Origin of the sequence: Psychrobacter sp. NG25 (genome assembly GCF_015234355.1) — a bacterium.
Taxonomy (GTDB): domain Bacteria; phylum Pseudomonadota; class Gammaproteobacteria; order Pseudomonadales; family Moraxellaceae; genus Psychrobacter.
Genome location: NZ_JADGMV010000002.1, coordinates 115,344 through 230,686 on the forward strand (window position 1 = coordinate 115,344; position 115,343 = coordinate 230,686).

Annotated in this window: 86 protein-coding genes, 1 tRNA gene and 3 pseudogenes (2 of these 90 cut by a window edge); 47 read left to right on the top strand and 43 right to left on the bottom strand. The window is 42.0% G+C overall.

All coding sequences use genetic code 11. From position 1 onward, the window contains the following. From IPZ60_RS03315 to IPZ60_RS03340, 6 genes and pseudogenes are all read left to right on the top strand, one after another. Positions 1-594: the 3' portion of a CoA-acylating methylmalonate-semialdehyde dehydrogenase gene (locus IPZ60_RS03315; RefSeq protein ID WP_194196450.1), read on the top strand. 906 nt of this gene lie to the left of the window's left edge; the window shows 594 of its 1,500 coding nt (coding positions 907-1,500); its start codon lies beyond the left edge, outside the window; its stop codon occupies positions 592-594. 109 nt (positions 595-703) lie between these two features. Next, positions 704-1,381 (top strand): annotated as a pseudogene (gene ribB, locus IPZ60_RS03320) (3,4-dihydroxy-2-butanone-4-phosphate synthase); the annotation flags it as partial. A 105-nt stretch (positions 1,382-1,486) separates the two neighbouring features. Continuing rightward, positions 1,487-2,263 (top strand): pyrimidine utilization protein D, encoded by a 777-nt coding sequence (gene rutD, locus IPZ60_RS03325; RefSeq protein ID WP_194196452.1) that lies wholly within the window; start codon positions 1,487-1,489, stop codon positions 2,261-2,263. A gap of 18 nt (positions 2,264-2,281) precedes the next feature. Further along, on the top strand, positions 2,282-2,878 hold the full coding sequence (locus IPZ60_RS03330) for a malonic semialdehyde reductase (protein WP_194196453.1): 597 nt from the start codon (positions 2,282-2,284) through the stop codon (positions 2,876-2,878). 166 nt (positions 2,879-3,044) lie between these two features. Continuing rightward, positions 3,045-3,389 (top strand): annotated as a pseudogene (locus IPZ60_RS03335) (IS3 family transposase); the annotation flags it as partial. Between the two features lie 199 nt (positions 3,390-3,588). Next, a complete protein-coding gene (locus IPZ60_RS03340) occupies positions 3,589-5,205 on the top strand; it encodes an NAD(P)/FAD-dependent oxidoreductase (RefSeq protein ID WP_194196454.1) in 1,617 nt (538 codons plus the stop codon). Between the two features lie 335 nt (positions 5,206-5,540). Here IPZ60_RS03340 and IPZ60_RS03345 read toward each other — a convergent pair. Beyond that, positions 5,541-6,447 (bottom strand): annotated as a pseudogene (locus tag IPZ60_RS03345) (LysR substrate-binding domain-containing protein). Between the two features lie 173 nt (positions 6,448-6,620). Here IPZ60_RS03345 and IPZ60_RS03350 point away from each other — a divergent pair. Both IPZ60_RS03350 and IPZ60_RS14345 read left to right on the top strand, forming a co-directional pair. Continuing rightward, positions 6,621-7,394 (top strand): SDR family NAD(P)-dependent oxidoreductase, encoded by a 774-nt coding sequence (locus tag IPZ60_RS03350; protein WP_194196815.1) that lies wholly within the window; start codon positions 6,621-6,623, stop codon positions 7,392-7,394. A gap of 120 nt (positions 7,395-7,514) precedes the next feature. Beyond that, on the top strand, positions 7,515-7,712 hold the full coding sequence (locus IPZ60_RS14345; RefSeq protein ID WP_227669210.1) for a cupin domain-containing protein: 198 nt from the start codon (positions 7,515-7,517) through the stop codon (positions 7,710-7,712). Positions 7,713-7,928: 216 nt separating this feature from the next. Here the strand turns inward: IPZ60_RS14345 and IPZ60_RS03360 are convergent, their stop codons facing one another. The 5 genes from IPZ60_RS03360 to arcD all read right to left on the bottom strand — a co-directional run bounded on the left by IPZ60_RS03360 (position 7,929) and on the right by arcD (position 14,548). Beyond that, positions 7,929-8,750 carry an alpha/beta fold hydrolase gene (locus tag IPZ60_RS03360; protein WP_194196456.1) on the bottom strand — a complete coding sequence of 274 codons (822 nt, stop codon included), beginning with the start codon at positions 8,748-8,750 and terminating at the stop codon, positions 7,929-7,931. 670 nt (positions 8,751-9,420) lie between these two features. Further along, positions 9,421-10,374 (bottom strand): carbamate kinase, encoded by a 954-nt coding sequence (gene arcC, locus IPZ60_RS03365; protein WP_194196457.1) that lies wholly within the window; start codon positions 10,372-10,374, stop codon positions 9,421-9,423. A 249-nt stretch (positions 10,375-10,623) separates the two neighbouring features. Next, positions 10,624-11,634, bottom strand: coding sequence for an ornithine carbamoyltransferase (locus IPZ60_RS03370; RefSeq protein WP_194196458.1), 1,011 nt, complete (start codon positions 11,632-11,634; stop codon positions 10,624-10,626). Between the two features lie 89 nt (positions 11,635-11,723). Further along, entirely contained in the window at positions 11,724-12,968 is a 1,245-nt protein-coding gene (arcA, locus tag IPZ60_RS03375) for an arginine deiminase (RefSeq protein WP_194196459.1), read from the bottom strand. Between the two features lie 143 nt (positions 12,969-13,111). Next, positions 13,112-14,548, bottom strand: coding sequence for an arginine-ornithine antiporter (gene arcD, locus IPZ60_RS03380; protein ID WP_194196460.1), 1,437 nt, complete (start codon positions 14,546-14,548; stop codon positions 13,112-13,114). Between the two features lie 684 nt (positions 14,549-15,232). Between arcD and IPZ60_RS03385 the strand changes: the two genes are divergently transcribed. From IPZ60_RS03385 to IPZ60_RS03415, 7 genes are all read left to right on the top strand, one after another. Next, on the top strand, positions 15,233-16,306 hold the full coding sequence (locus IPZ60_RS03385) for an HlyD family secretion protein (RefSeq protein ID WP_194196461.1): 1,074 nt from the start codon (positions 15,233-15,235) through the stop codon (positions 16,304-16,306). A 114-nt stretch (positions 16,307-16,420) separates the two neighbouring features. Then, positions 16,421-19,192, top strand: coding sequence for a ribosome-associated ATPase/putative transporter RbbA (rbbA, locus tag IPZ60_RS03390; RefSeq protein ID WP_194196462.1), 2,772 nt, complete (start codon positions 16,421-16,423; stop codon positions 19,190-19,192). Continuing rightward, positions 19,193-20,311 carry an ABC transporter permease gene (locus IPZ60_RS03395; protein ID WP_194196463.1) on the top strand — a complete coding sequence of 373 codons (1,119 nt, stop codon included), beginning with the start codon at positions 19,193-19,195 and terminating at the stop codon, positions 20,309-20,311. A gap of 158 nt (positions 20,312-20,469) precedes the next feature. Continuing rightward, entirely contained in the window at positions 20,470-21,939 is a 1,470-nt protein-coding gene (locus IPZ60_RS03400; protein WP_194196464.1) for an efflux transporter outer membrane subunit, read from the top strand. Positions 21,940-22,191: 252 nt separating this feature from the next. Continuing rightward, the gene (locus IPZ60_RS03405; RefSeq protein WP_265087432.1) at positions 22,192-22,344 is read left to right on the top strand and encodes a DUF305 domain-containing protein; all 153 of its coding nucleotides are present in this window, start codon (positions 22,192-22,194) and stop codon (positions 22,342-22,344) included. Positions 22,345-22,473: 129 nt separating this feature from the next. Beyond that, positions 22,474-22,653, top strand: coding sequence for a hypothetical protein (locus IPZ60_RS03410; RefSeq protein WP_194196465.1), 180 nt, complete (start codon positions 22,474-22,476; stop codon positions 22,651-22,653). Between the two features lie 115 nt (positions 22,654-22,768). Further along, a complete protein-coding gene (locus IPZ60_RS03415; RefSeq protein WP_194196466.1) occupies positions 22,769-25,399 on the top strand; it encodes a copper-translocating P-type ATPase in 2,631 nt (876 codons plus the stop codon). Between the two features lie 22 nt (positions 25,400-25,421). On the opposite strand, the gene IPZ60_RS03420 is transcribed toward IPZ60_RS03415, so the two are convergent. Next, positions 25,422-26,300 (bottom strand): amino acid permease, encoded by an 879-nt coding sequence (locus tag IPZ60_RS03420; protein ID WP_194196467.1) that lies wholly within the window; start codon positions 26,298-26,300, stop codon positions 25,422-25,424. A 218-nt stretch (positions 26,301-26,518) separates the two neighbouring features. Between IPZ60_RS03420 and IPZ60_RS03425 the strand changes: the two genes are divergently transcribed. The 3 genes from IPZ60_RS03425 (at position 26,519) to IPZ60_RS03435 (ending at position 30,191) form a co-directional block, all read left to right on the top strand. Continuing rightward, positions 26,519-26,779 (top strand): TolC family protein, encoded by a 261-nt coding sequence (locus tag IPZ60_RS03425; RefSeq protein WP_320108712.1) that lies wholly within the window; start codon positions 26,519-26,521, stop codon positions 26,777-26,779. Positions 26,780-27,014: 235 nt separating this feature from the next. Further along, complete coding sequence (locus IPZ60_RS03430) at positions 27,015-28,394, top strand: glutamate decarboxylase (RefSeq protein ID WP_194196468.1); 1,380 nt, start codon at positions 27,015-27,017, stop codon at positions 28,392-28,394. Between the two features lie 9 nt (positions 28,395-28,403). After that, positions 28,404-30,191, top strand: coding sequence for an aspartate:alanine exchanger family transporter (locus tag IPZ60_RS03435; protein ID WP_194196469.1), 1,788 nt, complete (start codon positions 28,404-28,406; stop codon positions 30,189-30,191). A 594-nt stretch (positions 30,192-30,785) separates the two neighbouring features. On the opposite strand, the gene IPZ60_RS03440 is transcribed toward IPZ60_RS03435, so the two are convergent. Genes IPZ60_RS03440 through IPZ60_RS03455 form a run of 4 tightly spaced genes read right to left on the bottom strand, consistent with a single transcriptional unit; the run spans position 30,786 to position 35,452 of the window. Beyond that, positions 30,786-31,817, bottom strand: coding sequence for a spore coat protein U domain-containing protein (locus tag IPZ60_RS03440; protein WP_194196470.1), 1,032 nt, complete (start codon positions 31,815-31,817; stop codon positions 30,786-30,788). Continuing rightward, on the bottom strand, positions 31,817-34,276 hold the full coding sequence (locus IPZ60_RS03445; RefSeq protein WP_194196471.1) for a fimbria/pilus outer membrane usher protein: 2,460 nt from the start codon (positions 34,274-34,276) through the stop codon (positions 31,817-31,819). Before IPZ60_RS03445 ends, IPZ60_RS03440 begins: the two co-directional genes overlap by 1 nt. Continuing rightward, entirely contained in the window at positions 34,227-34,988 is a 762-nt protein-coding gene (locus IPZ60_RS03450) for a molecular chaperone (protein ID WP_194196472.1), read from the bottom strand. Before IPZ60_RS03450 ends, IPZ60_RS03445 begins: the two co-directional genes overlap by 50 nt. Before the next feature lie 5 nt (positions 34,989-34,993). Then, positions 34,994-35,452 (bottom strand): spore coat protein U domain-containing protein, encoded by a 459-nt coding sequence (locus tag IPZ60_RS03455; RefSeq protein WP_227669211.1) that lies wholly within the window; start codon positions 35,450-35,452, stop codon positions 34,994-34,996. A 544-nt stretch (positions 35,453-35,996) separates the two neighbouring features. Between IPZ60_RS03455 and IPZ60_RS03460 the strand changes: the two genes are divergently transcribed. From IPZ60_RS03460 to IPZ60_RS03470, 3 genes are read left to right on the top strand one after another with little or no spacing between them, the layout of a single operon-like run. Further along, the gene (locus IPZ60_RS03460) at positions 35,997-38,369 is read left to right on the top strand and encodes a class I SAM-dependent DNA methyltransferase (protein WP_194196474.1); all 2,373 of its coding nucleotides are present in this window, start codon (positions 35,997-35,999) and stop codon (positions 38,367-38,369) included. Then, complete coding sequence (locus IPZ60_RS03465) at positions 38,369-39,634, top strand: restriction endonuclease subunit S (protein WP_194196475.1); 1,266 nt, start codon at positions 38,369-38,371, stop codon at positions 39,632-39,634. The genes IPZ60_RS03460 and IPZ60_RS03465 overlap by 1 nt, the downstream gene beginning before the upstream one ends. A gap of 60 nt (positions 39,635-39,694) precedes the next feature. Further along, positions 39,695-40,966 carry a DUF4427 domain-containing protein gene (locus IPZ60_RS03470; RefSeq protein ID WP_194196476.1) on the top strand — a complete coding sequence of 424 codons (1,272 nt, stop codon included), beginning with the start codon at positions 39,695-39,697 and terminating at the stop codon, positions 40,964-40,966. A 219-nt stretch (positions 40,967-41,185) separates the two neighbouring features. Here IPZ60_RS03470 and IPZ60_RS03475 read toward each other — a convergent pair whose 3' ends face one another. After that, the gene (locus tag IPZ60_RS03475; RefSeq protein ID WP_194196477.1) at positions 41,186-43,399 is read right to left on the bottom strand and encodes a P-loop NTPase fold protein; all 2,214 of its coding nucleotides are present in this window, start codon (positions 43,397-43,399) and stop codon (positions 41,186-41,188) included. A 439-nt stretch (positions 43,400-43,838) separates the two neighbouring features. On the opposite strand from IPZ60_RS03475, the gene IPZ60_RS03480 reads away from it, so the two are divergent. The 3 genes from IPZ60_RS03480 to IPZ60_RS03490 all read left to right on the top strand — a co-directional run bounded on the left by IPZ60_RS03480 (position 43,839) and on the right by IPZ60_RS03490 (position 48,580). After that, entirely contained in the window at positions 43,839-44,462 is a 624-nt protein-coding gene (locus IPZ60_RS03480) for a hypothetical protein (RefSeq protein WP_194196478.1), read from the top strand. A gap of 152 nt (positions 44,463-44,614) precedes the next feature. After that, positions 44,615-45,235, top strand: a complete 621-nt coding sequence (locus tag IPZ60_RS03485) for a hypothetical protein (RefSeq protein WP_194196479.1) — start codon at positions 44,615-44,617, stop codon at positions 45,233-45,235. Between the two features lie 72 nt (positions 45,236-45,307). After that, on the top strand, positions 45,308-48,580 hold the full coding sequence (locus IPZ60_RS03490; RefSeq protein WP_194196480.1) for a type I restriction endonuclease subunit R: 3,273 nt from the start codon (positions 45,308-45,310) through the stop codon (positions 48,578-48,580). A 469-nt stretch (positions 48,581-49,049) separates the two neighbouring features. Here the strand turns inward: IPZ60_RS03490 and IPZ60_RS03495 are convergent, their stop codons facing one another. The 8 genes from IPZ60_RS03495 to IPZ60_RS03530 form a co-directional block, all read right to left on the bottom strand. After that, complete coding sequence (locus IPZ60_RS03495) at positions 49,050-51,791, bottom strand: DUF927 domain-containing protein (RefSeq protein WP_194196481.1); 2,742 nt, start codon at positions 51,789-51,791, stop codon at positions 49,050-49,052. A 95-nt stretch (positions 51,792-51,886) separates the two neighbouring features. After that, positions 51,887-52,537 carry a hypothetical protein gene (locus IPZ60_RS03500; RefSeq protein ID WP_194196482.1) on the bottom strand — a complete coding sequence of 217 codons (651 nt, stop codon included), beginning with the start codon at positions 52,535-52,537 and terminating at the stop codon, positions 51,887-51,889. A 2-nt stretch (positions 52,538-52,539) separates the two neighbouring features. Then, on the bottom strand, positions 52,540-52,815 hold the full coding sequence (locus IPZ60_RS03505) for an AlpA family transcriptional regulator (protein WP_194196483.1): 276 nt from the start codon (positions 52,813-52,815) through the stop codon (positions 52,540-52,542). A 154-nt stretch (positions 52,816-52,969) separates the two neighbouring features. Further along, positions 52,970-54,607, bottom strand: coding sequence for a hypothetical protein (locus IPZ60_RS03510; protein WP_194196484.1), 1,638 nt, complete (start codon positions 54,605-54,607; stop codon positions 52,970-52,972). Positions 54,608-54,775: 168 nt separating this feature from the next. After that, positions 54,776-56,242 carry a tyrosine-type recombinase/integrase gene (locus IPZ60_RS03515; RefSeq protein ID WP_194196485.1) on the bottom strand — a complete coding sequence of 489 codons (1,467 nt, stop codon included), beginning with the start codon at positions 56,240-56,242 and terminating at the stop codon, positions 54,776-54,778. A gap of 190 nt (positions 56,243-56,432) precedes the next feature. Then, a tRNA-Arg gene (locus IPZ60_RS03520) sits at positions 56,433-56,508 on the bottom strand. A gap of 73 nt (positions 56,509-56,581) precedes the next feature. Then, positions 56,582-57,391: a hypothetical protein gene (locus IPZ60_RS03525; RefSeq protein ID WP_194196486.1), complete on the bottom strand. Its 810-nt coding sequence runs from the start codon at positions 57,389-57,391 to the stop codon at positions 56,582-56,584. Positions 57,392-57,463: 72 nt separating this feature from the next. Then, positions 57,464-57,991: a hypothetical protein gene (locus IPZ60_RS03530; protein ID WP_194196487.1), complete on the bottom strand. Its 528-nt coding sequence runs from the start codon at positions 57,989-57,991 to the stop codon at positions 57,464-57,466. Between the two features lie 504 nt (positions 57,992-58,495). Here IPZ60_RS03530 and IPZ60_RS03535 point away from each other — a divergent pair. The 3 genes from IPZ60_RS03535 (at position 58,496) to recD (ending at position 69,880) form a co-directional block, all read left to right on the top strand. Further along, the gene (locus IPZ60_RS03535; RefSeq protein ID WP_194196488.1) at positions 58,496-63,019 is read left to right on the top strand and encodes an exodeoxyribonuclease V subunit gamma; all 4,524 of its coding nucleotides are present in this window, start codon (positions 58,496-58,498) and stop codon (positions 63,017-63,019) included. A 76-nt stretch (positions 63,020-63,095) separates the two neighbouring features. Further along, a complete protein-coding gene (locus IPZ60_RS03540) occupies positions 63,096-67,607 on the top strand; it encodes a UvrD-helicase domain-containing protein (protein WP_194196489.1) in 4,512 nt (1,503 codons plus the stop codon). 74 nt (positions 67,608-67,681) lie between these two features. Beyond that, positions 67,682-69,880 (top strand): exodeoxyribonuclease V subunit alpha, encoded by a 2,199-nt coding sequence (recD, locus tag IPZ60_RS03545; protein WP_194196490.1) that lies wholly within the window; start codon positions 67,682-67,684, stop codon positions 69,878-69,880. Positions 69,881-69,996: 116 nt separating this feature from the next. Here recD and IPZ60_RS03550 read toward each other — a convergent pair whose 3' ends face one another. Then, positions 69,997-70,560: a hypoxanthine-guanine phosphoribosyltransferase gene (locus IPZ60_RS03550; protein WP_194196491.1), complete on the bottom strand. Its 564-nt coding sequence runs from the start codon at positions 70,558-70,560 to the stop codon at positions 69,997-69,999. Positions 70,561-70,662: 102 nt separating this feature from the next. After that, the gene (locus tag IPZ60_RS03555; protein WP_194196492.1) at positions 70,663-71,331 is read right to left on the bottom strand and encodes a hypothetical protein; all 669 of its coding nucleotides are present in this window, start codon (positions 71,329-71,331) and stop codon (positions 70,663-70,665) included. Positions 71,332-71,647: 316 nt separating this feature from the next. Here IPZ60_RS03555 and IPZ60_RS03560 point away from each other — a divergent pair, with 316 nt between their 5' ends. The 3 genes from IPZ60_RS03560 to IPZ60_RS03570 all read left to right on the top strand — a co-directional run bounded on the left by IPZ60_RS03560 (position 71,648) and on the right by IPZ60_RS03570 (position 74,981). Next, positions 71,648-73,339, top strand: coding sequence for a carbon starvation protein A (locus IPZ60_RS03560; RefSeq protein WP_194196493.1), 1,692 nt, complete (start codon positions 71,648-71,650; stop codon positions 73,337-73,339). Positions 73,340-73,557: 218 nt separating this feature from the next. Further along, a complete protein-coding gene (locus tag IPZ60_RS03565) occupies positions 73,558-73,824 on the top strand; it encodes a cory-CC-star protein (protein WP_194196816.1) in 267 nt (88 codons plus the stop codon). 140 nt (positions 73,825-73,964) lie between these two features. Further along, the gene (locus IPZ60_RS03570) at positions 73,965-74,981 is read left to right on the top strand and encodes an ArsA family ATPase (protein WP_194196494.1); all 1,017 of its coding nucleotides are present in this window, start codon (positions 73,965-73,967) and stop codon (positions 74,979-74,981) included. Positions 74,982-75,052: 71 nt separating this feature from the next. On the opposite strand, the gene IPZ60_RS03575 is transcribed toward IPZ60_RS03570, so the two are convergent. The 3 genes from IPZ60_RS03575 to IPZ60_RS03585 form a co-directional block, all read right to left on the bottom strand. Further along, positions 75,053-76,612 (bottom strand): DUF3482 domain-containing protein, encoded by a 1,560-nt coding sequence (locus tag IPZ60_RS03575; protein WP_194196495.1) that lies wholly within the window; start codon positions 76,610-76,612, stop codon positions 75,053-75,055. A 37-nt stretch (positions 76,613-76,649) separates the two neighbouring features. Next, the gene (locus IPZ60_RS03580; RefSeq protein WP_194196496.1) at positions 76,650-77,624 is read right to left on the bottom strand and encodes a sterol desaturase family protein; all 975 of its coding nucleotides are present in this window, start codon (positions 77,622-77,624) and stop codon (positions 76,650-76,652) included. A 63-nt stretch (positions 77,625-77,687) separates the two neighbouring features. Continuing rightward, positions 77,688-79,097 (bottom strand): DUF2868 domain-containing protein, encoded by a 1,410-nt coding sequence (locus IPZ60_RS03585; RefSeq protein WP_194196497.1) that lies wholly within the window; start codon positions 79,095-79,097, stop codon positions 77,688-77,690. 553 nt (positions 79,098-79,650) lie between these two features. Between IPZ60_RS03585 and IPZ60_RS03590 the strand changes: the two genes are divergently transcribed. After that, on the top strand, positions 79,651-80,397 hold the full coding sequence (locus IPZ60_RS03590) for an SDR family oxidoreductase (protein ID WP_194196498.1): 747 nt from the start codon (positions 79,651-79,653) through the stop codon (positions 80,395-80,397). Positions 80,398-80,461: 64 nt separating this feature from the next. On the opposite strand, the gene IPZ60_RS03595 is transcribed toward IPZ60_RS03590, so the two are convergent. From IPZ60_RS03595 to prpF, 4 genes are all read right to left on the bottom strand, one after another. Beyond that, entirely contained in the window at positions 80,462-81,088 is a 627-nt protein-coding gene (locus IPZ60_RS03595; RefSeq protein ID WP_194196499.1) for a GNAT family N-acetyltransferase, read from the bottom strand. A gap of 109 nt (positions 81,089-81,197) precedes the next feature. Continuing rightward, positions 81,198-83,045: an ABC transporter ATP-binding protein gene (locus IPZ60_RS03600; RefSeq protein ID WP_194196500.1), complete on the bottom strand. Its 1,848-nt coding sequence runs from the start codon at positions 83,043-83,045 to the stop codon at positions 81,198-81,200. Between the two features lie 34 nt (positions 83,046-83,079). Next, the gene (locus IPZ60_RS03605) at positions 83,080-83,433 is read right to left on the bottom strand and encodes an Imm51 family immunity protein (RefSeq protein ID WP_194196501.1); all 354 of its coding nucleotides are present in this window, start codon (positions 83,431-83,433) and stop codon (positions 83,080-83,082) included. Positions 83,434-83,558: 125 nt separating this feature from the next. Then, a complete protein-coding gene (gene prpF, locus IPZ60_RS03610; RefSeq protein ID WP_194196502.1) occupies positions 83,559-84,812 on the bottom strand; it encodes a 2-methylaconitate cis-trans isomerase PrpF in 1,254 nt (417 codons plus the stop codon). 104 nt (positions 84,813-84,916) lie between these two features. On the opposite strand from prpF, the gene IPZ60_RS03615 reads away from it, so the two are divergent. Together IPZ60_RS03615 and IPZ60_RS03620 are read left to right on the top strand one after the other, a co-directional pair. Then, the gene (locus tag IPZ60_RS03615; protein ID WP_068404729.1) at positions 84,917-85,138 is read left to right on the top strand and encodes a hypothetical protein; all 222 of its coding nucleotides are present in this window, start codon (positions 84,917-84,919) and stop codon (positions 85,136-85,138) included. Positions 85,139-85,155: 17 nt separating this feature from the next. Next, positions 85,156-85,446 carry a type II toxin-antitoxin system RelE/ParE family toxin gene (locus IPZ60_RS03620; RefSeq protein WP_194196503.1) on the top strand — a complete coding sequence of 97 codons (291 nt, stop codon included), beginning with the start codon at positions 85,156-85,158 and terminating at the stop codon, positions 85,444-85,446. Positions 85,447-85,555: 109 nt separating this feature from the next. Here the strand turns inward: IPZ60_RS03620 and acnD are convergent, their stop codons facing one another. The 7 genes from acnD to IPZ60_RS03655 form a co-directional block, all read right to left on the bottom strand. Next, a complete protein-coding gene (acnD, locus tag IPZ60_RS03625) occupies positions 85,556-88,189 on the bottom strand; it encodes a Fe/S-dependent 2-methylisocitrate dehydratase AcnD (protein ID WP_194196817.1) in 2,634 nt (877 codons plus the stop codon). Positions 88,190-88,273: 84 nt separating this feature from the next. Further along, positions 88,274-89,005 (bottom strand): hypothetical protein, encoded by a 732-nt coding sequence (locus tag IPZ60_RS03630; protein ID WP_194196504.1) that lies wholly within the window; start codon positions 89,003-89,005, stop codon positions 88,274-88,276. A 108-nt stretch (positions 89,006-89,113) separates the two neighbouring features. Beyond that, positions 89,114-90,241 carry a 2-methylcitrate synthase gene (gene prpC / locus IPZ60_RS03635; protein ID WP_194196505.1) on the bottom strand — a complete coding sequence of 376 codons (1,128 nt, stop codon included), beginning with the start codon at positions 90,239-90,241 and terminating at the stop codon, positions 89,114-89,116. Positions 90,242-90,338: 97 nt separating this feature from the next. Then, positions 90,339-90,992 carry a DUF2059 domain-containing protein gene (locus IPZ60_RS03640; protein WP_194196506.1) on the bottom strand — a complete coding sequence of 218 codons (654 nt, stop codon included), beginning with the start codon at positions 90,990-90,992 and terminating at the stop codon, positions 90,339-90,341. Positions 90,993-91,121: 129 nt separating this feature from the next. Continuing rightward, entirely contained in the window at positions 91,122-92,015 is an 894-nt protein-coding gene (gene prpB / locus IPZ60_RS03645) for a methylisocitrate lyase (RefSeq protein ID WP_194196507.1), read from the bottom strand. Positions 92,016-92,367: 352 nt separating this feature from the next. Further along, positions 92,368-93,642: an NRAMP family divalent metal transporter gene (locus tag IPZ60_RS03650; RefSeq protein ID WP_194196508.1), complete on the bottom strand. Its 1,275-nt coding sequence runs from the start codon at positions 93,640-93,642 to the stop codon at positions 92,368-92,370. Between the two features lie 224 nt (positions 93,643-93,866). Next, entirely contained in the window at positions 93,867-94,880 is a 1,014-nt protein-coding gene (locus IPZ60_RS03655) for a LysR family transcriptional regulator (protein WP_110923427.1), read from the bottom strand. A 230-nt stretch (positions 94,881-95,110) separates the two neighbouring features. On the opposite strand from IPZ60_RS03655, the gene IPZ60_RS03660 reads away from it, so the two are divergent. Then, on the top strand, positions 95,111-95,995 hold the full coding sequence (locus tag IPZ60_RS03660; RefSeq protein ID WP_194196509.1) for a hypothetical protein: 885 nt from the start codon (positions 95,111-95,113) through the stop codon (positions 95,993-95,995). A gap of 30 nt (positions 95,996-96,025) precedes the next feature. Here IPZ60_RS03660 and IPZ60_RS03665 read toward each other — a convergent pair whose 3' ends face one another. From IPZ60_RS03665 to IPZ60_RS03675, 3 genes are all read right to left on the bottom strand, one after another. Further along, on the bottom strand, positions 96,026-96,724 hold the full coding sequence (locus IPZ60_RS03665) for a VIT family protein (protein WP_194196510.1): 699 nt from the start codon (positions 96,722-96,724) through the stop codon (positions 96,026-96,028). A 195-nt stretch (positions 96,725-96,919) separates the two neighbouring features. Beyond that, a complete protein-coding gene (gene ampC, locus IPZ60_RS03670) occupies positions 96,920-98,083 on the bottom strand; it encodes a class C beta-lactamase (RefSeq protein WP_320108713.1) in 1,164 nt (387 codons plus the stop codon). 441 nt (positions 98,084-98,524) lie between these two features. After that, positions 98,525-98,737 (bottom strand): hypothetical protein, encoded by a 213-nt coding sequence (locus IPZ60_RS03675; RefSeq protein WP_265087433.1) that lies wholly within the window; start codon positions 98,735-98,737, stop codon positions 98,525-98,527. A gap of 300 nt (positions 98,738-99,037) precedes the next feature. Between IPZ60_RS03675 and IPZ60_RS03680 the strand changes: the two genes are divergently transcribed. Both IPZ60_RS03680 and IPZ60_RS03685 read left to right on the top strand, forming a co-directional pair. Next, positions 99,038-99,742 carry a hypothetical protein gene (locus IPZ60_RS03680; RefSeq protein WP_227669212.1) on the top strand — a complete coding sequence of 235 codons (705 nt, stop codon included), beginning with the start codon at positions 99,038-99,040 and terminating at the stop codon, positions 99,740-99,742. Positions 99,743-99,831: 89 nt separating this feature from the next. After that, positions 99,832-100,545 carry a hypothetical protein gene (locus tag IPZ60_RS03685; protein WP_194196512.1) on the top strand — a complete coding sequence of 238 codons (714 nt, stop codon included), beginning with the start codon at positions 99,832-99,834 and terminating at the stop codon, positions 100,543-100,545. 183 nt (positions 100,546-100,728) lie between these two features. Here the strand turns inward: IPZ60_RS03685 and IPZ60_RS03690 are convergent, their stop codons facing one another. Together IPZ60_RS03690 and IPZ60_RS03695 are read right to left on the bottom strand one after the other, a co-directional pair. Next, positions 100,729-101,856: a zinc-binding dehydrogenase gene (locus IPZ60_RS03690; RefSeq protein ID WP_194196513.1), complete on the bottom strand. Its 1,128-nt coding sequence runs from the start codon at positions 101,854-101,856 to the stop codon at positions 100,729-100,731. Positions 101,857-101,986: 130 nt separating this feature from the next. After that, a complete protein-coding gene (locus IPZ60_RS03695) occupies positions 101,987-102,664 on the bottom strand; it encodes a glutathione S-transferase family protein (RefSeq protein WP_194196514.1) in 678 nt (225 codons plus the stop codon). A gap of 464 nt (positions 102,665-103,128) precedes the next feature. Between IPZ60_RS03695 and IPZ60_RS03700 the strand changes: the two genes are divergently transcribed. Both IPZ60_RS03700 and IPZ60_RS03705 read left to right on the top strand, forming a co-directional pair. Continuing rightward, positions 103,129-104,043, top strand: a complete 915-nt coding sequence (locus IPZ60_RS03700) for a LysR family transcriptional regulator (RefSeq protein ID WP_194196515.1) — start codon at positions 103,129-103,131, stop codon at positions 104,041-104,043. 162 nt (positions 104,044-104,205) lie between these two features. Then, the gene (locus IPZ60_RS03705) at positions 104,206-105,984 is read left to right on the top strand and encodes a hypothetical protein (protein WP_194196516.1); all 1,779 of its coding nucleotides are present in this window, start codon (positions 104,206-104,208) and stop codon (positions 105,982-105,984) included. Between the two features lie 162 nt (positions 105,985-106,146). Here IPZ60_RS03705 and IPZ60_RS03710 read toward each other — a convergent pair whose 3' ends face one another. Further along, positions 106,147-107,022, bottom strand: coding sequence for a DMT family transporter (locus IPZ60_RS03710; RefSeq protein ID WP_265087434.1), 876 nt, complete (start codon positions 107,020-107,022; stop codon positions 106,147-106,149). Between the two features lie 131 nt (positions 107,023-107,153). Here IPZ60_RS03710 and IPZ60_RS03715 point away from each other — a divergent pair, with 131 nt between their 5' ends. Both IPZ60_RS03715 and IPZ60_RS03720 read left to right on the top strand, forming a co-directional pair. Continuing rightward, entirely contained in the window at positions 107,154-108,065 is a 912-nt protein-coding gene (locus tag IPZ60_RS03715; protein WP_194196517.1) for a LysR family transcriptional regulator, read from the top strand. Continuing rightward, positions 108,062-108,808 (top strand): carbon-nitrogen hydrolase family protein, encoded by a 747-nt coding sequence (locus IPZ60_RS03720; protein WP_194196518.1) that lies wholly within the window; start codon positions 108,062-108,064, stop codon positions 108,806-108,808. Before IPZ60_RS03715 ends, IPZ60_RS03720 begins: the two co-directional genes overlap by 4 nt. Before the next feature lie 14 nt (positions 108,809-108,822). Here the strand turns inward: IPZ60_RS03720 and IPZ60_RS03725 are convergent, their stop codons facing one another. Then, positions 108,823-109,263 carry a PACE efflux transporter gene (locus IPZ60_RS03725; RefSeq protein WP_194196519.1) on the bottom strand — a complete coding sequence of 147 codons (441 nt, stop codon included), beginning with the start codon at positions 109,261-109,263 and terminating at the stop codon, positions 108,823-108,825. A gap of 90 nt (positions 109,264-109,353) precedes the next feature. Between IPZ60_RS03725 and IPZ60_RS03730 the strand changes: the two genes are divergently transcribed. From IPZ60_RS03730 to pxpA, 7 genes are all read left to right on the top strand, one after another. Further along, positions 109,354-110,232 carry a LysR family transcriptional regulator gene (locus tag IPZ60_RS03730; RefSeq protein ID WP_194196520.1) on the top strand — a complete coding sequence of 293 codons (879 nt, stop codon included), beginning with the start codon at positions 109,354-109,356 and terminating at the stop codon, positions 110,230-110,232. A gap of 283 nt (positions 110,233-110,515) precedes the next feature. Then, entirely contained in the window at positions 110,516-111,307 is a 792-nt protein-coding gene (locus tag IPZ60_RS03735) for a putative hydro-lyase (protein WP_194196521.1), read from the top strand. Positions 111,308-111,491: 184 nt separating this feature from the next. Further along, positions 111,492-111,998: an acetyl-CoA carboxylase biotin carboxyl carrier protein gene (accB, locus tag IPZ60_RS03740; protein ID WP_194196522.1), complete on the top strand. Its 507-nt coding sequence runs from the start codon at positions 111,492-111,494 to the stop codon at positions 111,996-111,998. Positions 111,999-112,080: 82 nt separating this feature from the next. Further along, complete coding sequence (gene accC / locus IPZ60_RS03745) at positions 112,081-113,427, top strand: acetyl-CoA carboxylase biotin carboxylase subunit (RefSeq protein WP_010200969.1); 1,347 nt, start codon at positions 112,081-112,083, stop codon at positions 113,425-113,427. A gap of 81 nt (positions 113,428-113,508) precedes the next feature. Continuing rightward, positions 113,509-114,162: a 5-oxoprolinase subunit PxpB gene (gene pxpB, locus IPZ60_RS03750; RefSeq protein ID WP_194196523.1), complete on the top strand. Its 654-nt coding sequence runs from the start codon at positions 113,509-113,511 to the stop codon at positions 114,160-114,162. Positions 114,163-114,214: 52 nt separating this feature from the next. Beyond that, on the top strand, positions 114,215-115,138 hold the full coding sequence (locus tag IPZ60_RS03755) for a biotin-dependent carboxyltransferase family protein (protein WP_194196524.1): 924 nt from the start codon (positions 114,215-114,217) through the stop codon (positions 115,136-115,138). Beyond that, positions 115,128-115,343: the 5' portion of a 5-oxoprolinase subunit PxpA gene (pxpA, locus tag IPZ60_RS03760; RefSeq protein ID WP_194196525.1), read on the top strand. Its footprint extends 519 nt past the window's final position; only the first 216 of its 735 coding nucleotides appear in the window; it begins with the start codon at positions 115,128-115,130; the stop codon falls past the right edge of the window. The genes IPZ60_RS03755 and pxpA overlap by 11 nt, the downstream gene beginning before the upstream one ends.

Consider the following 115,343-nt stretch of genomic DNA (forward strand, 5'->3'; position numbering starts at 1 on the left):
GAAATTGTAGAAAAATCAGCACAGCTAGTCGTTGCCGCTGGCAAGGATGACAAGGATTTGGGACCTCTAATATCTAAGCAAGCCAAAGCCCGTGTCGAGCGCTTAATCCAAGCTGGTATAGATGAAGGTGCGCATCTAAGACTAGATGGGCGTGGTTGTCAGGTAGCAGGTTATGAAGAGGGTAACTTTGTTGGCCCAACTATCTTAGATCATGTAACCACTGATATGAGCTGCTATACCGAAGAGATCTTTGGTCCTGTCCTATGCATTATGTATGCCGACACGCTTGAGGAAGCCATTGAGATTATCAATACCAATCCAAATGGTAATGGCACTGCCATTTTTACCCAGTCTGGCGCCCATGCACATAAGTTCCAACAAGATATCGATGTTGGACAAGTTGGCATTAATTTACCAATTCCAGTACCGCTACCTATGTTTTCGTTTACAGGGTCTAGAGCCAGTAAGCTCGGTGACTTAGGTCCTTATGGCAAGCAAGCGGTGCAGTTTTATACACAGACTAAAACAGTGATATCACGTTGGTTTGATGAAGATGCTAGTGAAGGCGTAAATACTACTATCTCTATGAAGTAGCTATACGGCCGTATCAAACGTAGGACGTTATGTAGAGCGTGTGATTAATTGACAACAGGCTCTACATAACAACATACAAAAGCAAATATAAATGCAAATGGTGGATTTTATGAATATCAATACAATACCGGAAATCATTGAAGATATTAAAGCAGGCAAGATGGTCATAATCATGGATGATGAGGATCGGGAAAATGAAGGTGACCTGATTATGGCAGCCAGTTTGGCCAAACCTGATGATATTAACTTTATGATTACACATGCCAGAGGTTTGGTTTGTTTGACCTTGACCTCCGAGCGTTGCAAAAAATTAAAACTACCTCTGATGTGCAAAGACAACCAAGCACCTTACAGTACAAATTTCACCGTTTCCATTGATGCAGCAAAAGGGGTAAGTACCGGTATATCAACGGCAGATAGAGCTCAGACTATCAGAACTGCAGTATCTCAAGACGTTACCTTTGATGACGTCGTAACCCCAGGTCATATCTTTCCATTAGTGGCTAAAGAAGGGGGTGTCTTAGAGCGGGCTGGGCATACGGAGGCAGGTTGCGACCTAACGAGACTGGCTGGCTTGGAGCCTGCTGCGGTTATTGTAGAGATTATCAACCAAGATGGTAAAATGGCTCGTAGAAATGATCTGATGAAATTCGCCGATACTCATAATCTAAAGGTCGGCACCATAGACGCGTTAATTAAATATATTAAATCTCAAGAGACTGTTGAAAGTATAGATAAAGTCGAAAATTTCGAAGAAACCGTAACGTATGAATATGATGAAAGCGATGAGCGTACCGTTGAATTGATTTAGTAAATTTAATTTAACTTGATTTTATAAGCTATTAGATACTTTTACCGCAATTTGAAATTTACTAAAATTGGATGAAACCCTATGTTAGTTAAAAAATATCCTTGTAAGAACGACACGACAGAAACGATCGTATTTAGTTCAGGTTTAGGCGGGCATGCTGATTTTTGGTTACCTCAAATTGAGAGTTTTACCGAGCATTACCATGTGATTTGCTACGAACAAGAGGGCGTGTCGCCTGATAGCGATCTCTTACCCGATGACTATTCTATGCAAGATTTAGCGGATCAATTAATTGAAATATTAGAACAAGAAGGGCTGTCTAATTGTCATTTCATCGGTCACGCGCTTGGCGGATTTATCGGTATGGAAGTCGCTTATAAAGCGCCAGAGTTGTTAAATAAACTAGTCATCTTAAATGGGTGGGAAAGCCTCGATCCTCATACTATCAAATGTTTTAGCATGCGACAAAGCTTGATAGAAAATACAGGTATAGAAGCATTTGTACGCGCCCAAGCGATATTTTTGTACCCACCTATATGGATATCAGACAACATAGAAGCACTCACGCAAAAAGAAGATAAAGCCATTGCTAACTTTGCTCCCGTTAAGAACGTCTTAACGAGATTAAAAGCCTTGCAGTCTTATCAACCTCTGATAAACGCTAAGCATATCAAAAACAAAACGTTGGTTTTAAGCAATCTTGATGATGTGTTGGTGCCATGGCAACGTGGTCTGGCTTTAGCCGATAATATGCAAAATGCTCAATTTGAGTTAATGCTGACGGGTGGACATGGCAGTACAATCACAGAGACCTGCTCAACCAATAGCAAAATCCTTAAATTCTTATCTAAAATTTAATATAAATTAGGACGTACTATGACTGATTCCCTATCGTTATCTCCAGAAGATCTAGATCAACTGTTTGGTAAGGCCAGATCCTTTAACGCTTGGCAACAAAAAGACGTGCCAGATGCACTACTTGAAGAGATATATGACTTAGTTAAAATGGCGCCTACCTCGGCCAATTGTTCACCTGCACGGTTTGTATTTCTCAGATCTGATGACGCTAAAGCGCGCTTAGAGCCAGCACTGTCCTCAGGTAATATCGAAAAAACAATGACAGCACCTATCACAGTGATTGTCGCTTATGATAATGAGTTTTATGAGCAACTTCCTAAATTATTTCCACATACTGATGCTAGATCATGGTTTAACTCTAGCCCTGAACTCATAAAAGAGACGGCGTTTAGAAACAGTTCTATGCAAGCGGCTTATCTGATTTTGGCTTGTAGAGCCTTGGGTTTAGATACTGGCCCTATGTCTGGATTTAATAATGAATTGGTGGATAAAACCTTTCTTAAAGATAGCAAGTGGACCTCAAATCTACTGATTAATATAGGTTATGGCGAACCTGATCAATTATATAGCCGTCTGCCAAGATTGGACTGTGATGAGGCTTGTCAGATTTTATAAGAAACCAATTATTTATCCACTGAACTGTTTGATTTCGGGATTGATAGACTGAATTGATGACACGTGAAGGGGTAGCTGTTTTTGGATCTGTCATATTCAGGTGCCTAACAATTCGTAGTTCAAAACCTAGTAATAGAGTTCTTACCTAAATAAAAATAGGTGGTCGATAGAGTCTTATAAGTTTAAAGGCTCAATGAGTGGTAAAGGCAACCACTACGTGCACAGCCCTCCGCCTTGCACTCGGGTAAGTGTCTCCCAGACACTTACTCTTCCTCGCTCATTTGACAATGCGCTAATAGAGAGTTTCTAGGGTATATTGAAGAGTGAGCTTGTATACCATCAGGAGTATAAAACAAAGTTTACAGTGACCAACGATATTATTAAGTATATTGAGCTTGATTATAATGAGGAGTGACTAGCAAAGTACTGCTTTGCAGCGACGCAAGGCAAGAGCTATGCTCGCAGTGAAACGAGAATTCAAAAGAGCTTGGGCAATAAATCGCCTAGATAGGTGTGGTCTGACTTTTACCGTCAGGTTGCGTGACTAAAGTCTCCCAAGTTTAAATATACAGATTTGATGGCAGAGGTCATTTTCAAGCTACAAACCAAATCCGCAAATTTAGCCTGCGTAAGTAAAATATTTATTCGCTTATTTGTATCAGTACCAGTAAAATGCGAGACTGTTTTCTACACGAGCTTATGAGTAACCAATGATACGTTTAACTGAAATTAAATTGCCATTAAATCATGCACCTGAAGATCTAACGACTGCTATAACGACAAAACTTCAAATCTCTGCTGAGCAAATGGCGTCATTTGTGATGTTTAAACGTGGTTATGATGCTCGTAATAAAAGAAATATCCAATTAATTTATACGCTAGATATCACACTGACCGATTCGGATTTGACCAATGATTTACTGGTTCAATTTGAGTCAGACAACCATGTTAAAGCAACACCAGATACTAGTTATAAGTATGTAGGTGAAGCGCCAAAAGATTTAACTGAGCGTCCTGTTGTTATTGGTTTTGGACCTTGTGGTTTATTAGCAGCACTTACTCTTGCTCAAATGGGTTTTAAACCTATTATCATTGAACGTGGTAATGAAGTAAGACAACGCACCAAAGACACCTTTGGCTTTTGGCGTCAGCGTAAATTAAACACAGAATCTAACGTACAATTTGGTGAAGGTGGAGCAGGTACTTTTTCTGACGGCAAACTGTATAGCCAAGTGAAAGATCCAAATCATTATGGCCGTAAAGTCATGACAGAATTTGTAAAAGCTGGCGCACCAGATGAGATTTTATTTGTCAGCAAACCGCACATAGGCACTTATAAGTTAGTCACTATGGTAGAAAAAATGCGTGCCGAGATCATAGAGCTCGGTGGGGAAGTCCGTTTTGCTACTCGCGTAGACGACTTACACATCACTGACTCAAAAGTAACTGGCGTGACACTTAATACTGGCGAAACCTTAAAAACCAACCATGTTGTTCTTGCTGTTGGTCATAGCGCCCGTGATACCTTCCAAATGATCCATGATAAAGGCGTGTATGTTGAAGCAAAGCCTTTTTCAATTGGCTTTAGGATTGAACATAAACAGTCAACCATAGACCAAGCACGCTTTGGTGACAATGCTGGAAACGAAATACTTGGCGCTGCAGATTATAAACTGGTTCATCATTGTAAAAATGGTCGTTCTGTTTATAGCTTCTGTATGTGTCCAGGTGGAACCGTGGTTGCTGCAGCATCAGAAGAAGGCCGTGTTGTCACTAACGGTATGAGCCAATATTCAAGAAACGAGCGTAACGCCAACAGTGCTATTGTTGTAGGCATCGACCCAGAGCGAGATTACCCAAACCATCCTCTTGCCGGTATCGACCTACAAAGACAACTAGAAACTTTAGCGTTTGAATTAGGCGGCAAAGACTACAGTGCACCAGCGCAAACCATTGGTGATTTCTTAAAAGGAAAACCAGACTCAGAATTAGGCGATGTAAAACCCTCTTACACACCAGGCATTACCTTAACCGACTTAAGCAAAGCACTGCCAGACTTTGCCGTGGATGCTATACGTGAAGCCATTCCAGCGTTTAATAAAAAAATCAAAGGATTTTCATCTGACGACGGTTTACTAACTGGCGTAGAAACCAGAACATCATCACCAATCAGCATTAAACGCAATAAAGAATTTCAAAGCATTAATACCAAAGGCTTATTCCCTGCAGGCGAAGGCGCGGGCTACGCAGGTGGCATATTATCAGCAGGGATTGATGGCATCAAAGTGGCCGAAGCCGTGGCGAAATCGATGTTGAACATAGAGTAAGAGCGGCTTTAGGCAAACTATAATATTAAAACGCTTACCTAGATGAAAAGATGTGATCGAAAAAGCCTTTCAAGCCATGAAGTATAAAGCTTGAAAGGCTTTTTTTTGTGTCTTCAGGATGAAGACATCGCAAAGTTACATGAACGAACCTTCACTCCATTTAAAAAACCTCGTGGTGGTCAATTGTTATAGAGATGCAAAGTTAAACGCTACCTTATTAATTAAAGTCGCTAATTTGGAGTGAAAGCTTACGGGGAGTCAACGTGTTTAACCACAGAGGTCATCTTTTACTCTGATAAATATCTTCTTTATTGGAGCGTATTTTTATAAAAACACTACTCACTTTTAAAAGCTTGATTCTCTACCTCTTTGAAAAGCCAGTTTTTAAATGCTTGTATTCTTGGCAGCGCCGCGCATTCGGGGCGGTAAATAACATAATACGCCAAAGGCGATTCAAAATAAATATCAGGAAACAACCTCACTAACCGCCCAGCGGCCAGGTCATCTTTAGCCATTACACTGCGCGCTAATGCTACTCCGTGGCCGTCAATTGCTAATTGCAGTACGGCAGCAGAGTTATTTATTTGAATGCTTTTAGTAATCAGAGGGCCTGTAACACCGGCTTTTTTTAACCATGACGACCATGGCGGAAAACTGGTATGGGCATCCATTGATTGATCGTGTATCAGTCGTGGTGAAGCGGGTTGGATCTTCTAGAATTGTAGGTGAGCATACTGGGTATACTTCTTCATCCATTAGTTTTTCTGCGCCCAGGCCTTGCCAATTACCTACGCCGAAGCGTATGCCTATATCTATACGCTGAGAAGCAAAATCAACCGGTTTTAAATTTGTATTTAAATTTACATTGGTTTGCGTACAAATAGCTTGAAAGTGATGAAGCCTAGGCAATAACCACTTAGCGGCAAAGGCAGGGCTTACTGCAACCGTTAATACGCCGCTTATGGCATTGTCTTTTAAAATATCTAGCCCTTGGGCTAATTTATCAAATCCTTCCTGTATTAATGGCAGGGCACTTTGCGCAGTTTCGGTAGTTATAAGCCGTGTTTTACCAGAGCTCATTCTGTGAAACAGCGGCGTATCGAGCCACTCTTCTAATGTCTTTACCAGTTGCCCAACCGCTGCGGGGGTTACGTTTAACTCATCAGCAGCCGCTGAAAAACTCTGATGTCGTGCGCTGGCTTCAAAAGCTTTTAATGCATTGAGATGTATAGGTGATTTCATACAGTAAATTTTTTCTTTATTGACGGCTCAGATTATCTCGTTTGTTAAACAAAGTAAATAAGTTAAAAATACCTCCTAAGCCAAACAACTCGTCAATTGCTTGAAAGGCAATTTGATATTTTGTTTTATTGATACAACTAATGCAGCGCGAATGGGCGCTTGGAGAAATAATGATGACTAAGCAATTTTCAGGTAAAAAATTACTCGTTATTGGTGGCACTAGCGGAATGGGATTTGAAACGGCTCGTTTGATCTTAGAGCAAGGCGGACAAGCCGTTATCGTCGGCCACCGTAAAGAAAAAGCACAAGCGGCAAAAGAGCAACTATCAGCTTTAGGTATTGTAGAGGTTTTAACAGCCGATTTAACGAGCGATGAAAGCGTACAAAACTTAATTAACACTATTTCGCAAGATCACGCAGACGTAGATTTACTAGTTAATGCTGCTGGTGTTTTTGCCCCTAAACCATTTTTAGAGCACGAAGCAACTGATTACGATAAGTACATGCAAATTAACCGCGCATTATTTTTTATTACTCAAAAGGTAGCCGCTAATTTAATATCAGAAAAACGCTCTGGCGCCATTGTAAATATAGGGTCTATGTGGGGCAAGCAAGCCATTGCTGCTACACCATCTTCAGCGTATTCAATGGCAAAGGCGGGCTTACATGCGCTAACTCAGCATTTAGCAATGGAATTAGCGGCCCATAATATTCGTGTTAATGCAGTATCGCCAGCAGTTGTACAAACGCCAATTTATGAAGGGTTTATCCCGAAAGCAGAAGTAAACGATGCTCTGCAAGGCTTTAATAGTCTTCACCCAATTGGCCGTATAGATACGTCACAAGATGTGGCAAACACTATTGCATTTTTATTAAGTGACAAAGCGGCTTGGGTAACGGGTGCTGTGTGGGATGTTGATGGTGGCGTAATGGCAGGACGCAACTAATAGCAATGGAACAGAATGTTTTTTAATGATACTCACGCACAATTAAAAAGCGCTTAATGAGCGAAAATTTATAGAGCAATAATATACTGTTATTGCTCTTACTTCATTTAGGTTGGATAAATGCGAGTCAACTCATCAGATTTTTTACAGCAAGCCTCTCTGCTATCAATTAAATATAGTTGGCAAACAACATCTCAAGTTGGGGTCAAGCGAGTAATGCTATACAGAATAGGCGGTGAAAAAGCCAGCGCAACGAGCATGGTACGCTACGCGCCAAAGTCCACTTTTCCATGCCATGCTCATCCTGTAGTGGCCTAATAAATTAGGACGGCTGCTAAGAGGTTTATATTACCTCAAAGTAGGAAAATAGTATGACGAATAAACGCAACTAATATACCCGAGAGTTCAAAAGGCTTTAAATTATCAATCGCCAAAAGAGGTGTGGTTTGATTATTATCGTCAGGCTGCGTAACTAAAACCTTCCAAATTTAATTATATAGATTTGACGGCAGGGGTCACCATGCCACTCGTACTTTAGCTTAGAAACTGGTTGATATGCTCACCAATTTCATCAGGCTTCTCATCAATCAACCAATGAGCGACATCTTTGATCCAGACAAGCTCTGCGTTTGGAATCGCTTCTGCTAGCTTTGGTGCATATTCCGGTTTCTGGAAAGGGTCTTTATCACCCCACATGATAAATGTCTGATGCGGAAGGTTGCTAAGTTCGTCAGTAATGGCCTGAGTATATTCTTTGTTCAACCGTCTGAGATTGCGAAAAAAGGCATGCTTGCCATCTTCAGTTGACCAAGGTTCAAGATACATCTCAATAAGCTCATCAGTCATGACACTCTTATCATATACACCTTTTGGCAGGAAGCCTCGCATCATGCTTAAAAAGTCTTCTAAACTCATCTCCGACTCAGCACCAGGTTCCTGTAACGGCTCAAAATCTGGGATAGGCCATGAATCGAAGCAGATGCTATCTATCAAAACGAGCTTTCGAACTTTCTCTGGATAATTGACAGCTATCAACTGAGCAACACCTCCACCAATATCATGCCCAACAATATCTGCTTGCCGTGCGCCTAGAACATCCATGAGTTTTACAATCATGTTGCTTTGCGCATTAATGGACACATCTGCGCTTTTTGGTTTTGCAGATTTCCCATAATTGAGAAGGTCGGGAGCGATGACTCGATGTGTTTTTGCAAGTTGTGGAATAATATTTCGCCACATGAGGCTATTGGTTGGAATCCCGTGCAGCAGGATTATTGGACTACCTGAACCCTGTTCCAAAAATGCAATCTTATGCCCGTCAATGTAGGTATGGTTTTCTGTTATTTGAGTGCTCATAGCATTCTCCTAAAGATGAATGTTAATAGTCGTGAAATCACTCTATGGCAAAGGGAGACAGTTTTTTCAGTTGAGGTAAACCAAAAAGGTAATAGCTGAATCCAACATTACCATAGTGATATGTGGTGAAGTAATTCTTCAGGAGGTATATGCTCTCAGTGATCAACAGAAACACGGCTATCAAAAATAGCACTAACTGTGTACGGATTTTTATCTATAAGAAGCTTATTCTAATCCTACTATTGCATCTTCGCGCTTAGTCAAAAGCCTAATGCAATGGCTTCATTGAAATAACGCGACTGTATCAAAGACTGTCGTACTGAAAGTTGTACTGAAGTGAGATAAACCAACCTGATGAAAGTGATATTAATCATACATCAATAACAAAAGTATTATGGCATCGGCCGTTATAGGTTTGTACCTCAACCGTTAGTAGTTTGTTGGAAGGTGTAAGAGATTTATAGTGTTAAGGCCTGGCTTAGATTTAGAAAACCACCTTCAGTCCCAGCAACGGTAATAGATATCGAAATTAAAAACATTGATATTGAGAAGAGAAAATTAGCAGATACCGTCAAATTTGAGCAAACCAATATCAGACTGCTGAGCCGATTATTTCAGGAACGACTCAAAAAATATTTTATATCTTAAAACGACAGATTAAATCGAGGAGTTATGCTGTGTTTTTCGGAGATACAGCGGCATATGTGAGGCCTTCGTACTCCGTTGAGACACGAGTACCGCCACCTCCATCAAGTGTCTGACCAATATTGGTCAGTGAGCCGATGATGGCGGTGTTTCCAGTCGCACGCGCAAACTCGCAAGCCGCTGCAACTTTTGGTCCCATAGAGCCTGCAGGAAGATCAAGCTCACTTAAAGCATCTGGATGCGCCTGTAATATGCCTCGTTGTTCGTCAGTCCCAAAGTCTGTATAAACATACGCCACATCCGTGGCAATCACCAATAACTCACATTCAAGGCTACGGGCAAGTAACGATGCGCACAAATCTTTATCGATTACTGCCTCGACCCCTTGCAAACAGCCATCTTCATCAAATGCCGTTGGGATACCACCTCCGCCTGCACAGATCACAATCGCGCCTTTTTCAAGGAGCCACTGTATGGGTTTTAGCTCAAATATTTTTTTGGGCTTAGGGCTTGCAACCACTCGCCTAAAGTATTGACCATCGGCTTTAACAACCCAGCCTTTTTGCGCACTTAGCTTTTCTGCTTGCTCTTTTGAGTATACAGGGCCAATAGGCTTGGTTGGATTGTTAAAAGCAGGGTCTTTACGGTCGACTTCTACTTGAGTGAGTAGGGTGGCAATGGATGAGTCTCTCGGCAGGACATTCCCAAGCTCTTGCTCGATGATGTAGCCAATCATACCTTCCGTTTCTGCGCCCAAAACGTCTAATGGATAAGTATCGACTTCAGTGTAAGCTGCGCCTTGCAACGCAAGCAAACCGACTTGGGGGCCATTACCGTGAGCAATGACTAACTCGTTACCCTCCGTGATCTTACTGATCTGCTCAACGGCCGTCTTGATGTTTTGGCGTTGGTTTTGAGCAGATAACGGCTCTCCACGTTTTAATAAAGCATTACCACCTAAGGCAATTAGTAACCTCATGATATTTCCCTACGCATTATCTTCAGTTAATGTCATATCAGGGCGTGTCTTCATTTCAAAAATAGTGATAAAAATGAGATAAATGGCAGTCAAACAAGAAAAATAGCGCAGATAATATCGAGATATTAGTCAGCTATTTGACGCCGTTTGGCAAGATTTAGCCACTTTTAACCTATTTAGATGACTATCGATTGAATTGAGGGCACGCCCCAGTAGCCCACGCTGCAAATGTCATACATTCGGTATATGTTAGATATTACCAAGCGCAGAGACCAGAACGGCTTTAATCGTATGCATACGGTTTTCGGCTTGCTCAAATGCGATGTTGTAAGAGGATTCAAATACCTCTTCGGTCACTTCGATACCGTCTGCGAGCTGTGGGTATTTTTCAGTGATTTTTTTACCAACTTCAGTATCTGAGTTATGAAAAGCGGGCAAACAATGCATAAACTTCACTCTTGGATTGCCAGTGGCTTTTATCAGATCCATATTGACTTGATAAGCCATTAGCGCATCGATTCGCTCCGCCCAGCTCTCAATAGGCTCACCCATCGATACCCATACGTCGGTATGAACGAAATCAACGTCTTTTGCCGCCGTTTTTACATCTTCGGTGATGGTAAGACGCGCACCTGATTCTTTGGCAAAGTCTGCACAAGTGGCTAGAAAGTCTGCTTCAGGCCACAAATCTTTAGGGGCACAAAGGCGTACGTCCATACCCATCTTAGCGCCCATTAAATATAATGAGCGGCCCATGTTATTACGTGCGTCACCAAAATAAGCATATTTAATCTGATGGATTGATTTGTCAGTATGCTCACGCATGGTCATTACATCTGCTAGCATTTGTGTGGGATGAAACTCATTCGTTAGGCCATTAAAGACAGGAATATCCGCATATTCTGCTAACTCATTGACAATCTCTTGAGCGAACCCGCGATACTCGATGGCATCATACATACGGCTCAACACACGAGCGGTGTCTTTCATGCTCTCTTTGTAGCCGATCTGTGATGAGTTTGGGCCAATAAACGTCACATTGGCACCTTGGTCATATGCCGCTACTTCAAAAGCACAACGAGTGCGGGTTGAGGTTTTCTCAAAGATCAGAGCAATGTTTTTGCCCAAAAGGTGTTTTTGTTCTGTACCTGAGTATTTTGCTCTTTTTAAGTCACGAGCCATATCCAAAAGATACGTAAGCTCGCGTTCACTATGATGCATAAGACTCAGTAGATCACGGTTGTGAAGATTGAAACTCATGATGGTTCCTTAATTTTTAGTATGTGTTTATTTTGGATGGACTATTACTGTATTTGGCACCGCTATGAGCAGGTAGGATTCAACATGCTCTAATCCGTTGGATCGCGAATGATAGGGCAAGTCATGCAGTGACCACCACCACGTCCACGGCCCAGCTCGGAGCTTGGAATCGTAATCACTTCAATGCCTTGTTTGCGCAGTAAAGTGTTGGTATAAGTGTTGCGGTCATAAGAGATAACAACCCCTGGCTCAAGGGCAAGAACATTGTTACCATCATCCCATTGCTCACGCTCAACTTCGTAGCTATTGCCGCCTGTTTCGACCACTCTTAATTTGTCGACCCTTGCGGCTTCTTCTATTACTTTCAAAAAATGTCTGTCATCTTCGCGCACATCTATACCGTGTGGCTTGCTTTCGTCAGGACGAATATGAAAAGTCGTAATATGATCTGTCACTGCCGGAAACACGTTGACCAAATCAATGTCGCAAAACGTAAATACGGTGTCCAAATGCATCGCAGAACGTTGCTTAGGTAAGGCCGCTACGATGACATGGTCAACCGAACCATCAATGAACAAAGTCTTGGCCAGTCTGGTAATCGCTTGTTGTGACGTTCGCTCACCCATACCAATCAGCACGGTTTTGTTGCCGATAGGCATGACATCACCACCTTCTAAACTACAGCCACTGAGATCTTCTTCAGTGTCATCCATCCAAATTTTGAAATCAGCGCCTTTAAAGTCTGGATGAAATTTATAAATAGCAGAAATAAGGAGCGTTTCTTGCTGGCGAGCGGGCCAATACATCGGGTTGAGCGTCACACCGCCATATATCCAGTTTGAGGAATCGCGAGGAAACTGAGTATTGGGCAGTGGTGGCAATACAAACTCAGTCGTACCTGACAGTGCGGATAATTTTTTGAGTGACGCCCCAATATCATTCGGTAACTCTTCAGTGGTGACACCGCCAATTAAAAATGAGGACAGTTTCTTGTGCTCAAGTTTGGTCAACCAATCTCTCACTTCGCCAGCTAATAAAGTACCGACATGATTATCAGTGATTTTATGATCCATAATCCACTGCATGGCATCACTATTATCAAGGGTTTGTGCCAGCAGCTGATGCATCTCAACCACCTCAATATCGCGATCTCGCATCTTTGTGACCATATCATAATGATCACTTTTGGCCTTGCTCACCCACATGACATCATCAAACAATAAATCATCACAGTTTTGCGGTGTCAGTCTTTGATGGGCAAGACCTGGAGAACACACCATAACTTTGTGTAATTTACCGACTTCTGAATGAACACCTAAAGATTTGTCAGACATTTTTGTATCCTTATGCGGTTTGGGTGCAAGTATCTCACCACTGTTTAGAGGACGAACAATCTAAAAAAGCAACTGATGTGACAATTACGACGAACGGATTTTCTGGTGATTACAACGGTAAGGCATTTTATTTAATAGGGTCACTACAAGCTTAACGTACCGCTGTAGAGGCCATAGGCTGCATAGATGGCACTGACAGTAATGACTACCAGCACCACTTTTTCGGCTGTATTGAACAGCTGATGCTTGTGCTCTCTGCGTGCTTTTATATAGAGAACCACACCAGGAAGATACAACAAAGCGGATAGTAAAAAGTACTGAATACCAGCGGCATACAACAGCCAAATACTATAAAACAGCGCGGTTATCCCAATAATAATATCTTTTGTGGCACTCTCGGATGGTTTGTAGCCCTCTTTGCGATAGGCCACCAAAAACCCATAGGCAGCAGAAAAGAAATAGGGAATCAAAATCATGGAAGTGGACAGATAAAAAATATTGTTATACGTGCTTTTACTAAAGTAGGTGATGACTAAGAATAACTGTGTCGCTGCAGAAGACACCAATAGTGCATTTACTGGTACATCAACTGCATTTGTCTTATAAAAGAACCTCGGCATGGTTTCGTCTTTGGCGGCAACGAATAAAACTTCGGCACAGAATAGCGTCCAAGCCAATAAACCACCGAGCAGCGAGACGACCAAACCTACTGAGATAAAGGTCGCGCCCCACGGGCCAACGGCATACTCTAGCAAATAAGCCATCGACGGGTTTTTCATCGCTGCAAGCTCAGGGAGGGATCTAACACCCATCGCTAAAAAGTTAACCAGCATTAATAGCACTAACGTAAAAATGAACCCCAATACGGTGGCTTTACCAATATCGGAGCGTTTTTTGGCGCGTGCAGAATACACACTGGCCCCTTCAATACCAATAAATACCCATACCGTCACCATCATCATGTTTGTAACTTGATCAGGGACTGACCCTAGATCCGTCTCTCTGCCCCAAAAGTCGCTATTAAACAGATCCATATTAAAGACTGTAAAAATAATGACAATAAAGGTGAACAGCGGTATCACTTTGGCGATGGTGATCAACGTATTGACTGAGGTAGCCGTCTGGATACCTTTGGTAATCATGAAGTTGTATGCCCACAATAATACAGAGGCGCCTACTAATGCCGTTAGGGTATTGCCATCTCCAAACACATTAAAAAAATAACCCAGCGTACTAAATATCAGCACGTAGTAACTGACGTTACCCAACCAAGCAGAGAGCCAGTAGCCCCATGCAGAGTTGAAACCCATATAATTACCAAAGCCTGCCTGCGCGTAGGCATAGACCCCACTGTCAAGTTCAGGCTTGCGATGTGCTAAATTTTGGAACACGAAGGCAAGCATCAGCATACCGATGCCAGTGATGATCCAACCAATCAAGGACGCACCAGGGCTTGCGGTTTCAGCGATGTTTTGTGGTAATGAGAATATACCGCCGCCTATCATAGAGCCTACGACAAGGGCAATGAGTGCAGTAAAGTTTAGATTTTTCTCGGATGGATTATGCGTTGTTTCAGACATGGTGACGACCTTTTACTCTCTGATTGAGAAATATATGAAAGCAACAAAATAGATATGGCCTTGAAGAATACTTAAAAACATTGTTTAATATATGAAAACCCCATAATATTAGCATGGATTATTGTATATTTGCTAGATGAATGATTTTTGCTTGTAATTTCTATGTGTCTATATCAACCAAACAGCCGTGATATTTGACGGCAAAGGTATTTTTCACGGCAGTATTTTTTGTAAAAGCTATAACCGAGATAGGCTAAAGCTCATAAGGTTAAATTTTGTGGAACGTATGATGATTGAGAATAGATTCAGTTTCTGATGGTTTATTGAGGTGGTATCGAGTACCATAACCACAATAAAATTATGGATTTATTGGTATTTCTGACTAGGTCGTGTCCTAATCGGCCCAATATCCGATGAATCAACTGTATTGCCGAACACCTTATATACATCACTCAGCATCCTGCATTAGCGTAAAAAGTGTCTTGTGCTCACAACGCGCTAATATTGCCCGTCATGGTGATTGACACGAGGTGTGCTTGAGCTGATTTCCTACACTCAATACGCCCTATACTAAAAAATCATTAAAATTTTTAAATTGAGGATATGCCCGAATACGGTGAAAAAACGTATGGGTTGGTTATTTTTTGTTTTATTTCCGCATATAAATAAGATATAGGAACCGTTATGAAAAAAGCATGGGTTTTGATTCTATTGCTTGTCGTGGCCGCCGCTGCTGGTTGGTATTACTGGCAACAGCAGCAGCTTGCACAAGCCCTACCGCTAGGAATAGTCAGCTCAAATGGTAGATTGGAGCTTGAGCGGTTTGATATTGCTAGCCTTTATCCAGGCAGAGTTGAGCAAATGCTGGTGGCGGAAGGAGAGGATGTCGATGTCGATCAGCTGCTTGTGAAACTGTCTTCCTCACAAAGCGAAAGTCAGTTAGTGGCGGCACAGGCAACCGAGCAGCGCGCACATGAAATGGTGTCGCAGGCACGGGCAGGTCGTAAGCAAGGAGAGCAGGCAATGGCACGTGCCAACGCCCAAATCGATGCGCAGATTGAACAGCAAAAAATAGCCAAAATGGAGTTGGATAATGCTCGCAAGATGCGCCGCGAAGATTTGGTGTCAGATTCAGAGGTGACCAAACGCCAAGCGGCATACAATGGCGCGGTTGCGGTCGTGCAGGCGGCGAGAGCAGCGTACGCAGAAGCGCAGGCAGCTGTTCAACAAATCGATGCTCAAGTAGCGGAAGCAAATGCTGGCGTCAATCAGGCCAAAGCTCAAGAAAAATCTGCCGCATCGATGAATGACGATATGTTGATACGCAGTCCTAAAGCGGGCCGTGTGGAATACCGAATTGCTGAGGTTGGTAGTGTGATTGCAGCAGGCAGCAAAATGGTCAGCCTGCTAGACACAGAAGATGTGTCTATGACTCTTTTTTTACCTAATGGGCAGATGAGTGGCTTACAAGTCGGCAATGACGCGAGAGTCGTGCTAGATGGTCTGGATAGTGTGTGGCCCGCAAAAGTCTCGTTTATTGCGTCACAAGCACAATTTACGCCCAAGTCAGTGGAAACGCAGAACGAGCGCGAAAAGCTCATGTTTAAAGTGCGTATCAAGTTACCTGTGGCAATAGCCAAAGAATACAAAGGCCTACTCAAGGGCGGAATGACAGGTAATGGTTATGTGCGTAGCAATACCGACGTAGCATGGCCGAGCAATCTTGCTATAAACCTTCCCAAAAAAAGCCAATCCTAGTTTCTCACGTTCGAGTATGACAGCGGAAAATGAGGTCATAAATTATTCAGAGGGTTTTACAACCGAAGAGTTATCTTTATGAATAAATTAACGATACAAACTGTGAGATAACGTATGGATAGCCAACATACCGCCGTTGAAATTAACACTGTTTCGCATACATATGGCAAGACAGTTGCTCTTGATAATATTTCCCTAAATATTTTACAAGGGAGCACCGTTGGGCTAATTGGTCCTGATGGTGTTGGAAAATCAACGTTGTTGTCTCTTATTGCAGGGGTCAAGGTCATTCAAAATGGCTCTGTGCAAGTATTCGGTATGGATATGGCAGAAAAATCTGCACGTGAGGCGCTGTCAAAACGTATCGCCTTTATGCCACAAGGCTTAGGACATAATCTTTATCCAACCCTATCGGTATATGAGAACGTGGAGTTTCATGCGCGACTGTTTGGATTGAATGCGCATGAGCGCCATGTACGAATAGCCCGTTTACTTGAGGCAACTGGGCTAGCACCATTTCCTGATCGTGCGGCTGGCAAGCTTTCGGGCGGAATGAAGCAAAAACTGAGCTTATGCTGTGCGTTGGTGCACAATCCTGACTTACTGATTCTTGATGAGCCAACCACAGGGGTAGACCCCTTATCACGCCGTCAGTTCTGGTCATTAGTGGCCTCGTTACAAGCTGAACGTGAAGAGATGACGGTCATCGTTTCGACAGCCTATATTGACGAAGCCAAAAATTTTGAATACCTGCTAGCGATGGATGATGGCAAGCTCTTAGCCAATCAGCGGACGCAAACCGTCATGACAGAGCTGAATGTCACATCACTTGAAGAAGCGTACATCAAGCTATTACCACCAGAGAAACAAACGAATGCAGGCGCGTTGGTTATCACGCCATTTGTCCCTGATCCTGATGCGCCGCCCGCTATTGAGGCAAAAAACCTAACCAAACGTTTTGGAGATTTTACGGCGGTTGATAATGTCAGCTTTTGTATTGAAAAAGGTGAGATTTTTGGTTTTTTAGGCTCTAATGGTTGTGGCAAATCGACCACGATGAAGATGCTGACTGGATTGATTGATAAAACAGAAGGCTCAGCCAAACTGCTGGGTCAATCTATCGATGCAAGTGACATAGCGACAAAAATGCGCGTCGGTTATATGTCGCAGTCTTTTTCGCTTTATGAAGAATTGAGCGTACGTCAAAACTTAGAGCTGCATGCAACCCTTTATCAAATAGAAGGAGAGCGTGGACAGCAAGCTGTAAAGGACGCATTAGATAAATTTGACCTCAGTGCTGTAGCGGATACAGCGCCAGCCTCATTGTCACTAGGTATCCGCCAACGATTACAGCTGGCAGCGGCTTGTCTGCATCATCCTGAAGTATTGATTCTGGATGAGCCAACCTCAGGTGTCGATCCTGGTGCTCGTGATATGTTTTGGCGACAGTTATTGACGCTTTCACGGGAAGATAAAATCACGATATTTATCTCTACTCATTTTATGAATGAGGCCAGCCGATGCGATCGTATCTCTTTTATGCATCGTGGTCGCGTACTGGTCGTTGGTACACCGACAGAGCTGACACGTAATAAACAAGCAGAGGATCTCGAAGAAGCCTTTGTAGAGTATCTGCTGGAAGATGAAAAAAATGACAATGAACCCACCAGCCAAAACGACACGACTGAAAACACACCAGTAGAATCAGCGACCATAGCGTCTGAAGCTGATAGTCAAACCAACGAAACCGACACGCTTAAGTATTGGTTTACCACTGTTTGGACATTTGCCACTCGCGAATTTAAAGAGCTATTACGCGATAAAATCAGGCTGTTTTTTGCTATCGTTGGACCCATTATTTTGATGGTCATGACTGGTTGGAGTATCTCTTTTGATGTGCACGATTTACCTTATACGATACTCGATCAAGATCACTCTGTACAAAGTCGACAGTTGACGGAGTACTTTTCTGGCTCAGAATATTTTACATCTACGTCACCCGTACACTCTATAAAAGCAGCCGAATACGCGCTTAGAAGCTCTGAGACGCAATTGGTCATTGATATTCCAGTGGATTATGGACGTGATTTACTGGCCAATAGACAACCAGAAGCGAGCTTTTATATTGATGGGACAGTGCCATTCAATGCGGCAAATATTGAGGGCTATGTAGGAGGGATTATGACGATATATATCACAGACCTTCTGCAAGATACTGGCTTGCCTATCGATTTAGACCCTGCCGCTGAAATGGTTCCGCGCTTTATGTATAACCAAGACTTTAAAAGCGTGAATGCGGTCATCCCCAGTGTGCTAATGATGATACTCATGTTGATTCCAGCAATGATGACCACGCTGGGAGTGGTGCGTGAGCGCGAAATTGGCTCAATATCAAACCTTTACACGTCACCAGCCAGTGTGCCTCAATATTTGCTCGGGAAGCAGCTGCCTTATGTCGCTCTGGGACTGATCAATTATCTCATACTTGTGCTCATGGCCATATTTTGGTTTAAAGTGCCTATAAAAGGCTCTTTCTGGGCAATGTCTTTTGGCGCATTGCTGTTGGTCTATGTGTCAACAGGATTGGGGCTTTTAGTGTCTAGTTTGGTTCGCACACAGGTGGCAGCGCTGTTTGTTACCGCTATCGTTACTCTGATACCCACCATTAACTACTCTGGGTTGTTGTACCCGCTATCTAGTATGGACGGCTTCGCTTATGCCATTGGTGTCGGCTTTCCCGCATCTTGGTATCAGCGTATCAGTATTGGCGGCTTTACCAAAGGGCTGGGTTGGTCTAGCTTTTTGACTGAGTATATGGTCTTGACAGCTTTTGCCTTGGCATTTATCACACTTGCCTCTATTTTCCTGAAAAAGCAGGAGGTATAAATGCAGACTTTTAAAAATATCTGGACGTTGACCATCAAAGAGTTGCGCAGTCTGTTTGGAGACAAGATACTGTTTCTCATGATTGGCTTCGTGTTCTCTGTCACTATCTATACTGTGGCAGAAGGCATCAATACGGATGTACGTAATGCGCCCGTAGGTATTATAGATTTAGACCGTACGGCGCTGACCAGACAAATTCAGGATGCCCTACAACAACCTTACTTTCTACTTCCTGTCGATGTGAAACGCGAAGATGTTGGTGAATTGATGGACAAAAGCAAGCTGATTTTTGTGTTGGAGTTTCCACCTGGATTTGAAAGAGATGTGCTGGCAGGACGAAAACCGCAAGTTCAGCTGCTAATTGATGCGACCACCATGACACAAGCAGGTATTGGGCAGGCTTATATTATCCAAATATTCAATCAGGAAGTGAGTGATTTTTTAAAGCAAGAAGACATACCCTTGTTAGTCAAGCCAGTACTGAACATGGTATTTAACCCAAATGGAGACAGCTACTGGTATACACCAGTTATGGAAGTGTGCAATATGATTGCGCTCTTGGCAATAGGGCTGTCTGGTGCTGCCGTTATCCGTGAACGCGAACGTGGCACCATCGAGCATCTTTTGGTGATGCCCGTTAATACAATAGAAATAGTGATTTCAAAAATACTTGCCAATGGCTTGGTGATTCTATGTGCCTCCATGTTATCGATGATTTTTGTGGTCCAATATCTGCTTGGTATTCCCATTAACGGATCACTGCTTTTATTCGGTAGCGGTGTGGTCGTGTATCTTTTCTCCATATCTTCTCTAGGCATTATGCTGTCAACCATAGCACCGAGTATGCCGCAGTTTGCCTTATTGATGTTGCCTGTCTTAGTCGTATCGTTACTCTTATCTGGCTCTATAGCACCGCGCAGCAATATGCCCGAAGCGGCACAAATGATAAGTGAATACTGGCCCACGACCCAGTTTGTCAGTTTTACACAAAATGTTTTATTCCGTAATGCTGGCTTGGACATTGTTTGGCCTGAGTTACTAGTCATGACAGGTATTGGCGTCGTGTTTCTTATTTTTGCTTTAGCACGATTCAAAGCGATGCTTGAACAGCTGGGATAATGCGCAAAACAGATTGGCTCAATTTGGCTCAATAAGAGCCAGTCATACGTATACCGATATCTTAGGATAGGTCCTATAAGACGTCCTAGGGCGTGTTTGATATTCGACCATGGCACTGAATTAAAAATAATGATAGAGAATACAAGGAGAAGAAGCGCATGTTTCCATTATCCAAAATTGTGAGTTTGGGAGCATTGGTCTTGATCTTAAGCGCCTGCCAAAGCACACAGGTTGTTCGCCAGAGTGACATTTCTATTCCGACAACATTTGACGAAAACAAAGCGGCGAAGGGCAGTCCAGAAATTAGCCACTGGTGGCGACAATGGCAAGATCCGCTATTAAGTCGCCTGATAGAGCAAGGCTTACAAGACAGCCCCGATATTCGTATCGCTGAAAGTCGTTTTGCAGAAGCATTGGCAATCAGTCGTCTTGCCACTGCTGATCTTGGGCCACAAGCTGGCGTCAATGCTTCAGCGGGCGTTATAAATGGTTCGGCTCATCTGTCTGCAAATGACAACCTCAGTAGTCTATTGGGGGCTAGTACTGCGCTGTTGGAGACGCACCAAGACATAGATAGCAGTTATGCTAAGGTGGGATTTTCTGCTGCGTGGGAGCCGGATATATTTGGTAGAAAACAAAGTGATGCTGATGCCGCCCGTTATGCGGCGTTGGGTGTACAAGAAAAAGTATATGGCGCGCAAATGCTACTGGCAGATCAAATTGCTGATCACTATTTTCAAGCCCGTGCCGCCCAGCAGCGTGAAATCATTACCGCCCGCAATGTAGAGATATTGACGCGCTTTGAGCGATATATAAAAGGGCGTTTTCAAGCGGGTCAAGTCACTATGTATGAAGTCAATAATGTCCAAAGTAAGCTCAATGCCATGCGTGCGAAAAAAAGCACAATCAATGCAGAATATGCCACACACGTACGTAGCATAGCTGTACTTATCGGGCAAGTACCGCAAGGTTTTGAGCTGCCTTCTACGACTGTAAACATTCTCAATCATCAACCGAGTGCGCCCAGTGGTCAAACGCCCCAAGGGTTGCTAGAACGTCGTCCAGATCTGCGTGCCTATGGCGCACAAGTTAATGCCTATTCTGCCAAACTGGCAAGTGCCAAAGCTGATCTACTGCCACGTTTTTCCATTCGTTTTTTAGGTCAAGGCGGGCGTATTGACGTTGACAGTGATGTGCCAGATTTGAAAGGTTGGGGCAGTATATTGAGTGTGGGTATACAGGTTCCCATTTTTACAAACGGTCGGATTAAGGCCAATATTGACAGCGCAGACGCTCGTTTGCAAACGGCGCTGCTACAGTATGATCGAAGGCTACTGCTCTCGCTTAGTGAGGTAGATAATACTTATCAAGCACATCAGGCACTAGAGCAGCAACAAAAATTGCTGAACAAGTCTTATCAGCAGTCTGCCAAGCGTGCCAGCGATGCCGAAAAACTGTTTCGTTATGGTTATCAAACGTTAGATGAAGCTCTGACAGCGCAGCTGGACTCAGAACAAATACAAGAAAACTTGATTTACTCGCAGCTTGCTCGAGCACAAATGCTACTGAACCTTTATAAGTCATTGGGAGGAGGGTGGGTAGAAAATGTCACTGCGGAGGTATCATAAATTCAGACAGCTTATGAGAGGTTATACTCACTTATTAAGGTGATAGGAGAGTAAGCCGCTCAATTTGAGGTTGATACAGTAATAGAGACTATGTTGTCGATGATAGTATTCGATATATAGAGCTTAAAGGCGAAAAATAGACTATGGTTAAGACCGTTTTCTACGGTGGTGAGGGAGGGTTGGTCACTACAAGATTTAATAGAGAAGGGGATACTGAAAAAATCTGAATCTTCGGAGATTAGTACGAGCTCTATGACGATGATACCGCATCACTCGATTGCTATTCTCACCAGTAGTCGTGCTGATATTGAAGATCCGCGTGTACAGCAGCTTGCTGACGATATTATTCAAGCGCAAAAGCGTGAAATTGATGAAATGAAGCAGTTAATTGATGAGTTGGAATAAACAGTCACAAATTCTGAGCACTCTGTATTAGGTAGCATTAAGTAAGTAGCCTATTGAAAGGTATATGTTCACACGCCAGTACTATATCATTACTTATACTAAGGAAATAACAAGTAAGGAGTACTCATCATGATTATTATGATGCACGGTATGATGAACGGGCCTATGGATAGCATCATGAATGGATCGATGATGCACGAGATGAGTTGGGGGATGATGGTTCTCTGTTTAGTATTTGCCCTACTGTTTTTGGTCATATTGATATTAATTATTATGTCGCTACTCAAACACCTGCGTAAACCAGATTGAGTCTTATTCTTAGCTAAGTTATTAAGCGTATAAAGTAAGAGTAGAGACAACGGCTATCAGCGGTTGATATGACTGAATTAGAATCTTTACTTATGCTCTTCAAGGAGTGGTTTTTATGAAACATGTGGCCAAGCAAGCGCATATCAAAAGCGGTAAATACGACAAAGTGCCAGAGGGTTACAGCGGAACCGTTTATACCTGTCCGATGCATCCAGAGGTGAGAGACGTTACAGATAGCGGCTGTCCCATATGCAAAATGTCTCTTAAACCTGAAGACACTGTTGCCGAGATGGTAGCAATGAAAGATGACCATACAAGCTGTCATAGTCCGTCAAATACCGAGGCCCATCTTACTAAAGAAAGTAAGTACGACAAAGTACCGGAAAATTATAGCGGTACCGTTTATACCTGCCCTATGCATCCCGAAGTGAGAGATGTTGAAAAAAGCGATTGCCCAATATGCGGTATGTTTCTCAAACCTGAGGGCGAGGTTACTGATTCAAATGATAATGAAGACAGTCATGCACACTGCCATGGAAAGAATACTGACCGTACTAAGGTAAACTCTATAAAAGGCGGCAAGTACGATAAGGTGCCAGCTGGTTACAGCGGAACCGTTTATACCTGTCCCATGCATCCCGAAGTCAGAGATATTGAGAATGGTGGCTGTCCCATATGTGGCATGGCACTTGAATCAGAGACTGTTACTATTGGTGAAGAGGATACCTCAGAGCTCGATGACATGACTCGGCGTTTTTGGATTTGTACTGTGCTGACCGTCCCTTTGTTTTTGTATGCAATGAGCGATATGGTAGGCATAAATCTGGACAGCTTCATTCAAGGCGGTCAGGGTGATATCGCTGGGCAGATTGCTCAGTGGATACAGTTGGCGCTTGCGGTACCAGTGGTGTTATGGGGAGCAGCACCTTTCTTCGTACGAGGTTGGCAATCCATAAAAAGTCGCAACCTAAATATGTTTACCCTAATTGCGATAGGTGTAGGTACAGCGTTTGGTTTCAGTCTGGTAGCAACCTTTATTCCGGGTATTTTCCCAGACAGTTTTAGGGATGCATCCGGTCGAGTCGGTGTTTATTATGAAGCAGCAGCAGTTGTCACGACGTTAGTACTACTAGGTCAGGTTCTAGAGCTTAAAGCCCGAAGTCAGACTTCTGGCGCAATTCGTGCTCTTCTTGAGTTGGCACCGCCGAATGCAAGGCGGGTAGATGAGCAAGGCGTTGAGACAGAAGTCTCCCTTGACGAAGTTGTCAGTGGCGATAAATTACGGGTTAAGCCAGGAGAGAAACTCCCTGTAGATGGCATTGTGCTTGAAGGCAGTAGCAGTATCGATGAGTCGATGGTAACGGGGGAACCTATTCCAGTTTCCAAAGTAAAAGGCGATACGGTTACTGGCGGCACGGTAAACGGCACGGGAACCTTACTGGTTGAAGCGGTTGACGTGGGTGATGACACGGTACTGTCCAAGATCGTCAAAATGGTTGCTGAAGCCCAGCGCAGTCGCGCACCAATACAGAAGCTGGTGGATAAGGTGGCTGGATGGTTTGTGCCAATTGTCCTTATCTGTTCTATCATAACTTTTATCGTCTGGGCTATTTTCGGACCTGCGCCTGCCATGGCCTTTGCACTGGTCAACGCTATTGCAGTGTTAATCATCGCTTGCCCTTGTGCTTTAGGACTCGCCACGCCTATGTCGATTATGGTCGGTACTGGCAAGGGTGCTCAGAATGGCGTGCTTATCAAAAACGCTGAAGCGTTAGAGAGCATGGAAAAAGTCGATACCATCGTTGTCGATAAAACGGGAACATTAACCGCAGGCAAACCAGAGCTCACTGCTATCGAAGCACTTGGTGGCTTAGATGAAAATGAACTGCTTATACTTGTCGCTGCGGTAGAGACTGCCAGCGAGCATCCTTTGGCAGAAGCTATCGTTAAAGCTGCGCAAGAAAAATCTCTTGATATTGCTAAAGCCAGTGATTTTAGCTCAACCACTGGCGAAGGCGCACAGGCACTGGTCAATGGCAAGCAAGTCGCTGTAGGCAACTCAAAATTTATGCAACGTCTTGATAGCTTTGACAGTGCGCTTTCAGAACGTGCTGATAAGCGCAGAAAAGACGGCGAAACGGTAATGTTTGTAGCAGTAAACGGCCAAGCTGCTGGTTTAATATCAGTCGCTGATCCGATCAAGCCGAGTACCAGCGAAGCGATATCTTTACTGCATCAGGCTGGACTAAAGGTGGTCATGCTAACAGGTGACAACGAAATAACCGCTAGAGCCGTTGCCAGTAAGTTAAATATTGATGAGGTACATGCTGACGTCTCTCCAGAAGACAAAAACCGTATTATCAAAGAGCTACAAAATAGCGGCAAGGTCGTGGCTATGGCGGGTGACGGTATTAACGATGCTCCCGCTCTTGCACAGGCTAACGTTGGCATTGCCATGGGCACAGGAACAGATGTGGCTATGGAAAGTGCTGGCATCACGCTAGTGAAGGGTGATCTGATGGGAATTGTCAGAGCCCATAAACTGAGTCATTCTACGATGCGAAATATCAGACAAAATCTGTTTTTTGCGTTTATCTATAATGCGCTTGGTATACCGCTTGCGGCAGGTGTTTTGTATCCATTCTTTGGGCTGTTGCTCAGTCCAATGATAGCGGCTGCTGCGATGAGTCTGTCTTCAGTATCTGTTATTGGCAACGCGCTGCGATTGCGTCGCTTGAAACTGTAATTTCGGTACGGTAAAGCAGTTTTTAAATCATGCTTACATTCAGTGAGATATCAGCTGTCTTGACAACAGTTCCGACTGCAAGCGTTCCGGCGATAAATAATGCTACCACGGCAATCGTTGAAATCAGTACTGAAAGTGGATAGTCCTGTGAAGGGTTTTTTAACTCTTTTACGTGCACAGCCTGCATCTCCATTCCAGCAAAAAACAGGAAGACACTTGCAGCTAAAACCGTGTTTTTAAGGTGACTAAAATCTGGCAGGAAACTGGTTTGCATGTCCAGCTGGACCGGATTACCAGTCGCAACATATACTATAGCGAGCAAGATTAAGACTGCACCTGGAATAATGGTACCGAACATGCCACCAAAAAAACTGAGTCGCGATGATGCACCAATTCCGCGAAAAGAAATAAAGGTGACCGCCCAATACACCACAAGTAAAACAACGATTGTGTAAACCTTATTTTCAGCAAGTGCTTGATCAAAGCTTTGCGGCCACCAAATATAAGCAAGAGCTGCCGCTGCAAACACAAGCACCGTCGGAAAATAAATGACAATCGCCTGCCATTGATAATAGATCGCAGCGAACCCCCATCGTGGTCCGAATGCCTCTCCAACCCATCGAAAAACGCCGCCTTGCTGTGGGTATGCTGATGCCAGCTCAGCTGCCACCAGCGCTACAGGAACAAGAAAAACAAGCGCCGCAAACACATAATAAAAAATCGAGGTAAGCCCGTATTCTGCCATAGCTGGAAGACCACGTAAGCTTACGATTGTAGTAATATTCATGACCACAAAAGCCATTAAGCCAATGGTCGCAACTTTTTTACCAGTAGCAGGTTTGGTAGGTGTGACTGTATCTCCTTGTACCGCGGGTTTGTCTTTTGGAGTCTTGTTAGTCATCTGGTCTGCTCCTTAATGAGAGTATGATCGGCCAAACCTTGGTTCGGCTGATCTAGAGTCACTGATTACCCAAAATTTCTAGGATTTCAGAACTTCTTCCTTTGCAGCATACATGCAGTGGAGCGCCCATTTCATGATCTCAGGCGTTACAAAGACGTTTATAGGGAAGGCTTTGAGCTGCCTTCCACGACTGTAAACATTCTCAATCATCACCGAGTGTGCCCAGTGGCCAAACGCCCCAAAGGTTGCTAGAACGTCGTCCAGACCTACGTGCCTATGGCGCACAAGTCAATGCCTATTCTGCCAAATTGGCAAGTGCCAAAGCTGATCTACTGCCACGTTTTTCCATTCGTTTTTTAGGCCAAGGCGGGCGTATTGACATTGACAGTGATGTGCCAGATTTGAAGGGTTGGGGAAGTATATTGAGTGTGGGTAGAGAATGTCACTGCGAAGGCATCATAAATTTAGACAGCTTATGAGAGGTTATACTCACTTATTAAGGTGATAGGAGAGTAAGCTGCCACATAACCCTTAATTTAATTAGATAATTTAAATATTTATTTAAGATAAAAATTACCTTATTTAATAATAATATAACTGTTATATAAATTTTTCTTAACAATAAGGCAACATATTCTAAGCTTGCAAAGGTATCTACTGTTTATAGGTCGACACACACAATGATTTTTCAATCATATAAAGGAACGTTAGATTATGCCTTTACACAACCGAAATCGGATTGATCCTCTTAGCGAAGACGTTTACGAAGACCCAATGAGTAATACGCTACTCAATAAATTTCAATTGCCTCAAAACAGTACCCAGCCAGAAGTTGTTGCTCAGTTTATAAAAGACGAGCTACTCCTCGATGGCAATGCCAAGCAGAATCTGGCTACATTTTGTACGACATGGATGGAAGATGAGGTTCATGACATCATGGACTTATGTATCGATAAAAATATGATTGATAAGGATGAATATCCACAGACTGCTGAAATGGAAGCGCGTTGTGTTCATATCTTAGCGGATCTATGGAATAGCCCACAAGCTCATACGACTCTTGGTTGCTCAACTACGGGCTCATCAGAGGCTTGTATGCTTGGCGGATTAGCCATGAAATGGCGCTGGCGTCAAAAACGTGAATCAGCAGGATTAGATACTTCAAAGCCCAATTTGGTCGTTGGGCCGGTACAGATTTGTTGGCATAAATTTGCGCGGTATTTTGATGTTGAACTTCGCCAAATTCCACTTGAAGGTAATGAGGTTGGTACAAATCCCGAAAAAATAAAAGACTATGTTGATGAGAATACCATTGGTGTCATTCCTACATTAGGGGTGACTTACACTTGTGTGTATGAAGACGTCGCTGCGATGGCGAAAGAGCTAGATGATATTCAAAGCGAAAAAGGATGGGACATACCTATCCATGTAGATGCCGCTTCGGGCGGATTTATAGCGCCTTTCATTCAACCTGACCTTGAATGGGATTTTCGTATTGATAGAGTGAAATCTATCAATGCCAGTGGCCATAAATACGGTTTGGCACCACTAGGTGTCGGTTGGGTAGTTTGGCGCTCAGAAGAAGACTTGCCAGAAGACTTGATATTCTATGTCGATTATCTAGGTGGAAACATGGCAACCTTTGCGCTTAACTTTTCTCGACCAGGTGGTCAAATTGTAGCGCAATACTATAATTTTTTACGATTAGGATTTGAGGGTTATAAAGGTGTTCAACAAGCTTGTGTGGATACCGCTCAATGGTTGGCAGATGAAATCTCAAAGTTAGGTCCGTTTGAGATGTTTTATGATGGACGAGGTGGACTGCCCGCCCTTAGTTACACCTTAAAAGAAGGAGAGTGGGGTTTCAATCTCTATGATTTATCTGACAAGGTTCGTCAACATGGTTGGCAAATAGCCTCTTATCCGCTACCAAATGATCGTCAGGATACGGTTATTCAACGCATCTTAATTCGTCATGGTATCAGTCGAGATATGGCAGCGTTATTATTACGTGATATTAAAGCCGCTGTTGAATACTATAAAGCGCATCCAGTTTCACATTCTAGCTCTACTCGTACCTTTCATCACACATAGAAGAGCATTATGAGTAATCCTACTGTAGTCGGTCAGATATTCGATAAGATAGAGCCTGTTACTGCTTCAGGCTTACATGGATTTTTTCAGCTTCTGGATAATCAGCCCATAGTATTTATTTTGTTATCCTTAGCTTTAGGTACTTATATTGGTAATCGTAGCATCAAGAAAATCTCTTTAGGGTCAACAGCGGGTACTTTGCTTGTAGGGGTTGTGCTCTCGATGATTGCACAATCTGTTTATGGTATTACCTATGCCATACCGGGGGTTCTTTCAACCTTTATGCTGCTCCTATTTATGTATGCTTTAGGGCTTAAAGTTGGACCTCAGTTTTTTTCCGGATTGAAAAAAGGCGGTTTGGCGTTCATTAGTATCGGCGTCATTGTTTGGTCACTAAACTGGGTTATCTGTTTTTTCGGGGCAAAATTTGCAGGTTTGGCACCTGGATATGCAACAGGACTTATCTCTGGTAGCTATACCATAACGGCTATACTGGGAGTGGGGCAAGGCGCTTTATCGAGCGGTGCCTATATACCACCGTCAGGAATAACAGCGGAAGAAGTTGGTGCCAATATGGCCGCTGCCTATGCCGTTAGCTATGTCTTATCCACTGTTGGTATTATTTTACTCATTCGCTATTTACCTAAGATTTTTGGTTACAGCTCTGTTGAAGAGGCTAAAATCGCTGAAGTTGATTATAATGGCGGTGCTACAGATCCTTTACCTGGAGCACCTCAGGCATTAACGCTGGGTTTTTCACCGTATGATTTACGCGCCTTTTATGTGACTCACAAAAATATTCTTGGCAAAAGTATCTCAGCGTTAGTCAAAGAATATCCACAAGCGCCTATCCTACGTTTGGTTAGAAGTGGCGCGATTGTAGAGTTATCAGATGATCCTAGCGTTCAACTGAACGATATCGTTACGGTTAGAGCCAATATTCACGATTTAATCTTTGTAGACAATGAACTCATTGGTCCTGAAGCTGATGATCAATTGGCTCGCAATGTCCCTATAGAAGTTGCAGATATTCACATCGGCTCTCATGATATTTCAGGTCAAAACATTCATGACCTCAGCGAGTTTGGAATAGGAGGTGTTACTGTTCAAGCTTTATTTAGAGCAGGTAATGAAATTCCACTAGGTCCTAAAACACAGATTTCTTTCGGCGATGTGATTAGATTGGCAGGTCCAGATGTGGCTTTAAATATGGCAGGGCAACGCTTGGGAGGACGAGTAATATTACCAACCATGAAGTCTGAAATAATTTATCTTGCCGTTGCGATGGTTATCGGATATTTAGTCGGTATTATAACGGTCCGAATTGCAGGTATTCCATTTGCACTAGGAACTTCAGCAGGGTGTATTCTTGCTGGGATTGCCGTTAGTTATTTTCGCAGTCGTAACCCTGAGTTTGGTGGTCCAATACATGAAGGCGCCAGAAGCTTCTTGCAAGATTTTGGTTTAAACGTTTTTGTGGCAGTTTTAGCCGCCAATGTTGGGCCTAAAGTCATTACAGCCTTACATGGTGACACTCTATTATGGCTAGCAGTAATTGGAATAGCAGGTGCGTTAATACCACCGCTCGTTGCCTTCTGGATAGGGGTGAAATTTTTTAAACTTAACTCAATTATTGCTGATGGTGCCGCCACTGGCGCTAGAAATAGTACACCTGGACTAAATGCAATTATGGAAGAGTCAAAAAGTTCAGTTGCTGCTATACCTTATCCCGTCAGTTATGCGCTTACGACCGTTTTAGCCTTGATTGGTGGTTATATTTCGATGATTTTATCTTGAGTTTTTAGGACTGAAGTTAGTAGACGATGGTTATTTCAAAACCCCGATATTGATAAGCTTACCTAAGAATAATAAGGGCCTGAGAAAGCTATGACTTTTATACTTAACCGTTCCGGCATTGTCGGAGCATTAACACATTAAAGAATGAGCGTTGAAATTAACGGTTCAGTATCCTGTTTAAAAGTATGTTCAGATACCTGCTAGATATACCCTTAAAATACTGTTGTGAAAAGTTATCGTAAGTTATATAAAGTTATGATTTTGACATATTAAAACATTAAAAAACCCCGCAGCATATATGCTACGGGGTTTTTAATGTCTTCTAATATTATTTGATGGTGCGCCCACCAAGAGTAGGCTATGAGTCTAAGAGTCTTTAATACCAACCTATACAGAAATTTCATAATTAATTTTAACAACATATTTAACAACAATTCTATGTCGTTAGAATAGCGGCTCTACTATAAAAATAAGCAAATATTGCTTACAAGAAATATTGTTTGTACCTATATATTTTTAATATTGACGTATATATTGAGCACGAGAAATAGAGCAGCCTTTATAATGTTAGAACTACTAGTAAAGTAGAAGCTATTAATAATTGACTTGAATGCTTACAATGTCAGAGTATTTATCAGGACGAAAGTCGGCACTGAGAGCAGTAACGTAGACAGTCTTTAGTTGAGAGGTTCCATCGCCAGTACCTATTACGCCATTCCCGACGTTATTCGAGGTGGCGGTGTTTCCCCATATATCTCCACTTTCACCATCAGTTGAACGTAATTGATAAGGTATCTTATCAGTATTGTTACCAGTACCGCTCATCATGCCAGCACCATCTATATTATTATTGGATGGCATTAAGCCAATATTATAGGGTGCACCATTTGTGCAAGTGACGCCAATCGCACTAGAATTATTGCCTATGATATTGTTTCTATTTGCAGAATGAGAACCTAAATTGACATCAGTGGTAGAGGTAACTAAACAGCTTGGAATTACGGTCGCTTGAACGGTAAATGGGAATTGATCTACTCCTGAATTACCCGTTGAGCAATCAAGGCCAGATGAGATTTCGTTAGCCTTAAACGTTAATGCGGTATGACTACCATTGAAATCGTCGGTATAGGTTCCGGATGTTGCGAGGGTATTGTTATAGTTTGAGAGCAAAGAAACGTTAATAGCTACACTGCCTGAGATAAATGAGTTTTCGGCAATAGCGAGTGAGCCTGAGTTGAATTCAGAACCACTAGAATTTCGGGTACCCCAATCAATATTTCCTGGTAATGTCATGGTAAAAGCCAAGTTTGAATCGACAGACCCATTCTTCATGTAACGCGGAGGGTAAGTGCTGTTATTATTGCCACCGTCTACTGCAAGGCAAACCGATACATATCCTGCGGAGCCGCTATTGGTGCATCTATAGTTTAATGTAGCACTAATTCTTGCATCATCGGCGTTGGCGGGGGTGATAGAATCGCTAATGTTCACTTTACCGGTACTTCCCACTGCTGTATTCATACCTGCTTCACACGTAACATTGGGTACAGCATAAGCATTCCCTGATGGTAACCACCATGCACCTACTATCAAAAATATACTATATGTCCATCTTAAAAACTTCATTATTCTTTTACCTTTTGACAGATGAGAGGACCGATGAGTGGAATATCATCGCCCTGTTTATGATAATCAAAGCTGACCGTACAACTATCACTAGAGGGCATGATTACTTTTAGTACATTGTGCTCATCTAAGGTATCCAAATAGACTTCGCCATCAAATCCAATAACTGCTGAAGATGCATCTTTGTTCGTAAGTAACTGTACTTGACTGCCAAGCGGTAATGGCTGGTTAGCGTTGTCGGTAAGGAGGACAGAGGCAGAGCGCACAGGTGTGATGCCAAATCTTACTAATACTCCAGCGCGGTCAGTCGGCGTTGCTTCAATATCCACCTTGTCAATGCGCAGGTCAGCGGGCAAGTCCATAGGGTTAATAGCAATTTTATTGTCTTGATAAGCGTTCAATGGTGTTACCAATAATAGCCCCTGCTTATTCGTTGTACCTATGGGACTGTTTTGCAGCAGCACTGGTACATCGGCGATACCATCAGTGGAGACCACGGCAAAACCATTATTGATTTGGCGGGCAGCAAATAAGCCTCCACCCATCATGACCAGTGCGCCTGTACCGCTAGCATAAGTAGAATAATTATCGTTGTTGCTACTGATACCAGCTTGTAATCGACCGTATGGACCAAGATAATTCAATTCGGCTAAGCCATCGGTGCTGCTGTTGTTACTCGTACTGTGCCTTGCTTGCGCACGCCAGCCTATGCCGCCCGCATTTGGTGTTGATTGCGACACATCTGTTATCAAGTAATGCCGCTCGTTAGTGCTCTGCACACTACTATTCAGCGAGATATTATGGTCTAAGGATAGCGAGGCCCCAAAAGAGACGCTGTTATTGGCAGAATTATGGATATCATGATTGTAATTGGCGTTCAGACTCAGTCGTCGCCCAAAGGACTTTCGCCAAGAGGCGCTGGCAAATTGTGAGGTCTCTTGCTGCGTAAAAGCGACCTGATTATAACTAAGACCAAAACTGCCTAGAGATTGGGTGCTATAACCTGTTGAGAGTTGTTCACTTCGGCTGTTAGGAGCATTTCCGTAACGTGTGGCGACGTCACGGTAGTCACCATGAGTACCAGTGGCATTGAGACCGATATGGAAGCGACTATTATTCCAAGAGTAGTCTGCACTGTATTGCAATCCACCTTCACCTTGGCTGTCGCTACCCGCTAGTGAGGCAAATAAGACACCGCCTTTGCTACCTAATAACCAAGTGCCACCGACACCAGCATTACTAAGCCCCTCAGTCACTTCAGCATGGGTCTCTGCAGTAAAGCGATCACTGACTCCATAACGCCAAGTGCCAAAGGCGGCGATATCATTACCATAATCAAAAGATTTGAGGCCATAATTTTGGCGTACGGTACCGAGCTCTACTGACCAATCGGACAGCCCGGGCTGTAGTAAACGATGGGCATCATAAAGTGAGAAGTTAAGCGTGGTGTTTTGTCCTAACGCATCAGTCAAGACGAGCTGGGCATTGCCCGCTCCGCTAAAACTGGGAGCTGTATTAAGCTCAAATGGACCGGCAGGTATGTCGCCGCTGTATTGCTTGAGACCATTAACATAGAGCTCTACCGCTGAGGGTAGCGTGGCAGAGCCAAAAAATGACGGAAGAGGCGTGGTTGCAATATAGGGCTGCAGGTCAAAGTTACTGCCAAATTGCAGTCCGCCTAAGCGTGTGGACCTTGTCCAGGATAGTGTACCTGTGAGTATGTCGCCGGCTCTGATAGTGAGTAACTTATCAGGAAATGATTTACTCCAACTGGTATCCAATCGTACCGTTCGGCTGTCCCAATCCTTGCCACTAATAGCGCTATCAGCAAAACGATTGCCAGTTGTCAGGGCAGTAGAACTTAATACACCAAAGTCATTAAACGCGCGCAGTTCTGTATAAGCACTTAAGCTGGTCGCGTTGTCCTGTGTTTGTGTACCATAAAGGTTGTAATTTAACAGAATACCAGGTGATGCGGTCGGTTTTGTGCGTCTGCTATTGCGGGTATTAACTATGGTCGTGGAAAGGTTAAGTATGTTTAGTGGTGCAATAAGGCTGACCGTTTGCTGGCGTGCATCATAATCAATCTTGATGTCAGATAGAGTGTTTAGCGGCCTTGGTTCGATAGTATCGGGTGACAATATAAAGCCGAGTTGCTGCAATACGTTTGCACTTGCCCATAATTGCTTATTATAGTATTCGAAATGCGCTAAACCTTTGTCCGTTCCGTTAAGCTTAACCTCTAAATAGAGATCAAGCTTATCTGGATAACCCTTTGCGTCACGATTTCCACGGTTTAAATCAAGTTGGGCGAGACTGTCGTTTGGAAGAGATGTAGAGATCGCCGTGATATCATCTGGTTTGATAGCATGGCTGATAGGTATCATTAAAGTTTGTAATAAGGCTATTTTAGCGATCGGAAGTGTCCAGCGTAACGTCTTGTATTGTCTCAGTGCCATTGATCGTTACCTTGAATTTACCGGCTATCGCACCCGCTATAAAGCCGGAGGGCGGTACTTTCAGTGTCCAGTTCATAGTGGCATCTGGTAAAATATAACCCAGTAAACCTTGATGTATATTAATATTATTACCCGCATCATTTACAACGCTCAGGCCAATCAACTTGGCATGACCATTGCCGCTATTGTGGACGCGTAATGTAATCTGTTCGCCATCTGGCAGCAAGGTATATTGCCATTGCAATTGTGGACTAGTCTCAACAATACCAATGGGCTGCACAAATACAGGTAAAGAGTAGCTCATCGCAAATTGCAAGCCACTCTTTTGCTTAGGGGACTTAATCGGTAGCTCATTAACCAAAATTCGATAACTAGCCTCCATTCCTTGCGGAGGTGCCTTAGCACGGATAATTCGAACCAGTTGTTTGTCACCGGGGTTGAGCTCAATCATTGGCGGACTGGCCAATAATCCTCGTGAGGGAGCGAGCTGATCGCCTGTTTCATCTTGTGACCACTGATAAACGCGCACTTGCGCATTTATCACTTCGTCACTCGAATTACTAAGGGTCAGGCCACTGGCGTTTTCTCTAGCTTGCAAGCTTAAAGAGATGGGAGAGACCTGTAGGCCACTTGCCATCGCTCCACTACAAGACAATAGCAAACTAGAGATAACAGCAGGTTTCGCAACACGGCGTAACCAGAGACTCGGCATGGTGATTAATAGGCTACAGAAACATTAATAGTATCGGCGTAAGCACCAGGTGTAACGTCGGCATCACTAGTCACTGTGAGATAGATAGGAGTAGTGATGGCGGTAGCATAATCTGCGAATGCTTCGGTAGATACTGTATCAGTAGTACCCCATGCAGTGCCATTAGCTGAGCCAGAAGTTAATTTATAGGCTACTTCTTCAAGTGTTTCGTTTCCACCAAGCATAGTGCCAGTACCGTCTAGGCTATTGGTTGATGCAGGTGTTAGACCAATAACAGCCACAGAACCTTTAGAACAATTTAAGATAAGGTTAGTGGTTGCCGTTACAGCTGTAGTTGCCTTTCCTGCTTCAGTTGTTGCAAGTACAACATCTAAAGGAGCTGCATCTATAGTACATATAGACTCAACGTCCATACTAACGCCAAAACTACTTGAGGTAGGGCTAGCAGCATTCGCACTAGACATAGCAGCGAATCCGCCAATAGTAACTAATGTAACAGTCATTAATGATTTTTTAAATTGCATGGTAAATCTCCAAAGGTTTAGATCTTTTAGGGTTTCGGTGATGAATTACAGCGTAATCAGTTGAATACGATGTGCTTGCCGAGCTAGATAGCAGAAATCTCGTTTTTTTAGCAATCTAGAACCCACTGGCTTAAGATAATTACCTGAGGCGAACTGACTCTTTCAGTTACAATAACTACGACTATCGTCAATATTTGTTGCTAAAGCATGACAGAGTTGTTTTAGAAGTTTGTGACTAACATGTATCTACGCTAATATCCAATTTTCCATATGTATTATTGACCGATGCGTCACTACAAATAACCTCATCAAATAGAGCCAACATTAAGTTTATATACTAGCCTTTATATACTCTACTATCATACAATGAGCTTTATAAGCCGTCATAAGTCGATGTATTCCATCGCAGCACGTGTAGTCTAATTTTAAGCCTGTCCTATAACTCCAAGCACTCAACCTTGCCCAACAACCAAAAGATACTCCCATGACCAAAAACTTCTCTCAAACAGCGGCTTTCATCTGGTCTGTCGCTGACCTATTACGTGGTGACTTTAAGCAATCTCAATACGGCCGCATCATCCTGCCATTCACACTACTGCGCCGCCTAGAGTGCGTATTAGAAGACACCAAAGCTGCTGTGGTTGCTGAGAGTGAGCGTATCGCTGAAAAGGGTCTGCCAGAGGAAGCACAAGAGAAGTTCATTATTCGTGCCAGCAAGCGACCGTTCTACAATATCTCGCCGATGGATCTCAGCAAGATGGGTCAAAGCGATATCAAAGATAACCTCAATACCTACGTGCAATCTTTCTCTAAGGACGCACGTGAGATATTTGAACACTTCAAGTTTGAAGAGTTTGTTGGGCAACTGGCCGATGCGAACTTGCTATATAAAGTCGTGCGGATGTTTGCCACTACTGATCTAAGTCCTGAGAAGATATCTAACCATGAAATGGGCTTTGTGTTTGAAGAGCTGATCCGCCGCTTTGCTGAGAGCTCTAACGAAACCGCAGGGGAGCACTTTACCCCGCGTGATATCGTGCGCCTAACTACCTCATTGGTATTTATGGAAGATGATGATGCACTGACCAAAGACGGCATTATTCGCACCATTTATGACCCGACAGCAGGTACGGGCGGATTCCTATCCTCTGGTATGGAGTACGTGCTAGAGCTTAACCCTGATGCGGTGATGCGTACCTATGGGCAAGAGCTCAACCCTGAGTCTTATGCCATCTGTAAAGCTGACATGCTGATCAAAGGGCAAGAGGTTAATAACATCAAGCTGGGCAATACCTTGTCTAGCGATCAGCTGGTCGCTGAGAATTTTGACTACATGCTGTCTAATCCGCCGTTTGGGGTAGATTGGAAAAAGATATCAGGTGAGATCAAAGATGAGCACGAGCAAAAAGGCTTTGACGGTCGTTTTGGGGCTGGCTTGCCACGCGTGTCTGATGGTTCGCTATTGTTCCTGATGCATTTGATTAGTAAGATGCGTCCGATCACTGATAATACTAAAGATGCGGATAGCAGCAGCACTCAAAATAGTAACCAAGGCAGCCGTATCGGTATTATCTTAAATGGGTCACCGCTATTCACGGGCGGCGCAGGGAGTGGCGAGAGTGAGATCCGCCGTTACATCCTTGAGGCCGATTTGCTAGAGGCCATCATTGCCCTGCCTACCGATATGTTCTATAACACGGGTATCGCTACCTATGTATGGGTATTAAGCAATAAGAAAGCGCCTGAGCGTAAAGGTTATGTGCAATTGATCGATGGCAGTAACCTATACGGCAAGATGCGTAAATCTCTTGGCTCTAAGCGTAATGAGATGAGCGATGACGATATCAAAACCATTATCCGTAGCTTTGGTGACTTTGAGGTGGTTGATGCGCGTGTGCTAGATAAGCCTGAAGAGGTGAAATCCAACCGTGGCCGTCAGTCTGCCAATCCTAAAGCTGAGGCTGCCAAGACCTTTGCCAGTAAGATATTTGCCACCCATGAGTTTGGCTACCGCCGTATCACCATTGAGCGTCCGCTACGTCTATCGGCTCAGCTATCTGATGATACTATCGAAACCTTACGTTATGCTCCTAAACCGTTTGATATGGTCATGCCAGCGCTGTATGAGGCATTTGGTAGTAACTGGACGATTGATATTGATAGTAATAACTACGGTGATTTATCAGCGGTCACCTTAGAAGCGCGTGCAATGATTAAGGCCGACTTTAGCGAGCTAAAAGAAAAGCAAATTAAAGATGTGCTTGATGCCAAACTTTGGCAGGATCAGCTTGAGATTATGAATAAAGCCAAAGCCTTACAATCAGCTATTGGTGAACACCAATTCGATGATTTTAATGAGTTTGAAAAAGTGTTCAAACAAGCGTTAAAAGATGCTGATGTGAATCTTGATACGAAAGAAAAAAAGCAGCTGATGGATGCGATCACTTGGAAAAATCCTGAAGCAGAACCCGTCATCAAAAAAGCGGTCAAGGTTGCCAATCCGCTCTATGGTGCGTTTAGCTATACCGATCTCGCCAGCAAGACCAAGATTGTAGAGTTCCAACCTGACAGCGATTTACGTGATTATGAAAACGTACCGCTGAATCCTGAGGTGACGACCACTGAGTTGATTGAAAGTTACTTCGCCCGTGAAGTACAGCCGCATGTGCTTGATGCGTGGATCAATAGCGATAAGACAGATGCTATCGATGAAGAGATCGGCATTGTAGGCTTTGAGATACCGTTCAACCGTCACTTCTATGTGTATGAGCCGCCGCGTCCGCTAACTGAAATTGATGCAGACTTGGATGCGGTCAGTACTGAGATTATGCAGTTATTGGGTGAGGTGCATTCATAATGGCGAAGTATCAGCAATATGAACAATATAAGGAATCAGGGGTTGAGTGGCTGGGAAATATTCCAAGTCACTGGGAAGTTGTACCTATAAAACATCTAGCAATTCTTAATCCAAAAAAGTCTACGCTATCTCAAGATTTAATGTTTGATGAATGTAGTTTTGTGCCAATGGAAAAGCTTAAATTCAATAGTCTTGTTTTAGATGAAAAAAAAGTCATCAAAGATGTCTATGACGGTTATACCTATTTTGAAAACGAAGATATTCTAGTTGCAAAAGTGACTCCGTGCTTTGAAAATAATAATACTACTATAGCTAAAGACCTTATCAATGGGGTTGGTTTTGGATCGTCTGAAATATTCGTTTTACGAGTTAACAATAAAGTTAATAACCGTTACCTATTCTATCGTTTACTAGAAACTATATTTATTAGTGTAGCTACAGCTGCTATGACAGGTGCTGGAGGATTGCGACGTGTTCCTGCTGAAACCATTAATACATATCCGATAGCTGTTCCTAACATTAATGAACAAATCCAAATTGCCAACTTCCTCGACCATGAAACCGCCCAAATCGATACCTTAATTGATAAGCAACAAACCCTCATTCAACTGTTAAAAGAAAAGCGCCAAGCCGTCATCAGTCATGCCGTGACTAAAGGTTTAAACCCTGACGCGCCGATGAAAGATTCGTGCGTTGAGTGGTTGGGGGAAGTGCCAGAGGGTTGGGATGTCGGTCGCCTAAAAAATGTTTTAAGAATTCGTAACGGTCGGGATTATAAAGAGGTAGAAGTAGAAAGTGGTGGCTATCCTGTTTATGGATCGGGTGGGATTTTCAAGCGTAGTTCGGATTACTTATTTGATGGTGAGTCCGTACTATTTGGTAGAAAAGGGACTATTGATAAACCTCTATTAGTTTCAGGAAAATTTTGGACAGTAGATACTATGTTCTATAGTGAAGTTTCCAATAATGCCAAACCTGAATATGTTTATCACCAAGCATTATTGTTCCCTTTTGATAAGCTTTCAACAAACACTGCATTACCAAGTATGACCCAAGAAGACTTATTAAATTTAGGCTTTGTTATTCCACCATTTGATGAGCAAAAAGAAATCTGCCAATACTTAAGCAATAAGCTAAATGTGTTTTCAAATTTGGTGAGTAAAGCTGAACAAACCATTCAACTCATGCAAGAGCGCCGCACTGCTTTAATTTCCGCTGCTGTTACGGGTAAGATTGATGTGCGGGGCTGGGTTGCGACTGAGTAGAATCTCATGATTCTGAGTAATCTCATTATGGGTTATTTAACAGTGTATTAAGGAATAGGTATGAATAGAAATAATATAAGATTCGACTTGTCAAATTATTTAATTCATTTTTTCAGAGATGTTGATTTGAGCAGTGATAGACCTGTAGATATTCCAGAGTTTATGGGTTGGCAAAATATTCATGAAGGTGATTTTTTACCAGCATTTTTTATGCTAAGAGCAACTCTCCGTAATGGACGTATTTGGGCAACTTGGTCTATCAGAAATAATCAACCAACTGTATATGGATATAATCCAGCTATTTGTTTTACTGAGATGCCGATAGCTGCATTTTTAGAATCAGGTTATAAGAGAAGATTAGCGGGTGAAGCTATGAGTCCAATTGCATTAGTATTTCCTAAGGAGGCTCTCTATAATTTAGGTGCAAGACAAGTTATTTCAGGAGGCAGTGAGGGTTCTAATGTTTCTTCAATAAAAGTTAAAGGTGGATATCGCTTACTTCCAGAAAGTTCATTTTCTTTAAGGGAGCAATACAGATACGTGACCTATAGTCTTGGCGAAAGAAAAATAGATTGGACACATGAAAGAGAATGGCGTTATCCCTATCGAGGTGAAAGTTTTAACGGTATTTCATCACCACATGGTATCGGAGAAGCAGAGAGCTGGTATGAGATTGGAGGATTAGACTTTATTGATACAAAATACAGAATTCACGGGATCGGTGTTATCGTTGAGTCCGATGATCAGGTAAATCTAATACTCAGTGATATTTTGACATTGGTAGATAGTAATCGAACTTCTTATCATACGTTCAGTTTTATCTTAAACAATAGCCGCCTCCAAAATAATTTACAACAACTTCAAAATCCAACTGAGACTTCTAAAACTATCTTGGACGCTACAATTGATATTGAGCCTTATTTTAAGACAATATCTATTGAAGACGAAAATTATAATAAGATTTTTTCTGATATTGCTATGCAAATAGAGCAAAGTACAGATGATATTATTTCATGTGAATGGGGTGGTTGCTGGTTATGGTTTCACGACAATAAGCACTCATTTACCCGTGCTTTATTGAAAAAAGGTCGAATTTTTGTAACTAAAGATGGCAGGTACTTAGCTAAACTTGATGAGTTTAGATACACCAGAGATCTTAGGCAGCGTGAATACATGGCTAACCAGCTTGCAGACTATATAAGAAATACATTTGAGTGTGAATGTTGTTATTTTTCAGTATCAAACTCTTATTCTCCTACTGATCTCCCATTCTATGCAGGTAAAATTTCTCAAGATACTAGTTATTTCAATAAGTCGTGGAAATCGATGTAATTAGATAGCTTATACAAGAAATTAAAATAAACAAACTTGACATGATTAATATCTACAATACCAAATACGAATCTGTCTTCCAAGCCGATATCGTCAGCCAAATGCAAGCGCAAGGCTGGCAAGTAGGTCATGGCAGCTGCTATCAGTAATGTAGTTATATAAATTATTTTACAATCTATAATTGCAGAGCATAGGTTTCGGTTCTTACACAACTATCTATTATGTATCAAATATTCTTTTTGAATATAAATACGAAACATTATTTATGAACTTGTCATCGGGATTTTTTATTAAAAATCTATTTAATAGTGTCTTAAACTTAGATTCTTCGATTATTGTAAACAAAGAACTTGCGTCTATAGCTTCAGAACCTATAACACCAAAATTACCGATAAAAATACTTAGTGTACTCTTGAATGTTCTTTCATCATTTAGTTGTACAGTAAAAAAGGCTTTAGCATACTTAGAGTCATGCTTTTGAAAAAAGAAATACATTGACCTACTGTACTCGTCAGCTATAAATTTGTCATAGTCTACCTGTATATAGTGTTTTATTTTATTTAGTGTTGACTGTGTTATCTCGGAAATTTGCACATCACTAAGACCATTCTTATATTTTTCTAATGAATTTATTAGAAACATAAGTATATAGGAATGTATATTGGCATGATTAAGGTTATTGAACGTTGTAATTTTTATATCAACCTCATCTATACTGCTGATTAGATTGTCAACAAGTAGCAGGAGGTTCTGTCTCTCTGAACTAATAGACAATGTACTGTTTGTCTTTTGGAAAAGATGACTTAAAGCAACTACGAGATTGCTCTTCTCAATATTGTTAAGTTCTTTAGCTAGCATATATATCTGTGCAAGCAAACTAGTTCTTTTTGTTGAAGAGAAATAATTATCGATAATGGTTACGGAGTTAGTATCATTAGATAAGTCATTTTTTATTAATTCTACATCATATGAGCTGATCTTAGTTTTTGAACTACTATAAATAAAGTAATTATCAAATTTCTCAGCACTTGAGATTTTTAAGTTTTTTAATTTAGTTCTATCGGAGTAATCGGTAAGTATTGGGAACATGTACTCTAATAATGTAGCATTTTTTAAAGAAATATTTATTTTTCTAAAACTATCTATCTCTTCTTTTACCTCGTTACTCTCTGCTATTTTTCCTGTTCTTTCAAAGTAGGGTTGACCCGTTAGAAAACTACCATTGGACTTAATACTCTCAAATAGTTCTGGTTCGAATAGTCTAATTGTTTCTAATGCCATAAAGTCTATAGCATTTACTTCAAGGTGGTGATTGTTAACTAAACTTGTCAAATTAAAACGATAGGAGTTGAAGAAGCGATATATTGCTCTCATGTCTATTAAATAGTTTAGAACACCATTAATTATTCTTTGAAAGTCTTCTGGTTTGGCTATATCTTTCTTGTTTTTAACATTTAAGTCATTCATAAACATATCAAAGTTATTTACAATCACTTGTCGTAGTTCGAAATCTTCAATTATTGGCGTGGTAACTTCATATTGAATGATTTTTTGTAGATAATCCACTCCTTTCTGGGAGTTGTCAGTGAGCTTTTCTTCTACCACCTCTTTTGAATACAATAGAAAAAATATTAAATTATTAAAATCTAAATTAGATTTTATTAATTGCATGAGTGATTCTAACTGAGATTTATTTAGTCTATCTAAGTCATCAAAAATTATTAAAATAGGGTGTTTTATATTTATCAAAGATTTGCTTAAATTATTTTTATTATCTCTTAAACTATTTGTTTTTGCATAAAAGTATTGATAGATATTACTAATTGATCCAAGTATAAATAAAGATAAGAAAACATAAAGAAAGTGCTTTTTGAGACTATCATCAATTATAGGTGAAATAAGAATCCCTGTACCGAAAACTGGTAAGAGTTTTATAATTGGTTCGTATAGAACGGTAGAGATATTATGAAGAGATAGAAGTATAATTCTAATAATATTTAAAGGGAGATTTTTAATTTTTTTTAATTTTTTAAGATCTAAAAATTTTAAATTTCTAAAGTTTGATTTTTTTAAAGTAAAATTTTTATAATCTACAAAATCAAGAGCAATTTTTCTATTTTTTATAATTAATTTTTTTTCAAGCTCATCGAAAAATGCTTGAGTGATGAGGTCCTGTGAAGACCATTCCCATGGCGAGAAGTCTAATATTATCATGTCTTTATTTTTATCATTGATATGCTGGATGACAAGGTTTTTAATAGAAGTTTTGCCGCTTCCCCATTTTCCAGTGAGAGCTACCACCCAGCTCTCTTTATGTTTCCAAGACAATATTGATTTAGCTAAATTTTCTGAAAAATAATTTCTACCTAAAAAATCATCGGCTTTAGATGAAATAGGTTTATCTTGATGAATGAAACTTTGGTTATCTGTCATATGATGTATTTACTTAAGTAACTATTTGAGGATAGGATAATATGAAAAAATTGCATATATGTAATAGAGTTTTTTAGTTCAATTTGAGGTTATATTATATTTTCTAACTATGCATCTGATAACAGCATTATAGTAGGTCTTTATTAAATTATTATAAATAGTAGCCGCTTATATAATGCCAAGACAATTTAGCACTTATTTATTATTATCAATTATTGATTTAAAATTAGATTAGTCACTTTGGAGTTCTGCGCTGAACTCACGGTATATTGATTCTGCTGAATATTAATTTAACATACATTTATAATACTAACATTATCAAGTGTATGAGCTTGTATTTTATCTTTTATTTAGATATTTACTGCGACAGTAAATAAAGTTTACATCGAGCTTATCTTAGCAAATTTAAACACGATTTGAACTGAGAGTAGAACTTCCTATGAAAAACAACGCTATAAAATACCGAAAAATAAGAGGCATCAACTATCGTAAGCGTGCTATTGAGCAGTGGGGCGAAGTTGATAAAGTTCTTGATGCCGATCTGTTAAACCAAGACAAGCGAGATTACGTTGAATTCTTGGTAGATCCATGGTCACGCTTGTCTTTGATTAATAGTATCTATCCTGAGCCAACGAGCGACTGCGAATATCTATTGATCAAAAGTGTGCAAAATATCTATCAGTCATGGAAAGATTCGCTAGAAGCGTTGCAAACCCCTTATTACTTGCAAATATGGCTACGTGAAAACTACGTCAGCCGCTCACAAGTGGTTTGTGCTATCGATGAGATGAAAGATTTCTACGATGATACCTTTGAAGCGATAGATAAACAGCCCAAAAATGGTATTCAAAGTTCTATCCACTATAACTCAAACACGGCTGAATACTTAGATTGTTTTGAATGGAAGCTATATCGTTGTGTTCAGGCATATGACTTAGCTGATCCTTGGGACGCTGAATATGTCCAGAGCTTAAATAGCCAGCAACTATTAAGAAAGCAAATCATAGGGCAAATAGAGTATCAAATTGTCGAGATTGATAAAGTTTGGTTGATCTGTACCTAGCAGACGTATTCTCATTATTTTTTCATTGACTCCATCTATCAAAGTCGCGCTCGGCGAATGATTTTGGACGGATATGGACTTTTGCTTAGATTAAATCTAGTTTAATAGTATACTTATGTTTATTTTTTAACTTATATCTTGTAGAGAAGTTTATGGGAATAAACGCTTTAGCATCAGTATTGGTCGCTTCATTAGTCGCCTTAACTGGTATTTGCAACTTTGGCTATACAATTATTAAAGACAAACTGTCTAACAAAAAAGAGGACTTGCAGAATACACAAAGCATGCTTGGTAGGATGGAAGAAATAAGAAATTCAAAGAAGTATGTACAAGATTTAGAGATAGATAAAGTAACCTTTCTCAAAGGGTTTAAGTGGCGAGAAGTTGAAGTCTTATTATCAAAGAATATAGGTTTAGTCACCATATCAAATTTAAGATATTTAAATAAAGATGATATGATCATTTTTAAAAATAACTCAATAATTATACCAAATAAAATATATATTCTTAGAAAGAAGATTTTAAGAGTAAGAGGTATATTGATTTCTTTGAATTTTATATTGCCTACATTTGCATTGCTATATCTTATAGTTTTTCACCAGATAAGCATAATTAACTATTTGATCATGTTGGCTTATATTTTATTTGCCGAAGCGTGGGCTCTTTATTATTTTAACAGTATTATTAGTTTTGATGATATAAAAGAATCAGAAGACATTGCCAATAATAATATTTTCATTTCTGAAGATTTTGATAGTGAACGCCAGCGCTAATCATGTATTCCCGCCATTTTGTCTGTTATATTCATATACTCATTAGCCATAGAACAAAAACAAGAGAACGCCATGAGCCAGCACGCCACCTACGAATCTGTATTCCAAGCCGATATCGTCACTCAGATGGAGGCACAAGGCTGGAAATTGGGTCATGCCAGCGGTTATACGGCTGATACCGCACTGTATGAGCAAGACGTGCTGGACTTTGTACAGACCACCCAGCCAAAGGAGTGGCAGAAGTTTTGTCGCACTTTTCCTATCGATTCAGAGCGCCACTTTATCACCGCATTAGTTAAACAGCTCAACAAGGCAGACGCGCAAGCCACCGATAGAGCCTCACGTACTTATGGCACGCTTGGCGTATTACGTCATGGCCTAAAGATTCGTAACGCGCGTTTTGACTTATGTCAGTTTAAGCCTGAGCATAGTCTCAACCCTGAGATCATGGCACGCTATGAGGCCAATATCTGCCGTGTCGTTCCTGAGGTGGTATATAGTCCATATGTCAGTATAAAAGACAGCACTGACGGTAAGGTCGCTAAGCGTAACCGTATCGATGTGGTGCTGTTCGTCAATGGCTTGCCTGTCACAACGATGGAGCTAAAATCGGAGTTTAAGCAAGCAGTACAAAATGCGATTACTCAGTATAAGAAGACACGCCTGCCTAAAGACCCTGATACTAAAAAACCTGAGCCGCTACTGACGTTTAAGCGTGGCGCACTGGTTCACTTTGCGGTCAGTCAGTATGAAGTCTATATGACCACAAGGCTGGCAGGGGACAGCACATACTTCTTACCGTTTAACAAAGGCACCAGTGACGGCGGCGCGGGTAATGATACCCCTGACGATATCAGCCAATATGCCACTGACTATCTATGGAATGAAGTACTCACACCAGAGAACTTACTCGCTATCCTCGGCCACTTCATGCACTTGCAGATCGATGAGGAAGAGGACGCTATTGGGCGCAAGTCCAAAAAAGAAACCATGATGTTCCCGCGCTATCATCAGTGGGATGTGGTGACCAAGTTGGTTAATGCGGCCATTGATGAGGGTGCTGGTCAAAAGTACCTCATTCAACATAGTGCTGGCTCAGGCAAATCTAACTCTATCGCATGGACTGCCCATCAGCTATCTACCTTATACAACAGCGATGGCGATAAACAGTTTCACTCAGTCATTGTCATCACCGACCGTACCGTGCTTGATGATCAATTGCAGGACACCATCTATCAGTTTGAACATGCCGATGGCGTGGTCGGTAAGATCAATAGAAAAGAGAGTGACGGCTCAAAGTCGGAACAGCTTGCGGCAGCATTGGTAAACTCCCAGCCGATCATTATCGTAACCATTCAAACTTTTCCGTTTGTACTCAAAGCGATTGAAGACTCAAGTGTGCTTAAGTCGCGCCGCTATGCCATCATCGCCGATGAAGCGCACTCATCACAGACAGGCTCTACCGCACGCCAGCTCAAAGAAGTGTTGGTCTCAGGTGATACAGAGAGCAATACTACTGAGAATGATGCACCGCTATCTAGCGAAGACATATTAGACGCCACACTTGCCGCACGCCGTAGCAGTCCTAATCTAAGCTACTATGCCTTTACCGCCACACCTAAGCCAAAAACTATTGAGCTGTTTGGCCGTCTGCCTAACCCTGACTTGCCAGCTTCTAAAGATAACCTGCCAGCCGCTTATCATGTCTACTCAATGCGCCAAGCCATTGAAGAAGGCTTTATCCTAGATGTGCTCAAGAACTACACCAACTACAAAGTGGTCTATCAGCTTAAGCAAAAGCTTGCCGCTGCTGATGATGAAGTCGATGCTCGCCGCGCCAAGATTAAGCTCAATAACTGGGTGCGCTTGCATGAGCACAATATCGCCCAGAAGGTTAAAATAATCATTGAACACTTTAACGACAACATTAAAGGCTTACTCGGCGGACAAGCCAAAGCCATGGTCGTGACTGGCTCTCGTAAAGAAGCGGTACGCTATAAGCTGGCCTTTGATAACTATATTGCTGATTACGGTTATAGAAACATCAATGCCATGGTCGCGTTCTCAGGTGAAGTCACCTTTAACGACAATGACCCTGACAGCGGTGCACTCATCGGTGAGAAGTTCACCGAGCACAATATGAATATCGGGTTAAAAGGCCGTGATATGCGTAAAGCCTTTGACAGTGATGACTATCAAGTGATGTTGGTGGCTAACAAGTTCCAGACAGGCTTTGACCAGCCCAAGCTGTGTGCTATGTACGTGGATAAGAAACTAACGGGCGTGGACTGCGTACAGACTCTCTCACGGCTTAACCGTACCTATAAAGGCAAAGCAGAGAGTGGTACGTTTGTGCTCGATTTCTTTAATGACCCACAAGATATCCTTGAAGCCTTCCAGCCATACTATGAGACCGCAACCTTAGCAGACGTCTCTGACCCTGATCAGGTGTTTGACCTTTATGAGAAGCTGCGTGCCAGCGGTATTTTCTTATGGCATGAGGTAGAGCAATTCGTTGAGGCGTTTTATAGTAAGAACAAGTCTAACGCCGCCATCAGTAATATCTGCAAGCCAGCGGTTGAGCGTTGGCAGAAGAAGTATAAGCTGGCACGTGAGCAAGCACAGCATGCCAAGGTGATGCTTGAGCGTACCAAAGCGACAGGCGATGTGGTGCTAATGACCAATGCTGAGAATGACTACAAAGGCTTCAAGGCCGATCAAGATGCGCTAGAAATCTTTAAAAAGGATTTAGGCACCTTTACCCGCCAGTATGAGTTTATGTCGCAAATCGTGGACTATGACGACAAAGAGTTAGAGAAACTGAGCCTATACGCGCGTAACCTACAGCCACTACTACGTGAAAGCGTGGACAATGAAGAAGACGTCGATCTAAGTAACATCGTCATGAGTCATTACCGCGTCTCAAAGCTGCACCAGCAGGACTTAAAGCTGCAAGAGGGTAAGTCTGAGTATCAATTAGATGGTGGCAGTGGAGCGGGCACGGCCACGCCCAAAGATAAACAAGAAGCAATGTTGTCGCAGATTATTGAACGGTTGAATGAAGTTTTTGCTGGTGAGGACTTTACTGATAAAGACAAAGTGAATTTTATGAATACTATTTGGGATAAGGTCACTGAGAATGAGATCGTGGTCAAGCAGTTCACCAATAACAGTGTTGATCAGATTATGCTGGGCGGCTATCCAAACGCTGCCGAGGACGCTATGTTTGATGCTAAAGGTACGTTTGAAGACATGACCATGCATCTACTGTCTAACCCGAATCAGTTTAAGCAGTTCATTCGATTGATGCTTGATACGAAGCTGGATGCTGAGGCAACGATGTAATATCTCAGATTGGTTTTAAGAAGCGTTCTCTCGCTATAATCGTACCAAGGTGGTTCCATTTTTCCAGCTTTTTTTTGGTTCCAAATTTCCACAATTTGGCTGTTCTGGTTCCAATATTTTGTAGCGAATAATGTCACTTCACAGCAAGATTAATAGTACGGACATGCTGGCTAGTTGGCGTAATATCGACATAATTATCAAATGAAACTGCTTCCATTTCTATGATTTTTTTTGCTTCCACAAGATTTTTTGCTTCCAAGCCAAACTGCCCTATATGATTGGTCTAAGCGTGGTTTTTTTATGTTGGAAGCAGTTTGTTTTAGGGTCTTTTTGCTTCCACTTTTTTATGTTTATGCTATTTTTGCTTCCAATATTTTTCACTAATACCATGAGAGTACAAACAGTAAAAAAGGCATGCGTATTAACGTATGCCTTTTAGTATTTCAGTCGTCGAGATAGTTGTCAGCTATCAATAATTGGCTATCATACCAAATGGTGGTATCTCGTTATCTGGCTCAGAAATAACATTAGCTGCTGTAACTGCCTTTTCATTGTGGGACACTTGGGACAACGGGACAGCGACTCTGATTACTGGATTCGTGGCTGTCCCAGTACTTTTGAGGGCTTGGGACGAATGGGACAAATTAGCATGTTTATATTTACTTTGTCCCACCTGTCCCAATAAGACTTTGCTACTTGGGACGGTCTTTAGCTCTTTCGCTGTATGGTCTGTCCCGTTCGTCTCCACTGTCCCAGTAGTTCTATTGACGTCATAACTTAAGATATTACCTTTAACTGCATAGAAGGGGTCACGCTCTATAAAAAGTGTTTTTGGTGATTTATATGCTTTACGATCTCCTTGATTACGCATTAAAAGATTGGCGTCATCCAAAACTTGTAAGACTTTTTTAGCATTGAAAGGTGGGCAGACTTCCTTTTCAAAGGTGTTCATTAAGAAATAATAGTCACCTGTATTAGTATTGCGATAGCCTACACGGTTAGAAGTTTTAGGCTCAAAGTCTGGGCATCGGTGATTATGGCGCGGCTCAAAACGACTTGATCCATGCTGTTCAATAAACGACTGAACATGTTTGATGATTTGGCGCTGCTCATGCTCACCGTCACGACCATAGTTATCAAGCCAATTATCAAGGCACGTCATAACGGCTATGGTTGCTTGTCCTACTTGCCAGCCTGTGATGTCTGCCTGAGTTGCCATCTCGCCAGCGGCAGCCACAATAGCGAATCGTTTAGCCACTCTGTGTGCTTGTGGAGCAAGGTCTGTGTATTGGCTCATAAAGTCATCTACCAACTGCTTGGCGGTGGCTGTGGTCGCTTTTTTATCAATAGTGATATGTTCCAGCCATGCTATGCCAGCCACACCATGATAAGCGTGTGATAGCTCGTTGATCTTATCGGCTTGCGCTGCGCCTGTGGGTGCCAATACCAAACTATCAAAAGTCTTTAAGCCTTTGCCAGCATCAGCCTCAATATGTGCCACTCGAACCTCAATACCTGCATTGGTTTTTTGTCCTGCTTGCGCCATGAAGTTTTGTAGCGACTCCTCACCATTAGACAGAAAGATAATGCGCCACTCTTTGGCTTTGCGGTTGTGTCCCGTGGTGGTGCTGCGCCCTTTACCTTGACCATTAGCCAGCATGTAAACGGTTTTACCTACTATTTTGGGGTCACATTCGCTGATCTCATCGAGGGGCAAGAAGCTGTCGTTATGCTCGCTTGCTGTGCCCTCCAGTGCGTTATCAGTGCTGCGCCATGTCTTAACGTACCTGTCAGGGTTGCCCCATACACTAGCAGCCAATTTAAGCGACAATGACTTACCCATGCTTGATGAGCCTAAAAGGTGAAAACCGCCCCCGTCATACTCTAATAACTCCAGTAACTGCCCAGCGAACGCGCAAGCAATAGAGAAAACAAAGCGGCTTTGCTCTGCTAGTGGTCTGCATAACTCATCACGCCATTGAACTAATGTCCCTTTTTGGGATAAAGTACTATTAATTGCATTAGCAGACTGATAGACAATCAACTCCTTGCCATCGCTACCTATCGTCTCATTAGGTAATATGTATTGCTCCTCATGCCAGCCCAACTTATCCACGCATAACGCTCGTTTGTGAATAGGGTAGTCCTGAATATAAGTGTCTAGGTAGTTGCGCTGTTTGCCATTGGTAGTAATGCTCAATCCTTGACTGACAAGCTCACGACGATATTCACGGGCATCACCTTGCAGTAAAGCTAACGGCATTGACCATGTATGCAATACGCTGTCATCATCACGCCATTGCAATAACCGCCCCCATGTACCACTGCTTGTGTCCCTTGTTTTGGCGATAATCTCTAACGGAGAACAAACAAACACTTTTTGCTTGTATAAAATATTGCTGGAGTCGCTGTCATCATACTTCACGAAAAACAGTCCATCATGGTATAGCTCAAAGCGTCCATTATCATAAACCATAGGTGTATTTAGTTGCGGTACTTTGTCGTCGCGCCATTCAGGATAGTAAGTGGTATCTTTTAAATTGATTAGCTGGGCGTCATCAGCTGCCAGTATTGCCTCATAGCTATTATTAGCATGTAGCATAGTGACCATATCAGCCACAGTAACCAATGCCTTAGCATTCACTCCTGCCAGTAAATTTATCATCCCTTTGTTATCTATGGTCATCGGTATGGTGACCTGTGATCCGCTGCCCCAATGTTGCACCATCTTTTTAAAGCATTGCTTTGTCTTTTGAGGACTGATAATAATAGTCTTGTCACTAGCCATCAGGCACGCATAAGTATCAATACCGTTATCTAAATTATCAAACGCAAGCACCTCATTAGCTTTGTTTGTGTCACCAATGACGATAGCGCCATACCCTGTAGGATCAATCACAATAGGCGTAGCTTTGCTGTTTGGTGTGTAGAACACAGCGCCTACGGGTTGCTTTTGTCTGTCGGTGATTGCTATAGCTATTGTGCCAGCTGTCGCTTCAGTTTTGCCAATATCATCACCATGATATATAGTAGTGTCGTCTGTAGAAAATAGCAGCCGTTCAGGTTCTATCATGCTGTATAGCTTGGTTAGAAATGGACAGTTTGCTAGCTGTCCTTCTGTAGGTGGCTTGCAACCTTGTAAGAGAGTATGAGCGCCCATGTTGTCAGCATGGGCCTTTTTATTTTCTATCGTTTGTGGTGTAGGGGTCATCTTTTACCCCTTGTTCGGCTTGCGTGTAGCTTGATATTTCTTGTAGTAGCTCTTACGCTTGGCATACTTGCGGCTTTGCTTTGGTGGATAGCTTCTCACTGTGCTACCTCCTTGCCGTAACAAGTTAATGCTAAGATTTGGTTGGTTTTCTCTAATCTTACATTTAATAGATTCATCCATGTATTGACAGATTCATTTCTTAAACGTGACATAGTTACAATGATATGCGGCTGCATCTTGACATAGTGAACAAGAGATAATAGATGCCCAATCTCATTCAATACAGTGACGACTCCTTCAATATCACAGGCAATGTCTGATAGATCATGTGCTGATAAGACAACGACTTCTTTATCGTTATCAGTGGTCATGTCGATTATTTTGCGCTGGCTAGTTTGACTGATAGACAAGGCGTTATCAGGTAAGCCGCTAAGAGCTTCTAGCTGGGTTTTATTGTCATTACTACTCATGCTTGGTGCCTCTACTTCAGGCAATGAGACAATATCTTGCATGATGCCTGCGCTCAATTCGCTGGCATGTGTACTGATAGCGAGTAAGGCGGATCTTACCGCTACTATCACACCCTTTGACGCTGGGTCGTCTGCTTCAATTGTATTAAGTGCATAAGCTAAGCTTTCGCAGTCATTGGAATAGTTTTGAATGAGGTCATCGATGTAGTCTAACTTATGACTGTCAACTGCTACTAGGCGTGGTTTTAAAATCTCAATGGGTTTTGATGTCATCATGACTAAGCTCCTATTAGATTATTGGATTGATTGTCTGAGTCTGGCTGTTCGTTGTGAGAATTTACCCAGTGATTAATATCAGACAAACGCCATAAGCTCGCACGTCCAATTTTTATGGGCGTTGGGAATTGATTTTGACTGATGAGATGGTAGATATGTTTAGCAGAGAATCCGATTATACCGCGTGTAGCATTCTTAGCAGTGACGGTGCGCTGTTGTCCTGATTGAGTCGTATAGGTCTTGGCAATGCGTTCCGATTGGTTAGCAAGGTCTGCCATATCTTAGATATTGATCGGTGATTTTCATAATATTTACCTCATAGCGGTTAGAGTAATTGCCGGTAATGGCTGGTTGCTATGAGATGAATGATAGATAAGAATAAGGTACGTAAATAGAGGGGTTGCGAGCCGAAAAAGGTTCTTTTCGGAGTTTTTATTCCGTATCGGGTAGTTTTCTTTTAAATAAAAGCTCTATTGTTCTCTTTTGAGTATCAGAGGTCTTTGGTCTACCTACTTTAAATGATAGCCCTTGTAAATGAGTGTCAGAGATTGTTTTATTGGTAACAGTTAATTTATTGGCTCCTTCGGCATTTTGTTCAGAGAGTAACATTGCTAGGTCACTCATATAAGGTCTTATGAAGTCTACTACATCATTTTTACTCAGCTCTTTTTTATAATCAAGTTGCAGCATTACCATAGCGAGGGTTCGATTAAAGTACTTAATTGTCCGACGCCTTATAGTCTGCAATTCTGTATTTGAAAGGTGTTTACTGGATAGAGTGTCAATATTACGCTGAGTGTTCAGGTCGTCTGTTGGTGGCTCACTCGTGAGTACTTCATATGGAAGTCGTTTGTCATCACGCTCATCTAATGTGAAAAAGTAGTTATCTAAATTCGATTTTGAAAATCTAATCTCATTGCTATTAATGCTTTTTAGCTCTAATTCGTTTGCATCTTCAAAACCTTTAGGGATATCTGTAAATAGGAATACACCATCGTCGTATTCTGAATATCTAGCAGATTGCTTCTGAAGCATTTTATGAACTATGATGCCATCTTCTAGCTTGCCTGAGGGTAACTCAAGATGGCAATTAACTTTGCCAACCGCTTCTTTTAGAAGTCTACAAGTAAAATAGCCAGCAGCTAATTCTGTGTATAGGTCAGTCCCATGTATCTCAGAGAACATCCCAACATAGCCATAGAAATAGAAGCAGGGTATAAGCGCACTTTTTCTGACCAAGTCTTTCAGTTTGATAGAGTCATAATCTGAGTCAGCTCTGTCATTAATATAACTTAGTGTTTCACTGGTTGTTAAGTATTCATCATCACAGTTTTTACTAAGCTCACTAAGATCAAGCTCTTTGCCAAATTCATCAATAATAATAACAGGGGCGTTCTTATCATTGGTCTCTGTCAGCTTTGTAATCTGTTCATTGAGACCCTTAATTTCATCTTTATGTTCTTTATATATTTCTCTTGCAATCTTTAATTTATCTTCTAGCTCTTGTGTTTTATTGTATGAAGAACAATCCTCTTGTTTATTAAATAAATTATCTAAGTCTGCTTTAATAAACCTTAGATCGTTACTACGAGCCTTTTCATTACATTTTAGATAGTAGGTATATAAAGGCGAGCCATCACTATCTTCCTTTTGGTCGAAAAAATCTCTGCTATTTTGAATAGTCTCAAATTCGTTAGAGCTACTTTTAAAATCTACATATTCACTTTCAAATATCTTATAAGGTTTATAATAACCATTTATAACTGTTCCTAAATTATTGTTTAATGCGTTACTCAATGATTTAGACTTGAAGTAACCTTGTGCCTGAATCTGTATTGTCTTAGTTTTATTAGGATTGGTTGAAGGAGCGTTTGAAACGTATTTAAGTTCAACAGTGCCATCATAGTAAACAAGAATATCTAACTTATTTTCTTTGACTAAGTCATCGACTATAGCATGCAGTTGCAAATGACCTTGTTCATCTTCTAACTCAAAGTCAAATCCATTTTGATTTAAATACAAACCAACTTCATCCAAACTTAAGAACTCTTTAATACTAAAGATACTCATACAACGCGCCTTTAAGCACACCCTTTAGGTGAAGTAGGTGTAAGGCATGCAGCCTAAGGCATGTGAAAACGGCTGATATTTGGATAATTAATCCTAGCCCTACATTTGTGATGACAGCGCATAACGCTATCAAATTTGATATGTCAGAGTAATACTGAGGATGCAATATTAGGTCATTTGGCTGGCGAGCTGAGCCAATAAGTCAGGCGATATACCTTGAGCTTGCAAGCTTTTTATTAACGTTTCTTTATCATATAACTCTATATCCGTGGCTTGTACCCTGCGACTGCTTATCTCGCTCGATACCTCACTAGGCGTTAAAAGGTCAAAGCTAACCGCTTTTCCAGCTCGCAAGTCGTCTAAGTGGTCTGCCCAACGGTTCATCATAATTTGACGTTCTGCTAAGTGGGCTGAGAGGTCGTATCGTTTTTTAACACTGGATTGTTCAAGGTGGGCTAACTGGACTTCAATAATGTTTTCTGGAAACTGCAGCTCATACAATCCTGTGCTCGCAAGCTGTCTAAATCCGTGCCCCGTCATTTTAGGGTAGGGATCACCTGTGTAGCCCATGCGCTTTAGTGCTTGATTAAACCATACTTCGCTATATGGATTACTGCGCTCAAAGTTGTAGAAAACATAGCCTGTCCGCTCAGTTAAGGGACGCATACGCTCGATAATAGCCATAGCTTGTGGTGATAGGGGGATAATGTGATCCTGACGCATCTTCATCTTGTGCGCTGGCACTCGCCAAACGCTTTTATGATAATCAATCTCTGACCATTCAAAAAACCTCAACTCTTTTGTTCTAACAAAGCACAGCGTCATTAATTGCATGCCAGCGACGGTCTGTTCATGAGCATTTGGATTATCTACACTGTATTGATCAATATTACGTAGTAGCTCAGGGAATTGGTGTTGCTCCACTGCTTTCATGCGCTCAGCCTTATGAGGTCTTAGCGCTCTACTGCGTCCATGAGCAATATTGATAAGATCATAACCTAGCGTGTTGATAGCATACTCAAAAACCGAACTGATAAACGCCACGCACTTGTGTGTTGTGTCAGTCGTCCACTTACCTTGCTTTTCAAAATACGTTTGAATTGCTAATCCAGTTTTAATAACATCCTGAGCAGTAATAGCATTTATAGGATAGTCACCTATATGTGGTGAGACATGCTTGTCTAAATAGGTATGCAGCTTTTGAATGTTCTTGGGCGTGGTTTCTGACTTTTCATTGATATAACTGTTAGCAATAATTTTAAATAAATCTTTCTGCTCAAAGTTATTTTTATGATGGTTTTTTTGGTCGGTAGGATCAATACCGTCGTCAAGTGATGATTTAGCTTTATCACGTGCTAATCGTGCTTGTTTTAATGATACTTCTGGTTTAAAGGAGGAGTCGATGTCTAGCTTGGCTGGTTTGTAGATACCTATCTGATAGGTTTTTTGCTTAGGTTTGAGATCTTTATTAGATTGATAGCGATAAGCCATTTGCCAAAATAGGGAACCGTTTGGATGTTGTATTAGGTATAAATTATTCCCGTCGCCGTGACGTGTAATTTTACTAGGTGGTGATTGTTTGGCAATAGATTTTACGCCAGCATCCGTCAACTGGTAGTCTTTTCTCTTTGTCATGACTTGGCCTTAAAGGCGTGGAGAGGTTTTAACAACAAATAACGCTCTTGTTGAATATTTAACAACATATTTAACAACAGTGTAGTGGTGCTGCTAGGTAATGACAAGTGATGCAGGAAGACGTAATGTAAGTGAATTCGGGGGCTGTAGCGGATTGGGTTAATGCGGGGTTGTGTCTAAATACAATAATTGGTGCGCCCACCAAGACTCGAACTCGGATCGATCGCTTAGGAGGCAACTGCTCTATCCTGTTGAGCTATAGGCGCATTATGGAGTGACATTGTAGAAAAAACCAACCATAAAAGCAATCAACAAAAGATAAATATAGATAATTTATTATTACTCGCCATTGCTAAGGGCATCAGCGACATTGGTTGATCCGGTTTCCGATACTTGTTGTGTACGTGATGTTGGATTAAATAGATCATTGACGCTGTTTTTATAGCCTTCAATATTATAATAATCGTATTCTTTTAAGATATCTTGTCCTGTGCTTGAGAGCAAAAAGTTGCGGAACGTAATAGCAGCCGTATTATCTGTCAAAATTACCCCTTCAAGCGTTTTCTCATCTTTTAACGCGTAGCTAAAAGAATTCAGAGTGCGTGCTTCTATATTGATATTACCATCAGTACCTCCCTCTGCTTCATCACTAAACAGATTTTCTTGACTGAGCTCATCTGCACTTTTGTTAAGGGCATTACTTTGCTTGATTTTATCTTGAGCAGCTTCAAGCTCTGCTTGCAATGGTGCGAGTCTTTCTGTAGATAACCTATCATTAGCGATAATCATATCGACATCAAATATAAATTTTGACTGCTTGCTAGTATCGTTATCTAATAAAATTAGAATATCGCTTGCAGGGACATAGTTTGCTACTACCTGTATATGAGGATATCGAGACTCGAATCTAACAATGATATCGTCTAGAGGTGTCTGTAGACTTTTTTCCGCTTGCAAATATACAGCACTATCATTTAGTGAGTTTGCATCATCTTGTGTATTAGTCGCCGTTGATTCATTTTCGTTTGCCATGATTGGTAAAGGGTCTGTATTTTTGCGGTTACTGGTATATAACCAAGCAAAGATGGCAATGAAGATGACGAGTAATAGTAAAATTAGCCCAGCTAGCAGCAGTTTGTAATCTTTCATATATAACTGCTCTTTTTTTAATTGTTTTACGTTGGGTTCAAATAAAATTTTGTGTTTGGTTTTTAATATACTTTAAAACTTTTGGTGCAATACCTCATCCGCTAAATCTGCAAGCATATCTGCGAAAATATCTGTTTCTAAAGGTAGTGCTGTTTTTTGCTCGTTATCATCACTACTCGTCTTATTCTCTGTGTTTGATGGTACAGGAGAGGAGTTTGAAGACGAAACAGATGGATTGTCTGTTGTTCTTACAGGTGTTGTTTGGTGCGCAGCTAAAGGTGACTCACCTGAGATAAGTTTGTCCGTCAGCCATTTAAAGCCATGTGCTTCCCACCATGCTTCAAAGCGTGGTAACGTGCTCCCGCGCACAGCGACTGGTAAGTTTAATGTGCGAAGCTTTTGTGCCAGTATAGGGTCGCTAATGGCTTGATGAATACTAAGATAGAGCGATTTACTGTCATCAGTATAAGGTTGCCTGTTTTGCCATGATCTATCATCAATTTTCATACGTGGCAATTGCCACAGTTCACCGCGATAGTAAACGACGTACAAACGTCGTTTAGGGTGAACAAAAATGGCATCAATAGGGCGCAAGGGCATAATATTTCGTTATCCCGTTGATAAAAAAGGGTGAGGGTCGATAAACTAGAACATTTATTCTGACAGAAACGACGATAGTATTTTTTGATTATTAAGATTCGATTGAAAACGACACTAAATGTCGCGAACAGTTATAATGCTAGCATATATACTAGTAAACCATGGCTATCAATGGCAAACTAATCATCAGCGTATTTTCATTGTTTTTATGAGTCAATAACCAACGATAGTTGTCGTTATCTTTATAGTATATAAAACCGCAATATTAGCAGAAATAAATGCTGACCACGACTGCAAAATATAGATTAACCAGTGTCGTTCAGTATATCCTTACTTTCGGTTTATATACCTAAATAGTTTTTCAAATCTAAGAATGACATATTTACATGGTTATTATAACAAGTTTATTTTATCTAAATTTTTGCTAAAACGATAGATACCTCAAGACCTCCAAGCAAGATTCGTCCGTTTTGCGCTTCCATACCTCCAATCAGATTAGTGTCTATGTTTACCATTATCCAATCGCACCGCACCGAAAACCTTGTTGATCAATTGCTTGTACAATATCAGTCCAAGGATCAGCCTGTTTTTGAGCCTTTTATTGTCATTGTGCCCTCAATGGTATTAGGTGACTGGTTGGATAAAACCATTGCCAGTCGCGCCGGTATTAGTACATTGGTGCGGACTAAGTTTTGGGGTCAGTATCAATGGACATTGATGCAAGATGTGCTAACTCGCCATAATGCATATTTACTAACGCAAAACCCTGAAGCGCAAATTCTGAATGTACCCGAAGTGGCAGTGTTGTCACCAACGGTAATGCAATGGCGATTGTTTGGATATTTGACTTACTATCAAGAGTCGATTGTTGCAGATGAAAAACATCCGGTTCATCCATTACTGGCGTCTTTGATTGATGAACCGCAGGCAGGTGCTCAGCAAGACAACGTGCGACAGGATAAGGCGCAACAAGATGCCCGTATTTGGCAGCTTGCAAGCGATTTGGCGAGGGTGTTTAACCGCTATTTGACCCATCGTGAAGATTGGTTAGCGCTATGGTCGAACAACGAGCCGCTGAATGTGGATGAGTTGATAGCAGATAAAGATGCACTGTCACTGCGCTTTGATAAATATGCGCGTGGCACGCCTGAGTGGTTGGTCGAGCATTATGTTGAGTTGGAAATCGCCCAACGATTCTTGTGGTCGCATTTATTTGCGGATGTTCATCTACATCGTGTGGCACTTGAGCGCGCGTTCTGGTCGGCCTTAAAAAATAACAAGGCAAATGAGCGTGACCAGTTGCCAACCATACTACGTATTTTTACCATCCAGCAACTGCCACAGACCGAGCTCGACTTTCTACAGCGCTTGTCACAATACATGAATATCACGCTATTACATTACAATCCATCAAAGCTATTTTGGGCCGATATCGTCGATAAATCATGGTTACAACGCCAGCAAATTATCAATCCTGAGAGTGTGTTCTTACGTGATTACGGTCATAGTTTGCTATCACGTTTGGGTAAGCAGTCGCGTGATGCTTTTGCCATGCTTGCCAACTTGTCGGGTAATGAGCAGTACGACGATGCACTGGTTGAATGGCAAGATAATTTTGATGATACGCTGAGCATTGGTTCTAATCATGGTGTTGCTGCTGAGTATATTGATGATGCTACTAGCGCTCAAAATAGTCCAAGTTTGTTAAGGCGTTTACAGAACGACGTGCTGATGCTTGATGAGCAATCGACCCAGCAAGCAACGGCTGCTACAGTCTCGCAAGCAGTAAGCAAGCAACTAGAGCCGAGCTTTGATGAAGAGAAGCAAGAAACGGCCTGGTATGAAGATGAAGCGTTAGAGAATAAGCGCTTTGAGAAAGACCGTTTTTGGGCAATCTCTTCTCAAGATAATAGCCTAAGCATTCATTCGTGTCATAGTTTGCAACGTCAGCTTGAAGTGTTGCGTATCATGATTGGCCGCTGGTTGAACGAACCTATCAAACTGGGTGAGAAAAAACGCCATATCTCTGACATTGTTGTGCTGCTACCCGATGTTGAATGTCATCATGCGCTGATTGGCTCTATCTTCGTCAATGGTAAGGGTCAAGACGGTTTGACCTTGCCTGCTAAAGTGACGGGTGTTGTCGATGCAGATATTCGCCAGTTATGGGAAGCCATTATCGGTTTTTACAAACTATTAGGTAGTCATAGTGCCCGTTTTGAAGCGGCTGAAGTCTTGGACTGGCTCATGTTGCCTCCTTTATTTGAAAGCTTTGGGCTGACTCATGAACAAATGAGCCGTGGTTGTGACTTGTTGGTAGAGGCAGGCTTTATTCGCAGTTTCGACGAGCTGCATCTTAAGCAAACGTTGGACAGTAATGATTACGACTATCGCTTTAGCTTTGCGCAAGCATTAGATAGATTGACCTTAGGTCTGGTCATGCCAGAGGCTGAGTTGAGCGGCTGCTTGTATCCTTTAGATGAGGATGAATGGCCAAGTACAGCTTTACCAGAAATGACCTTACCACTACCACAAGTGAGCCTAAATGATGCGCTGATTGTTGAAGCGCTTTGCCGTATTTATACTGGCTTGGTCGCACGTCGTGATGATCATACACAAAAAATGAAAGCGGAAGACTGGCTCGACCAGATTGAGACACAAGTTATCCATCGCTACTTTGGCGATGTGGACCAAACGCGTACCATGCGCGCCATTTACAACGCAATGAATGGCTTTAAATCAAGTCTGCGAGCCAATCGGCACTATAGGCAGTACGCTAGTGGTGATATCGACAACAGAGAAGTAGAGCAGAGGCTGGCAGGTGTGGAGCAGTTGCCGCTCAAGCTGAGCTTTATGCTAGACAGTATCGAAAACGAGCTTGAAAGTCAGCAGGTCAGTGCGGAGCCGACGGGTGTGATTACCTTTGGTCGATTTGGTGCACTAAGAAACGTGCCTTTTGAGCTGGTGGTGATGCTCAATATGGATCTCTCTGAGTTTCCTGGGCGTGATCGTGACAACCGCTATGATTTGATGAAAGCGACCAATGCCCGCCGCGGTGACAGAGTTAGTGAAGATGATGACAACGGCGCATTTTTAGATGCGCTACTGTGTGCGCGCAGTGCATGCTGGATGTTCTACAACGGTCAAAGCTTGACGGATACTCATGAGCATCTGCCTGCCAATCCAGTGAGCGAGCTATTGCAATTCCTACAAGGCGAGGTGCAATGGCAGGTGAACTCGCTTGAGACCTTGCCTGAGAATATTGATCCCACTACCGAGAGTCTTAAGCGCTATTTGCCTAAATTGATTAAGCAGTGGTTAGTGACTGAGCATCCTGCACTGCCTTTTCATGAGAGTCTGTTTGAAACGGCAATCGAAGGCAATGATATTTTTGAGCAAGCGTCTCCTGATATTGATGGCAATGCTAATGCCAACATTACTATCAATGCTCAGGATTCCAGCCCTGCCGATATGATTGATGAGTTGGATACTTTATTAAATACAGCCATGCGCAAAACCAAACTGGCTCAGAAAAAACAGTTTCCGCCTGCGCCGCTTTGGCAAGCGGTGTTTGACACATTGAAAGGGCGAGTGTCTAGTGAGCACAGGCAACTGGTCGGCTTACCCACAAAGTCACAGTATGAGTCAATCGCTCAAGTGCTTGGTCAAGGATTGGGTCAGCTAGGTCAAGTAGACAACCAAACCTTGTCTGCATTGGTCGAACTATTGGCGCTAGATACAGCTGTTGATGCTAACGATGTCAATAACATAACAGAGGCGCTCATCCAAGCTTTATCTGACAGCGTATTTAACATCGGAGAGATTGATATTGAAGGGGTGTTGGCTTACCAAGTGCGCCATCCTGCCAAAGCATTCTTACGGTCTCAGAAGGTACATGTGGTGCAAGGTGAAGAAGCACTGTCGCAGCAAGAGCCGCTATTTCTAAACAGTTTAACTACCTATCAAATCAAAGATCATTTGCTTAAGCAGTTGGTCGCCGCTGAGACTAAGACCAATGGCGGTGATACAACTGCTGAAACCACTACGCCAATCCTGATGTATCAAAAAATTATGCCTGCTGGTGTTGCTCGCCAAACCACGTTACCCAATCAACAAAAGAAACTGCAACAGCAATGTCTAGAGTTCAAAGAGCAGTTAATTTCTAATGGCTTTGATGAGAGCAGCATGCTTAATGAAGGTGGAGCAGATGACGCTACAGTCTTACACCTATTGACGCCAACCGCCGAGCACCCTGTTCAGATAGAGCTAAAAAATATACTGAGTAGCACTGACAACGAGTCAAGTAATCAGACGAATATAGAGGGTATAGAAACACTGCTTAAGCTGTTGCCGAAAGTCATCAAGATAAAGGGCTCAGTACCAATATTAGCACCAATATCAGTGCCGACAGATGCGTATAACAGTCACTCTCATATTCAGGCAGGCGTGCCTTATGCTCAGCAATCGCCTAAGCAATGGTTAAATATACTGCCCAATTCTGCTAGCCCTAGGCATTTGCTCAAGTTTTGGTTGTCACATTTGTATTGGCAAGTGGCCAGACGTACCACTGCCGAGCAAGTGGCATTAAATGATGGCGTGAGTATTTGGCGTTTTAATAAGGCCAGCTCACAAGTCAAAAAATATGACAAAGTAATCGCATTTAAACTAAGCCCAATTGTCTATGAAGACGCAGTAATTGAGCTGATAAAATGGGCGTTTTTTGGCAAATTAACGGGTCAAGTACCTATTACGTTACTGCCAGAATATGCACTCAATTACCTTGATAAGTATCTAAAGCCTGAAGAAGGTGACGATAATAGCTACTGGCCAAAACGTGCCGACTTTTCGGACTGGTTAAGACCTAACTATAACTCAGACACGGTATATGATACTTGCTCGCAGCATGCTATTTGGCAATATGTACTGCGTGACCAAGATGCGTTTAAGGCTTTGTCAGCAGCGTTGACTACATTAGCTCAGCCACTGTATGAGCCGATGTTTAATGCGTTAACTAACTTAGATGATTAGCTCATTATCTAGAACAGCCTCTAATTAGTTTTTGCTATCTTGTTCTAATAAATAATAATTAAAAGTATCCGCCCATATGACAGACTTTACTTCTCCAACTAATATCATTGACTTGTCTACACAACCGAACTTATTCGATGAATATTCAGATGAGCTGCCTTACTCGGCTGCTATACCTGAACGTAAAGCTGATGTTATACCGGCAGTCGATGTTGATCTAACGGGTAAGCACCTGATTGAAGCCTCTGCTGGTACTGGTAAGACTTGGACGCTGACTGGTATTGTACTACGCCTACTGATTGAGGCGCGACGTGCGCCAGAGCAGATCATTGCCACGACTTTTACACGAGCTGCCGCTGCCGAAATGCGTCAGCGTATCCACGATCGTTTGGTAGATTTTTATCAGTTATTACAATGGGTCAATAGCCTAAGTGCTGATACTAGCAACAAAGAGAGTCTCTATCCCAACATACTACAGGTCATGCCTGAGGGTAATAAAGATACAAAAGCAGGCAATAATTCAGACGTAGATGCAAACGTTGAAACAGATATTGATGATTTAAATCAAGACCTTGCTGCTGATAAGCAAGCGGCGGCAGAGAAACGTAAACAAGCAAAAAAAGACCGCGAAGATTGGCTGGTTAATCAGGCCAAATATGTGCGCTTAGATGGCATCATGCAAGATCCTATTAACTTGCATCTCGTCGGTTATTTGCTGAATCACGTGTACAGTTACCCAATGGCGGAAGCTATCAGGCGTACCGCATTGGTACTAACCACCCTAGACAAGCTATTCGTAGGCACGCTTGATAGCTTGGCGCAAAAATGGTTGACGGAGTACAGTAGCGAGACTGGTCACCAGCAGGGCATGGGCATTATTGAAGACAGCAGTATTGAACAAGTTACCGATAGCATTGTTCATGATGAGCTACGTCAATTTCAGAGCCGCTTATACTATGAGCAGCCTAAACTCTATGCGCTAATGGATCAGCAAGGTAAGCTGACTGCAGTTGGCGATCATAAGAAATATGTGACTCGATCGCTTAATTTTATCTCTGCGCCGATTGATGAGATAAGGCATGAGAAAAGCTTTGACTTTGATACATATGAAAAGCTAATCAATGAGTTTTCTCAGTTAGATTTAGCAGATATCCAGCCTTACTTAAATCCTGATTATAGAAAGTCTCAAGGATTTCGTGGTGGTTCCAATTTAACCAAACAGTTTGATGCCATTATTGAAGTGCATCAAAAGATATCAGATTATCAGCTGACATTTAACAGCTATTTAAATGAGAGCGAGAATAAGATTTTGACATCATTGCAAGATGCCAGATATCCAGATGAAGATGGCAAAATCAAGAACTTTAATAAGAATAAAGAAAAAGAGCATCAGACGCTTTTTGAGCTAGAGACCATTAGCAAGTTAATGGCTCTCTTAGACATGCTGGACAGTTTAAATCAGCATATATTGTTGGTATTAGCCAATCTTAACAGTCATATTGTGCTGGCTGTGCGTAATAGACTACCAGTCATTTTAGAAGAGCGCGGCGAGACGACCTTTAGTTTGCAGATGGTACGCTTAAACCAAGCATTGACTGGCCGCCAAGGAGATAAGCTGGCGCGTTATATTCGTCATCATTATCCAGTGGCGTTGATTGACGAGTCGCAAGATATCAATGGCGAGCAAGCCATTATGATTGAAAGCATTTATTTGCCAAAGAACAAGCGTAAACAGTCGGACAGTGACAAGCAATCAACCACTAAGAAAGCCAATCATGAGTTTCTGCTATTGGTGGGTGATCCCAAACAGGCTATTTATGGGTTTCGTGGTGGCGATGTGGCCAACTATAACTACATGAAAGCCCAGTTTGATAAAAGCGCTCTTTGGACGCTTGATATCAATCGCCGTTCAAATGCCGGTGTGATTAACGCATTGAACTGCTGGTTTGGTATGGCTGATGCAACAACTGCTGAGAATAAGCTGTCGCAACTAGGAACTGGTATTCATTACCAGCATATCAAAGCAGCAAAACCGGAATATGAGCTGTCTTGGTTTAATGAGTCAAATAGTCTGGATGATGTGCTGGTGACAGAGGTGCTTTCTGCTCAGCCAGTGAGCTTATTGCACCTGCCTTATGATAAGGACAAAGAGTTTGATTATGATGAGCATGAAATAACAGCTCGCCATATAGCCACTTTGCTTAATAGTGGTCAGACACTTAAAGGTAAACCGATTCAGCCCAGTGATATTGGGGTGCTGGCACGTGCCAAAAAAGATCTGAAAAGGGTCGAAGATGAGCTGGTAAAACTTAATGTGCCGACCTTGACTACCAGTGATGTCAGCATCTTTGAGACTATTATGGCAGAAGATGTGGCGGCGCTACTAAGTGCCATGCTATACCCGTATCGTCATGACATGATTAATCGGGTGTTGACCAGTCATCTATATGGACTGAGTATTAAAAACATCAAAGCCATGATGACGGACCATGAGTCAGGCATTACTGAGGGCAGCAGTACAACAAGCTTCCATTCACAAAACTCTAATTCGAAAGACCTCCCAGCCAATGAAGCTACGGATAATAAAAAGAGCTATCAAGACTTTATTACCTATTTAAAAGAAGGTGCACAGCATTGGCAGCACTTTGGCATATTATCAGCGCTACATTATTTATTAGATAAAAGCCCTGTGCAGCCGCAAGGCGTTTGGCAGGCCTTAGCTGCACATCCAGAAGGTGACCGTCATATTATGGACTTGCGTCATGTGATGGACATTTTGGCGCAGTATGGTCTAGGCATGGGTGAACATGAGCTACTAGCTTGGTTCAGGCAGCATATAGATGCAGCGCCTAATAGTGATTGGGCTAAGCAATATCCGCTACCGACAGAGTCTGGTGTGCAGCTAATGACCATTCATAAGTCAAAGGGGCTTGAGTTCCCTATTGTCTATGTATTGGGAATGGGTGATGCCAGTAGGAAGTCTGGTAATAAAGAAGACTATGGGCTGTATTTATACAACGCGCAACAAGCGCCTTCAGCGTTAGTACAGCAGTCGCTAGATAGTCAATCGACGGGAAATCAGCGCCGCTTCTCACCACTGCAAGGCTCTGCCACGGTCGAGGATTACTATGCTGATATCGAAACACAAGAAGGTTTTGATGAGATAAGACGGCTTGGTTATGTGGCATTTACTCGGGCCAGTGAGCAGCTTTATGTGGTGCTGCGAGATCCAAGTAACAAGACAGGGTTTGAGCTAAAGCCAGTGTTTTATTGGTTTGAATCGCCAGAAGCAAAGTTCGAGCTACCAGATAGGCTCAAAGGCATCGTAGGCATGCTCAGAGGGTATAAGGTTAATGAGTTTTATGACAATAATTACGCCAACTCAGCAGGCGTAAATGACAGTGCTCAGCTAGCCGCAACCAAATCAAGTGCTCATAAGCCTACAACAGAGGCTATTGAGTACGCGCCATTTTCTGAGGTGATGAAAACCAATTATTTTTATGGTTGGGCTAAGACCAGCTTTACGGCTTTGGCACGTCAGCTAGATGAATCTACACAAGCAATGGCGATAGTGGATGAGCGTATTGATGATGCGATAGACATTGATATGACAGAGTCTTCTGTTTCGGACCTCTCTTCACTGAATAGCAAAAAGTCTATCGAACAAGACAGTGAGCTAAGCCTCAAGTCAGAAGATGATATCCGCTTTACCTTTGTAAAGGGTGCTAATGCCGGTACGTTCTTGCATGAGATATTTGAACAAATAGACTTTACCAATAAAGCCCAGTGGCCTCAGATTATTGATAGAGCGATTAGTAGCTATCAGTTGCCGCTTATATATAGCAGTGCTGAACAACAGAGCCGCAGATCGCAAGGCAACAAACAAAGAAATAGCGATGGGTTTGATCTTGAGTCAATAGACACAACGAAGCATGAGGCGTTAATTAATTGGATTGAAGAGGTGCTACATGCACCGCTACTATCTTCTAATCAATCCTTGATTTCTCTTGATAAAGGTAAGCGATTTGCTGAGTTAGAGTTCAATATGGGGTTGTCAGAGAACTTCAAAGCCCAGGATATCAGTAGGCTTTTTCAACAGTATTTACCTGATGAGACAGATAAACACGTCACTCTAGTTCCGCAAAACAAGGCACATCTATATCGTTATCTGCGTGGTGAGATTGACTTAGTGTATGAGCATGCTGGCAAGTATTACGTGGTCGATTATAAGAGCAACTTCTTAGGAAATAGCCTAAGCGACTATAATGAAAATACGCTCAAAAAAACAATGTCTAAGGCGGGGTATTGGCTACAAGCAGCGATTTATCAAGTGGCTTTACATCGATTCCTTGCCATGAGAATCAGTGATTATACGGGTAACGAAGATAAGTACTTAGGCGCTGTAGAGTATGTGTTTTTACGCGGTGTGTATGATCCAAATGCTAAAATAGCTGACACTACCTCTCAAGATAATAATAAACCCAGCAGTAACAACTTAGATAATTATGGCTGCTATGGATTGGTCACTTGGAATATTCCCATCGACTTTGTTAAAGGTTTAGACGCACTATTTGGCACGCCAGATTAATAAAATTTATATGACAATTAGATGGGCAAAAATTGTTATAACATTTAATCAGATCAAAAAGAGACAAGCACACGATGAGTAATAATAATAACAACAAGAGCAAGTCAGCCATTAGCTTACAAGAGAGTTGGGCCAATAATCTCAGTGATTATATTTTGCTGCGCCGTCAGCAAACGCATGTAGCGTATAACGTGACAGATATAAAGGTAGAGGCTGAGAGTAAGCATATCGGTAAGACAGAGGATAATGGCTTATTTACGGCTCTATTCATTATGTTGGCCACTCATTTGGAGGAGGGTCATACCGTATTGACCATTGAGGCAGCTGAGTATGACACACCGCTACAAGGTCAAATCAATGGTGAGTTGGTCGCACTATATGCGTGGCAGCAAAACTTACTAGAGATGATGGCAACGCCGATACTCACATTGATGGATGCTCAAATAGACACGCCATCAAAAGATGATTCTTCAATTGAGCTGCCATTATTTGGCTCATTAGATGCTTTGTTTAGTAAGCGAGCTCAGCTATGGGCGCAGTTAGCACTTAGCAGTCATGAAAGAGAAATGATAGTCAAACGGTTTGATACAATAGTTATGCTATATCAGCGCCTAAAAAATACGGACTTAAAGACTTTCCTTCAGTTAATTCACGAGCATGAGTTATTTTCTGACGTCAATATAGATAACAGCAATATTGAGAATAGCCTAAGCAAAAGTAAGCCTATCATATACCAAATACAAGAACGTCAGGCTGATAATGAAACAAAGCTAACACTCACCTTTTGGTTACACCGTGCTTGGCAAGCAGAGTTTAATTTAGCAAAAAATATCAACAATATCTTAAATCAGCAAGTAAGCCCTTTACAAATAGCAATGCCTGAAAATCTTCATGAACACCAAGTAAAGGCGATCAATGTCGCTAATAATAATGCGTTTAGTATTATTACTGGTGGCCCAGGCACAGGTAAAACATATACAGTCGCTCAGTTAGTCATTGCGCTGCAACAAGCGACAGAGAATGGGGGAGATGGGGTTGAACATATTCGGTTCAGTACGGACAGTGCCAGTCTGGCATTGGCAGCACCGACTGGTAAGGCTGCTCAGAGAATGCAGGAGTCTCTGCAGGCGGCTCTAGACGCGGCGAATGTTAAGCTGCAGTTGCAAGAAGCAAAAACCATTCATCGCTTGTTAGGTATTGGGCGGACAGGCAGGCCTCGTTACAATGCTGATAATCCATTAGGGGAAGATATCATCATTGTTGATGAAGCATCCATGCTCGGGGTTGAGCTGGCCAATTATCTTGTGAGTGCGGTAAAACCGGGTGCAAGGCTGATACTATTGGGCGATGCGAACCAGTTAGCAGCAGTAGATGCAGGGGCTGTACTGGCTGATCTCTGTCGTATTCCACGACTACAAGCCATTCATGCAGAACTAACCGAAAGCCGGCGATTTAGCGCAGAGTCGGGAATAGGAAAGCTTGCCTCTCAAATTAATAAAGTAGAGGTAGATACACAAGCCATTTGGAAGTTGTTAAGACAAGATGAAGCGTTGAGCTTTCAATATGTCAATACGCTACAAACGGAACCTATATCAAATGATAAAAAAGAAAATAGCCTAAGTAATAAAAGCTTATTATCAAACATCAGTAAAGATTACCATCCATACGTAAGTAAAATCCAAAATTTACTAGGAAGTCCAATAGAAAAATCCATGCCAGAGTCGGTGAAAAATACTATAGCGCTATTAATGGCAATATTTAACCAATTTAGAGTCTTAAGTGCTGGCCATAATGGCGAATGGGGTGATCATTATATTAATAATTATCTCACTCAGTGGCATCTTTCTGAGCTAAAGCTGCCATTAGGTCAAAATACATGGTTCCATGGTAGACCTGTTATGATTCTACAAAACAACTATGAGCTAGGATTGTTTAATGGTGATATTGGTTTTTGCTTGCAGACTAGCGATGATAGAAGCCGACTAGAAGTGTTTTTTGAGAATAAAACACAAGGGATTGCGGTCAACTTGCTAAATGAAGAGGTGATTGCCACTGCATATGCGATGACCATTCATAAATCACAAGGGTCTGAGTTTGACCATGTGGCCGTTACTTTTGATAATAGTCATGCAAGACTACTGAGTAAGGAGCTTATCTATACAGCTGTGACTCGTGCTAAGAAACAAGTGACCATTTATAGTACTAAGCAGGCTTTTGAACGCGCTGTCAAAACACCAACTGAGCGCCATACAGGTTTGGCATTACAGTTTTAGTCGCTATCGTGAATTGACTTTATTCATGACACAATACTTCATCGCACAATAAAAAAAGCATCCAAATTGGATGCTTTTTTAGGATTTAAATGCTTTCAGATACTTAAATATAGGGCTTAAACTTTGTCTTCTTTGATAGCGTAAATGCCTGGTAAGTGACGTAAGTAGCCGTGGAAATCCATACCACAGCCATAGACGTAACGGTCAGCGACATTGATACCAACAAAATCAACGTCAAACCCTTCAACTTTACGATCGTGTTCTTTATTGAGCAAAACACACGATTCTAGTGATAAAGGCTTTTCTTTACTTAGTTCTTCAACGACTGTTTTTAAGGTAATACCTTCGTCAAAAATATCATCAATCAGTAATACGTGCTCACCCTCGATGCTAACATCAGGTTTGTATTTCCAATCTAACTCATTGGTACCTTCGTTATCGCGATAACGTGTCGCATGGATATAATGCATGCGATGGTAGAAGGTTAGGTGAGTCAATAACTGGCCCGCTGGGATAAGTCCGCCATTCATAACAACCATGACGATTGGGTTTAGACCAGCATAATGCAGGTTAAGTTGAGCAGCAAGACGTTCGTAAGCAGCAGCAACTTCGATACTGCTGATAAGGCACTCTGAGTTGCGTAATGTTTTTTCGATTTCTTGGTTACTGATTTGGGTCATCGGATGCGCCTTCGGTAAAAAGTGCCGCTTATTTTAGCAAATTTTAGTGAAATTTCCCAATAGCATATGACTTTTGGGGCAAATTTAATCTAATACTGGGGCTTATTCTGGTTTTTCTACGATAAAAGGGCGATAGTAATTCGCTAAACGGTTTAATGAGTTATCAGGTAAGTCGGGCAGTAGCTTATTCAGTGCCATACTCATACCTTTATCAATGGCAGCTTTAGCGACTGGCACTGATTTTCGTTTAATCATACCCAGCTTCAATGTTTCGGCATAGCGACTAATGAAATGCGTCAATGTTTGGTCATTCATCGTTTCGAGTGCTGTTTTAAATGCTTTTACATCTACGTGATCAGGGGTAATGGCAGAAAACCCTTTATCGATCAGTTGACCATCTGCCTCAGATAATTTGAAGCCTACTCGTGTTACCCCGTCATTATCAATAAAAGTCGCATGATCTCTCAAAAAGTGAAAGCTAGGGAGTACTTCTTCATTGTTTTCTTTACCGAGTAAAATATTGAGCAGTGTATCTGCTGTTTTTTCAACGGTAACAACTATCTTCTGCATAGAGGCTTTGCGTTCAGGATTTGGTGTAATCTCAACCAGTCCAACCAGTAGATTGTCGATCAAATCACGTGCCGTTTGATGGGTGAGTGCATCACGATAAGGGTAGTAGTCTACGGTCTCATTTGAAGCAACGACTTGTTCGGCTTCCTTCACCAATACTTTTAATTTATCTGAGGGTACGAATCCAAAATAGTGCGCCATGATGCTTCCTTTGTTCGCTGTTTCGATGGTTGCCTGATGTTATATCTATCATTAAATAAGTACTACTTTTACAGGATACTTATTTAAACCTGTGCCGAGTATTTACTCAAAATTTATCACAATACGTCTCATTTAGTGACTTTTTATAATTGTACAGTCTAGGTTTTTTAGCTAGTAATCATATTAAAATATCGCTATTATTCTGCTACAACGGGGTGGGCTGCTCGCGGCACACTAATTTATCATATTTTAAATATTTTGATTTAAAAAGCTTGAACTCATAAGGCTATATGCCACTTGTCTAGGGAGAGATAAGATGAATAGTGCTATTGTACTACTATTTGGCGTCGCCGCCATGCTCTGCGGTTACGTGTTTTATTCAAAGTTTATCGCTACAAAAATTTTAGCACTGGACGACAGTCGTCCCACGCCAGCTCATACCATGAAAGACGGTATAGACTATGTCCCCACCAATAAATATGTATTGTGGGGACATCATTTTACATCAGTCGCAGGGGCCGCACCGATTATCGGTCCTGCAATTGCCGTGATATGGGGTTGGTTGCCTGCCATCATTTGGATTGTGTTCGGCACAATCTTTATGGCGGGCGTACATGATATGTCGGCTATTTGGGCAAGTATGCGTAATAGAGGCCAGTCAATTGGTTCTATCGCTGGTACCGTTATGGGTACCCGTGTGCGCAGTCTGATGATGATCGTCATCTTCTTGTTATTGCTGATGGTCAATGCTGTATTTGGCGTTGCTATCGCTAACATGATGATAAAAACACCATCTTCTGTATTACCAGTTTGGGGCGCGCTAGTCGTTGCCTTTATCATTGGTCAGTGTATTTATCGCTACAATATGAATTTGGTTTGGGTATCAATTATCGGGGTAACTGCGTTATACGGACTTATCTATCTTGGTCCTATGTTCCCTATTGTATTGCCTGAGACTATTTTCGGGTTACCTGATAATGCCGTATGGATTATTATCTTGTTTGCCTATGCAGCGGTTGCTTCGCTATTGCCTGTATGGATGCTATTACAACCACGTGATTATATTAATGGTTTACAGTTATTCGTTGGTTTGATTTTATTATATGCTGCGATTTTTATCGCGACGCCTGATATTGTCGCGCCAGCTATTAATACATCATTACCAATGGACACACCTTCACTGATGCCGTTGTTGTTTGTCACGATTGCTTGTGGTGCTATTTCAGGGTTCCATGGTTTGGTCGCGACAGGTACGACTTCTAAGCAGATTGACAAAGAAGGAGACGTTCGTTTCGTTGGTTACTTCGGCGCATTGGGCGAAGGTATGCTCGCACTGGGTGCCGTTTTAGCCGCAACCGCAGGTTTTGCTACGCTTGGTGATTGGGAAGCAGTTTACCAAAAATTCGGCGACGGTTCGATTGGTGCCTTTATTGATGGTGGTGCAACCATCTTGAATGCTGGTGTTGGTATTGATATGGTGCTATCACAGACCATGCTTACGGTAATGGCTGCATTGTTTGCAGGTACTACGATGGATACTGGTGTACGTCTGCAACGTTATATCTTCCAAGAATTTGGTGAGATTTATAAATTGCCTGTACTTAGTAAAAGTATTGTCGCAACATTGCTCGCAGTCGGAACTTGTCTATTATTAGCATTTGGTGCTGGTGGTATTGATGGTGCTGGTGGTATGGTTATCTGGCCACTATTTGGTACAACCAATCAGTTAATGGCTGCCTTAACCTTAATGATCGTAACGGTTATCTTGTTACGTAAAGGCAAACCTGTCTGGTTTACCTTAGCGCCGTTGTCGTTCCTATTGGTCATGACCGTATTCGCACTATTGATTCAGCTTAAAACTTTTTTCACGGATGGAAATTGGCTGCTTATCATTATGGACATCATCATTTTGATAGCGACTATTCTAGTCACGTTTGAGAGTCTATCTGTATTGCGCAAAGAATGGTCGTTACATAAAGGTAAAGGCAAAATCGAAGATGATGCCTAATATCTGATACCTAATAAGTGTCAATCATTTAAGTGCCATCGAGTATTTAATTAATAGGCCAGTACATATATTGTAAAAAATAAAAAACGCTAGCAGCCATTGCTGGCGTTTTTTGTATCAAATAGGCATGATAGATAACAAGACGTAGGAGATGAAAAGTTATGGACGATACCAATATTTCAAATAATGCTAAACCAAGCGATACCATATCGAACGATATGCCAGATATTCAGCCATGGTGGAAACGGTTTACTGCTGGGCTAAATGAGTTTTATCATGCGCCATACCGTCAGACGATGGCACGTGCAGCACGTGATGAAGAAGATTTTTTTATGCTACTCATGTTTGCTGAGAGTTTAGGTATTGATAATCCTGCCAGCTTTTATACGCTAGAGTTGCAGCCTTTATTTTTAGAAAACTTCCACGAATGGCATACTAGAATGGGCATGGATAGATGTCCCTTTGACCACGTTGGATGTTGCTAATAGCAGCTATAGTCAAAGAACTCTAAAATGGGTACAAGGCAGCCGACTGCAGATTGTACAAGTAGTACATCTAAGGAGGATAACGCCATAGCGGTTTAGTATTTCACCGACTATATATTGATTAAAAAAGAGAGATAAGCATGGCATTACATTCTTTACAGGCATTGGTAGAGCAACTAGTAACACAACCGATTATATTTATCGGTGGAAAAGGCGGTGTGGGAAAGACTACGACTGCCGCTGCACTTGCCAGTTACTATGCCAGTCAACAGAAAAAGACCTTAATTGTCTCAACCGATCCAGCACACAGTTTAGGCGATGTATTAAATGTTCGACTGAAGAACGAAAAAACAGTGATATCACCTTATTTGGATGCGATTGAGCTAAACCCTGACACTATCGTTGATGAGCATTTTGCACAAGTTGAGCGCACCATTACAGCCTATGCTAATCCAGATATGATGCCCAAGATTCGAGAGCACCTGAAACTATCAAAATCAGCACCAGGCGCACAAGAAGCGGCGATGCTTGAGTCTATGTGCCAGCATTTAGTGAACGCTGCAGATGCAGATTACGATCACATTATTTTTGATACGGCACCAACAGGTCATACTTTGCGATTACTGGTACTACCAGAGATGATGGGTGCATGGACGGATGGACTGCTCGCACAGCAGCGCCGACAGTCTAAATTGCGCTCGGTGGCAAATCACTTAGACAGTCACAATCAAAAAAATGATAAAAATGATGTGGCAAATCCATTTGCAGCAAAAAAATCCGACCGTTGGGAGCAAGCTGTATCTGTGTTAGAAAAACGCAAGCAGCTATTTCGTCAGGCAGGAGTACTGCTTCATGACCGTACCCAAACAGCGATTGTATTGGTCATGACCGCCGACGTATTGCCATTAGCTGAGACCAGACGAGCAATCAAACAGTTAGAAGAAAGTAAGCTCACGCCAGCAGCGATAGTCATCAATCAACTAATAACGCCTACTCAGTCTGATGATTTTTGGCAGCGTCGAGCAGATAGGCAGCAGCAAATTATGCAAGATATAGAACAAAGCTTTACCAAGTATCCGTTATATCCAATTTATCTGCAGCAAACAGATGTACGCGGCACTGCTGCACTCAGTGCTTTATTGCGACCAGTACTATAAATATTCGAGAATTTCGAGAATAACGCTGGCAGTTACTTTATTTTCTATGTTTGTAATTATGATCAGTTTGGCTAGTCATGATTATACGACTGCAATTTAGCTGAAAGCGACCATGCCATATCTGCTCGTAACAACTGAGCTTGTTCGGATTTTCCACTACTAAGTGATGACCATTGCGGCTTGCCACGTGCTTTTTTTAACTCACTTGGTAATTTATGCGTTGGCCATGGCGTCACTAAGTTGTCGTCTTCATTTTGATCTGATTCAACGTTATTTTTTTCGCCTTTATATATCAGTTGGGTCGCATCTGTTGCAGCATGTCCACGATGACGTAGTGCCGTGAGTAAATCTATCGAGCGAGTGGCCAGTAATGTCAACGTAGCAGGATCAATATATAAGCGTTTTACCCCTGAGATCCTATCAGCAATGCTACTTGTGTTAGACAATAACCCTCCTGCAATGCCACCAATTGCTGCACCCAACCCCAATGTGGTGCCTAATGCTGCTGCATCAACACCTAAGCCTAATAGTGCGCCGGCTGCTACCCCAGAAGTCGTGCGTATGCCGTAGCTCTTTAACAGTTCAGGGTCAAATGGATCTTGTTGGTAGGCCTGCAATTCAAGTGGCGTGGCAGCAACTGCATTGTCATAAAACTTATATAAGTTAAGCAGATTATGCTGCATAGCACGCTCGCTTTGGCGAACAGCTTCCTGCATTTGTGCCAACACTGGCATAGGATCGTCGCTGTCATTAATCTCACGAACGAAAGCGGCGACATTGATCAGAAAGTCAGCAATGATAATATTTGCTTCATCACTCAGTTGTGCCCAGTTTTCCGTCCGACGCTGCATCAACTGCTCAAGCATCTCAGAGTGGGTAAGCATGGTGGCAAGGTTTTGCCATAAGTGCATTTCATCTTCGAACTCAAAAGCAACCGAATCAAAACGCGTGGAAATATGCAAGTTTCGTCTTGCCAGCATCGTCTGCCATTCGTCGATATTGGCATCTTGACTGTCCGTGAAATTAAAGACAGGCATCACAGGAATAGCAGACCAAGACAAAATAGCCAGCTCATCTTTATACTTACCTAACACTGGCTCACGCGCATCAACGACGTAAATGGCCATATCGCTTGCCAGCAGTTGCCGAATCACTTTGGCTTCTTGGCTATAGTCATAGTTGTCTGAATGGTCTACACCTTGAGCAATATCCGACGCCAGAAACTGCTGTAAGCGTTCAATACCATCACGCCGACTGGCTGTATTATCTTCTAACCAATCCATCAATCCTGAGGCATCTTCTAGACCAGGCGTGTCATATAGTGCCACTAAGACTTCGCCAGTTTGGCTATCTGTCAGTTGCGCCTGCTCGACATGCCGTGTGGTGGCAGCCTCGTTTTTAACTTCACCAAAATAAACGTCACGTAACAAGGTGCGCAAAATAGACGTCTTACCAGTATTGGTATGACCAACGACCGCCAGTTTGAGCGCTTCACCACTGGCTACCGTTTTCTTAGTCATCGTGGCATCAGCAGTAACAGCATCAGGCGCTACTGCATACCCTTTATCCGCAAAGAGTTCAACTGGTTTGTCATTGTTTTTATTATTATCATAATTGTCATCGTTATTCATAATAGAATCTTATATTAATGAGGAATATTCAAAAGCGTTATGCGGCACTGGGTGGTCTGAACAATACTTTTAACTTCTGCTTAAAACCTTTGGCACGAAAGACACGCTGCCACATACGATAAAACACTCCAAAGATTAAACCAATAATATTATCGTGACTGGCTTCACCAACTGCGCCGTATTGCACGGGATTATTGATGGTATCTTCTTCTACATAAGTACCAAACCAGCGATCAAAAACAATAAGGACGCCGCCGTAGTTTTGGTCAATGTATTCATCGTTGGTACCATGATGAGCACGGTGATTGGAGGGTGTATCAAAAATATACTCAACCCATTTCGGAAATTTACCAACGGTTTCGGTATGGATAAAAAACTGATAAATAAGATCAAGCGCGTAAAAGAAAAACACCCACACGGGATGCACACCAAGTAGCATTAATGGCACAAAGAATAACCACCAACCTGTGACTGAGTACAGTAAACTTTGGCGCATCGCAGTGGATAGGTTCATATTATCATCAGAATGATGCAATACATGGGCAGACCAAAACCAATTCATCCGGTGCGAGGCACGATGGAACCAATAATAGCTAAACTCAACCGCGATAAATATAGGAATAGCCGTCAGCCAAGTGACCTCAATGGTAAACAATCGATATTGATATAACCATAAACAGATGGGTATGACGATAAGTGCTTGTACCACTAGCTCAAAACCCAAGTAAGAGCCACCCAAGCTAAAGTTGGTCATCGCACGTCTCCAACTGAAGCTCTGACCATTACCGCGCTTAGATTGATAAAACCACTCTGCTAGGAATAATAAGAAAAACGGTCCACCTGCCAGCGGTAATAGCCACTCTTGCCAGTGCGCAGGCAAAATACTTGTTAGCATTGGGTGCCATGACTCAGGAGAAATGGTCAAAATCGTTTGATTCAGAGCCTCTTTATAACCATCCAATATCTGACCATATTGACCTAGCGTCATCAGGTCGTTATCTGCTGCTGTCATACTGGACTCCTTTCCATTATGAGCTATCCTTATCCCTACCAGTGAGCTTTGAAATGCCTTTCTCTAACTCTCAGCATCCACCAAACCGATTTTTCGAGCAGAAAGCGCTGTCTGCCATTGCTGATAGCGAACGCCTTGGTTTTCCACTTGTTGTTGTGATGCCGAAGCATTTGCAATGTTTGAAGTCTCATTATTCAGGTGATTGGCAGTCGGGCGAGTATCACTAAGCAGTTTTACAATCAGTCCCTCTGTTGCATGACTGGCAATCTGATCAAGCTTACGCAATGTGCCACGGTCAGGCAGCGCTTTATTATGAATACCCAGCACAACCTGTACTGGGTGACTGTCTAAATACGTCTTTAACCGTGCCATATCGTCACGATCATCTAATATGCCAAAATTTTCCACATCACCTGCAAGTGTGTTATCAAGACCTGATTGCCACCAATTATCTTGCTCGGTTGGGTATTCAAGTAGCGCAACCAGTTTCTTGCCAGCACTCACGGTTGCTTTTGGCGCGACAGGGGCAGGTGCTTCATTAAAATCATCAGCGTCCACTACATGACGTTGCCAAAAATTCAAAATCTTCTGATAGTAGGGCAGTTTGATATCCAAACGCATTTTTTTACGGCGGAACATCAAAGCACAAAACGCCCAAGCAATCGCTCGTGGTACGATGCCATACATCAGCAAGCTACCAACCAATAACCCCGCCCATTGCCGTGCGACAGATAGTGGCATGGCATCTGTCACCAATCTACTCTGTGCGATAGCAGTACTGTCCGGCACCCCAAACCCCACCATACTAGGTAGCCAGCCCAATACATGAGTCAAAGTAATAAGTGCTTGATCAGACAATAAGGTCGACTCCCAACTAAAGCTGTACTGGCGCACAACCAATAAAAATACAATCGCCAGTAGCATACCGGTCAACGTTGCTAGCCACAATTGATGGCTAAATCGACCGAGATACCATCGCATACCACTATGCTGCAATTGACGTTCGTACAAGTTAACCGCGGCCTTGGTCACATCATCTTTGCCACGTATTAGGTAACTGGGACTGACAAAACTGGCAAACCAATTAGAAGATTGCTTGCCTTGATTAATCAGCGTCATGGCCAGCCAACCCAACAGCATAATAGTATGAAACCCTAATAGACAAACCAGCACGTAAAAGAAGTTAACCACATTAGCCTGTAATAGCGTAAACAGCCCTAAAAATCCTGAAATACACCACACCACGCTCATCACGACCATGATGCCTTTGATACGGCCGTCAATTTTACCCAAAACTTGTGCCAACGCACCGTTACTATCGATACGTGAGGCTCGGCGATGCAGCTTTTGGATGGGTTTGCCATCTTCGCCTTGCAGTTTTTCTGTGATGAGTAGCGGGTCAGTGGCAAACACATGCTGCTGCGTCTCAAGCGTGCGTACCAACTCAGTCAATTGGTCTTGGGGTGATAGCATAATGCGATAACATCCGTATAAAAGCGTTGATTTAGAATGGTCATAATTGATTATTGTAGCGTATATATAGGGTCTGTTGAACACTCAAATATTAGGGCTGCTGATTGCTAAAATTGCACCAGACTAGGCGCAAGCCGACGATGATGTCCAGACCTTAGCTAGGAATTGCAACAACGTTTGGAGTGATTTTAGCGTCAGCCCTTTGGGGCAGTACTATTTTTTGCCAATATATGGCGAAATTGTTTTACCTAGAATGACTAGGCATCAAAAATTTCACTGCATACTGTCTAAAAAATAGTAACTGCCAGCACCACATTTGAATGTTCAATAGACCCTAATAACGATAGCCTCTATATCAACGATTTTATTTTTAAAAAAATTGAATCCATAAAGGTCTTATAGTTGGCGGGCTTCATTCGTAACTACCCACCCTTTAAACATTTCCATCATGGTAAAGACCATAAAAGTACGCCAAAATGAACCGTATATACGACAACAAGAACGATAAAGTTTATAAAAGCTCAGTCAAAAATAATCCAAAAAAGGAATCGTCATGAATAATAAAACCTATCTAATTATCGGTGGTACAGGTGGCATTGGTAAAGCCATGATAGAGCAGCTAACCGCCAGTACAACACCGGACACGCTTGTCTTTGCTACTCACCATAAGAATATACCTGATTTTGAAGCACCCAACTTACATTGGATATCGATGGATGTCTGCGATGAGAGCAGTATCGAGCAAGCGGCTGACATCATTAAGCAGCAGACCACTCATATCGATTGGGTCATTAACTGTGCGGGATTATTGCATACTGACACGCAGCAACCGGAGAAAGCCCTACGTCAGATGGAAACTGATTTTTTCTTACAGAATATGCAAGTGAATGCCTTAGCCAGTTTGCTGATTGCCAAGTATATGAAACCACTACTGGCAAAAGCCACACGTAGCCATGACACGCCCGCAATTTTTGCGACGATATCAGCGCGAGTGGGTAGTATCAGTGACAATCAACTGGGTGGTTGGTATAGCTATCGTATGAGTAAAGCGGCACTCAATATGGGGATGAAAAATCTGAGTATCGAATGGGGAAGGTCGCTTAAAGACGTATGTGTGGTGGTCATGCAGCCAGGAACGGTAAACACGCAACTCTCAGCACCTTTTCAGAGTAATGTGGCTGACGGACATTTATTCTCGCCAGCCTACAGTGCAGAGTGCTTGCTAGAAGTATTGAGCAATATGACCGCTACTCAATCAGGCAGTTTTGTAGATTGGGCTGGAGAGTCCATACCTTGGTAGTCTTAACAATGTTTTCACAGTATTGATGCTCTATATATTAAGAGTTAAGAGCATCAATATTGATTTAGGTCATCAAATACAACAAGCCTAGAACAAATAAAGCCGCCATAATCAACAGTAAAAAGCTTAGTACTTTACTCGTCGTAGAAGACGCACCTGTACTTTCTTTTTTTACTTTAACTTTTTTGACAACGTGCAGAACCATTTTTACATGTTCAATATTGTCTTCGAGATAATGCTCACCCTCTGGTACAAACCCTAGAGATTCGTAGAAGCCAATCAAGTAAGCTTGTGCAGAGATAATGATAGGGCGCTTTTTACCATATTTTTTACGGCAATGTGCAATAGCCTGATTCATCATCTGCCGTGCTAAACCGTCCCCCCGATGCGCTGCTAATACCAGCACTCTGCCAATAGAGGACATAGCGGTGTCGCTTACTTTGGTCGTCGCATCGGATGATGATAAATTAGACCGTAACTTATTAAATTCAGGCGGGATAATGCGGCAATAAGCCACCAATGCCTCGTTCTGATGTGCAATCAGATGCAGACAATCAAAGTCCAGCTCATCCATATCTTGATAAGCACAGTTTTGTTCGACCACAAACACTTGTGAGCGGGCTTTTAAAATATGATATAGGTCAACGGAGGTTAGCTCATCGAACGTTTTAATAGAAAAGGTACAGGTCATAATTAAGCAGCTTTTAACGAATTGATTATTGAGGTTAAGTACAATATTAAATAATGGTTAAACATTGGAACGTTTCAAGTAATGCGCATTATAACGATTTAAGTACGTATTAACCATGTAGGGTTTGACTGATTTTATCCAAGTTCAAGCTATCAGACATGGCGCTAAAAATCTCAAAATACTTACCACGTTTTTTATACAGTTCTTTATGCGTGCCTGTCTCTACCACTCGGCCATTTTCTATCACCACCAAATCATCGGCATCAATGATTTGCGCAATATTGTGCGACACAATAATCACAGTTCGATCTTCTTTAATTAAATCCAAGCTTTTTTTGACTTGTTGACTGGCAATTGCATCAAGGCTGGCCGTGGGCTCATCCAAAAATACGATGGGTGGATCCTTTAAAAACATTCTTGCCAGCGCAATACGTTGCTGCTGACCACCAGATAATGATTTTGCCTCGCTCTCATAACCCTGTGGTAGCTGAATTACTTGCTCATGGATAGAGGCTTTTTTGGCAGCAGCTACAATGTCTTCATCGCTCGCACTCATGTCACCATAACGAATATTTTCCCCAATCGTACCTGAAAAAATATGGTTACTTTGCAATACAAGCCCAATTTTTTGGCGCAATGCCTGCGTATCATAGTCGTCTAAATCATGACCATCTAAGCAAATACTGCCCGCGTCTGGCGCATAGAACTTCACCAACAAGTTGATAATAGTGCTTTTACCAGCGCCACTCAGGCCCACTAGTGCAGTAATACGGTTGGGTTTTATGGCGAAACTGACATCGGTTAAGGCCTTTGTGCCATTAGGATAGGTAAAATCGACGTTTTTGAGTTCAATATGACCTTGCAATTTATCACTTTGTAAACCGCCAAGGGTTTCAATTTGGCTGTCATCTTCTAAAATATCGAAGAAGCCTTCTGCATAAGTTAAGGCATTATTGATTTGGTCATAAATGCGATGCAGCTGACGGATGGGGGCAGCGACATTTTGAAACAACATGACATGAAACAAAATCATACCGATGGTCATCTCACCCTTTAAGACAAAATACGCGGTAAGTAAAATAATGACCACCACGCCAATCTGTTCGATAAAAGTTTTGATGGCATCGTAAATAAAGGCAATGCTACGAATACGCAGCTGATTGTCAGTCATGTCTTTTTGAATGACTAAATGCTTCTGGGCTTCGATTGGCTCACGTACAAAAGATTTGACCACACTGATGGCATTAATCAACGAGATGACCAAGCCGCTTTTGGCTTCACGATAGCCGCGCATTTGTCGCCGAAATCCTTGTAAACGATTGGCTTGTTTTTGACTGATAAAGAAATAAATGGGCACAATAATAAGCCCGACCATACCTACCCAAAAATTGGTCGAAAACATGATAACAAGTGACACAATGGCACTGGCAAATAGCGGCAGCATATCAATAAAAAAGTTTTGTACCAAAGTGGTGAGACTACTTACGCCTAGATCGATACGGGTTTGTAGTTTGCCACTGTCGTTATTGCTACTGGTATAAAACGACATGCGATAGGTTAATATCCTCTCGACCACCTTTTGAGACAAATCCCTTGATAGGTTGATGCGGATTCTTTCACCAAAATAGCGCTGCCCAAACGAGATAAAAATGGACAGTAGCTCTTTTATGAGTAGTACGGCGCTAATAATACTCAGCATACGTACACCAGCTGCCCAAGGATCAGTAAGAGTAGCGATATCGGTTAAGGTATCTACGGTGTAACGCAAAACAAAAGCATTGACCTGTGCGGTAAAAGAGCCGAGTACAGTCAATACTAAGGTCAGTAAGATTAATGCTTTGTAAGGTGCAGCAAACACGGCTAACTTTTTAAGGATAGACCACAGCAAAGCGCCCCGTTCTACTTTATTGGTGGGCGGCTTGTTATTAAGTGGCACACGGCGCGGTGGTGTTGGCATATCGAAAAACAAACCTAACGTTTACGGTGAATTTTTAATCTAGCTCAGCTCGCAAAAATAAGTCAGATATCAGTTTGTCATCTTCACACGCTTGCTTAAAAGCTAAAATGAAAGCGCTTAAGGCCTTTTTATCTGAAGAATAAGCCACAAACATGCTGCCTTCTGGATCGAACTTTACTAGATTGTTCCATTCAGAATGCTGTTCTTGCAAAAATACAGCGGCTAAACTTCCCCAGTCATAACCGTTGCCTTCAAACCCTTCATCTGCACGTGTGGCGAATATATCCGCCTTATAAGAGCCGACGTCACTCAAACATACAGACGCGCTATCTTCATGCTCTACCCAAAAAAAAGGGCTGATTTTTTGCTCAAAATCTAGATCACTCATGATGCTATACCTTTTGATATTAAAATCTCAGAATGTATAGCATATTATCAGAATTATCGGAGAAAGAGAGTGGTTCATCCATTTTAGATATGCGATATCATGATTGGCAACCTATTATTATCGATCTAAAATGCATCGGCTGGCACAAAAACCTCACCAACCATTATACGGCGGGCTGAGCGACTCATTGATACTTTTTTTGCCTGCCAGCGGCCGTCGACTTGCTCTGTTTTTCCACCGACCAGCAACGTACCTGATGGGTGACCAAAACGTACTTCATCGAACTTCTGACCACCAGCGGCCTCATTTACTAAGGTGCCTTGTGTGGTTGCCGCTGCTGCAATGGCGACGGCTGCTGTACCCATCATGGCATGATGCAGTTGCCCCATACTCATGGCACGTACCACCAAATCAATCTCGCCAGCATCGACCGATTTACCACTAGAGGCGGTATAGCTCTGTGCTGCGCCTACCCAAGCGACTTTAGGAATGTGTTGACTGGTTTGCGCCTCGCTCACATTTTTAAACAAGCCCATCGCTACACCGCCTTTGGCACGGATTTTCTCAAGTTTGGTAAGTAGCTCGTTGTCACCATTGATGTCACCTTGCAACTCAGTACCCGTAAAGCCTAAATCTTCTGCTTTCAGAAAGATGGTCGGGATGCCTGCGCTGATAAAAGTGGCTTTGACGCTGTCGGTAGTTAAACCGTAGCCAGATACATCGAAGTCATCGACCAAGTTACCAGTGGGGAACATATCGCTAGTGGCATCCACAGGATCAATAAACTCAATTTTGACTTCAGCAGCAAGGAAGGTCACACCATCTAATTCAAAATCGCCCGTCTCTTGAACTTGTACTTTGTTATTTGCGCCTTTATAGACTGGCACATGGGCAATGATGGTTTTTCCGATATTTTCTTGCCAGATACGTACTTCACAAATACCGCTTTCAGCATTGTCATTGATGCTGTTATTGATCTTGTCAGCATCAACCAATCCCATATTAATGGCACAGGCACCAACCGCTGCGGTTAAATTGCCACAGTTTCCCGCCCAGTCAATCATAGGTTTGGCTATATTGACTTGTCCAAACAGGTAATTCACATCGTGATCTGATTTATCAGAGGCCGATAAAATAACCGTCTTTGAAGTGCTAGAGCTACCATTACCCAACCCATCAATTTGTTTGCCGTAAGGGTCGGGGCTGCCTATGACACGTAATAAGAAGTTATCACGTGATTCACCAGCGACTTGGCAACGCTCTGGTAGATCCGATAGTTTAAAAAATGTACCTTTGGAGGTGCCACCGCGCATATAGGTAGCAGGAACGGATAGTTGCGGGGCGAAAGCTGTTTTATTTTTTGAAGTTACTTGGGTCATTACATGGATTCCTTTTTTATGCTTATTAGAGTGATAGTCGTTGATATAGTATTTTTGTGGTAAAATACCACAAGCGTCAATATTTTTTGAATATGGAGAATTTTATGTCCACTGCAAGCATACGTCTCAATAAAGCATTGGTTGATAAAGCCTATGCAATATCTAAAGCACAACATCGCACCCCGCCAAAGCAAATAGAACATTGGGCAACCATTGGACAAATTATGGAAGACAATCCTGATCTATCTTATGAATTTGTTCGTCAGCTTTTGATTGCGCAAGCAGAAGTGGATGCTGGTATGGTTGAACCTTACGAATTTGGATAATGTATTTTGGATAAACAATGACTCAGTCTTTAAGTATTGTTCAATCACATAGTTTTAAAAAAGCGGTTAAAAAATTACATAAAAACCAGAAAGCTGATTTAGATAATGCTGTACGTACCATCATTGACGATCCTGATATAGGTGTTCAGAAAGTAGGCGACTTATCGTCCGTACGTGTCTATAAGTTTAAAATGCTAAAGCAGTTAACATTATTGGCTTATATAATTGATGATGGTCAGCTTGTCCTTACCTTGTTAATGGTTGGCACACATGAGAATTTTTATCGTGATGTTAAATTAATGCTTTAATAATCGCTATAAAGCATTAGTCTCATTATTTGTCACATCTAGAGACTAAAAAACCGATGCCATATCTCCATATAACATCGGCTCTTTGATTACTCAAAACATACAATACTTAGACAATATCTAGCGTACCTTCGATAAACTCTTTAGCAAAACGCTGTAGCATACCGCCTGCATTGTACATTTTGACTTCATCAGCAGTATCAAGTCGGCAGATAATAGGCGTCTCAGTGGTGCTACCATCAGCACGATGGATCACTAGAGTCATCAACCCGCCAGCAGAAACTTCGCCAGTCACATCAAACACTTCGGTACCATCAATGCTTAAGGTCTCGCGAGTAACGCCTTCTTCAAACTGTAACGGTAGCGCACCCATACCCACTAAGTTTTGACGATGAATACGCTCAAAGTCCTCAGCGACGACCACTTCTACACCAGCGAGACGTACACCTTTGGCAGCCCAATCACGGCTTGAGCCTTGACCATAGCCGTCACCTGCGATGATGATGAGTGGCTGCTCACGGTTCATGTAGGTTTCAATCGCTTCCCACATGCGCATGACTTGACCTTCCGGCTCTACACGCGCCAGTGAGCCTTGGATAACCTCACCATCTTCATCGCGCACCATTTCGTTCAATAGTTTAGGATTGGCAAAGGTGGCACGTTGTGCGGTTAAATGGTCACCGCGATGGGTGGCGTATGAGTTGTAGTCCTCGGCAGGCAAGCCCATGGTATCTAAATACTCACCAGCAGCTGATGCACCTAAAATTGCATTCGATGGCGACATATGGTCGGTCGTGATGTTATCACCCAACACTGCCAACGGACGCAAACCTGTTAGCGTATTCTTTTTCGCCATTTTACCTTCCCAGTACGGTGGGCGGCGAATATAGGTCGTCATTTCACGCCAGTCATACAGTGGACTTAACGCCTTACCCGTGTCTTTTTTGGCTTCATCAAACATAGGGATATAAACGGCATTGAATTGCTCAGGCTTAACTGCTTTGGCTACAATGGCGTCAACCTCATCATCATCAAACCAAATGTCTTTTAGATAGACATCATTGCCTTGTTGATCTTTGCCCAATGAGTCTTTTTCGATATCAAAACGGATGTTACCGGCGATAGCATAAGCGATAACCAGTGGCGGCGATGCCAAAAATGCTTGCTTGGCATATGGATGAATACGACCGTCAAAGTTACGGTTACCAGACAATACAGCCGTGGTGAACAAATCATTATCGATGATTTCTTTTTCGATATCAGGGTCCAGTGCGCCACTCATACCATTACATGTCGTACAAGCAAAACCAACCACGTCAAAGCCAATCTCTTGTAGCTCAGGCATCAACCCAGCTTCTTCTAAATACATTTTTACCGTTTTTGAGCCGGGTGCTAATGATGATTTCACCCAAGGTTTTCGTAACAAGCCTTTGGCGTTGGCGTTACGGGCGACGAGGCCTGCTGCTACCATATTTCGTGGGTTAGAGGTATTGGTACAGCTGGTAATTGCGGCGATAATCACGGCACCATCTGGCATCATGCCATCTTTTGGTTCTGGTAGCTTTTCATCAGCGCCATGAGCGATACCTTTGGCAACCAAGTCCGTAGTCGACACGCGTGCATGCGGACGCGAAGGGCCTGCCATATTACGTACGACTGCTGATAGATCAAACTCAAGCACGCGTGCGTATTCGGCTTTTTCCATGCCGTCAGCCCATAGGCCAGTTTGCTTGGCATACTGTTCGACCAATTTGATCTGAGCCTCAGAACGACCGGTTAGGCGTAGATAGTCGATGGTTTGCTCATCGATATAGAACATCGCTGCGGTGGCACCATATTCTGGTGTCATGTTGGAGATAGACGCACGGTCGCCGACGGTTAATTGGCGTGCACCATCACCGAAGAATTCAATGTAAGTAGATACCACACCGGCATCACGCAAAAACTCAGTCATTGCGAGTACCAAATCCGTACCGGTAATGCCTTTTTGCAGTTTGCCCGTTAGTTTGACGCCAACGTAATCAGGGAGGCGCATATATGATGGATTGCCCAGCATGACGCTTTCAGCTTCCAATCCGCCTACGCCGATGGAGATAACACCCAACGCATCAACCATTGGCGTGTGGCTATCCGTACCAACTAAGGTATCGGCAAAAGCGACTTCTTCACCCGCTTTGTTTTTTACCACTTGTACCACGGGTGACATTTTCTCTAGGTTAATCTGATGCATGATGCCATTACCCGGTGGTACGACATTCACATTGTCAAAAGCGTACTGACACCAGTTGATGAAATGAAAACGGTCATCATTACGGCGCTCTTCAATGGCACGGTTTTTCTCAAATGCATCTACTTCAAAGCCCGCGTGCTCAACGGCTAGTGAGTGGTCAACGATGAGCTGAGTCGGCACGATTGGATTTACTTTAGATGGGTCACCGCCTTGTTCAGCGATGGCATCACGTAGGCCAGCCAAATCGACAAAAGCGGTCTGACCCAAGATGTCATGACATACCACGCGGGCAGGGTACCAAGGAAAGTCGAGGTCTTGTTTGCCTTCGATATGTTGCTTTAGCGCATTGGTTAACTCTTCTGGTGGGCAACGGCGAACCAAGTTTTCACACAATACTTTTGAGCAGAATGATAGCTTGTCATACGCACCAGCTTCGATGTTTTCGACAGCCTCACGGGTATCAAAGTAATACAAATCGGTATCGGGAAGTGGCTTTTTAAAGGGTTCATTCATTGGTTGTACTAGTGCATTGTCCATAAGTCACCTTTAGCGGTTGGCTGGTTGGAATGTGGGTTTAAAATGTAAAATATAATTAGGCTAAGTATAAGAAAAATCTACAGAATTAATGAGTCCACTCTCAATATTCATATTAGTAAAACTTTTGGGTCTATAAACAGGTTTGTTGTCCTTAACATCTACGGGCAAAATTCCATGAAGACCTATACTTGATAACTTTGGGACTTCATAATTATTAGGATTTAGACTTAATAGTATATTTGCACCTCGTAAACCAAATAAAAATAACCCGACCTCGTCATTCATATTTATTGGCATTATTAATTGTTCGGTCGAATTATTAGGAATACCTTCTTTATTTTCCAAAAGATACATTCCCATTTTGTATGCAAGAGGCTGTTTGCCTAAAGCAAGTGCAACAGCATAGGGTGATGGATAACCTTTTCTTGAATCGGTGAACCCTATTCCAATATGATAATCACTATCAATACTCAAATTTACTGCAGTTTTTAACAACCATCTCTCGAATAATATTCCATTAATAGGTCTTTCCGTTTTCCCTTTTGCGAAACAATTAATTGCGTATTTTGCTTCGGAATCTAAAATTGAAAAGTCATTATTATGTTTTTTACATAAAATTTTACGGGTTAGTGAATTAATTCCAACTTTTGTAATGTTTTCACACCAATTAAACCCTTCTACAAAAACTATTCCATCAGGGAAAAGAGATTTTGAAACCAAATGTTCAGCTGTAATTTCACCTTCACAGTCATCAAAACATGCAGCCCAGCATTTGTTTTTATTATTTTTCATGATTTTTTCCAGAAAATAGCTAACTAAATTGAGCGATCTTACCCAAAAAACCGCTCATCTTAGCAAGATGCTAAATACATGCACCTTTGATATTTCTATTCTTACAAATTAACGCGCACTCATATCTGGTACTGGGCGAAGCTCTTCACCCGTATATTCTGCACTTGGGCGAATGATACGGTTATTGGCACGTTGCTCAAATACATGAGATGCCCAACCTGTTAGGCGTGAACAGACAAAGATTGGTGTGAACAGTTTGGTAGGGATGCCCATAAAGTGATAGGCAGAGGCATGGAAAAAGTCAGCATTACAGAAAAGTTTTTTCTCGCGCCACATGACTTCTTCACAGCGTACCGATACTGGATATAACACTTCATCACCGACATCCGCTGCCAGTTTCTCAGCCCAACCTTTAATCACGACATTACGTGGATCTGACTCGCTATAGATCGCATGACCAAAGCCCATGATTTTGTCTTTGCGTGCCAGCATAGCCATCATTTCTGTCTCAGCTTCATCAGCTGAACCAAAGCCTTCAATCATATCCATCGCGGCTTCGTTCGCACCGCCGTGCAAGTGACCACGTAATGAGCCAATCGCGCCTGTGATACAAGAATGAATGTCAGATAAAGTAGAAGCACAAACGCGAGCGGTAAAGGTTGAAGCGTTGAACTCATGCTCTGCGTACAAGATAAGAGAGACATTCATCACTTTCGTGTGTAGCTCGTTTGGTTTTTCGCCTTTGAGCAGATGCAAGAAATGACCGCCGATGGTTTCATCATCCGTTTCGGTTTCGATACGCACGTTATCATGCGTAAAGCGATACCAGTAGTTGATAATCGATGGGAAAACAGCAAGCATGCGATCGGTTTGATCGTTTTCTTCTGCAAAGTCAGTCTCGGTCTCAAGGTTACCAAGCATAGAGCAACCAGTACGCAATACATCCATTGGATGTGCAGTTGCTGGGATACGCTCTAATACGTCTTTTAGTGCTTGTGGCAGACCACGTAAGCCTTTTAGTTTGGTTTGATAAGCATCAAGTTGGCTCTGATTTGGCAAGTTGCCGTACAGTAGCAAATACGCCACTTCTTCAAAGATGCATTTGTCTGCCAGTTCTGACACGTCGTAACCGCGATAGGTCAGACCTGAGCCTGATTTGCCAACAGTAGATAGTGCCGTCTTGCCAGCGACTTGACCGCGTAAACCTGCGCCTGAAAGTTCTTTTTGTGCTGCCATGATTAAATTCCTTTTGTGGGTAGCTTTTTTGGGTGAAAAACGGTGTTTCTGATAATGAATTTATTGGTTAATAACTGACTATAGCGCCAGTTGAGCGTTACGCAGGCTGTTCAGGCTGTGGGCCACCTAAGTCGACATTGCAACGCTTAAATTCGGCTTCGATAGGCACGTTTAGCACTTCCATTGCACTGCCTTCGCCTTCTGCATTATTAATCTTCATATACTTAACACCAAGCGGTGACTCCGTAAACGTTTGAATTTCCGTCATCTCTTCTGGAGTAGGTTCAGCCATTGGCGTTGCGATTTCTTCGCCATTCATGACGAGCAATTGCTCATTGCCAAAAGCAATCAACTTTTTCCCCACATCTGATGTATAAAAGTCATCCAACTCTTGCAGCTCTGCATCGGTAAACTGACTCTTATAGAAGCTGTCGACTTCTGCTTTACCTAAGTCTTCATCGCGCGACTCAAGGCAGCTTACTTGCTCTGCGCTGAGTGTACCGCTATTGATAATCGGTGCAAATAATAGCTTGTTGACAGTGTCTAGCGTAATTGTTGTCATTACTAGGTCGTCTTGAGTAGCGGGTGCAGCAGCCTTATCTGTAGCAACGACTTCAGCAGTGCTTGCATCGCTAGTCGTGTCGTCAGCAGTTTCTGGTGTTTTATCACAGCCCGTCGTAAGCAACAACGCAGCGAGCGTGCAGCTAAAAATTGAAGATTTAACGATAGAACTAGGGGTGAAAAATGACATAAATAACCTAAAGGTAAGTGAAGATGAGTATCGTAAAGATAACAGCAGTAGCAATGTATCTTTTGGCGTTGCTAGGTGCTAATTAAGATCACTAATTAAACTAACTAGCAACTAGCTGCTAATCATTAACTATTTGTTATCAGCGAATAGCTTGTCTAGCGTTTGCTCAAACTCATGATAATTCAAGAAATCATACAATTCCATACGAGTCTGCATGGTATCGACAACTTTGTCTTGTGTACCGTCGTTCAGTAAATGCTGATAGACGTTTAATGCCGCTTTGTTCATCGCACGGAAGGCTGATAGCGGATACAGCACCATATCGACTCCAACGCCATGCAGCTGATCAGCGGTGTACAAATCAGTCTGACCAAACTCAGTCATATTTGCTAGCAAAGGAATGTCTAGTACATCAGTGAACTTACGATACATCTCGATATCGGTTAGCGCTTCAGCAAAAATCATATCTGCGCCAGCTTCTTGAAACGCGACAGCACGTTCAACAGCAGCATCAAGACCTTCTACAGACAAGGCATCTGTACGTGCCATCACCACAAAGTCAGGATCAGTTTTGGCATCTAATGCCGCTTTAAGGCGATCGACCATCTCTGAGATACTAACGATTTCTTTGTTAGGACGATGACCACAGCGCTTTTGCGCTACTTGGTCTTCGATATGTACGGCTGCCACGCCTGCTTTTTCCATTTTTCTAATGGTCTGGGCAATGTTAAAGGCGCCACCAAAACCAGTATCGATATCAACCAATAGCGGTGTGTCAACGGCATCGGTAATACGGCGAGCATCTTCTAAGACGTTATCGAGACTGGTCATACCCAGATCAGGCAAGCCAAATGAGGCATTGGCCACGCCGGCACCAGATAGATACAATGCTTGATGACCAACTTGGGTTGCCATCATCGCAGTATAAGCGTTAATAGCGCCAGCGATTTGTAGTGGTTGGTTATTATCGTTTTTTTGTTTCAAGGCACTACGGAAGCGCGCGCCAGCAGATGATAAAGTCATGTTTTAATCCTTACTTGGAGGGATGATATTCTCTTTATTGTTATCGATTATACCCAATTATCAGTCACTGGAAAGGGGGTTTTTACTATTATTAATTACATAATTTAAATTAAATATTAAATATAATTAATAATATTCATATTACAAATAACGTTATCCATAAATCAATGGTTCATATGCACTACTATTCATTTTAGTAAAACGACTTCATTGATTGACCTTTAATATTTACATTTACTTACAAAGATAGGATAAGTAATTATCACGCTTTATAAATATCACGCAAGAAAAAAGCCCTAATAGCAAGGCTAGAAGGGCTTTATAAATGATTAGAGGTACTATAGATAGGCGTCTAACCAAAGAGACCAGCAAGGTTGGCTAAGAATAACAAGGCAACGCCACCTAGGAACAGTAAGCTTATAATTGAATAAACATTCATACCTGCTGATAGTTTTTTATGCTTTTTGACCAATGAATAATTTAACCAACCAAAGATAGGCGCAGACACAAATGCTGATATCATGGCGAACTTTAACATGGCACCCAATTGTCCGGTGAAGAAAGTGATAATCACTAGACCACCACCGATGGCATAAGTCGTCCAAAAGGCGACTTGTTTTTTATTGATCTCGCTTTCACCTTTTAGTAGACGCCAGCACTCAGCATTCGCACGGCCATAGCCGTCAGCACAGGTAATCGTCGTGCCGAACATACACATAAAGGCGATAAAGGCGACTAAAAGACGTGACCATTCACCGATGGTCGCCGTATACATATTGATAAGCTGATCAATATAAGCGACGCCTGCGGTTTGAATTTCCTGACCAGAACCATACTGAACGAATACACCTAATGATAAAAAGAACAACGCTAAAATAGCAGAAACTAAAAATCCCACATTAAAATCAAGCAAACCTTGTTTGAGAGTGGTGTGGTCAGCTTTTCGCTTCGCAGATGTCCACATTGAGGTAATAGCAGCAAACTCAAGCGGCGCTGGCATCCACCCCATGAGCGCCACGATAAAGCCTAACGTTGCTAAGTTCCAAGGAGAAGTAGGAATAAAGTCAGGCGTCATCACCGTCGGCTTGCCAGCAGCAATCAGTACCGCTAATACTGTGGCGGAGACCAGAGCAATCATAATCCACTTAGTCACACCATCAAGTAGTTTATAGTGCCCAGCAAGTAGAAAGAACCAAGACACTCCCACTATGATCAATGACAGCGCCATCGTTGATAGACCAAGAGACGCAGGTAGCATAAAGCCCAGTATCACCGCAGCAAGCAGAGTCACCGCTCCTGTACTAATCACCGCAGATAGGATAGACAAGATAAAGTAAATCCACAAATATGCTTTTGAGCGTTTGGCATAACCTGCGATCAAGCTTTCGCCCGTATCATAGACATAGTCAGTGCCGAAGCGAAAGAAAGGATACTTGAATACATTGGCTAAGATAATCATGATAGCCAACTGCCAGCCATAGATAGCACCAGCCTGCGTAGAGGAGATAAGATGCGAGCCACCAATAGCAGCCGTCGCCATTAAAATACCAGGACCAAAAATGCGCCAGCTAAAGCCTTCTTGGGCAGTGCTGGCCATGTCGGTGTTGTTGAGTTGTTGTGTGGTCATGAGTCCCTCGAAATAGTTAAATAGCCAGCCATCACGTCCTGTGATGTACTGCCAGCAACCATTACAGCAATGTGTACAAAAAATAAGCGGTGACTGTATCACACCTTGTACTGCTCGTAATAATGATTATTTTTACGGTCAACACCAATAGATAGTTAACGATTGACCGTTTTTTACTGGGCGTGATAGCGAGATTAGCACTTAACAGTCGAGGTTGACAATACTCACATAAATTTCTGCTGACGATAGGTGATACCACGCTGCTCATAAACGTGATAAATCGCACTGAGTAAGTCAGGAATACTAGGGTGAACGAAGTCTTTGAGCGTATGTAGATAGATAGGGGAGGTAACATTCTCATGCACCAAGCTTTGATAACTAATTTGCTCGGTGCGCACCGTTTTTAGGCTGGCAGGTACGAGGGTAATACCTTCACCAGCAGCCACCAAACCCAGCGCTACCTGTAAGTCACTTACTGTTGTGGTCATAAATGGCGAAATACCGTATTGTGCAAACAAATGTAGTAATGGCTCGGTAATAGGCGTATTAAGTGTGGATTGCTTGTTGGTTGTACGGTTGTTTTTTGTATGAGCGGTCAACTTTACGCTCTGTGCGTTTGATGTCGATACGGTTGTGGCTATTGGTAAATGCGTTTGATGGTATAGGATCAAGCGGTTGTTTGCCAAATCTATCAAGCGCTGTTCACGGATATGCGCTAAGGCGTGTGCTTTTGGTAGCGCGACGACGTAACGCTCATGCCGTAGTAATATCTGTTGAATCCAAGGGTCTTTGTGAGCAAAGCGACCAAAGCCGATATCGATTTCACCAGATTTGAGTGCTTCTATCTGCTGATATGAACTGATGTCTTTTAGATTGACTTCGATGTCGGGGCTGGATTGCTTGAGCATCGCGATTATTTCAGGAAGCAAGCCATAAAGCACAGAGGGCACAAAGCCAATGTTTAAAATACTACTTGGTGCAGACAGTCGTTGAGTCATACTGGTAACGGTATCAATCTCAGTCAGTATGGTACTGATTTTATCGTAAAAAAACGCGCCTGCTTCAGTCAAATCTAGCGGCCGATGATAGCGATCGATCAACTCTACGCCCATATCTGTTTCGAGCTGTTTAAGTAGACGACTCAGGCTTGGTTGTGACAATCCTGTTTTGGTTGCGGCTGCACTAAAGCTGCGCAAATCTGCGATAGCGATAAATGCATTAAGCTGTTTTAAGTCCATACCCTTAAACCTGTTTTTATATATTGTCTTTATATTCATTAGCATATTGACGATATTATGCTGGATATATTTTACAAATATTATTAATATCAAATAAATTGTGCTTGAAGATAATATGGTGAGCAACTATATTGTTTGCTTACGCTATAGTTACAATTTAGTGATAAATATCACAACTCATTCTAGCAGTCATTTAATACCAGTAGAATAAACTGGTTTGGTATTATTCTATGAGCGACAAAAAAACGGATATCGAGACAGATTTTGAAGAGAGGTTGGCGAAAATTGCCAACAAAAAATCGCGTACCCGTACCAACAACGATATCTATGATCGCTTCATCAGTCGTGTTCAAAGCACTGAAGATGACAGCCGTGCTACTGGCAATATAAAGAAACAAGAGAAAGCATTAGATATAACCGCGACCGACACAGATACTGTTTTTGATTTCTCAAATTCAAACTCACTTGTAGAAGAAGAAACGTTCAATATCGATGAATCATTAAAGATAGAATCTGATGATACTCATACTCAATTGAATAGTGACTATAACAAAGTCATGGATTCAGAAGCTGAGATGCAATCTGACGCCAAAGCGACTACCTATAATGATGACTGGGCCACTCAAGAGGCGCAGATACAGGAAGTCGTTAATGAGCCAGCAGCAACAGCACAGAACAAGCTGGCAAGTAGCAAAAAACCGCTTATTATTGGTATCGTTTTTGGCTCATTATTAATTGCCGTTATCGTCGCAGTGCTTATTTTCACTGGCGTTTTATCCACTTCAACAAATACCACTGTGCCTGATAGTGCAAACTCAACTCCCAATAACAATGAGACAATTGAGACAAAAGTAACGACAAACAGTATACCTGCTGAAGATATTGAATCGGAAACAAGCATAGATGAGACAGAGCCAAGTACTGCAGACACGCCAGTAGCAGATTCACCACAAGGTGAGGCTACTAGCGAGAATCAAAGTAGTACAACCAATCAAACTGAGGTTGCTGAGGCACCATCATCTGCATCTAATGATCCACAAGCTGATACTGCTATCAGTTATGAAGTGTTTAGACAAGAATCACAAAATACATTGTATCGTGAGACCAATGACTAGGTTTTATCTACCATTTCAATAGACGCCTCTCTACACTGCCACACCGAATAAACGTCCAATCATCGATGTGGCTAGCATTGCAATCGCTCCCCACGAAATGATCCGAACGACAGCAGGAATAACGGGCGCGCCGCCCAAACGGGCAGATATCACACCTAACAGAATGAGACCAAGTAAGGTAATGAATGCCAATGACCAGACCAATGTCTGCGCTGGTAATACCATGACACCAATCACGGGCAATATCGCTCCAGCAATGAACGATAATCCTGAAGCAACGGACGCATGAATCGGCTTTGCTTGACTAAGATCGGTCAAACCAATCTCGTCACGAGCATGTGCTTCAAGGGCATCATGTTCCGTTAAAGCCACCGCGACTTGATGAGCCAACGTGTGATCAAGTCCGCGCGTCTCATAAATTTTCGTTAATTCAAAAAGCTCGCGATCAGCATTATGTGTCAGCTCATATTGCTCTTTGGTCAAATCAGCCTTTTCGGTATCTGCTTGCGAAGACACCGAAATATACTCGCCAGCCGCCATTGATAATGCACCTGCTGTCAATGCTGCCAGTCCGGTCAATAGCATTGTCTGACTACTAGGATTTGCCGCTGCCACGCCGACCAGTAAACTGGCAGTTGAAATCAACCCATCATTCGCACCTAACACGGCTGCTCTTAACCAATGGTTGCGGTTGCTAAGATGAGGCTCGTCATGAATGGAGTGATGCATAGATATCCTTAGAGAGTCGTTAAACACTTGAGACTTAATTATCTACTATTACTCAGCTTTTTATACAGAAAGATTTTTTTAGCTTCATGACTAAATGTATAAATGTGCTAATTAATGAAACGCTCTAGCTACTCATAACGCGAGCTTTCATCTCATCCGATCATTTTGTGGCTCATATTAAATGAATGAAAAAAATCAGTGAGTCATTGCACTTGCCAAAATCGTATAGGCTGCTTTAACTCTATCCGCATTAGGATAGTTCTTGTTTGCTAAAATGACGATGCCTGATTTTTTGGAAGGGATATAAGCGATATACCCACCAAACCCATTGGTAGCACCTGTCTTATTGACCCATACATTGTTTAAAACGGGTGTAGGGTGCTTGTCTGTGGTAATGGTCTGGGGGTTCAGCACTACCTCCATCGAGTTACCTTCAAGCAAGGTATCCAGTGAAGTAGGGAATGGATACATCTCCCACGCTAATCCTTGTGTAAAGGTGCTCACCTGATAGTAACCCTTTCTATTATTCTCCAATGATTGCTGAGTATCTTTATCAAGAGATACTAATCCCATATTCGCAGCCATATATCGAGTCATATCTGCACTGGTTGATTTGATCCCGTAGACTTCTGAGTCTAACATACCGGGGTTGACTCTAATGGCGTCGCCAATAGCGTTATAACCAAACGCATAATCAGCCATTCTGTCACTAGGCACATTGACAAAGGTATTTGGCATGTTGAGTGCTGGCAGGATTTCATCTTCCATTAGCTGCGTGTAGTCAGAGCCCATACTTAGCGCAGATATATAGCCAAACAGCCCGATGCTGGCATTGGAATACAGACGTTTTGAGTTGACAGGGAATACAGGCTGCCAAGACTTATAATAGCGGAACAATGCTTGATTATCGGTGATATCATCAGGTACTTGAAGCGGTAGACCACCTGCCGAATAGGTGGCTAGATTAATCAGTTTGGTATCACCAATAGCGCTGTTTTTTAGATAAGGGATATATTTATCAGCGGTATCCTCTAATGATAGTGTGCCATTAAGTTCAGAATAACTGGCTAGAGTAGCGGCAAATGTCTTACTGATAGAGCCTAATTCAAAAATCGTGTTGTCTGAGACAGGTATGCGGGCTTGTTTGTCCGCTAGGCCATAATTATAGAGATAAGACTCGCCATCGATAATAATGCCAAAGGACATACCGGGGATATCATGCTCTTCCATTAATAATTTGGCTTGTTTATCAACCTCAATTTTCAAAGCACGATTGCTTTCGGCTGCTTGTACTGTTCCAGACATCAATGAAGCTGCAACTAAAATGGTAAGTCCGACTCGATTTAAGGTGTTTTGCACTGATTTTTTCATTATGTGGTTGTTTGTCCGCTTTGGTTATTTATATTTTACCAATTAAGGTTTGGTTCTTTTTTTCTCAAGCATTTGTATCAATTTTCTTTGAATTGACGATACATTAGAAGGTGGTATAGCAATGGCTGTATTCTTGATGAATAAGGTATGTTTTCACCATTTTTACCAAAACCGTATTTACCTTCGACGGTTACAGCGACAGCGCTATTTTTAATTATGGCAAAGAAGTTATATAACTACAATGATGACTGAAAATGTAAATCTATAAAACCAAATTCTACTAATAGCCTAGTACAGTAAGAGTAGTACAGCGATGATAAAACACAAAAAAAGGCAGATACCATTATCGGTATCTGCCTTTTTATATATTCAAAATCACTCAGTTAAAAGTTCACTATATATTAGATATACAACAACTTTTATTGCTTATTAAGCTTGAGGCGTTATTAAGTACTTCTCACCTGTTGCTTGTTTGCCATAAGCAGCGATTGACTGTAAGTGCAACACTTCTGCCAATGACACTTCATGCGTATAGCTGCTTGCAAACGTGGTGGTGATTTCTTCTGCCACACGTTGACGAATTTTCACGACGGTTTTAGTGCCCAGTTTACCTAGCGCATTGAATAACAAGAAGCCATTCACGCCCCAAGAAAAACCAAAGTTACGGTTCAGGGTGATAGGGCCACGGTTTAATGCACCATAGATGTACGCTTGTTTGAATGTGTTAGAGCCACACGTTGTTTAAGACGGATGTAGTGTGGTTTCCTTTTAATAATAAACATTAATAAATTTACCCCTGTATCTTTGCTTATATAATATATGCTTCTAGCTAGTCTCTTGAATTGCAATATTATGCTTTTTAGCAATGTCCATTTCTCAAGGTATTCAATGTTTATTAAAAAATTAAGCAAGATTGTTCTTATAGCTGTGAGCGCTACTCTCATGACATCTTGTATTGGTAGGGCGCCTGCAAACTATATTGGTGATTTAGGTGGTCTCCCCGTTGACCTGCCAAGAAATATTGTGACTTTCGTTGCATATAACGGTGACCCTACATTTGGCAAAAAACGAGAGGGCAAAAAGCCCACACGCGGCTATGACTCAAAGATCAATAGCTTTGGCTTTGGTCTACGTTATACCGACAACACCATATTCGATAAGAGCAATAAAAGTCATAAACATGCTTATGATAAAGAGCAGCACTTGCCTAATGACCCTTGGGTATCAGTCAGAGTCTCCTCTGGCGATAAATATCATGGAGTAGGCGCTATTCACCGTATCGGCGATGGAACAATTAGTGCAAGTGGCCTAGACCCTGTTCATCAATATGAACAGCTTAATAACGATCAATATAAGTTGGAAGTTTATGCGCCGCCGGGTATAGATCCTAAGACTGACCGTCCTTATCGTGAAGACAGGTATGCAGAAGATGTGTTTATTCAAAGAGATAATAATAGCCAAATTACAACCTATATAAAGTGTAGTAATAGAGATGTCCCTAGGCCACCTTGTATTCACAACTTCGATTTAGAGCCAGAAATGGCTTTATATGTCAATGTGCAATATTCACGTCATAATCTTGCTGACTGGCAACAAATTGAGCGAGCAGTCAGACAACAGATTTTAAACTTTCGCAAAGTATCATAAGTGCTGCTATAAAACTTAAATTATTCAGGTATTCAATGTTTATTAAAAAATTAAGCAAGATTGTTCTTATAACTGTGAGTGTTACTCTCATGACATCTTGTATTGGTAGAGCTCCTGCAAACTATATTGGTGATTTAGGTGGTCTCCCTGTTGACCTGCCAAGAAATATCGTGAGTTTGGTTGAGTATGATGGTGATCCTGCATGGGGTAAAAAACGAGAGGGTAAAAAGCCCACACGTAGCTATGACTCAAAGATCAATAGTTTTGGCTTTGATGTGCGTTATACCAATAACACCATATTCGATAAGAGCAATAAAAGTCATAAACATGCTTATGATAAAGAACAGTACTTACCGAATGACCCTTGGGTATCGGTCAATGTCTCCTCTGGCGATAGATATTATGGAGCAGGTACTATTCATCGTATGGGCGATGGAACACTTAATCCTAGCAAAGAAGCAGGTTCTGTTCATCAATATGAACAGCTTAATAACGATCAATACGGGTTGAAAGTTTATGCGCCTCCAGGTATAGATCCTAAGACTGACCGTCCTTATCGTGAAGACAGGTATGCAGAAGATGTGTTTATTCAAAGGGATAAAAAAGGGCAAATTATAACTTATATAAAGTGTAGTAATAGAGATGTCCCTAGGCCACCTTGTGATCATCGCTTTGATCTAGAGCCAGAAATGGCTTTACATGTCAATGTGCAATACTCTCGCCATAATATCGCTGACTGGCAACTCATTGAGCAGGTAGTCAAACAACAGATTTTAAACTTTCGCAAAGTATCGTATGGTTAAAGTGTTTTACAGGACGTAAGCGTTAGAGCTAGGACTAGGGCTTTGATTGTGTAGTTAAATCTATGTAAAGCCAAGTCAACAAAAAAGGCAGATACCATTATCAGTATCTGCCTTTATATATATTCAAAATTAGCTTATGAAGAAGTTGCTATATCTTAAGTTATAACAGCTTTTTAGACATTATCACGCTTGAGGCGTGATTAAGTATTTCTCACCAGTCGCTTGTTTGCCATAAGCAGCGATTGACTGTAAATGTAATACTTCAGCCAATGACACTTCATGCGTATAGCTGCTAGCAAACGTGGTGGTGATTTCTTCTGCCACACGTTGGCGCATTTTCACGACTGTTTTAGTACCCAGTTTTCCTAATGCATTGAATAACAAAAAGCCATTCACGCCCCAAGAAAAACCAAAGTTACGGTTTAGAGTGATAGGGCCACGGTTTAGTGCGCCATAGATGTACGCTTGTTTGAACGTATTAGAGCCATAAACACTGTATTCTTCTACATCAACATTGATAGCCGCTTCCATACAGTTAAGAATATCGCTGCTCAATTGACCGCCGCCGATTGGATCAAACGAAATCGTAGCACCTGTTTCAGTAATGGCCGCTGTTAAATCAGCAATAAACGTATCGCTGCTTGAGTTGACCACATACTTTGCACCCATATCGCGCAATAGCTTTTCTTGCGTGTCTTTACGGACGATATTCACTAAGTCAACACCATCTGCCATACAGATACGGTTTAGCATTTGACCAAGGCTAGAAGCGGCCGCCGCATGAACGATGGCTTTGTGGCCTTCAGCGCGCATGGTTTCGACCATGGCTAGAGCAGTAAGGGGATTCACGAAAGAAGACGCGCCTTCTTTCGCTGTGGTGCCTTCTTTTAGCTCTAAGCAGCTCTGTACATTGGCGCGAAGATACTGACGGTACGTACCACCACCGATCACAGCAACGGTTTTACCCATCAATGCTTGTGCAGCATCTGATGATCCTGCGGCGACTACGGTACCTGCGCCTTCATTGCCGACTGGCGTGTCTTTACCAACGCGAGTTTTGACAGATGGCATGAACTTAGCTGGCACGTCAGCGGTGATAACTGGGTTTTCGTCTGTGCCTGATTGCGCGGCAGTCGACATGTCAGCGACGCTAAATAGAACGGCTAAATCAGATGGGTTTAACGGTGCTGCTTCAATACGAACGACAACTTCGTCGGCACCCGGTTGTGGCATGTCGATTTCTTGCAAAGCCAAGGTTAGTTTATTGTCTTCGCTGATGGTTGAGGTCAGTTGGATATTTTTATCAGTCATAAGATTTGCTCCTGCAAATAATTAGGTTGTTTGGCCAATCACGTTATGGCATTGGCCCTATTTTTTGGTTATGGAATAGCGATTGTTTTATCGTTGAATACTTTTTAGAATTGAACGGGTTAGCATCGAACTAGCCAGCATTTGCGGCTTTGATTTGGGCAGTCACATGCTGCATGAACTCAGGCATATTCGCTTGGCTATCTGCCTGAACACTTTGTGCAATGTCGGTTTTACTCATGGTCTTATTCCATTCTTTCATACCTTCCACTTCTGCCAGTACATCCCACTCAAGCTGAGTAGATCCAAAAGCGTTGACAATGGTGTTGACGTGATGCACATAGATGTCGGCCATGGTGAATTTCTCGCCTGCAATCCAAGGAGAAAATTTACATAAGCGATTCATGGCAATAATACCGCGGCCCAATACTTGACGTACTTCATCTTTGATTGCGTTAGGTGCTTGAGCACCAGAAAACACATAAGGAATCAGTCGGCGGCATGGTAGCTCAAAGTAAAGCTCTGCTATTTTCATAATCTGACGTACAGCCGCGCGTTCTGCTGCATTGGTAGGATATAGCGGCTTTTCAGGATAGGTTTCTTCAAGGAAGTCACAAATCACGCTAGATTCCGACAGATTAAAACCGTCAGGCATGGTGATTGCAGGTACTTTACCCACTGGACTGACGGTTAGTAGATCATCACTACCAGCGTACAAAAGGTCCTCTTGGAATGGAATACCCTTATATAAAAGAGCGTGTTTTACGATGTTGTAATAGTTGCTTGCAGCAAAGCCGTGCAAAGTAATCATAAGTCATTCTTCCATTGTTGACGTAAAGGTTATTTTTAATCGTGTTTTCATTGCGACGTTTAGGTCGTTTTTGATATTCACAAATAGGCACTGCTGATTGCTAAAACGGCTCCAGACAAGGCGTAAAACGACGGTAATGCTCGTGCCTTAACTAGATTTACAACACAGTATGGGGCAGTTTTAGCATCAGCTCCAATATAAACAGAAGGAGACAGGACTATTTTTTGCCACTTCATTGTTAAAACATAGACGCTTAGAATGACTAAACTTACTATTTTTAACGTCGAACTGTCTAAAAAATAGTCTCTGTCAGTGCCATGGTCGAATATCAAGCACGCCCTAAGTTAACCACATTATTACTGGTTTTAATGTGGTTATATATAAGGAATAACGTGAATCACTATTGCTATTAAGACAATAATAAGGCGAGAATACTTAAATATTTATATAAATGGAGAGGTCAGTTGGATCAATTACGTGCGATACGGTATTTCAGCAAAGTCGTAGAAACAGGCAGTTTTACTAAAGCAGCAAGTGCGTTTAATGTGCCGCCATCTTCACTATCTAGACGGGTATCTGATTTGGAGAAAAGTCTGGGCGCGACATTATTAAAGCGCTCGACTCGAATCGTTAAACTGACCGAAGTAGGGCAGGTTTATTACAATGATATGCAGCACATATTAAACCAACTAGAACAAAGTAAAGAAACGGTGCGCAGTTACCAGACCACGCCAATGGGGCGCTTACGAATCAGCTCGATGGTGGGTTTTGGTGAAAAGATACTGCTGCCGTTGTTAGACGAACTTGGTAAGTTATACCCAGAGATTGTATTGGATATCAGTCTCAGCGATGAGCTATCAGCACTAGGCCGTGACGATGTAGACATTGCGGTTCGCGGTGGTTATGCACCCAATGAGCGCGTGATTGCTATTAGGTTAATGGACAATGGGTTTATTCCCGTTGCGTCTCCCAGTTATTTGGAGATGCATGGTACACCCAATCATGTGATGGAATTAAAAGAACATAAAGGTCTGTATTTCAAAGCGCCAAATGGGCCAACGCCTTGGTTATGTCATGTGGATGATCAGTGGCATGATGTCTCGGGGCCAGCCGTTGCGATCTCAAATAATGGGCCATGGCTCGCCAAAAAGGCTTGTAACGGTGAAGGTATTTTAATGTCTACCCACTGGGCGTTGTCGTCATATCTTGAGTCAGGCGCGTTACAAGAGATTAAATTTGAGCATCCGTTAGCGATTACGCAACATGCTGATATGGCTGTGTATTTGCTGTATCAAAAGCAGCGCTATCTCGTACCCAAAGTGAAAGCCGCCGTAGACTTCTTGGTTGAGAGAATAAAGGTAGTTAAAGTGAAGGTTTAGTGATTAATTCATTATAGTTGCAGTTTTTCAAATAAGATTATTAAATGCTTTTTAGGTACTTTATAAAAAATATAATGTATCTTATTTTAAGATATTATAAGTCATCAAATGAGAAATGTAAGATATCACACTTAAATCATATCGATCAGGATTACGTAGTCTATGTTAAGAAAGCCAACGCAAAAAGAAGAGCAGCCTATAGCTGATTTCGAAAACAAACAACCTGAGATTCACCAACATCCTATGATCTGCTTGTTCGATTTTGATGATGATGTGCATCAAGAGCTTAAGCGATTGAAGTTTAACTGTGTTAAGGGGAGTCTTGGATCTAGCATTAAAGTAAACAATCAGCCGTATACTGAAAGGTTAATAAAGCTGAATTATGAATCTCCGAAAAATTTGCATGAGTTTGATATAGTCATGTTAGACATGACAGGTAATAAAATAGAAGATTTTTCAGCTAATGATCACAGTCTAGAAAATGCTAAAGGCTCCAAAGCTTATGCTTTCCTTAGTCGCTTTCCTGAACAGATTTTTGATCCAAGACCAATCGCTGTAGATATAATATCTAAAGAGATTAAAGATATAATAAAAAAAAGATCGATCATCATTGCCTTCTGTGGGCAAGAAAATAAGGCGGACTATGAATTTGTCGAAATTACATCTCGTGGTAGCGTAGTAATAGATAGACCTTCTTACTCTAATTTAGATTTTTATAGCTCAAATGTTTTTAGAGTGGAAAGACATGGAAGTAAAGCCGTTACTGTAAGAAATGAAAAAATATCTTCGATTTTTGAAAAGCACCTGAGCGAAATTGAGTACAGTAATGTTTTTGAGCATCCTACTACATGGAGAGACGGCACAAGTCAAAAACTTGAAGATTTTATTCCACTACTACTAAATGATCGCGAAGAAATTATAAGTTATGCTCATTTGGTTAACAACTGTTTGATTTTAGTTTTTCCTGACATGAAAGAAAAAAGTCAGTTTATCAGTGAGCTTTTTAAAACATATCTTCCTGATATAATGCCTGATATTTTTCCATACCATGGTGAGTTCGGATGGTTGAATAATGGAGAGTATTTACTGCCAAATGAAGGTGCATTATTAAGACAAAAGTTTGAGCTGAGTGTTGAATATAGAAAAAACCTTCAAAACATTGAACAACAGATTGAAGAGACAAGAGAACAATACAGTTTTTTGCATGAATTAATTTTTCAAACTGGTGATGAGTTAGTTAAGTCTATTCAAAAATATATGGATTGGCTCGGTTTTGATTCAATTGTGGATATGGATGAAAAAGTGATAGATGTATTTGAGGAAGATCTTCAAATAGAAACAGATAAAGGGCTTCTTGTCATTGAGATCAAAGGCATTGGTGGAACATCAACAGACAAAGCTTGTTCGCAAATCAGCAAAATAAAATATAGAAGAGCTGAGCAACGTGGAAAGTTTGATGTATTTGGCTTATATATAGTCAACCATCAACGATATTTAGCTCCGGAAAATAGAGCAAACCCACCATTCACCGAAAATCAAATTAATGATGCTAAGCTTGAGAATAGAGGACTTATCACTACTTATAGCTTGTATGAAGCATATTTTTTGATTGAAGATGGGATTATAACTAAAGAAGAAGTTAGAAACAGTTTGTTCGATTGCGGTTTAATCACGTTAGAGCCAAGTAACACAACATCGATTGGGATTTCAAACGAAATATTTAAAAATGGCAAAGTAGCAATTTTAAATCTAACTGATACATGCACTATAAAAATAGGTTCAACGTTAATTGGTAAAAAAGATGGAAAATTATCAAAACTAGCTATAAATTCAATTCAGCTTGATGGAGATGATGTCGATGAAGCAACTATAGGAGAAGTAGGAATCGCCTTGAATTTGCCGATAAAAAAAGGAACAGAGCTTTTTCTGCAAGAAGTGTAACAAAGCAATTGGATAGAAAAAGCAGTTGGATTTTTTCTATTTCTTCTTCAAGTTAGTTCCATTAAAAGAAAGTGATAAGCTTTAAAGTACAGTTTCATTGATTAAAAATCACATCAACTCGATGTGATTTTTTATGCAGGAAACGATTACCAATATTTCCACTTATTCTATCGGAACCGATCTTTTATATTTGACAGATTCTCGTGTGGCTAGCCAAATGAGAGGAATAATAATCAATGCTGAACCTATCAATAAGCTGATATCTGGTATCTCATGAAACCACACAATGCCGATAAACACAGCACCTAACAGCCCTGTATATTCTGCACTAGATATTTTATGTGCTTCCACCGCACGGTAGACCAATACACAGATACCCGCATAGATTAAAATAAACAGATTTGATCCGGCTGCTATCCATAGCGCATACCAACTCAAAGGGGCATTTTCCCAAATAGCCAAGCCAAGCCCCAATGGTATTCCGACTAAATTGGTCAAAAATAATGTTTGTGCAACGGTGTGATTCGAAGGCAGTTTGCGAACCAATAGATTGTTCGTCGCCATGGTTAAGGCCACTATCAGTGCAAATATAGCACCCATATTAATTTGCGTTGGTTTTACAATGATAAGAATACCAACGAAACCTAGCATTGCCACAACGATGCTTGACGCTGTGAGTCTGTCTTTATAAAACAAAAACCCTAACGGCAACATCAACAAAGGAGCGGTATAGAAAATAGCATTCACCGTTGCTAGCGGCAACGCCTGAATAGACAACACCATAAATACCGCACCAAATAACCAAATATAGCCTCTGACAAAGTGCCATTTTAATTTGCTAATTAATTTGGTTTTTTTGTTCAAAAAGCAAAAGGGCAGTAGCATCAGAACAGCTGTCAGCTGACGCAATAGCACAAATTGATAGACCGCTGCGCCATCTGGCAACTCTTTGATCAACGCATCTGACAAGATAGCAATCATGTTTCCCACAACCAATAGAATCATGGCAAACCCAACACTCATCTTTGGCATTATCATTCTCACACCTATCTCAAAATACATGAAACTTTAAATTAAGCCATTGGATCTAATGGTCAGGTAAGCAGTATATTCATATATTTACATGACGTATAATGATATAAAGCCCTTTAGTATTAGCTGAGTTAATAATGAAACTACCGCCATTGCGTGCGATACAATGTTTTGAATCCGTTGCAAGACTGAATAGCTTTTCAAAGGCAGCAGAAAACCTCAACGTGACGCAAAGCGCTGTGAGTCATCAGGTTCGAACGCTTGAGGAGTACCTTGGTGAAGCGTTGTTTTATAGGCAGGGTCGGACACTTTCGTTGACAGAAATAGGGGCGCGTTATTTTACAGAAGTAAATCAATCGTTAGCGGCTATTTCGAATACCAGTCAAGCCATTCGGAATGACCAACCTGGGCATATTCGCCTAGCACTGTATAGCTCGGTGGCTGTTAATTGGCTGATTCCTCGATTAGAAGACTTCCATACACAACACCCAGAAATTGAGCTCACCTTAAACATGGTGACAGACCAAGACGATTATAATGAGCAATGTTCTGACTGTTTTATAACCGTCCATCCGCCAAAGCGTAACGTGGTCAGTACGTTTTTATTCGCTGAAAAGCTATTCCCTGTCTGTGGTCAAAGGCTGTGGGAGGAAATAAAAGACCAACCGTTGCCTGAGGCGTTATGGCAGCATCCCATACTGTCCGTAAAATACGCTGGAAAAAGCGAAAATGCGGCCAATGATTGGCTAAAGTGGTGCAAGGTAGGTGGGTTCGAGTTACCAAGCGATGTAAAAATCAATCAGTTTAGCCACGTGCTTCTTGCCGCACAGGCCGCGCGTTATAACTTAGGTATTACGCTTATCGACAACTATATGATGCTAGAACAAACCCATCAGCAAAATCTTGTTAGAATCCCAATGCATGAATTACTCACTGGCGACAGCTTCTATTTCTTTTATAATGATTTAAAGTCAAATCAAGCTGACATTATTAAATTAAGCCGTTGGTTGGAGTTGCAGTGCTATATTAATGAGAATAAAATTCTATGAAAATCGTCATCAACCAGATTGATATCACTGATTATCAAGTGTCGGTAAATGCCGCCTTGATATTGAAATCCATCAATGAGCACAAAGACTGTCAAGGCTTTATGATTTTTCCAGAGCTCGCTTTTACAGGATTTCCGACAGCAGATAATATTGACTCTTTATGCAGCCAATCACAATCGCATTTTGAAGACTTACTAATAGCCAGCAAACATACGGATTCAACCATCATTGTTGGGCATATTGACAAACAGGATCAACTTTTCTATAACGCATGTTCTTTTATAAAAAACGGCAAAATCATTCATAAACACCGAAAGTCAAAGCTTTGGCTTGATGATGTTGGGGTATTTACCAGCGGAAAAGACTTGTCAGTGGTTAGCATTAATGATGTGGTTTGCGGTGCTCAGATTTGTTTTGAGCTAGAGTTTCCAGAAGGTTCGAGAGCACTGGCAAAGAAAGGCGCAAAAATTATTTTTATGCCAAATGGCAATATGTCTCCCTATGCGAATGTCCATTATGTACTGACTCAAGCTCGTGCTATAGAGAACCAATGTTTTGTGATTACCTGCAATGGTGTCGGCATCGGTCATGGCGGTGAGTTTGTAGGAGAGAGTCTAGTAGTCTCTCCTACAGGACAAATTATAAAAAAACTTGGTTCGACGCAAGACATAGCAGTGGTGGATATCGATTTAACAGACATAAAACAATCTGAGCAAAACTACCGTTATATAGACTTAGCTTGATTCAACCATAAGACTTAACGATTAAATTGAGTGGCAAGATGATTTTCTGGAATAGGGAATACCTTGTCGTAACTTAAGTTATAGAAGAAGGCATAAACCACATAGAAAGTAGCCATCGTAATATCCATCATAAAGGCTTGCCATAGGCTGATGCCTAAGTACCATGCAATCATTGGTAAGAATAATAACAGTAGGCCCCCTTCAAATAAAAAGGCGTGTAGCAATCGTATTGGCACCGTCTTATGCGCATTTCCACGCAGCTTCACCATAGAGTGATCAAACAATAGGTTATAGAAATAGTTCCAAACTGTTGCAATGATGGATCCAGCCACCGCAATCAGACCTATCGCATGAATATCAAAGCCAAATAGCCAACTGGCAAGCGGTACAAATATGATTAAGCCAACTATCTCAAAACCTAGCGTATGGCGAATACGGTCTTTAGTAGTACGCATCGAAATTTCCAATTGAATTAGTGATTTATCGGGCTATTGTATCTGTTAAAATCGTATAACCAAGTTGGGACCTATAGGATATACAGATAGATGAGCTTTTCCTTAGAGCAACTAAAAGCTTTTGTAGCGACGGTAGAAACAGGGTCATTCTCAGCGGCAGCGCGGCAATTGGGTAAGGCGCAGTCAGTCATCAGTACGGCTGTCTCAAACTTAGAAGTCGACGTAGATAGTAGTTTGTTTGTACGCAGTGGCCGTTATCCAACGTTAACGCCCGTTGGAGAGCGGTTACTGGTCGAAGCTCGAGTGATACTTGAGCGTTGTGAGCATTTTCGCGGGGTTGCACAGAGTTTGGGTGAAGGGGTAGAGAGCAGGCTGGTATTAGCGGTTGATGAGCTGTATCCGGAATCGAAACTGGGTACACTAATGGAAGAGTTCTCTCGTCGCTTTCCCAGTGTAGAGCTAGAGCTACTGTTTCCACTGATGGAGGATGTCAGCCGCTTGGTATTAGAAGATCGCGCGGATTTGGGCATTATGTGGCGTCAAGAAATCCTCCCTTCAGCCTTGAATTTTCATACGCTTGGCTGGGTATCATTGACATTGGTATGCGCGCCAGAACATGAGCTGGCACATCAGCCAGTTGCATGGGAGGAGCTAAAACGCTACAGACAGCTAATGGTAGCCACACGCAATCACAGCGATGAAAAAGCCCGATTACGAGTCGCTTCTGATGTTTGGTGGGTGGAGAGTCAGTGGGTAATCGTTGAGTTAGTACAGCGTAATCTGGGTTGGGCGTTTGTGCCTGAGCACGTGGTTGCTAGCGCCTTAGATAATGGCTATCTGGTCGCACCGGTATTGGATTTTGACGATCATGATTGGCCAGTCGCATTGGAGCTGATTTGGCACAAACAGCGCTCTTTGGGTAAAGCGGCAACTTGGCTAAAATCAGCAGCGATTGCTTTAAATAAGTAGTATGAGTAAATGCGAATAAAAACATTTGTTGGCCATGTGTATGACAAAGACTGAACATGTGACCATACCTAGAACCAACCCTTCTTTGACTGTCCTTATTTATGTATCACGTGCGCTTATTTGCAACGCTTACGTCTTGTTATTTTAAAAATGTTCTGCTAGGTTACATAACGATAATATGATTATTTATATATAAAATATTGTTAAAAAGTACCAACTTCGTACAGATTTTATTAGAGGATTTTTATCTGCTAGCAATGACAAAACGTAAGAGGTTGTAATCATGTTAGATTTAGCAAATATGACGCCACAAGAGGTCAGAGCACTAATTGGTAAGAACGAAATCAACAAGCCGACTTCTGGCATGTGTAAAGGTCACATACAAGCAAACCTAGTCATAGTACCCAAGAAATTGGCCTATGATTTTTTATTGTTTGCACAAAGAAACCCCAAATCTTGTCCTATTTTAGACGTAACAGATGTTGGTAGTTCGGAACCACGACTGATGGCGAAGGGCGCAGACTTAAAGTCTGATGTCCCAAAGTATCGAATATATGAGTTTGGCGAGCTAGTAGCTGAGGTCTCAGACCTAACAGACTATTGGAGAGACGACTTGGTTTGCTTTCTTTTAGGATGTAGCTTTTCCTTTGAGTCTGCCATGCTCAATGCATCCATTCCTGTCAGACATATCGAAGACAGTCACAATGTTCCGATGTATATCACGAATATAGAAACTGAGCCTGCAGGACAGTTTCATGGAAAAATGGTGGTCAGTATGCGACCGATACCTTATCCATTAATCACCAGAGCCGTACAAGCCACCTCTCGATTTCCGCAAGTACATGGCGCGCCTATCCATATTGGAGACCCTAGTGTCATCGGGGTCACAGACATTCACTCTCCCGATTTTGGTGATGCATCACTCATAAAGGAAGGCGAAGTTCCTGTATTTTGGGCTTGTGGTGTGACGCCTCAAAGCATCGCAATGACCAGTAAACCAGAACTGATGATCACGCATGCTCCGGGGCATATGTTTATCTGCGATCCAAAGGATGAGGATTTGGCAGTTTTGTAATTTTGGATGACAACGCTATTTTAAAAAACCTTTTTAGAATGTAAGGGCGTCCAATCTTATTTGTCCAAAAAGCTTTCAATAAATAAAAACGTAGTGTTTAACAGTAAGGCCCTAGTTATATCAGCGACAAAATTTCTTATAAAACATAATTATTCACTTTCACTCTAATGGAACAGACAATCATATGAATATAAACTTTACGGATCTAGAAAAGCTAATCAAGATCGCAGAAGGCGCTGATATACAATCTTTAGAGGTGACCGATGGCGATGCACGCATCTCTATCATTTGTCAGGCTAGTGGCAATACCTCTCACTCAAAAACTGGTTATTCAGAAGCACACACAGTAAGCTCCCATAATAACACTCCTAATAATACCAGTGCAGACAACAACGCTATTGATGAAACGGTGACGACAGAGGTCACTAATTCATCTAGCTCTTCATCTTCATCCCAAGTATTAGCACCTATGCTCGGTACTTTTTATCTTCGCTCTGAGCCAACCGCTGAGGCGTTCTTTAAGGTAGGCGATCAGGTAGCAGTAGGGCAGACCCTATGTATTATTGAAGCCATGAAAATGATGCATGAAGTAAAAGCAGAAGCTGACGGTACGATTCAAGAAATTCTGATCGATGAAGGTGATGTCGTAGAATATGCACAGCCTTTATTTATTATAGCGCCAGACAGTTAAAGTCAATCAATAGCCACTCAATAATATTGTATAGACGCTGCACAAGCACTGTATTTGACACTATATTTTTAAGGGAATAAACATGTTCACAAAAATCTTAATTGCCAATCGTGGCGAGATTGCGCTACGTATTATCCGAGCTTGTAAGCAGCTGGGTATTAAATCCGTCATTGCCCACTCTGAATCAGACAAAGACTCGTTACCCGTACGCCTAGCCGATGAAAAAATCTGTATCGGGCCTGCCAATGCCACGCACAGCTACCTCAATCAAAGAGCGCTGGTCTCTGCTGCAAAAATTACCAACGCACAAGCCATCCATCCAGGCTATGGCTTTTTGTCTGAAAACGCAGACTTTGCGGCCTTAATTGAAGACTCAGGTCTCACGTTTATTGGCCCAACGGCTGACAATATCAGAAACATGGGCGACAAGGTTGAAGCCAAAAAACAAATGACGATGGCTGGCGTGCCTTGTGTACCTGGATCGAATGGCGCATTGCCTGCTGATTCAGAGCAAGTTATCAAGATTGCCAATGACGTTGGTTATCCAGTCATCATCAAAGCAGCAAGCGGCGGCGGCGGGCGTGGGATGCGTGTGGTCGAAAAAGAAGCCGACTTACTCTCTGCGATTTCTATGACGCAAACAGAAGCCAAAGCCAATTTTGGTAGCGCTATCGTTTATCTCGAAAAATACTTACAAGCACCGCGTCATATCGAAGTGCAAGTCATGTCCGATACCCACGGTAATGCTATTTATTTAGGCGAGCGTGATTGCTCTATGCAGCGTCGTCATCAAAAAGTCATTGAAGAAGCGCCAGCACCCGGTATCACCGAAGAGCAGCGTCAGAAAATAGGCCAAGCCTGTGTCACAGCTTGCGAGCAAATGCAGTATAGAGGCGCAGGCACGTTTGAATTTTTATATGAAAACGGCGAGTTCTTCTTTATCGAGATGAATACTCGTGTGCAAGTTGAGCACACCATCACTGAGATGGTAACGGGCGTGGATATTGTGCAAGAGCAAATCAGAGTAGCTGCAGGACTGCCACTGGCATACAAACAGAATGATATCGCCATTACCGGACACGCTTTTGAGTGCCGTATCAATGCTGAAAACGCGCAGACATTTTTACCAAATGCTGGACGCATAGACTACTGCCACATGCCAGCAGGGTTTGGTATCAGAGTAGACAGTCATGCTGAATCGAACTACACCGTGCCGCCATCTTATGACAGTTTGATTGCCAAGATATGTGTACAAGATCGTTCAAGAGAAAAAGCGATAGAAAAAATGCGTGCGGCCTTATCGGAGGCGCAAATCACGGGTATTGATACCAACATTGGTTTACATCAACGTCTGTTTGAAGATGAGGTATTTTGTCAGGGTCAAATGAGCATTCATTATCTAGAACAGTGGATACAAGACAATATATAAATCCAGTCTGACCCGCAAAAATGAAAACCAAATTTGGCATTAGCGTCAGAATTAAGATAACAGATAATGGAGCCCATACTGATGGAACTACAATGGCAAATATGCAGTGAAACCAATCTAGCGTTGTTTTTTCCCAAACCAACCACCTTAGAAAAACAACAAAAATGCTGGGCTTTATCAGACAGCATCCAGAAAATGCCAGAAGTCATCGAAGTGGTGATTGGCATGAATACGCTCAGTGTATTCATCGTGCCATTAACGTGGGCTGAGCTTACTACCTTTAAAGATAGGCTGTCAGACCTGCTCAATGACATTCCTTCAAAAACCATCCAAGGTAAGCACGTCGAGATACCCGTGCAGTACGGTGGAAAATATGGCCCCGATCTAGCAGCCATGGCGAATGACCTAAATCTCTCAGTTGAAGCCGTGGTCGATCTACATACTAAAGCCACTTATACCGTTTACTTTATCGGTTTTCAGCCAGGATTTCCTTATCTTGGCGGCTTATCTGAGTCCTTATACTTCCCAAGGCATGCCGTACCTAGAACCCAAGTGCCCGCAGGCTCAGTGGGTATCGGCGGCGAGCAGACAGGGGTGTACCCTTTTGAATCTCCGGGCGGCTGGCAGTTACTCGGTCAGACGGATACTGCCTTATTTGATTTAACCAAGTCTTCTCCGACGTTACTTAACGCAGGCGATACTTTGACATTTAAAGCGATTGATATTCATCAATAAGCGATAAATAAAAGATGCATGAATCAAAAAGACAAATAAACAGGTGGTATCAATGAAAATTTTAACCGCAAGTGCCCTTGCCAGTATTCAAGATTCGGGACGACTGGGTTACCGAAGCATGGGCGTGGGTAGAAATGGCGTGATGGACAGCTGGGCGCTACAAGCTGGTAACGCTTTGATGAAAAACGAGGCAAACGAACCTGCTATTGAAATAGCGCTCGGTGAGCTAACCATACAGTTTGAAGAAAGCGTCAGTTTTTGCTTAACAGGTGCTTTATACGAGGCATATTTAGACGACAAGCGTGTTCCTTGCTATTGGCGTATCAATGCGACAGCTGGGCAAACGCTCAAGCTTTTGCGTCCGCTACAGGGTATGTATAGCTATTTATGTGTGCACGGTGGCTTCGATATTGAGCCCGTATTGCAGTCGGTTAGCACCAATCTCAAAGCAGGATTTGGCGGATTTGAAGGCAGATACCTAAAAGCCGATGATACCTTAACGGTAAAAACCGAATCAAACCTGCCTGTCATTGGGGTGGCTCGGCTTGCGCCAACCGATGTCATTAGAGTGATAAAAAGCAGTGAGTATGATTGCTTCACTGAGTCGTCTCAACAAGCTTTTGAAAATCAGCCTTGGAAACTACAAACCAGTAGCAACCGTATGGGTTACCGCCTTGAGGGAGCAACAGCGCTTGAATTTAGTAAGCCTGTAGAAATGAGCTCACATGGTGTTGATATTGGTATGATTCAGGTGCCACCACAAGGGCAACCGATTATTTTGATGGCGGATGGGCAAACGACGGGTGGCTACCCCAAAATTGCAACCGTGATTCAAGCAGACATAGGTCTGATGGCACAGATTAGATTTGGTAAAACCTGTCAGTTCGTCGTTGTGTCATTAGAGCAAGCGTTAAAGGAACAGCAAAACAGACAACACTATATCGATCAAATAAAGGAGTATGCCAATGAAAATTGATTTAAATGCTGATGTGGCGGAAGGCTGCGGGCAAGACGATAAATTACTAACGATAGTTAGCTCGGCGAATGTCTGCTGTGGTCTTCATGCTGGTTCTTACAGCGAGATGCTAGCCACGTTGCAATTGGCAAAAGCAAACAACGTGAGCGTAGGCGCACATCCTGGTCTAAACGATAGAGAAAACTTTGGCCGTATTCATGAGCCG

What these genes read in the sequence shown, in the direction of transcription:
- rutD (WP_194196452.1), top strand. Translation starts at nt 1,487, where the DNA reads ATGTTAGTTAAAAAATATCCTTGTAAGAACGACACGACAGAAACGATC.
- IPZ60_RS03330 (WP_194196453.1), top strand. Translation starts at nt 2,282, where the DNA reads ATGACTGATTCCCTATCGTTATCTCCAGAAGATCTAGATCAACTGTTT.
- IPZ60_RS03340 (WP_194196454.1), top strand. Translation starts at nt 3,589, where the DNA reads ATGATACGTTTAACTGAAATTAAATTGCCATTAAATCATGCACCTGAA.
- IPZ60_RS03350 (WP_194196815.1), top strand. Translation starts at nt 6,621, where the DNA reads ATGACTAAGCAATTTTCAGGTAAAAAATTACTCGTTATTGGTGGCACT.
- IPZ60_RS14345 (WP_227669210.1), top strand. Translation starts at nt 7,515, where the DNA reads ATGCGAGTCAACTCATCAGATTTTTTACAGCAAGCCTCTCTGCTATCA.
- IPZ60_RS03360 (WP_194196456.1), bottom strand. Translation starts at nt 8,750, where the DNA reads ATGAGCACTCAAATAACAGAAAACCATACCTACATTGACGGGCATAAG.
- arcC (WP_194196457.1), bottom strand. Translation starts at nt 10,374, where the DNA reads ATGAGGTTACTAATTGCCTTAGGTGGTAATGCTTTATTAAAACGTGGA.
- IPZ60_RS03370 (WP_194196458.1), bottom strand. Translation starts at nt 11,634, where the DNA reads ATGAGTTTCAATCTTCACAACCGTGATCTACTGAGTCTTATGCATCAT.
- arcA (WP_194196459.1), bottom strand. Translation starts at nt 12,968, where the DNA reads ATGTCTGACAAATCTTTAGGTGTTCATTCAGAAGTCGGTAAATTACAC.
- arcD (WP_194196460.1), bottom strand. Translation starts at nt 14,548, where the DNA reads ATGTCTGAAACAACGCATAATCCATCCGAGAAAAATCTAAACTTTACT.
- IPZ60_RS03385 (WP_194196461.1), top strand. Translation starts at nt 15,233, where the DNA reads ATGAAAAAAGCATGGGTTTTGATTCTATTGCTTGTCGTGGCCGCCGCT.
- rbbA (WP_194196462.1), top strand. Translation starts at nt 16,421, where the DNA reads ATGGATAGCCAACATACCGCCGTTGAAATTAACACTGTTTCGCATACA.
- IPZ60_RS03395 (WP_194196463.1), top strand. Translation starts at nt 19,193, where the DNA reads ATGCAGACTTTTAAAAATATCTGGACGTTGACCATCAAAGAGTTGCGC.
- IPZ60_RS03400 (WP_194196464.1), top strand. Translation starts at nt 20,470, where the DNA reads ATGTTTCCATTATCCAAAATTGTGAGTTTGGGAGCATTGGTCTTGATC.
- IPZ60_RS03405 (WP_265087432.1), top strand. Translation starts at nt 22,192, where the DNA reads ATGACGATGATACCGCATCACTCGATTGCTATTCTCACCAGTAGTCGT.
- IPZ60_RS03410 (WP_194196465.1), top strand. Translation starts at nt 22,474, where the DNA reads ATGATTATTATGATGCACGGTATGATGAACGGGCCTATGGATAGCATC.
- IPZ60_RS03415 (WP_194196466.1), top strand. Translation starts at nt 22,769, where the DNA reads ATGAAACATGTGGCCAAGCAAGCGCATATCAAAAGCGGTAAATACGAC.
- IPZ60_RS03420 (WP_194196467.1), bottom strand. Translation starts at nt 26,300, where the DNA reads ATGACTAACAAGACTCCAAAAGACAAACCCGCGGTACAAGGAGATACA.
- IPZ60_RS03430 (WP_194196468.1), top strand. Translation starts at nt 27,015, where the DNA reads ATGCCTTTACACAACCGAAATCGGATTGATCCTCTTAGCGAAGACGTT.
- IPZ60_RS03435 (WP_194196469.1), top strand. Translation starts at nt 28,404, where the DNA reads ATGAGTAATCCTACTGTAGTCGGTCAGATATTCGATAAGATAGAGCCT.
- IPZ60_RS03440 (WP_194196470.1), bottom strand. Translation starts at nt 31,817, where the DNA reads ATGAAGTTTTTAAGATGGACATATAGTATATTTTTGATAGTAGGTGCA.
- IPZ60_RS03445 (WP_194196471.1), bottom strand. Translation starts at nt 34,276, where the DNA reads ATGGCACTGAGACAATACAAGACGTTACGCTGGACACTTCCGATCGCT.
- IPZ60_RS03450 (WP_194196472.1), bottom strand. Translation starts at nt 34,988, where the DNA reads ATGCCGAGTCTCTGGTTACGCCGTGTTGCGAAACCTGCTGTTATCTCT.
- IPZ60_RS03455 (WP_227669211.1), bottom strand. Translation starts at nt 35,452, where the DNA reads ATGTCTAGTGCGAATGCTGCTAGCCCTACCTCAAGTAGTTTTGGCGTT.
- IPZ60_RS03460 (WP_194196474.1), top strand. Translation starts at nt 35,997, where the DNA reads ATGACCAAAAACTTCTCTCAAACAGCGGCTTTCATCTGGTCTGTCGCT.
- IPZ60_RS03465 (WP_194196475.1), top strand. Translation starts at nt 38,369, where the DNA reads ATGGCGAAGTATCAGCAATATGAACAATATAAGGAATCAGGGGTTGAG.
- IPZ60_RS03470 (WP_194196476.1), top strand. Translation starts at nt 39,695, where the DNA reads ATGAATAGAAATAATATAAGATTCGACTTGTCAAATTATTTAATTCAT.
- IPZ60_RS03475 (WP_194196477.1), bottom strand. Translation starts at nt 43,399, where the DNA reads ATGACAGATAACCAAAGTTTCATTCATCAAGATAAACCTATTTCATCT.
- IPZ60_RS03480 (WP_194196478.1), top strand. Translation starts at nt 43,839, where the DNA reads ATGAAAAACAACGCTATAAAATACCGAAAAATAAGAGGCATCAACTAT.
- IPZ60_RS03485 (WP_194196479.1), top strand. Translation starts at nt 44,615, where the DNA reads ATGGGAATAAACGCTTTAGCATCAGTATTGGTCGCTTCATTAGTCGCC.
- IPZ60_RS03490 (WP_194196480.1), top strand. Translation starts at nt 45,308, where the DNA reads ATGAGCCAGCACGCCACCTACGAATCTGTATTCCAAGCCGATATCGTC.
- IPZ60_RS03495 (WP_194196481.1), bottom strand. Translation starts at nt 51,791, where the DNA reads ATGACCCCTACACCACAAACGATAGAAAATAAAAAGGCCCATGCTGAC.
- IPZ60_RS03500 (WP_194196482.1), bottom strand. Translation starts at nt 52,537, where the DNA reads ATGATGACATCAAAACCCATTGAGATTTTAAAACCACGCCTAGTAGCA.
- IPZ60_RS03505 (WP_194196483.1), bottom strand. Translation starts at nt 52,815, where the DNA reads ATGGCAGACCTTGCTAACCAATCGGAACGCATTGCCAAGACCTATACG.
- IPZ60_RS03510 (WP_194196484.1), bottom strand. Translation starts at nt 54,607, where the DNA reads ATGAGTATCTTTAGTATTAAAGAGTTCTTAAGTTTGGATGAAGTTGGT.
- IPZ60_RS03515 (WP_194196485.1), bottom strand. Translation starts at nt 56,242, where the DNA reads ATGACAAAGAGAAAAGACTACCAGTTGACGGATGCTGGCGTAAAATCT.
- IPZ60_RS03525 (WP_194196486.1), bottom strand. Translation starts at nt 57,391, where the DNA reads ATGAAAGATTACAAACTGCTGCTAGCTGGGCTAATTTTACTATTACTC.
- IPZ60_RS03530 (WP_194196487.1), bottom strand. Translation starts at nt 57,991, where the DNA reads ATGCCCTTGCGCCCTATTGATGCCATTTTTGTTCACCCTAAACGACGT.
- IPZ60_RS03535 (WP_194196488.1), top strand. Translation starts at nt 58,496, where the DNA reads ATGTTTACCATTATCCAATCGCACCGCACCGAAAACCTTGTTGATCAA.
- IPZ60_RS03540 (WP_194196489.1), top strand. Translation starts at nt 63,096, where the DNA reads ATGACAGACTTTACTTCTCCAACTAATATCATTGACTTGTCTACACAA.
- recD (WP_194196490.1), top strand. Translation starts at nt 67,682, where the DNA reads ATGAGTAATAATAATAACAACAAGAGCAAGTCAGCCATTAGCTTACAA.
- IPZ60_RS03550 (WP_194196491.1), bottom strand. Translation starts at nt 70,560, where the DNA reads ATGACCCAAATCAGTAACCAAGAAATCGAAAAAACATTACGCAACTCA.
- IPZ60_RS03555 (WP_194196492.1), bottom strand. Translation starts at nt 71,331, where the DNA reads ATGGCGCACTATTTTGGATTCGTACCCTCAGATAAATTAAAAGTATTG.
- IPZ60_RS03560 (WP_194196493.1), top strand. Translation starts at nt 71,648, where the DNA reads ATGAATAGTGCTATTGTACTACTATTTGGCGTCGCCGCCATGCTCTGC.
- IPZ60_RS03565 (WP_194196816.1), top strand. Translation starts at nt 73,558, where the DNA reads ATGCCAGATATTCAGCCATGGTGGAAACGGTTTACTGCTGGGCTAAAT.
- IPZ60_RS03570 (WP_194196494.1), top strand. Translation starts at nt 73,965, where the DNA reads ATGGCATTACATTCTTTACAGGCATTGGTAGAGCAACTAGTAACACAA.
- IPZ60_RS03575 (WP_194196495.1), bottom strand. Translation starts at nt 76,612, where the DNA reads ATGAATAACGATGACAATTATGATAATAATAAAAACAATGACAAACCA.
- IPZ60_RS03580 (WP_194196496.1), bottom strand. Translation starts at nt 77,624, where the DNA reads ATGACAGCAGCAGATAACGACCTGATGACGCTAGGTCAATATGGTCAG.
- IPZ60_RS03585 (WP_194196497.1), bottom strand. Translation starts at nt 79,097, where the DNA reads ATGCTATCACCCCAAGACCAATTGACTGAGTTGGTACGCACGCTTGAG.
- IPZ60_RS03590 (WP_194196498.1), top strand. Translation starts at nt 79,651, where the DNA reads ATGAATAATAAAACCTATCTAATTATCGGTGGTACAGGTGGCATTGGT.
- IPZ60_RS03595 (WP_194196499.1), bottom strand. Translation starts at nt 81,088, where the DNA reads ATGACCTGTACCTTTTCTATTAAAACGTTCGATGAGCTAACCTCCGTT.
- IPZ60_RS03600 (WP_194196500.1), bottom strand. Translation starts at nt 83,045, where the DNA reads ATGCCAACACCACCGCGCCGTGTGCCACTTAATAACAAGCCGCCCACC.
- IPZ60_RS03605 (WP_194196501.1), bottom strand. Translation starts at nt 83,433, where the DNA reads ATGAGTGATCTAGATTTTGAGCAAAAAATCAGCCCTTTTTTTTGGGTA.
- prpF (WP_194196502.1), bottom strand. Translation starts at nt 84,812, where the DNA reads ATGACCCAAGTAACTTCAAAAAATAAAACAGCTTTCGCCCCGCAACTA.
- IPZ60_RS03615 (WP_068404729.1), top strand. Translation starts at nt 84,917, where the DNA reads ATGTCCACTGCAAGCATACGTCTCAATAAAGCATTGGTTGATAAAGCC.
- IPZ60_RS03620 (WP_194196503.1), top strand. Translation starts at nt 85,156, where the DNA reads ATGACTCAGTCTTTAAGTATTGTTCAATCACATAGTTTTAAAAAAGCG.
- acnD (WP_194196817.1), bottom strand. Translation starts at nt 88,189, where the DNA reads ATGAATGAACCCTTTAAAAAGCCACTTCCCGATACCGATTTGTATTAC.
- IPZ60_RS03630 (WP_194196504.1), bottom strand. Translation starts at nt 89,005, where the DNA reads ATGAAAAATAATAAAAACAAATGCTGGGCTGCATGTTTTGATGACTGT.
- prpC (WP_194196505.1), bottom strand. Translation starts at nt 90,241, where the DNA reads ATGGCAGCACAAAAAGAACTTTCAGGCGCAGGTTTACGCGGTCAAGTC.
- IPZ60_RS03640 (WP_194196506.1), bottom strand. Translation starts at nt 90,992, where the DNA reads ATGTCATTTTTCACCCCTAGTTCTATCGTTAAATCTTCAATTTTTAGC.
- prpB (WP_194196507.1), bottom strand. Translation starts at nt 92,015, where the DNA reads ATGACTTTATCATCTGCTGGCGCGCGCTTCCGTAGTGCCTTGAAACAA.
- IPZ60_RS03650 (WP_194196508.1), bottom strand. Translation starts at nt 93,642, where the DNA reads ATGACCACACAACAACTCAACAACACCGACATGGCCAGCACTGCCCAA.
- IPZ60_RS03655 (WP_110923427.1), bottom strand. Translation starts at nt 94,880, where the DNA reads ATGGACTTAAAACAGCTTAATGCATTTATCGCTATCGCAGATTTGCGC.
- IPZ60_RS03660 (WP_194196509.1), top strand. Translation starts at nt 95,111, where the DNA reads ATGAGCGACAAAAAAACGGATATCGAGACAGATTTTGAAGAGAGGTTG.
- IPZ60_RS03665 (WP_194196510.1), bottom strand. Translation starts at nt 96,724, where the DNA reads ATGCATCACTCCATTCATGACGAGCCTCATCTTAGCAACCGCAACCAT.
- IPZ60_RS03680 (WP_227669212.1), top strand. Translation starts at nt 99,038, where the DNA reads ATGACATCTTGTATTGGTAGGGCGCCTGCAAACTATATTGGTGATTTA.
- IPZ60_RS03685 (WP_194196512.1), top strand. Translation starts at nt 99,832, where the DNA reads ATGACATCTTGTATTGGTAGAGCTCCTGCAAACTATATTGGTGATTTA.
- IPZ60_RS03690 (WP_194196513.1), bottom strand. Translation starts at nt 101,856, where the DNA reads ATGACTGATAAAAATATCCAACTGACCTCAACCATCAGCGAAGACAAT.
- IPZ60_RS03695 (WP_194196514.1), bottom strand. Translation starts at nt 102,664, where the DNA reads ATGATTACTTTGCACGGCTTTGCTGCAAGCAACTATTACAACATCGTA.
- IPZ60_RS03705 (WP_194196516.1), top strand. Translation starts at nt 104,206, where the DNA reads ATGTTAAGAAAGCCAACGCAAAAAGAAGAGCAGCCTATAGCTGATTTC.
- IPZ60_RS03710 (WP_265087434.1), bottom strand. Translation starts at nt 107,022, where the DNA reads ATGATAATGCCAAAGATGAGTGTTGGGTTTGCCATGATTCTATTGGTT.
- IPZ60_RS03715 (WP_194196517.1), top strand. Translation starts at nt 107,154, where the DNA reads ATGAAACTACCGCCATTGCGTGCGATACAATGTTTTGAATCCGTTGCA.
- IPZ60_RS03720 (WP_194196518.1), top strand. Translation starts at nt 108,062, where the DNA reads ATGAAAATCGTCATCAACCAGATTGATATCACTGATTATCAAGTGTCG.
- IPZ60_RS03725 (WP_194196519.1), bottom strand. Translation starts at nt 109,263, where the DNA reads ATGCGTACTACTAAAGACCGTATTCGCCATACGCTAGGTTTTGAGATA.
- IPZ60_RS03730 (WP_194196520.1), top strand. Translation starts at nt 109,354, where the DNA reads ATGAGCTTTTCCTTAGAGCAACTAAAAGCTTTTGTAGCGACGGTAGAA.
- IPZ60_RS03735 (WP_194196521.1), top strand. Translation starts at nt 110,516, where the DNA reads ATGTTAGATTTAGCAAATATGACGCCACAAGAGGTCAGAGCACTAATT.
- accB (WP_194196522.1), top strand. Translation starts at nt 111,492, where the DNA reads ATGAATATAAACTTTACGGATCTAGAAAAGCTAATCAAGATCGCAGAA.
- accC (WP_010200969.1), top strand. Translation starts at nt 112,081, where the DNA reads ATGTTCACAAAAATCTTAATTGCCAATCGTGGCGAGATTGCGCTACGT.
- pxpB (WP_194196523.1), top strand. Translation starts at nt 113,509, where the DNA reads ATGGAACTACAATGGCAAATATGCAGTGAAACCAATCTAGCGTTGTTT.
- IPZ60_RS03755 (WP_194196524.1), top strand. Translation starts at nt 114,215, where the DNA reads ATGAAAATTTTAACCGCAAGTGCCCTTGCCAGTATTCAAGATTCGGGA.